We start from the raw sequence: 115,343 nt of genomic DNA, 5'->3' as shown, positions 1-115,343 counted from the left end.
CGGGCCGTCGCCGTCATGGTGTCCCTCCGCCGGTGCTCGTCGCCGGTGGATACGGCGCCGCAGCCCGCCGCGTTGAGCCGGCGCCGGAGAAAGTCGCCGGGGCGGTCAACGCGGTCGGCGGGCGCTGCGTAGGGACGGGAGCAACCGGACGAAACGCCCAGGAGGATCCCCGTGCGCCGTACCCCCGTCAGGCTCGCCGCCCTGTCCGCCCTCACCGTCGGCGCGCTCGCGCTCTCCGGCGGGGCCGCCCTCGCGCAGGACGGGCAGGTCGACGAGCCCGCCCGCTTCACCAGCATGTTCACGGTCATGGCGACGCCCGACATGGTGATCGGGCAGAACGGCCAGCCCGCTCCCGGCCAGCCGGGCGCCACCGGGAGCTTCGACTACCGGATCAACTCCGACGAGGAGATCATCTGCTACGACCTGCGCCTCGAGGGCGTCACCGGCGAGTACCAGAGCCCGGCCCGGACGGCCACGCACATCCACGAGGCCGCCGCCGGCGCCTCGGGCCCGCCGCGCATCGCGTTCCCGAACCCGCAGGGCGAGGGCGCCACCCGGACCAGTTCCGGCTGCCTGCAGGGCCCCTTCACCACCGGCGTCCAGGCGAACGGGCAGGACAGCGGCACCGGCTTCTCGCTCAAGCAGATCGAGGCGAACCCGGCCGCGTTCTTCGGCGACACGCACACCGCGGACTTCACCGCGGGCACCGTCCGCGGGCAGCTGACGCCCGTCCCGATGGGCGGCGTGGAGACCGGCGCCGGCGGCGCGACCGACTCCGCCGCCCCGATCGCCCTCGGTGCGGCGGCCCTCGCCGCGGCGGGCGCTGCGGGCGCGGTGGCGTACCGGCGGTCGCGGGCCTGAAGCCGGTGACCGGTGCGCGGGCGACGCTCCTGCTGCTCCTGGGCCTGCTCCTCGCGGGCTGCGCCGCCCCGGTCCCGACGGCGGGTGGTGCCGCACCCGCCGTCGGGCCGGTCGTGGGGCCGGTCACCGGGCCGGTTCCGGTGTCGGTGCGGGTGCCCGCGATCGGGGTGGACCGCGACGACGTGCAGCGGCTGGGTCTCGCGGCGGACGGCACCGCGGAGGTGCCGACCGACTTCGACCGCGTCGGCTGGTTCGCCGGGGGACCGGCCCGGGAGGGGCGCGGGCCGACCGTGCTGCTCGGCCACGTCGACTCCCGGACCGGCCCCGCCGTCTTCTACCGGCTGCGCGACCTGCGTCCCGGCGACGTCGTCGAGGTCGGCCGCTCGGACGGGTCGGGAGCGCGCTACGCGGTGAGCAGGATCGAGCAGGTGCCGAAGGACCGGTTCCCCACCTTCGCGGTGTTCGGCGCGACGGCCGACGACGTCCTGCGGCTCGTGACGTGCGCCGGCGCGTTCGACCGGGGGGCGCGCAGCTACACCGACAACCTCGTGGTGCATGCGGAGCGTGTGTGAACCGGTACGGGGGGTGTCTGCGGAGGCCCTGTGACGGGGCCGTGGCGTCGAGGGGGCGCCGCGGCCCCGTTCCCCGTCAGGCCATGCCGACGGCCGCCCCGCTCTGCTGTTCGACCAGTTCCTCCGCGTCGTCGGCGGTCGCGGCGCCGGTGCGCCAGAGCAGGGCGTAGCGCCCGTCGGCGGCGAGCAGCTCGTCGTGGCTGCCCTCCTCGACGATCCGCCCGTCGTGCAGCACCACGATGTGGTCGGCCCGCGCCGCGGTGGCCAGGCGGTGCGCGACGACGAAGGTGGTGCGGCGCGCCGCCACGCGGTCGCCCGCGGCGAGCACGGCCGACTCGGTGGCCGGGTCGAGGGCTGCGGTGGCCTCGTCGAGCAGCAGCAGGGCCGGGTCGACCAGCTCGGCGCGGGCGAGGGCCACGAGCTGGCGCTGCCCGGCGGAGAGCCCGCCGCCGCGCTCGCCGACAGGCTGGCGGAAGCCGGCGGGCAGCGAGCGGACGACGTCGAGCGCGCCGACCCGGCGGGCCGCCTCCTCGATCTGGGCGGGCGTGGCGTCGGGGCGCCCGTAGGCGATGTTCGACGCCACGTCGCCGACGAACAGGTGCGCCTCCTGCGGCACGACGCCCAGCCGGCGGCGCAGCCCGGCGAGGTCGTAGTCGCGGACGTCGACGCCGTCGACGAGCACGCTGCCGCGGGTCGCGTCGTAGAACCGGGCGACGAGCTTCACCACCGTCGACTTGCCGGCGCCCGTCGCCCCGACCAGGGCCACGGTGCGGCCCGCGGGCACGTGCAGCGACACGTCGGAGAGCGCGGGCGCACCGTCGGAGCCGGCGTAGGAGAACCCGACGTCGCGCAGCTCGACCTCGCCGCGCAGCGTGCTCACGGGCACCGGGTGCGCGGCCGCGGGCACGGTGGTCGGCGTGCGAAGCAGTTCGGAGATGCGGGTGAGACCCACCCGGGCCTGCTGGTAGCCGTCGAAGACCTGCGAGAGCTGTTGCACCGGCCCGAAGAACATGGCCAGGTAGAGCAGGAACGCCACGAGCACGCCCGACGACAGGTCGCCGCCGGCCACCCGGGCCGCCCCGACGCCGAGCACCGCGGCCTGCGCCAGGTCGGAGAGCAGGTTCGCGCCGGGGAAGTAGGTCGCGATCAGGCGCTGCGCCCGCAGCCGCGCGCGGCGGTAGGCGTCCGAGTGGTCGGCGAAGTGGGCCGCCGAGCGCTCCTCGTGGGTGTGCGCCTGGGCGACCCGCAGGCCCGCCACGTTCTCCTGCAGGTCCGCGTTGACCACGCTGACCCGCTCGCGGGCCTCGGCGTAGGCGACCGAGGAGAGCTTGCGGAACACGAGCGTCGCCACGATCAGGACCGGCATGACCGACAGCGCGACGAGCGCGAGCTCGACGTCGGTGAGCAGCAGCGCGGTGGCGACGCCGAGGACCGTCAGCAACGCCACGACGGCCTGGGCCAGCCCGGTCTGCAGGAAAGACGACAGGGCGTCGACGTCCGTCGTCATCCGCGTCATGATCCGGCCGCCCAGCTCGCGCTCGTAGAAGTCGAGGCCGAGCCGCTGCAGGTGGGCGAAGCTGCGCACCCGCAGCAGGTAGAGCCGGCTCTCGCCCACCCGCGCGGTGAGCACCGTCTGGAACCAGACGACCACCCAGTCCACGAGGACCACCGCGAGCCCGATGCCGACCGCGAGCGCGAGCACCGAGGGCGACCGGCCGTTGATGCCGCCGTCGACGGCGACGCGGGCGAGGGTGGGGAAGGCGAGCGTGGCGAGGGCGTCCAGTGCGACGAGGGCGATGACCACGGCGAGCGCCCACCGCACGGGCCGCAGCAACCGGCCGAGGCGGAACCCGGGGTCGGGCGCCGTCGGGTCCTCGCCGTGCAGATCGGGCCGCTCGTCGGCGGGCGGGAGCTTCGCGAGCGCGGACTCCATCTCCGCGGACGCGACGCTCCCGTCGAGGCCGGCGCTCACGGCGCGGTCGCCCCGGTCGCCGCCGACGGCACGGTCGCCGCGGTCGCCCCGGTCGCCCGGGGGAGCGTCCGCCCCGTCGGTCCGGGGCCCGGCGGGCCAGAGTTCGGGGGTGACGCCGTCGGGGCCGGGCAGGTCGGGCTCCGGGCGGCGCACGGCCTCGTCGATGCGCTCGCCGGGACCGGCGAGCAGGGCGGTGAACAGGGCGCACCGTTCGGTGAGCTCGGCGGCCGTGCCGACGTCGACGACCCGGCCCGCGTCGAGGACCGCGATCCGGTCGGCGAGCGCGAGGGTGGAGCGGCGGTGGGCGATGACGAGGGTGGTGCGCTGCGCGGTGACCGCGCGCAGCGTCTCGCCGATCGCGGCCTCGGTGGCCGCGTCGACGGCGCTGGTGGCGTCGTCGAGCACGAGGACCCGCGGGTCGTAGAGCAGCGCCCGCGCGAGGGCGATGCGCTGGCGCTGGCCGCCGGAGAGCGTCAGCCCGCGCTCGCCGACCCGCGTGTCGTAGCCCTCGGGCAGCTCGGAGACGAAGCCGTCGGCCTGCGCGGCCCGGGCGGCGGCGCGCACCTGCTCGTCGGTCGCGTCGGGGCAGCCGTAGGCGATGTTCGCCCGCACCGTGTCGGAGAAGAGGAAGGCCTCCTCGAAGACCACGCCGACGGTGCGGCGCAGCGAGGTGAGCGAGAGGTCGCGCACGTCGGTGTCGCCGACCCGGACCGCGCCCTGCTGCACGTCGTAGAAGCGCGGGATGAGCAGGGCGATCGTCGACTTGCCCGAGCCCGCCGTGCCGATTACCGCCAGCGTCTCGCCGGGCTCGACGCGCAGGGACAGCCCGTCGAGCACCGGCTCGGAGCGGGCGTAGCCGAAGCGGACGTCGTCGAGCTCCACCGGGACCGGGCCCGCGGGGACCGGGACGCGGTGCGGCGCCTCGGCGTCGGCGACGATGTCCGGCTGGGAGTCGATCAGCTCGTACACCCGCTCGACGCCGGACCGGGCGAGCTGCCCGACGACGACGAGGCCCGCGACCATCCGGGCGGGCCCGATCAGGGCGGCGATGTAGGTGGTGAAGGCGAGGAACACACCGACGGTGATCTGGCCGGAGAGGGCGAGCCCGCCGCCGAGGGCGAACACCACGAGCTGGCCGACCGTGGGGAGGGCGGCGAGCGTCGGCGTGAGGCGCGCGGTGAGGCGCGCGGCGCGCAGCCGGTCGCCGTACAGCTCGCCGGCGAGCCGGGCCAACCGCCCGGTCTCCCGCTCCTCCTGTCCGAAGCCCTTGACCACGCGGACCCCGGTGACCGTCTCCTCGACGCCCTGGGCCACCTCGGCCGCCCGTTGCTGGGCCGCCCACGTGGCGGGGTAGAGCTTGCGGCGCATGACCGTGGTGAAGGCCAGCGCGACCGGCAGCGTGACCAGCGCGACGACGGTGAGCAGCGGCGACAGGAACAGCATGATCACCACGGACACGACGACCTGCGCGAGCGTGCCCACCGAGTACGGCACCATCCCGAGCAGGCCCTGGACCTGCTGCAGGTCGGAGTTCGCGCGCGAGACGACCTGCCCGGTGCGCAGCGCGTCCTGGCGCGGCCCGTCGAGACGGGAGATCGACCCGAACACCCGCCGCCGCAGGTCGTGCTGGACCGACAGCGAGAGCCGCCCGCCGAGGTAGCGCCGCAGGAAGGCCATGCCGAACTTGATGACGGCGAGGCCCACGAAGGCCCCGACGACGAGACCCAGACCCTCGGTGGACCCCTTGACGGCCCGGTCGACGGCCACGGCGGTGAGCAGCGGGCCGACCGACTCGAGGCTCACCCCGAGGACGGAGGCACCGACCGACGCGACGGTCAGCCCGCGGTGGCGCCAGCAGTCACGGGCGAGACGGGCCACCCACCCGGTGGTCCCGCCGCTGGGTCTCTCGGAGTCCGGCACGGAGTCCAGGCTAGGTGGGGGGTCCGACAGCGTGCCCGTCGGAGAAGGTGGTAAGAACATCACGTGCAGCTCCGCGTCCGCATCGACCCGTTCTGGGTCAGCCGTCGCGCGCACATGTTCGACCAGTTCTGTCGCTGACGAACGCCCTCCGTTCCCCGCGCGGCCGTGTGCCCGGGGGAGCGCTCCCCGCGGTCGAGCCCCGGCCGCGCACCCCGCGAGGCGTCGTCATGACCGCAGTCCTGCCTGCCCCCTCCTTCCTGCCCCGCACGCTGCACGGCGACCGTCGCCGCTGGCACGACGGGCCCACCCCGGTGAGCCTCGGCGACCTCACCGCGCTGACCCGACAGGTCGCCGCCGAGGTCGTCGCCGGGCACCACGCCGTCGAGATCGACACGACCCACCGCTGGTCGCGCCGCCTGCACGCCGACCCGCACCTCGACGTCTGGTTGATCAGCTGGGCCACCGAGCAGGCCGCCGAGCTGCACGACCACGGCGGGTCGATCGGCGCCCTCACCATCGTCAGCGGCGAGCTGACCGAGTGGCGCTGGAGCGCCGGGCAGGCCGACGACCACCTGGCCACCCCCGAGGAGATCGCGTCCCGCGGGCCCGGCCTGCGACGCCGGGTCCTGACGGCGGGTGCGGGCGCCGCCTTCCCGCTCGGGCACGTCCACGACGTCTCGAACCGCCGCACCGAGGCCGCCGTCAGCGTCCACGCCTACTCACCGCCGCTCTCGGCGATGTCGTACTACGCGGTCGAGCGCGGGACCCTGACCCGGACGCGCTCGGAGCTCGTGGAACCGGGAGCATCGCCGGAGTGACCACGATCGCCGACCTCCTCGCCGCCGCCCGCGCCCGCCTGACGCGGCTCGAGCCGACCGACGCGGCCCGCGTGCTCGAGCGGGGCGGCCGGCTCGTCGACATCCGGCCCGGCTGGCAGCGGGTCGCCGAGGGCGAGGTGCCCGGCGCCGTCGTCATCGAGCGCAACCACCTGGAGTGGCGCCTCGACCCCACGTCGGACGCCCGCATCCCGGAGGCGACCGACCACGACGTGCCGTGGGTGGTGCTGTGTTCCGAGGGCTACACGTCCTCGCTGGCCGCCGCGGCCCTGCAGGACCTCGGCATCCACCGGGCCACCGACGTCGTCGGGGGGTTCCGCGCCTGGCAGGAGGCCGGACTCCCGACGGCGCCCGGCACCGGCGAGCCCCCGGACTATGCGCTGCGCGCAGGTGAGCACTAAGGGGGCCTATCACCCCACTTTCTGCTCACGAGCGCGAAGCGCACCCCGCGACCACCCCGTCCGGGCGGACCAGCATCGCCCGCGGGCCGCGGACGACGGTGGTGCGGTCGTCCGACGTCGGGCCGTCGCCGGTCACCACGCGCGTCCACCGGCCGTCCCGCGCGACCTCGGCGAGCCGGCGCCCGTCGTCGAGCACGACCTCGGGGGCGAGGCGCCCGACGAGCGGGTCGTCGCCCGGCTGCGCGATCGGGGCGTGCACCTCGGGGCCGGCGAGCAGTCGGGCGGCGGCGGTCGCCCCGGGACGGGTGGCCAGTGCGTCGCCGACGAACCGACGCAGCGCGATCGTCTTCGGGTCCGGCCGCATCAGGGCGACCTGGGCCCGGGTCAGTTCCAGCACGGCGGCCGCGGCCGGGCGGCGCTCCGTGTCGTACGTGTCGAGCAGCGACTCCGGTTCCCACCCGTGCACCACCGCGGCGAGCTTCCAGCCCAGGTTCATCGCGTCGGACAGGCCGAGCCCGAGTCCCTGGCCACCGAACGGCGGGTGCACGTGGGCGGCGTCGCCGGCGAGCAGCACCCGGCCGTGCCGGTAGGCGTCGACCTGACGGCTGTTGTCGGTCCAGCGGGTCGCGCTGTGGACCGCCGTGACCCGCGCCTGCGTGCCCGACACGTGGCGCAGGGACTTCTCCAGCTCCTCCGCGGTCACGGGCGCGTCGCGGTCGGCGGGCGGGCCGTCGAACTCGACGGTGAGGATGCGCCCGGGCTGCGGACCGACGCACCACACGCCGTGCGGGCCGTGCTGCCAGCCGTGTTCCAGGCCGTCGGTGTCGGCGAGATCGACCAGCGCCTGCCGTCCGGTGATCTCGGGGTCCGTCCCCGGGAACCCGACGCCCACCGCGCGCCGGACGACGCTGCGCCCGCCGTCCGCGCCCACCACCCAGGAGGCCGTCCACTCCCCGTGGTCGGTCGCCACGGTGACCTTTGGGCCCGACCCGACCACACCCGTCGTCGTGACCCCGCGGTGGACCGGCACGCCGAGGCCGGCCGCATGGTCGAGCAGGATCGCCTCGAGCTCGTGCTGGGGGATCGCGAGGAGCGTCGGGACCGGGCCGTGCCCGGCGTCGGGGAGGTCCATGAGGTCGAGCCGCAGCGGCATCCCGGCGAGGTGCCCCGCGAATCGCGGCCCGGGTCCCGTGGTCGGGCGCACGAAGCCGGCCATGAACCGCTGCTGGACCTCCAGCCCGCGCTCGAGGAGGCCGCGGCGGTCCAGCGCGTGCACCGCGGAGGCGACGACGGAGCCGGCCTTGATCGTGCGGTCCGGTTCGCTGTGCCGTTCGAGGACGGCGACGTCGACACCGGCCAGGGCGAGCTCGGCGGCCGTGAGCAGCCCGACCGGACCGCCGCCGACGACGAGGACCTCGTGGTGGGTGGTCATGACGCGATCTCCTTCTCGACGAGGGCAGTGAGCCCCTCTACGGACACGGCCCCGCTGACCACGGCGGCGACGACGATCGCGGCCACCGTGACGACGCCGCCGAGCCAGGGCAGCCAGGACTCCGGGACGACGTAGGCGCCGACCGCGCGGCCCACGCAGTCGAGGCCGAGCACCGCGCCCCACACGGCGGTGTAGCGGCGTTCGAGGCGCCGGAAGGGCGCGGACCCGGCCGCGAGCCGGTGCCAGGCGGCGACCTTCGTGGCGTCGCCGCGCGTGACGAACGGGATCAGACCGGCCGACATGATCGGCGTCCCGGTCCGGCACGAGAGCAGCATCGCGACCGCGATCGTGGCGCTGACCAGCGCGTCCTTCGCGACGATGAGGCGCGGGTCGCCGACGACGAGCCCGGCGAGGATGCCGACGACGGCGGTCGCGAGCATCAGCGCCGCGAGCCGGTTGAGGCGGTGGCCGCCGAGCAGGGAGCCGACGGTGCGGACGACCGGGATCACCGCGCCGGCGGTGAGGGCGGCGACGGTGCCGCCGCCGAGATGGGAGACGACGACCGTCGCGGCGAGGGGCAGGGCGACGTCGACGACCAGGGGCAGGAGGGTGGAGCCGGAGCGCGGAGGCGCTGTGGTTGGCACGGACCTGAACTTATGCTCGACCTAATCTTCGGTCAAGTCGGTTAGGCTCGCGGCGTGACCCAGGGGCTGCGGGAGCGCAAGAAGCAGGCGACGCGTGCGCACATCTCGGCGGTCGCCACCCGGCTGTTCATCGATCAGGGCTTCGAGGCGACGACGATCGCGCAGATCGCGGAGCAGGCCGAGGTCGCGAAGATGACGGTGACGAACTACTTCCCGCTCAAGGAGGACCTGTTCTTCGACCGGGCGCCGGAGATCGTCGCCCTGCTCGCGGAGGTGGTCACCCGTCGTCCGGCGGAAACGACGCCGGCCGCCGCGGTGTGCGCGGCCTACCTGGAGGGGCTCGACGCCCGCTGGCCGCCGCTGGGTTTCGGCAGTGCCGACTTCACCCGGGCGATCGCGGCGAGCCCGGCGCTGCAGGCTCGGGGCCGGTCGATGCTCGCCGAGCAGGAGGAGGCCCTCGCCGCGGTGCTCGTGGCCGAGGCGCGGGCCGCCGATCCCGACGACGACGGGCTGGACGCCCGTCTGGAGGCCTCCCGCCTCGCCGGGATCGTCCGCGTGCTCGTGGCCGAACTCGTCGGGCGCGTCCAGGCCGGCGAGCCGGAGGAGGCCGTCCTGGAGCGGGTGCGGCGGGCCGCCCGTGAGTACTTCTGACGGTCATACCCGTCACAACTGCTCACAGGCGCGCAGCGCACCGCACGATCGCGTCCGCGTCGATGTCGTGCAGCGCGTGCGCGGACGCCAGGTCGGAGGACTGCCCGAACCCACTGACGCCGAGGTGTTCCGCCCGCACGCCGTGCACGCCCGCGAGGAACGCGAGGGTGTGCGGGTGCCCGTCGAGCACGGTGACCAGCGGCGCCGCGCGGTCGACGGGGAAGCAGGCGTCGAGGATCCACGTCGGGTCGCCGGTGTCGGCGCGCCGGGCCCGCAGCGCCCGGAACAAGCGGTCGGCGCTGGTCACGACGACGACGTCGGCCGGGACGCCCATCGCGCCCAGCCGGTCCGCCGCGGCCAGCGCGTTCGGCACCGTCGGCCCCATCGCCGCGATCGTCACGCGCGGCGCCTCCGCGGAACGCCGCAGCACGTACCCGCCCGCGACGACCTGACGACGCCGCTCCTCCCGCGCCGCCGGGTCCTCCGGCACGGCGGCCAGGGACTGGTCGACCGGCGCGGTCGACAGCCGCAGGTACGACGACGACCCGTCCGGCCGGCCCAGGCGACCGAGGCCGTCGAGCAGGCACCACGTCACCTCGAGCGCGAACGCCGGCTCGAAGGCGACGCAGCCGGGCTGCTCCAGGCCGATCGAGGGCGTGGTGATCGACTGGTGGGCGCCGCCCTCCGGCGCCAGCGACACCCCGGACGGGGTCCCGACGAGGATCGACTGCCCGCCCGCGTACATCCCGAACGACCACGGCTCCAGCGCGCGCGAGACGAACGGGTCGTAAAGCACCCCGATCGGCAGCAGCGGCTCACCCCACCGCGACCAGGTCGCCCCCAGCTCGCCGAGCAGTCCCACGAGGTTCGTCTCGGCGATCCCCAGCTCGACGTGCTGACCGGTCGGGCGCTCGCGCCAGTGCAGGATCGTCTCGGCGTCGTCGGCGAACCAGTCGCGCCGCTCCGAGACCGCCCACGAGCCGACCTTGTTCAGCCAGCCGCCCAGGTTCGTGGAGCTCGCCACGTCCGGCGAGCAGGTCACGACCCGGCGGGCCGCCTCCGGCGCGGAGCGGGTGAGGTCGAGCAGCGCCCGCCCGAGCGCCTGCTGCGTGTTGCCCGTGCCCGACGGCGGCCGTCCCAGGTCGGTCGGGACGGTCACCGCCGGCGCCGTCCCGACGACCGGTCGCTCGAGTCGGGCCGCGACGGTGGCGCAGAGCTCGGCGGCCGCCCCGCCGCGGGGCAGTGGCGCCCACGGCTCGTCGAGATCGGCGCCGACGCGGGCGGCGAGCTCGCGCATCTGCGGCTCGGACAGCAGCGAGGAGTGGTTCTGCGGGTGGCCCTGCGTCGCGAGGCCGTAGCCCTTCACGGTGTAGGCGAAGATCACCGTGGGGCGGGTGTCGTCGATGCGCGCGTAGGCGTCGAGCAGGGCGCCGAGGTCGTGGCCGCCGAGGTTGCGGATCGCCGCGTGGACGCCGTCGTCGTCGATCGTCTCGAGCAGCGCGGCCAACCGGGGGCCGTCGTCCGGAAGGCCCTGGGGGAGCCGTTCGCGCAGCTCCGCCGGGGTGCACCGCAGCAGGCGCTGGTACTCCGGGTTGGTCATCGTGTCGATGCGGCGGCGCAGCGCGTCGCCGCCCTCCCGCGCGAACAGCTCGGTCAGCACGCGGCCGTACTTGACCGTGATGACCTGCCACCCGGCCGCCTCGAAGAGCCCCTGCAGGCGGGTGGCGGAGATGTCGGGGACGACGCGGTCGAGCGACTGGCGGTTGAAGTCGACGATCCAGGTGATCTCGCCGAGCTCGCGCACCATGGGGTCGAGGACGGCCTCCCAGACCGCGCCCTCGTCGAGCTCGGCGTCGCCGACCAGGGAGAACTGGCGGCCGGTGCCGGCCCGTCCGCCGACCCCGTCGGCGTAGCGCCGCGCGATGGCGCCCCAGATCGGGGCGGTGGCGCCGATGCCGACCGAGCCGGTGGAGTAGTCGACGGGGTCGGGGTCCTTCGACCGCGACGGGTAGGACTGCAGCCCGCCCTGCTCCCGCAGCGTCGTCAGGAACCGGGTGTTGAGGCGGCCGAGCAGGTGGTTGATCGCGTGCAGCACCGGACTGGCGTGCGGTTTCACCGACACGCGGTCCTCGGCGCGCAGCGCGCCGAACCACAGCGACGTCATGATCGAGACGATCGACGCCGACGACGCCTGGTGGCCGCCGACCTTGAGCCCGCCCGGGTTGGGCCGCACCCGGTTGGCGTGGTCGACGATCGCCGTGGCCAGCCAGAGCACGCGGCGCTCCACGTCGGCGAGGGCGTCCAGGGTGGGCGTGCTGCTCGTCGTGCTGGTCGGCTCGGTGACGCGCGCGGTCATCGCAGGGCTCCGGAGGGCGTGGGAGGTCGGGGTCGACGGGGCCGGCGGGGGGTGACCCGCCGGCGGCCGCACGCGGACGGCCGGCTCCGGTGGGACGGCACGTCGAACGGCCATGGAACCCACCACGCGCACCACGGACAAGTCGGACCGTCGTTCCACGCAAAGCTCGACGCAGATCGGCGGCTTCGGCGAGGATTCGTTGCGTGGAGCACCCCCGCGGCGCCGCCGACGTCGACGACACCGACCACCGCCTGCTGGCCCTGCTGCGCGAGGACGGACGACGGACCTTCTCCGACATGGCGCCGCGCCTCGGACTGTCGGTGGCCGCGGTCAAGCGGCGGGTCGACCGGCTCCGTGAGATCGGAGTGATCACCGGGTTCACCGTGCAGGTCGACCCGACCCGGCTCGGGTGGGGCGTCGAGGCCTTCACCGAGGTGCGCTACGCGGGCAGCACCCCGGTCGGCGACATCGTGTCCACCGCGTCGACCGTGCCCGAGGTCCAGGCCGTCTACACGATCGCGGGCGACCCCGACGCGCTCGTCCAGGTCCGCGCGCGCGACCTCGCCGACCTGCAGCGCGTGATCGACCGGCTCCGCCGCGCGGGCACGATCACCGGCACGAAGACGTTGATGGTGCTCGGGCGCTGGACGCGGGCATGATGCGTCGGTGACTGCCGAGACCTGGATCACCGAGCTGACCCCGCTGTCGTTCCTGCGCCGCTCGGCGGCGGTCTATCCGGACAGGACGGCGATCGTCCACGGGTCGTCGCGCTGGACCTACGCCGAGTTCGGTCGCGACGCCCAGCGCCTGGCGCGGGGGCTGCGGGCCTCGGGGGTGCAGCCCGGTGACCGGGTCGCGTGCCTGCTGCCGAACGTCCCGGCGATGCTGCACGCGCACTTCGGGGTGCCGCTGGCGGGTGCGGTCCTGGTCGCGGTGAACACGCGCCTGTCCGCCGAGGAGGTCCGCTACATCCTCGACCACTCCGGCGCGACGATGCTGATCGTCGACTCGGAACTGCTGGCCGCGGTCGACCCGATCCGCGACTCGCTGGAGACGGTCCGCGAGATCGTCGTCCACACCGACCCCGAGGGCCCGGGGACCGGTGCTGACGGATACGCCGAACTGCTCGCGCGCGGCGACGAGGGCGACGACCTGTCGTGGGACGTCGACGACGAGCGCTCCACGATCTCGATCAACTACACCTCCGGCACCACCGGCCGCCCGAAGGGCGTGCAGTACCACCACCGCGGCGCGTACCTGAACTCCTTCGGCGAGATCGTGCACAGCTACCACGACCCGTCGAGCGTCTACCTGTGGACGCTGCCGATGTTCCACTGCAACGGCTGGTGCACCCCGTGGGCGATCACCGCGATCGGCGGCACCCACGTCTGCCTGCGCGAGGTCCGCGGCGACGCGATCTGGTCGCTGATCGGCGAGCACCGCGTCACCCACCTCAACGGCGCCCCGACCGTCGTCACGACGATCATGAACGCGGCCGAGGCGCAGCAGCTCGACTACCCGCTGGTGGTCACGACCGCCGGGGCGCCGCCGAGCCCGACGACGATCCTGGAGATGGAGCGCCTCGGGTTCCGGGTGGTGCACGTCTACGGGCTCACCGAGGTCTACGGCCCGTACACCGTGTGCCAGTGGCAGGATGACTGGGCGACGCAGGAGCCGACCGAGCGGGCGCGGCTGCAGGCCCGCCAGGGCGTCGCGATGGTGCAGGCCGACCCGGTGCGTGTGGTCGAGACCCTCGACGACGAGGTGACCGACTGGGCGTCGGTGGAGCTCGTCGACGTCCCCGCGGACGGCACGACGATGGGCGAGATCGTCATGCGCGGCAACAACGTGATGAGCGGCTACTACCGCGACGACGAGGCGACCGCGAAGGCGTTCGCCGGCGGCTGGTACCACTCCGGCGACCTCGGCGTGATGCACCCCGACGGCTACGTCGAGCTCCGCGACCGCGCCAAGGACGTGATCATCTCCGGCGGCGAGAACATCTCCACCGTCGAGGTCGAGCAGGCGGTGCTCTCGCACCCGGCGGTGCTCGAGGCGGCCGTCGTCGGGGTCCCCGACGAGCGCTGGGGCGAGCGGCCCAAGGCGTTCATCACGCTGCGGCAGGGGCAGTCGGTCGAGCCCGACGACGTCGTCGAGCACGTGAAGACGCAGATCGCCCGGTACAAGGCACCCCGCGAGGTGGAGGTGGTCGACGAACTGCCGAAGACCTCCACCGGCAAGATCCAGAAGTTCGAGCTGCGCGCCAAGGAGTGGGGCGGGCAGGAGCGGAAGATCTAGAGGTGGCCTACGGCCCTGTGAGTACTCATCCGTGCTCTGACACGGATGAGTACTCACGGGGCGAAGCCACATCACGAGGAGGTAACGGACGGCGGGGTTAGGCCGATAGGCCCAACGATGAGCCTCCCGACGGATCCGTTCGCCGCGCCCTCGACCGCCCCGCAGGCGGTCGTCCTGCGTCGGGCCGCGACCGACCCCGACGCGCGCCGCACCCGCCCGACGCTGGTCGCGGGCGGTGCGGCCGGCCTCCTCGCGGTCGGGGCGACCGTCACCGGCGTCGTCCTGACGACGGGTGGTCCCACTCCCGCGCCGGCCGCCCTCGCCCCGTCCGCGGGCGCCGCCGCCACCCTCGTCCCACCGGTCGTCGGGTCCCCGATCGTGCCCACCGAGGTCGCCCCACCCGTCGTCACCACCCGGGAGCGCCCGGCGGCGCGGACCACCCGCAGCACCCCGCAGCGCCGGGCGCGGACGGTGTCCCCGCAGGTCAGGGACGCACGCGAGATCATGGCCGTCGTGCGCGAGCGGATCGCCGAGGCCCGGGAGCAGGCCCGGGAGCGGGCGCGGACACACCGCCACGGACCGCACCACCGCTGAGTGCACGCATGCCTCGCCCCGGTGCGGGGAACGCAGCCCCGACCGTGCACCATGCACACGAGAAGACCCGGGAGCGAGCAGCGTGAGCGAGCAGTACGAGGCCGTCGTGGACAACGACACGAGCCCCCTCGACGACGAGCCGTCGGTCGTGCTCGACGAGGACCGCATCGGCACCGACCCGCTCGAGGACGGCATGGACACCGCGGAGGACTACAGCCGCGACGTCAAGCTGGGCGGGGACGACAACGACCCGGACCGCGACTCGATCGCCTACCGCCTCCCGCAGGAGGAGCCGGACGTCGTCGAGGAGCTCGAGGAGCCCCCGGGCCGTCCGATCGCGGCGACCCCGGCGATGGAGCTCGACGAGTCCGTGGACGACCCGCAGAACGCCGTCGACGGCGTGGGCGACGTCGGCACCAGCGGTGCCCCGGTCGCCGACCCGCTCGACCCCGACGGCGCCGTCGACGCGCAGCTCGCGGGCGAGGTGCAGGTCGGGCTCTCCTCGGCGGCGGACGCGGCCGAGGAGACCGGGCTGGCGGCCGACGACCGGGTCGGGGAGGTGTCCGCGGTGGAGAACGAGTGGCCCACCGAGGGCGCCGAGCAGCAGGCGCTGCACGTGGACCAGGAGAGCTGAGCGCCCTGGAACTCCCCGCCGCCCTCCGCGACCGCCGCCTCCGCACGGGGGCGGCGGCGGTCGTGCTGGTGCTCGTGGTCTTCGCGGCCGGCGCGCTGGTGGGCGGCTGGCGGCCGTTCTCCTCCCGTCCCGACGTCTACACGTTCGGGCCGGGCGGCGACCTCGCCGCGTTCACGCTCTTCGACGGGCAGTGCGCCACCGGACGTCTCGGCGTCGGCGCGAGCTACACCGACTCGTCGAACGCCCCGTGCGGCGACCCGCACGACCTCGAGGTGGTCGGCAGCGCCACGCCGCTGAACTCCAGCCGCGAGGTGAACTACCCGGGGGCCGCGGCGTTCGCGGAGTACGGGCGGGCGTTCTGCGCGATGGTGGTGGCGTCGGGGCAGGTGGCGCCGTCCGCGGGCGGCGTGGACAAGTCGGCGCTGCAGGTGGCCGCGGTGGTCCCGGCCCAGTCCGTCTTCGACGCCCCGAACGGCCCGGCGTCCGGCTCGTCCGGCGGCCGTCTGGTCTCCTGCGTCATCAGCCGTTCGGACGGCGAGAAGCTGACGGATCGCTTCTCCGTGATCTGATCCTTCCGCTGTGTGAAGTTCCCGTTGCCTCGCACGGGTGTGACGCGCACCATGCATCGCCATGGCCGATGCAGCAGCCGCCCAGCTGAACGATCCCGTCGCCCGACGGCGCATCAAACGCCGCGCCGTCGTCGCCAGCACCGTCGGCACCACCATCGAGTGGTACGACTTCTTCCTCTACAACACCGCCGCCGCCCTCGTGTTCGGCCCGTTGTTCTTCAACAACTCCGAGTCCGGCGGCGTGCTGCTCGCGTTCTCCACGCAGTTCGTCGGCTTCGCCGCGCGGCCCCTCGGCGCGGCGATCTTCGGTCACTACGGCGACCGGATCGGCCGGAAGTACTCGCTCGTCGCCACCCTGCTGATCATGGGTGGCGCGACCGTGCTCATCGGTCTGCTGCCGACCTACGACACGATCGGGGTCTGGGCCCCGGTCCTGCTGACGATCCTGCGCGTGCTGCAGGGCATCGGCGTCGGCGGGGAGTGGGGCGGCTCGGTGCTCATGGCGATGGAGTGGGGGCATCGTCGTCAGCGCGGCCTCATGGCGGCCTGGCCGCAGGCGGGCGTGCCGATCGGGCTGGCCGTCGGCACCTTCGTCGTCTGGGCGTTCGCCGGACCCGGCTTCCTCGACGGCGGGTGGCGCTGGCCGTTCATCGCCTCGGTCGTGCTCATCGCGATCGGGCTGGTCGTGCGCCTGACGGTGCTGGAGTCGCCCGCGTTCGCCGCCGTCCGGTCGAGCGGGACCGTCGCGAAGCTGCCGCTGGTCGACACCTTCAAGCACCAGTGGCGCGACGTGCTCAAGGCGCTGTTCGTGCGCACCGCCGAGCAGGCTCCGTTCTACCTGTTCACCTCGTTCGTGCTGGTCTACGGCACGCAGCAGCTGAAGCTGCAGCGCGCCGACCTGCTGCTCTACCTCATCGTCGCCGCGCTGATCGGCATCGTGTCCGTGCCGTTCTTCGGGTGGCTCTCCGACCAGCTCGGACGCCGTCTGGTCTACGGCGCGGGCGTGGTGCTCACCGGGCTCTACGCGTTCCCGTACTTCTGGCTGCTCGACACCCGCGTCGGCGGCCTCGTGATCCTCGGGATGATCCTCGGCCTGGTCTTCCACGACATGATGTACGGCCCGCAGGCGGCGCTGATCTCCGAGTCGTTCGGGACCGGCATCCGCTACACCGGCGCCGGGCTGGGCTACCAGCTCGCGTCGATCACCGCCGGCGGCCCGGCGCCGCTGATCGCGACGGCCGTGCTGGCCTCGACGGGCAGCACGTTCTGGATCTCGATCTACATCATCGGGTGTGCGGTGGTGTCGCTGATCGCGCTCGCGACGATGCACCCGCGGCCGCCGGACGAGTACGACGAGCACTCCGAGGACGGGTCCGCCGTGCCGGTGGTCGACGGGGAGCGGGCGCAGGCCTGACGGCGCCTCGGGCATCCTGGGCTCGATGTCGATCGCCCCGCTCACTCCGGACGCCCTGCTCGACCGGCTCGCCGAGGCGGTGCACGCACTGCCCGTTCCCGACGACGCCTCGGGAGACGGAGCGCAGCGGAGCTCGACCCCGGGAGCCGTGCGGGTGCTGCTCGACGGTGCTGCCGCGGCGCGGCCGGACCGCTGGGCCGACGGGCTGGTCGACCGGCTGCAGCGGTTGTCGCGGCCGGTCCTGCGGGTGTCGGCGTGGGACTTCCTCCGGCCGGCGTCGGTGCGGCTGGAGCGGGGCCGCACCGACCCGGACGCGTTCTACGACGACTGGCTCGACGCCGGGGCCCTCGTGCGCGAGGTACTGGCGCCGGCCGCCGTCGGGAAGCCGGTCCTGCCCCGGCTGTGGGACGTGACGACCGACCGCGCCGTGCGCGCCGAGCGGGTGCCGCTGGGGCCGGGCGGCGTCGTCATCGTCGACGGGCCGCTGCTGCTCGGGCGCGGTCTGCCCGCGGAGCTCGAGGTGCACGTGGCGATGTCGGCCGCCGCCCTCGCGCGGCGCACGCCCGACGACGAGGCCTGGACGCTGCCCGCGTACGACCGCTACGACGAGGAGGTGGCGCCGCAGGACCTGGTGCCGTTCGTCGTGCTCGCCGACCACCCGGACCGGCCCGCCCTCAAGACCCCCTGACCCCCAGGAGCCGCCGTGCAGATCGTCTACAGCTTCACCCGCCTCGCCGTCGTCGTCCGGCGGTGGTTCGAGATCGGGCCGGACGCGACGATGGAGCACGGGACCCGCGTGGAGCTGCGGCTGCTCGAGCCGCAGGAGCACCGGGGGACCGAGTCGGCCGCGCAGCGGCTGGTCGTCGACGAGGCGGTGTGGCGGGCCGACCTGTTCGACCGGCTGGACCGTCCGGCGGGCTCCTTCTCGGCGGCGCACCACCACCCGACGTTCGACGGCGTGGAGCCCTCGGACCGGGTGTGGTCCGACGCGCTGACCGCCGACCCGTGGGGCTGGCTCGCCGCGCAGCTCGCCGACGTCGAGGGCCTGCTGCGGGCCGGGGGCGTCGACCCCGCGCTGGCCGCTGACGACGCCGACGACCTCCGTGAGCAGGTGCCGCACATCGTCGCCGCCGCGCGCCGGTTCGGGCCCGAGGACCCGATGACGCGCGACGGGGACTTCCGGCTGACCCGCGACGCCGCCGAGCGGGTCCGCCGCATGCTCGACCTGATCGACGCCCCCGACGCGCAGGTCCTCGAGCACCTCGGCCCCTGGCTCGCGCAGCGCTGAGCCGCCCCCTCCCGGTGGCAGGAAAGCGTCGTTGCTGTCACCGGACGACAGCAACGACGCTTTCCTGTCATGACGGGGGGACGCCGCACCCCGGGTTGAGCAGCCCGTCCGGGTCGAGCGCGGTCCGGACCCGGGCCATCACGGCCAGCGCTCCGGGGTCGCCGAGCTCCGCCAGCGCGGCGGCCTTGGCGCGCCCCACGCCGTGCTCGCCGGAGACCGCCCCGCCCAGCGCCACGCCCACCGCGAGGATCTCGTGCAGCGTCTTCTCCAGCGCGTCGGCGTCCGGCTGGAACACCGCGAAGTGCACGTTCCCGTCGCCCGCGTGCCCGCAGCCGAGCACCCGCGACCCGTGCGCCGCCCCGATCTCCCGCGAGCGGCCGATGAACTCCGCCATCGCCGAGCGCGGCACCACGACGTCGACGATCTCGTCCGCGCCGCGCGCCTTGATCGTCCAGAACGTCTGCTCGCGGGCCTCCACGAGCCGGCGGGCCGAGCCCTCGGGGAGGGCGTAGACGTCGGGCGCGCCGAGGGACGTGAGCAGCTCGCCGAGCTCGGCGAGGTCCTCGTCGACCCGGTCCTCGCGGCGCCCCACCAGCTCGACGACGAGGTAGGCGTCGGCGGCCGCGCGGACCTCGTCGGGGATGCCCAGCGACAGGTCGGCGGCGGCGCAGATCGCGTCCATCGTCGGGTCGTCGAGGTACTCGCACAGCGCCGGCGCGAGGCCCGAGCCGACGACGCGGGCCACCGCGGCGGTCGTCGTCGGGAGGTCGGGGAACGGCGCGAGCACGGTGCGGCGCACCGGCAGGTGCGGCTGCAGCCGGACGGTCACCTCGGTGACCAGCGCCAACGTGCCCTCGGAGCCGGTCAGCAGCTGCACGACGTCGTAGCCCGACGACACCTTCGCCAGCCGCCCGCCGGCCCGCACCACGGTCCCGTCGGCGAGGACGGCCTCGAGCCCGACGACGTGCGCGCGCGTCACGCCGTAGCGCACCGCGTGCATCCCGCCGGCGTTCGTCGCGACCGTCCCGCCCAGCGACGCGCTCTGCTCGCCGGGCCGCACCGGGTAGGTCAGGCCGTGCTCGCGGGCGGCGGCGTCGAGCTGCGCGAGGGTCACCCCGGGGCCGACGACCGCGACGTGGTCGACGTCGTCGATCGCCACGTCGTCGAGCCGGTCCAGGCAGACCACCACGGCCCCGTCGGGCGCGTTCGCCCCGCCGGAGAGCCCGGTGCCCGACCCGCGTGCCACGATCGGCGTCCCGCTCGTCCGGCACGCGGCCACGATCCCGACGACCTCGTCGGTGCTGCCCGGGCGCACGACGAACGCCGGCGTCCCGTGCGGCACCGCGAGCGACTCGTCGTGGGCGTCGTCGGGGGCCTCGGCCCCGGCGCGGACGTGCGCGGCGCCGACGACCTCGACGAGCCGGCGCTCCAGGTCACTCATGGGCGCCCATCCTCGTGCAAGCAAAGCGTCACTGCTTGCATCCAGTGCCAGGAAAGCCACATCGTCGCCGTCATGTGGGACGCGGCCCTGCACGACCTCTGGCGCCATCTCGACACCGACCTCCCCGCCCCGGAACCGCGCTGGACCGGCGACTCCACCGGCCTCGCCTGCCCGCTTCCCGTCGAGGCGCTCGCCCTCGGCGCCGTCGCCACTGCCGCCGGTGCCGCCGGACACCGCACGCCGGAGATCGACCTCGCCCGCGTCGGCAGCTCCTTCCGCGCCGACCAGCTGCTGCGCATCGACGGCACCACGCCGGGCGGCTTCGCGCCGCTCTCCGGGTTCTGGCCGGCGGCCGACGGCTGGGTCCGCACCCACGCGAACTACCCCCACCACCGCGCCCGGCTCCTCGAGGCGTTGGGCGTTCCCGACGAGGAGGTGGGGGCGGCGATCGCCGCGCGTCCGGCGCTCGAGGTGGAGGAGCGCGTCGTCGGGACGGGCGGCATCGCGGTGGCCGTCCGGGACCGGTCGACGTGGGCGGCGACCGAGCAGGGCCGGGCCGTCGCGTCCGAGCCGCTCATCGGCGTGCGCCGCGTCGGGGCGACCATCCCGGACGTCAGGACGGCCCGGGTGCTGGACCTGACCCGCGTCATCGCCGGTCCCGTCGCGACCCGGACCCTGGCCCGGTTCGGCGCCGACGTGCTGCGGGTCGACCCGCCGTCGATGCCGGAGCTGCCGGCGCAGCACGTCGACACCGGGCTCGGGAAGCGCACGACGGTCCTCGACGCGGCCGACCCGCGGCTGCGCGAGCTGGCGGACACCGCGGACGTCGTCGTGACCGGCTACCGCCCCGGCGCGCTGGACCGCCACGGCCTCGGGGCGGAGGACCTGCTCGCGCGGCGGCCGGGGCTCGTCGTCGTGCAGCTCGACGCCTGGGGCTGGACCGGGCCGTGGGCGGGGCGGCGCGGGTTCGACTCGATCGTGCAGGCGGCGAGCGGGATCGCCGTCGCGTGCGGGACCGACGGGCGACCCGGCGCGCTGCCCGCGCAGGCGCTCGACCACGCGGCCGGGTACCTCGTCGCGGCGTCCGCGCTGCTCGGGCTCGCGGAGCGGTCGACGCGCGGCGGGTCGATCCGCGAGCTCGCCCTGGCGCGCACGGCGGAGTGGCTGTGGCGGCACCCGGAGCTGGTCACCGCGGCGCCTCCGGTCGAGCCGGTGCGCCAACGGCTCGGAGCGGTCGAGCTGCCGCCGCCGGTGTTCGGCGGCCAGTGGTCGGCGCCGGCGCACGAGCTGGGCGCCGACGCGCCGGAGTGGTCACCCCGATGACAGGAAAGCGTCGTTGCTGTCGTCTGATGACAGCAACGACGCTTTCCTGCCACAGCAGCCTCACCGCCGCGCCGCCCGCTTCTCGGCGCGCACGATGTTCATCACCGCCTGGATCAGTCCGAGGTGCGTGAACGCCTGCGGGAAGTTGCCCAGGTGTCGCCCGGAGTGCGGGTCGATCTCCTCGGCGTAGAGGTGCAGCGACGACGCGGAGCCCAGCAGCTTCTCGCACAGCGCGGTCGCCCGGTCCACCTCGCCGATCACCGCCAGCGCCGACACGAGGGCGAACGAGCAGATCGTGAACGTGCCCTCCTCGCCGGAGAGCCCGTCGTCGGTGTCCTCGACGAGGTAGCGCAGCACGAGGTCGTCCTGCGTGAGCTCGTCGGCGATCGCGAGGACGGTCGCCCGGCACCGCGGGTCGTCGGGGGAGAGGAAGCCGACGATCGGCATGAGCAGCAGCGACGCGTCCAGCGCGGTCGTCGCGTAGTGCTGGCAGAGGACGCCGCGGTCGTCGACCGCGTGCGCGAGCACGTCCTCGCGGATCTCCTCGGCCGCGCGCCGCCAGCGGTCCTCGCGCTTCTCGTCGCCGCGCAGGGCCGCGAGCCGGGCCCCGCGGTCGGCGGCCAGCCAGCACGCGATCTTCGACGTGGTGAAGTGCTGCGGCTCGCCGCGCACCTCCCACGGCCCCCGGTCGGGACCGCGCCAGTGCTCCAGCGCCGCCTCGACCTGCGTGACGACGATCGACCACAGCCGGTCGTCGAGCCGGTCGCGGCTGCGCACGTACTGGTAGATCGCGCCGACCGCCGCACCCCAGACGTCGTGCTGCGCCTGGTCGTAGGCGCCGTTCCCGATCCGCACGGGGTAGGCGCCCTCGTACCCGTCGAGGTGGGCGAGCACCTCCTCGTCGAGCTGCGCACGACCGTCGACGCCGTACATGATCTGCAGGTGCCCGGCCGCGGCCTCGGCGGCTTCAGCGACGAAGTAGAAGAAGTCGTTGGCCTCCCAGTCGAAGCCCAGGGCGTACAGCGCCCACAGGGCGAGCGCCGAGTCACGGATCCAGCTGTAGCGGTAGTCCCAGTTCCGCTCGCCGCCGGGCGTCTCGGGCAGGGACGTCGTCGCCGCGGCCGCGATCGCGCCGGTCGGTGCGAACGTCAGCCCCTTGAGCGTCAGCGCCGACCGCTGCAGGTAGGGCAGCCAACGGTGGTCGGGGAAGTCGCCGCGGTCGAGCCAGTGCCGCCAGTGGTGCTCGGTCCAGGTGAGCCGTTCGAGGGCCTCGTCGACGTTGCCCGGTGGCGCGTGCTCGCTCCACGACAGCGCGACGAACCGCCACTCGCCCTCCTTGAGCAGCGTCCGCGACGTGGCGAGCGAGCCCTCGAAGCCGATGTTCGTGTCGGTAGTCAGCAGCAGCTCCGACCCGCCGCCGGACGCGCGGGCCGCGCGGTAACCGCCGTCGGGATAGCTCCAGTGGGCGGGCTCGCGGCCGTAGTCGAAGACCGGCGCGCACTCCATCCGCAGCTGCACCTGCCCGGACAGGCAGCGGGCGACGCGGAGCAGGACGTGGTCGGCGTCGTAGTCGGTGGGGGCGCGCCGGTGCGACCCCGAGCGCTCCGTGTCGTGGTGCCACGGCCCCATGAGCAGGACGTCGAGGACCTGCAGCCAGCCCGACCGCGTGCACCACGTCGTCTCCAGCACCATCGTCCCGGGCACGTAGCGGCGGGCGGCCGGGACGTCCGCCCCGTCGGGGTGCAGCCGGAAGGTGCCCGCGTCGCGGTCGAGGATCGCCCCGAACACGCTCGGCGAGTCCATCCGTGGCAGGCACAGCCACTCGACGGCGCCGTTCGGGGCGACCAGCGCGGTCGTCTCGCAGTCGGAGAGGAAGCCGTAGTCGGCGATCGGCGGGAAGGCGCTCCCGGCCCGCGGCTCGACGTTCATGGCGGGAGGATGCCTCGCCGTGGCCGACCCGTCGCGCTGCGTCACCGATTACGGTGACCCGACATGGTCGTCCGCAATGCTCCCGTGATCTCCCCGCAGGCCCACGACGACGTCGAGCCGGTGCGGGTCGAGGTCCTCGGCTGGGAGGACCTGACGCCGCGGATGCGGCGCGTCCGGTTCGCGGGCGACGTCGACGGCCTGCCCGTCTCCGGCCCCACCGACCACGCCAAGCTCTTCTTCCCGACGACGGGCGTGGAGGCCTCGCGGCCCGAGATCGGCCCGCGGGGGCTGGTGGCTCCCGCACCCGGGCGGCCGCGTCCGTACCGGGAGTACACGCTGCGGTCGGTGGCCGACGGGGTGGTCGAGGTCGACTTCGTCCGGCACGGACACGGGCTCGCCGGGTCGTGGGTGGAGGACCCGGGCGGGGCGCTGTGGCTCTACGGCCCGCGGTCCTCGCTGCGCCACGACCCCCGCGACTGGTACCTCCTCGGCGGCGACGAGACCGCGCTGCCGGCGCTGGGTCGGTGGCTGCGGTCGTTGCCCGGGGACGCGGTCGGGACCGTGTTCGTCGAGGTCGCGGACGCCGCAGAGGAGCAGGTGCTGGAGGGGCCGGTGGGCGTGGCGGTGCACTGGCTGCACCGCGACGGCGCGGAGCCCGGGACGACGACGCTGCTCGGCGACGCGGTCGAGGGGTGGTCGCGGCCCGAGGGGGACGGCCTGGTGTGGATGGGCGCCGAGGCATCCGCGCTGCGCCCCGTGCGGCGTCGCCTGCGCGACCTGCTGCCGACCGAGTGGATCGACCTCGACGGCTACTGGCGCCGCGGCGTGGAGGGCACGGGCCTGGGCTGATCGCCGGGACACCCTGCCGTTGCGGGACGCACACGGTGGGGGCGGGTCGTGCTCGCCCGGCCGCGTGTTGCGGGGCGCACACGGTGGGGGCGGGTCGTGCTCGCCCGGCCGCGTGTTGCGGGGCGCACACGGTGGGAGAGGGCGACCTACTTCGCGTCGGGCGTTGCGCGACGCACACGGCGGAGGGCGAGGGCGCCGATCGGTCGCGAGAGGTACGTGGGGCAGGTTCTGCGGCTCCGATTCCTGCGTGGTGTGCCTCTCGCGTAAGGAGCAACGCCCGCGCGTTCGCGAGAGGTACGTGGGGCAGCTTCTGCGGCCGCGGATCCTGCGTGGTGTGCCCCTCGGGGACGGACGGGCCACCGGGTGCGCGACGCAACGCGCGAGGCGGGGTGGGTGGGCCCCGCCGGCCGTGTGTGCGACGCAACGCGCGAGGCGGGGTGGGTGGGCCCCGCCGGCCGTGTGTGCGACGCAACGCGCGAGGCGGGATGGGTGGGCCCCGCCGGCCGTGTGCGCGACGCAACGCACGACGCAGCGACGGCCCGCCCGACGCACACCGACCCGTCGTCAGGAACCCAGGACCTCGCGCAGCCGCACCGCGAACGCCTTCGCCTGGCCGGGCCACGCCTCGTCCTCGCCCGCGAACCCACCGTGATGGGACGGGAACACGACGGCCTCCGAGCCGAGGAGCGCGGCGGTCGCGCGGGCGGTGCGCGCGGTGAAGGTGTCGCCGGTCTCCTCCCCGACGGCGAGCACCACGCGGGTCGGCGCGGCCCGGAGCGCGTCGACGTCCGGCCGGTACCGGACGATCGCGAGCGAACGGTCGCTGAGGAGCGGATCGTCGCGGGAACCGTCGTCCTCGGTGGGCATCCCGAACGTCGCCGGGTCGGGCGCGGGCTGCGCGAAGTAGTCGTCGGTGAACTCGCCGGGCCAGGACGTGTAGGTCATGAACGCGGCCATGCCCGCACCCCAGCCGCGCTCGGCGTACACCCGACGGATGTCGTCGTAAGCCCGCCAGGCGGCGTCCGCGTCGGGGAGCGTGTCGATCAGCGGCGGCTCGTGGGCCACGAGGGTCGCCACGTCGTCGGGATACGCCGCGACCCACGCCAGCGCCGTCACCGCGCCGCCGCTCGACGCGAACACGTCGACGGGTCCGCCCCCGAGGGCGCCGACCAGCGCGTGCAGGTCGGCCGCCTGGGTCTCGGGCACCGCGGTGACCTCGCCGTCCGAGCGGACCGACCGGCCCATCCCGCGCGGGTCGTAGAGCACCACGCGGAGATCCGGCAGGTGCGACGCCAGGGCGTGGAAGCCGTCGGCGGCCATCGGCTGGCCGATCAGCACCAGCGGCCGCCCGTCGGCAACTCCCAGCACGTCGTAGACGAGTTCGACCCCGGGCAGCGACAGCGTGTGCGTGGTCACAAAAATACGGTAACAGGACTAGTCGGTGGAGCGGAACAACCAGAACAGGCCCAGGATCGGCAGGATCAACGGGAAGAGGCCGTAGCCGATGCCGAAGTCGGTCCAGACCGTGTCGTCGGCGAAGTCCTGCGGCGCGAGCAGCGTGAACAGCCCGATCCCGACGACGCCCACCAGCTCGATCCACACCGCGACCAGCGCGAGCCGCCGCTGCCGGCGCCCGATCGCGACCGCCGCCAGGATGTACACCGCGGCGGAGAACGCGGACAGCAGGTAGGCCAGCGGCGCGACCGAGAACTGGGTCGCGATCTGGTAGAGCGCCCGGGCGCCGGCGGAGATCGCGAACAGCACGTAGACCGCGAGCAGGACCTTGCCCGGGCCGCTGTTGAGACGCCGCTCAGACACCGGTCACCGCCCACACCTGGTAGGTCCGCAGCACGAGCACCGCGTAGGTCACGCCGGCGATGGCCAGCACCACGGAGCCGTACCGGGTCCGCTCCCCGTGGGCCAGCGCGGCCCCGATCGGCAGCACCACGACCAGCGCGATCAGGTACCCGACGATCTCCGCCACGGCGCCCGCCGAGCGCCCCGGCGACACCACGAGCAGCACGATCGCGATCACCGCCTGCACCAGGGCGAGGACCTCGAGGCCGACCAGGGCGAGCCGGTGGTGGTAGGTCGGCGCCTGGTTCACCGCGGCCGACCCGCCGCACCACAGCGCCCACGCCAGGCCCGCCACGCCGAGCACCCAGGCGAGGAGAACGATCACGCACCCCAGTATGGCCGCGCCCGGCGTCGGGCACTCTCCCGCCCATGGCCCGCCGTGATCTCGCCAGCACCCTCCGCGACCTCGACGGGCAGAGCTACGGGCGGTACCGGTCGCTGGTCGGGTCGTGGGATCTCGAGGACGGCACCCTCGAGGTCGTCCGCGCCCAGGCCGACCCGTTCGCCCCGCCGTCCCGGGTCCGCGTCACCCTCCCCGGCGCCGCTCCCGACGACCTCGCCGGCACCGCCGACCGTCGTCGCGCCCACGCCGCGTTCCTGCTCCGGCGGCTGCGTCGGCAGCTGCGCGGCACCCCGCTGCAGCTCGACGCGGGCGGCCAGGAGGTCCTCGACCGCACGGCCGGGCGGGTGCACGCCGACGGCACGGTCGTCGTCGAGCTCGGCGCCCCGCTGCCCGGGCCGAAGCGCCGCATCCTCGGGCGCGAGGCGGCGACGCTCCTGGGGGAGACGCTGCCGGCCGCGGTGGCCACGCTGCGCTGGGAGGCCCTTCCCGACGACGAGCGCGCGGCGGCCCGGGCCTTCGCCGCCACCGTCGAGGACGCCGTGGCCCTGCGGGCCGCCCTCGCCGGCCACGGACTCGTCGCCTTCGTCGCCGACGGCGCCGTGCTGCCGCGGCGCACCGGGATCGACGACCGTCCACTGGAGCGCGCGACGCCGTTCGCGGCCCCCGAGGGCCTCCGGGTGACCCTGACGACGCCGAACGCGGGGCCCGTCGTCGGGATGGGGATCCCGGAGGGCGTGACGCTGATCGTCGGCGGCGGCTACCACGGGAAGTCGACGCTGCTGCGGGCGATCGAGGCGGGCGTGCACGACCACGGGCCCGGGGACGGGCGCGAGCAGGTCGTCGCGCGCGCCGACGCGGTGAAGGTGCGCGCGGAGGACGGGCGCAGCGTCGTGCGCAGCGACGTGTCGGCCTTCGTCTCGCACCTGCCCTCGGGGGAGCCGACCGACGACTTCTCGACGACGAACGCGTCCGGCTCGACCAGCCAGGCCGCCTCGATGGTTGAGGCGGTCGAGGCCGGGGCGGGCGTGCTGCTGGTCGACGAGGACACCTCGGCGACCAACATGATGATCCGCGACGCCCGGATGCAGCAGCTCATCGCGACCGAGCCGCTCGTGCCGTTCGTGGAGCGCATCCGGCCGCTGCACGCCGAGCGCGGGGTGTCGTCGGTGCTGGTCATGGGCGGGTCGGGCGACTACCTGGGCGTGGCCGACACGGTGATCATGATGTCGTCCTACGTCGCGAGCGAGGTGACCGCGCGAGCGCACGAGATCGCCGCGTCGACGCCGGGGCGGACCGAGGAGCACTCCGGGTTCCCCGCCGTCGCCGCGCGGGTGGTCGACCCGGCATCGGTGGACCCCTCCGGCCGACAGGGCAAGCGGCGCATCACCGCCCGCGGGACCGACACGCTGACCTTCGGCGAGGACGACGTCGACCTGTCCGCCGTGGAACAGGTCGTCGACCGTTCGCAGGTCACCGGCATCGGCCGGGCGATGGCGCTGCTCGGCGACCACGTGCTGGACGGCGGGATCACGCTGGCCGAGGCGCTGGACCTCGTCGACGCGCAGATCGAGCGGGAGGGGGTGGAGGCGTTGCGCGACGGCCCGCGCGACCCGGCCGACCTCGCCCTGCCGCGTCGGCACGAGATCGCGGCCGCGCTCAACCGGCTCCGGTCGTTGCGGGTCCGCGCTCTGCAGCGGTGAGAAACGGACACTCCGTACTCGTACGACCCGATTCGATTGCGCTCAACGGGTGATGACCGACCGGTAGGGCGCAACCGTGTGGAACTCTGAGCGACATCGGGGGGCCGAGGAGGAGCGCGAAGGGGGCGGGTCGTGAGCACGATGCCGATCGAGGTCGCGGACACCGTGGACGTCACCGCCGGCATGACCGACGCCGAGCAGCGGTGGGCGTTCTACCGGTCGGCGATGGCGGCCTGGGCGGAGACGGCCGGGCGTGCGCCCGTCCCCTCGCCGCGCACCTCGCCCGAGGACACCCTGCGTCGCGCTCCTCGGTAGGGGCGCGGCGCAGCGGTCAGCCGGCGAGCCGGCCGGCGTTCACCCCACGCGGAGCGGGCGCTCCACCGGGCGCACCGGGGTCTTCCCGACGACGCCTGCGGCAGCCTCGCCGTGGCCCGCGGCCTCCAGGGCGCGCCGGATGCGGGCCGCCACCGCGGTGAGAAGGGCGGGCAGCTCACCCGGCCCCGTGCCGTCGTCCCGGACGACGAGGCTGAGCGCGGCGGCCACGTCGCCGCGCCGGTCGTGCACGGGCACCGCGACCGCCATGGCGTCGTCGGTGATCTGCCCGCGGAGCACCGCGACCCCGTCGCGCCGGACCTGGGCGAGGCGCACCCGGAGCAGCGCGGGGTCGACCTGCGTGCGCGCGGTGTAGCGGGCGAGCGGACGCGCGAGGACCTCGTCGACCTCCGCGGGATCGGCGTGGGCGAGCAGCACGATCCCGGTGCCCGTGGCGTGCAGCGGCCAGCGGTCGCCCACGCGGCTGGAGACCTGGGCGGTGCGGCGCGACCGCAACGCCTCGACGTAGACCACCTCGTGCCCGTCGCGCACGCCCAGGTGGACGTTGCCACCCGTGACGCGGTGCAGGTCGTCGAGATGGGGGAACGCGATCTCGCGCAGACCGAGGCCGCGCGGGGCGAGGGCGGAGAGCTCGAGCAGGCGCAGGCCGACCGAGAAGCGGCCGTCCTCGCCGCGCTCGAGGGCGCCCCAGGCCTGCAGCTCGCCGACGAGCCGGTGGGTCGTCGAGAGCGACAGGCCGGCGCGGCGCCCGATCTCGGAGAGGCTCAGCGCGCGGTGATCGGGCCCGAAGGCGCCGAGCACGTCGAGGACGCGGCTCGCGGCGGTGCGGTGGGGCATCCCTCCGATGTCATCACACTGGAGAGGTGGATCACAAGGTTCCTTGATGATGGGGTGGGGTCATGAACCTCGACGCCCTGGACGCCGTCGACGTGCACGTGCACGTCGAGGCCGACGCGCACGGCCACTGCTCGCTCGACCCCGAGCTGCTCGACGCGTCCGCCGGCTACTTCAAGGCCGGCGAGAACCGGACCCCGACGGTCGAGGACATCGCGGCCTACTACCGCGAGCGGAACACCGCCGCGGTCGTGTTCACCGTCGACGCCACGAGCGCCACCGGCCACCCGGCGCTGTCCAGCGAGGAGATCGCCGACCGCGCCGCCGCGCACGCCGACGTGCTCATCCCGTTCGGCTCGGTCGACCCGCACGGCGGGGCGGCGTCGGTCCGGCGCATCCGCTCGCTCGTCGCCGACCACGGCGTGCGGGGCTTCAAGTTCCACCCGAGCCTGCAGGGCTTCGAGCCCCACGACCGGCGGTTCTACCCGCTCTACGAGGCGATCACCGAGCTCGGCGTGCCGGTCGTGTTCCACACCGGCCAGACCGGCATCGGCGCCGGGCTGCCGGGCGGGCGCGGCATCAAGCTGCGCTACTCCGATCCGATGCTGCTCGACGACGTCGCGGCGGACTTCGCCGAGCTGACGATCGTCATGGCCCACCCCAGCGTGCCGTGGCAGGACGCGGCCATCTCGATCGCGACGCACAAGGCGAACGTGTACATCGACCTCTCCGGGTGGTCCCCGAAGTACTTCCCGCCGCAGCTCGTGCGGGCCGCGGGGCGGTGGTTGTCGGACAAGGTCCTCTTCGGTTCCGACTACCCGGTGCTCACCCCGGACCGCTGGCGCCGGGACTTCGCGACGCTGGATCTCCCGGACGAGGTGCGCCCCCGCATCCTCAAGGACAACGCCCGCCGGCTGCTGGGGATCTGACTTCCGCCTGACGGAGACCCGCTTGTCCGGTTCGGCCCGGTGCGGGCAGGTTGCGGAGCCGTGCTCAGCGTCGACGCGCCCGTGCTCGACGTCGACCCGTTCGCGCTCGACGTCCTCGCCGACCCGCTGCCCGCCGACACCGCGATCCGCGAGACGGCGCCGGCGGTGTTCCTGCCCGCCCACCGGGTGTTCGCCACCGGGCGGTACGCGCACGTGGCGGCCGCCTTCCGCGACGCGGCGACGTTCTCGTCGGCCGCCGGCACCGGGCTCGCCGACATCCGGCGCGGCGCGGGCTGGCGGCCGCCGAGCGTCCTGCTCGACACCGACCCGCCCGAGCACGACGCCGCCCGCCGCGTGATGAACCGGGTCCTCTCCCCGCGCGCCCTGGCCGGGCTGGAGGTGCGGTTCGCGGTGGTCGCGGCGGAGCTCGTCGACGAGGCCTGCGCGGCCGAGGAGATCGACGCGGCCGGGATCGCGGAGCGGTTCCCGCTGACGGTGCTCCCGGACGCGGTCGGCATGGCGCCCGAGGGGCGCGATCACCTCCTGCCCTACGCGGCGCTGAACTTCGAGTCGATGGGCCCGCCCGGCGTGCTGCGGGACGCCGCCGAGCAGGGCGCGGCGAGCGGGGCGGGGGAGTGGTCGACCGCCCGCGAGTACGTCACCTGGCAGATGCGCCGCGAGGCCCTGTCCGACGACGGGATCGGCGCGGCGATCTACGCGTTCGCCGACCGCGGCGACATCTCCGCGGCCGACGCCGGGCTGCTCGTGCGCTCGTTCCTCTCCGCCGGGATCGACACGACGGTGCTCGCGCTCGCCTCGGTGCTCCACGAGCTCGCCCGCCGCCCGGAGGTCTGGGCCCTGCTGCGCGCCGACCCGTCCCGCGTGCGCGGGGTGTTCGAGGAGGGCATGCGGCTGCACACCCCGAGCCCGGTGATCGGCCGCACGACGACGCGCGCCGTGGACCTCGACGGCGTCACCGTGCCCGCGGACGCCCGGCTGCTGCTCTGCCTCGGCGCCGCCAACCGCGATCCCCGCCGTTTCGACGACCCGGACGCCTTCGACCCGGTCCGGACGGCCGGTGCGGTGACCTTCGGCGCCGGGGTCCACAACTGCGTCGGCCAGGCCATCGCCCGGCTCGAGGCACAGGCGTTGCTCGGCGGGCTCGTGCGCCGCGTCGAGCGGATCGAGCCGGCCGGGGAGTCCGTCCCCCGGCTGTCCAACTGGCTGCGCGGGTTCGCGTCCGTCCCCGTCCGTCTCGTCCCGTCGTCGAAGGAGGCGCCATGAAGGCCCGGACCAGCACCGGAACGTCGTCGGGAACGGATCCCCGCAAGGTCGCGCTCGCGAGCCTCGTCGGCACCAGCATCGAGTGGTACGACTTCTACATCTACGGGCTCGCGGCCGTCACCGTGTTCGCCCCGCAGTTCTTTCCGGGCTCCTCGCCGCTCGCGGGCAGCCTCGCCGCGTTCGGCACGTTCGCGGTCGGGTTCATCGCCCGGCCGATCGGCGGCGTGCTGTTCGGGCACCTCGGTGACCGCGTGGGCCGCCGGAACACCCTGGTGATCACGCTCGTGACGATGGGCGTCGCGACGTTCCTCATCGGCCTGCTGCCCTCCTACGCCACGATCGGCGTCGCCGCGCCGGTGCTGCTCGTGGTGTTGCGGCTGGTGCAGGGCTTCGCGGTCGGCGGCGAGTGGGGCGGCGCGGTGCTGCTCTCCACCGAGCACGCACCGGGCGGGCGGCGGGGGTTCTACGGCAGCTTCCCGCAGCTCGGCGTCCCGATCGGACTGATCGCCTCGAACGCGGTCTTCCTCGTCCTGACGGCGGGTCTGTCGCCCGAGGCGTTCTCCTCCTGGGGCTGGCGGGTGCCGTTCCTCGCCTCGGCGCTGCTCGTGATCGTCGGGCTGTGGGTCCGCCTGCAGGTCTCGGAGTCCTCCGAGTTCGAGGCCGCGAAGGACCGCTCGATGGTGCTGCCGATCGCCGGCGTGCTGCGCCACCACCTGCCGCAGGTGCTGTGCGGGATCGCGCTGTTCACGGGCATCACCGGCGTCGGCTACATGGCCGCGACGTTCTCCATCCAGTACGGCGCGAGCGCCTACGGGATGCCCCGGACCGGGCTCATCGCGGTCGTCCTCGTGGTCGCCGTGCTCGAGGTGCCGATCATCCTGTGGTTCTCCTCCGCGGCCGACCGCTGGGGCCTGTCCCGCACGATCCTCGGCGGCGCGATCGCCACCGCCGTCGTCATGGCCGTGTTCCTGCCCCTGCTCGCCTCGGCCTCACTCGCGCTCACCGCGATCGCCGTCGCGGGCGCCCGGTGGGCGTCGGCGCCGATGTGGGGGCCGTCCGGGGCGCTGGCCGCGCAGGCCTACCCGCCGGAGGTGCGCTACAGCGGCGCCTCGGTCGGCTACCAGCTCGGCTCGATCACCGGCGGCGCGCTCGCCCCGATCCTGACGACGCTGCTGCTGGCCAGTCCGCTGGGCATGGTCGGGGCGTCGGTCTACCTCGTCGCGATCGTCGTGCTGTCGGGCCTCGGCGCCGTGCTCGCCGCCCGCCTCATTCAGAAGCGGTCGATCTCGGCGTCGGTGTAGCCGAGCTCGCGCAGCACCTCGGCGGTGTGCTGGCCCATCGTCGGCGGCGGGGAGGTCGGGGCCGGCGGGGTCGCGGCCTCGCCGGAGACCTGCACGGGGAACCCGGTGCCGACGTAGGTCCCCACACCGGGCTGCTCCATCGTCACGTGGTGGCCGCGCTCGTGCGACCACGGGTCGGCGTAGAGGTCGTCGAGCGTGTTGATCGGGCCGCACGGGACGCCCGTCGCCCCGAAGCGCTCCGCCCAGTGGGCGACCGGCTGCGTCGTCATCACCCCCTCGACGAGCGCCATCAGCTCGTCGCGGTTCTCCGAGCGGGCGGCGTTGGAGGCGAAGCGCGGGTCGGCGACGAGGTCGTCGAGGCCGAGCACGCCGCAGAACCGCGCCCACAGCCGCTCGCTGCCGACGGCCACGACGAGCGTGCCGTCCGCGCAGTCCATCGGCTGGTAGGGCACGACGGTCGGGTGCGCCACGCCGAGCCGGCGCGCCCGCCGCTCGTCGTGGAAGACGGCCTGCGCGGCGTAGGTGTGCCACACGGTCTGCGCGTCGAGCAGGGAGACGTCGAGGTACTGGCCGCGGCCGGTGGTGTGCCGGGCCTGCAGGGCCATGAGCACGCCGACGATCGCCCACGTCCCGGCGTTGAGGTCCGCGACGGGCAGCCCGATCTTGGTCGGCGGCCCGTCCGGCTGCCCGGTGAGGCTCATGATCCCGCCCATCGCCTGGGCCAGGACGTCGTAGCCGGGCTTGTCGCGGTACGGCCCGGTCTGCCCGAACCCGGAGATCGCCAGGTGGATCAGCCGCTCGTTGCGGGCGCTCAGGGTCGCGTAGTCGAGGCCCCAGCGCTCGAGCGTGCCGGGGCGGAAGTTCTCGACGAGGACGTCGGCCCGGTCGGCGAGCCGGAGCGCGACCTCCTGGCCCTGCTCGGTCGACAGGTCGAGCACGATGCCGCGCTTGTTGCGGTTGGTCGACAGGTAGTACAGCGACTGCCGGTGCTCGTCGTCGCCGAGGAACGGCGGGCCCCAGCCGCGCGTGTCGTCGCCGTTCGGGGGTTCGACCTTGATCACGTCGGCGCCCATCTCGCCCAGCCACTGGGTGGCGAAGGGGCCCGCCAGGACCCGGGAGAGGTCGAGGACACGGATGCCGTCCAGGGGGCGCACGATCACCGACCCTATGCTCGATCGGTGCGCACCGTGCCCGTGGTCCTCGTCGCAGGCCACCTCGGGGTGGGCAAGTCCTCGCTGGTCAACCACCTGCTGCGGCACGCCGACGGGGTCCGGATCGGGGTCGTGGTGAACGACTTCGGCGCCCTCGGTATCGACGCGATGTTGGTCGCGGGGCAGGCGTCGTCGGTGACGGCGCTGTCGAACGGCTGCCTGTGCTGCGTCACCGACGCCGACGGGCTCTCCGGGGTGCTCGCGGACCTCGTCGCGCCGGCCACCGGGCTCGACCTCGTCGTCGTGGAGGCCAGCGGGCTCGCCGAACCCCGCGAGCTGGTGCGGCTCCTGCTCGCCTCACCCGACCCGCACGCGGTCTACGGCGGCCTCGTCGCCGTCCTCGACGCCTGCGCGCCGGACCTCGACCACGCCCGCCTGGCCGACCTCGCCGTGGTGAACGGGCTGGACCGCTGCGGCGCCGCGGGGCTGGAGGCGGTCCGCGCGGTGGCGCCGGGGGCGGTCGTCGGGACCTCGCACGGAGCGCTCGACCCGGCGCTGCTCGTCGACCCGGTCCGCCGCCCGCAGCCCGCGCAGCTGACCCTCGACGCCCTGCTGCGCGAGGCCGACGGCGAGCACCCGCACGTCGCGGCCTCCAGCGTGTCGTTCACCTCGGAGCGCCCGCTGGACGCGGGCCGGCTCGCCGCGTTCCTGGAGTCCGGCCCGGCCGGGGTGGTGCGCGGCAAGGGGATCGTTCGGCTCCCCGACACCGGCGGCGAGGGCTTCGACGAGACCCCCGACGTCTGGGAGGTGCAGACGGTCGGCACCGCGATCCGGGTGCGCCCGGCACCCGGTCGATTGACCACCCGGGGAGCCCGTCTGGTGTTGATCGGCACCGATCTGGACGAACCGGCGCTGCGCGCGTCGCTCGAGGCGTGCGTGGTGGACGACGACGAGCCGGCGCCCTCCGAGCACGCCGCCCTGGCCCTGACCCGCTACCGGATCGACCTGACGTCGGCCTGATCCGTGTGCGGCCCGCACACGGTCGGCGGGGGTCGTGTGGTGCCGGAGCCGTCGTGCGTGCCGCACATGGTGCCGGGCCGTCGCCCGCCGCCCGTGCCGTGCGGCCCGTGCCTTGTCGCGGTGACCCGACGCCACGTCGGCCTGATCGATGTGCGTGCCGCACACAGTCGGCGGGAGTCGTGTGGTGCCGGAGCCATCGTGCGTGCCGCACACGGTGCGGGCCGCCGCCCGCCGCCCGTGCCTTGTCGCGGGAACCCGGCGCCCGCGGTCCGGCCTGTCGTTGTGGACCACAACGACAAGACGGGGCGCCGACGCCGAAGGCCCGCGACAAGAGCCGCTGCCGCCCGCCCCGGCCGTGTGCGCCCCGCAACGCGCGTGTGCAGGGGAACGACCCGCCCCGGCCGTGTGCGTCGCGCAACGCCGAACGCCCAGGGTGCCGCCCGCCTCGGCCGTGTGCGTCCCGCAACGCCATGACGCGGGGGAGCGACCCGCCCCGGCCGGGTGCACACCGCTCGCCGCCCGGCTTGACCCCACCCGCCGCGCCGTCCACCGTCACACCGTGGCGAGCGAACCGGACGAGACGCGCGACGGCGTCGGGCTGACCCATCTCGACCAGGCGCTGCTGGCGGACGACACCGTCACGAAGCGGCAGCTCGTCGACCACCTCGACGCCGTGGCGGAGCGCATGCTGCCGCTGCTGACGAATCGGCCGCTGTCGGTGATCCGGGCCCGCGGCGACCAGCGGTTCATGCAGAAGAACCTGCCCAGGGGCGCGCCCGACTGGATCCGCAGCGTCACGTTCTGGTCCGACAGCTCGCAGCGCGACGTCCACTACGCGCTCGCCGAGGACCGCGCGACGCTGCTGTGGTTCGCCAACCAGCGGGCGATCGAGTACCACGTCCCGCTCACCACGGCCGACGAGCCGGGCACCCCGACCCACCTCGTCATCGACCTCGACCCACCCGAGAGATCCGACCTCGCGCCGGTGGTCACGGCCGCGCGCGCCGTCCGTCGGGTGCTGCAGGACGCCGGGTTCGAGCCCGCCGTCAAGACCTCCGGGGCGAAGGGCCTGCACGTCGTCACGCCGATCCGCCCCGCGGCCATGGAGGACGTGCACGCCGCCACGCGGGCCGTCGCCGGGCGCGCCGAACAGCTCGAGCCCGCCACCACGACGACGGCATTCATCCGCGCCGACCGCGGCGGCAAGGTCTTCCTCGACGCCACCCGGGCCGGCGGCGCGACCGTCGTCGCCGCCTACAGCCCGCGTGTGCGTCCCGGGCTGCCGGTGAGCTGCCCGGTCGACTGGGACGACCTGGACACCGTGGTCCCGCGGGACATCACCGTGTCGACGCCGGAGCGGTACCTGGAGGGCCCGACCTGGAGCGAGCGGCTCGGTGACGCCCGCCCGATCCCGCAGGATCTGATCGACGAGGGGCACACGATCCCCGTCGCCCGGGTCGCGGCGATGCACGAGGGGAAGCGCCGCAAGCGGGCCGCGGAGCGCGGGGACTGACGGAACCGCAAGTATCAGGTACCGTCGGTACCGACTTCAACGTCGGACCGAGGAGGAACCGTGCTCGGAGACATCGCCGGGATCGGACCCGTCAAGGACGCGCTCACCGTCACCAACGCCCTGCTCGAGCGGGTGCTGGCCGAACTCAAGGTCACCAACGTGACCCAGCTCGAGGCCGTCGTCACCGAGCTGCGGGCCGTTCGCGAGTCGGTCGACCGGCTCGTCACGCTGCAGGAGGCCCAGCCGCAGGTCGCGGCCGGCTGAGCAAGGCCGCGCCACCGTGAGGACACTGAATCCGTGCGGTGGCTGCGGCGGGCGGGGATCGCGCTCGTCACGGTGGTCGTCGTGGTGCTCGCCGCCTCCGGGCTCTACCTCGCGTGGGACGACCTGGCGCCGGTCCGCGTGGCCGTCCAGGTCCCGGGCGCCACGGTCGACGCGGCCGGGGTGCCGACCCACGTCGAGCACTGGCCGGCTCTGCGGCCGTCGGGCAAGGCGCCGCTCGTGCTGGTGCCGGGCTTCGCCGAGTCGACCTACGTCTTCTCCCGGCTCGCGCCCCGCCTCGCCGCCGACCGCGACGTCTACGCCTACGACGTGCGCGGCTACGGCTTCACCGCCCACGTCCCGCCCTACGACCTGGCCGCCGACACCGACCAGCTCGCGGGCCTGATCAGCGCGCTGCACCTGACGCGTCCGGTCGTGCTCGGCCACTCGCTGGGCGCCGCGATCGCGCTGTCGCTCGCGCTCCGCGACCCCGCCGCGGTGAGCGGGGTGGTCGCGGCGAACGGGGACGGCACGCCCTACTTCGGCGCCGACCGCAGCAGTGCGGGCGGGGGCGGCGGGCTCCGGACGATCCTGACCCTGCCGCCGCTCGGACCCGCCGTCGTGACCGCGATCGTGCGGCACCGCGGCCCGGTCCGCAGCCTCGTCGAGAACCAGTGCGGGCCGGGCTGCCCCGTCGACGACGCCGCGATCGACCGCTGGCGCGCGCCCTTCCTGGCGCCGGGTGGGGTCACCGCGCTGCTCGCGATCGCACGGCAACCGCTCATCGGGCTGACCGACGACGAGGAGCGCCGGCTGCGGGTGCCCGTCGCGATCGTGTTCTCGGAGCTGGACACGAGCTTCGACCGTGACGACGCGGCCGCCATGGCCGAGCGCGTCCGCACGCCGCTCGTCGCCGAGTTGCCCGGGGCACGCCACCTCGCCCTGCTCGGCGAGCCCGACCGGTTCCAGGCCGCCGTCACACCCCTGCTCGATCGCCTCGGGTGAGCCGGCCGCCCGGGTGGGCACCCCGCCGCATGGCTGACACCCGCAACGGTCCCGAGCTGCACCCGATGACCACCGAGCTCGCGAACGGCGCGAACTTCGCGTCGGTCTCGACGATCCTGCCGAGCGGTCGGATCCAGACGCAGATCCTCTGGGTGGCGATCAAGGACGGGCGGCTCGTGCTGAACACCGAGACCCACCGCAAGCGGTACCAGAACCTGCAGCGCGACCCGCGGATCACGGTGCTCATCCGCGACGAGAACGACCCCTACCGCTACGCCGAGGTGCGCGGCGAGGTCACCGAGTTCACCACCGGCGACGAGGCCCGCAAGCACATCGACGAGGTGGCCCACACGTACTTCGGCAAGGACTACCCGCCGGAGGCCATCAAGTCCGAGCGCGTGATCCTCTGGGTCACCCCGGAGCGGCAGACGATCATCGACCAGAACGTCGACACGAGCGACTGATCACCGCCGCCCGCCCGCTCGCTCTGAGCGTGAGGGGAGCCCTCGAGCCGCAGGAGCGCTCGGATCCTCCCCTCACGGTCAGTGCCCGGTGAGCCGGTCCACCTCGGCGAGCAGGTCGGACACCTGACGGACGACGCTGAACTTCTCCCGGGCGTAGGCGGCCGCCCCCGGGCCCTTCGTCTGCTTCCAGTCCTCGTCGAGCGCGCGATCGATCGCGGCGGCGAGGGAGTCGGCGAGGGCCTGGCGGTCGTCGGTCTCGGGGACGAGGACGCCGACCTCGGGGGTGACGAAGTCGCGCGGACCACCCGAGTCGGCTCCGATCACGGGCGTCCCGCACGCCATGCACTCCAGGAACACGAGGCCGAACGGCTCGCGGTAGGACGGGAACACCCCGACGTCGGCCGCGGCGAACATCGTCGCGAGGTCCTCCTGCTGACGCGGCCCGAGGAAGACGACACGCTGCAGGCCGAGCTCGGCGACGACATCGCGGATCGCCCGCTGCTGCTCCTCCGGTCCGCCACCGGCGACGACGGTGAGGATCCGGCGCTCCTCCTGCTCGTACTGCGCCGCGGCCCGGAGCAGCGCGTCGAGCCGCTTCCAGTCGGCGAACTTGCCGCAGAAGGCCACGACCGCGTCGAAGTCCGGGACGTCGTCCGCCAGCGAGGCGAGCGCGGCGGCGGGCTCGGCGTCCGACTCGCGGAAGACGCGGTCGTTGTAGCCGTTGTGCGAGAGCACGACGCGGTCGCGGGGGAACTCGGGGAAGACGTCCGCGAAGGCGTCGATCTGTTCGGACGAGATCGAGGCGACGACGTCCACGCCCACCCACGGGGTCGAGCTCCGCTCCGCTGCGTCTCCCGCCTCGAACACCTTCTCCTGCTGCATGAACGGCAGGAACCGCAGCGGGAACTCCTCGGGCTCCTGCCCCGACTGCTCCTTGGCGAACATCTTCAGCTCGGTGCCGTGCACGAAGCAGACGAGCGGGATGCGCGGCTTCCCGGCCGCGACGCGGGCGGCGATCACGTCGCGCATGACGACCGGGTTCATGAACGCGTGGTGGGCGATCGCGAGCGTGAACTCGTCGCCGGTCGAGGCCTCGACCTCGTCCATGAACGCCGTGACCTCGCGGGTCAGCCGCGCGCGGTAGGCGTCCACCTCGTCGGCGCTCATCGCGTGCCAGCGGTAGCTGGAGACGGGCGAGACCGACTCGCAGATCGGGATGTCGTGGTCGAGTTCGAAGACCCGGACGTCCTCCTCGCGGAATCGCTGCACGCGCGAGGGGTACATCGAGTAGGCGCGGACCCCGTCGATCTCGTTGTACGCGCGGTGGTGCGCCTCGTGGAGGATCCCCGACCCGGGCGCGAACTCACCGCCGCGCTGCCAGTTGTTGGTCCCGAGCTGGAAGATCAACCGGTCGCCCATGCGGCGATCGTAGAGAAGCGGTGGATGGGTGCCCCCGGCAGGATTCGAACCTGCGCTCCCGCCTCCGGAGGGCGGTGCTCTATCCCCTGAGCTACGGGGGCGGTACCGCGGACGAGCCTACTGCATGCCCGCGATCTAGTTCATCGGCAGGGGTGCCGCTCCCCGCGCCGCGAGCATCTGCGTCATCGTCTGCGCCTCGGCGGTCTGCGTGGTGACCATCGACGACGCCAGGGCCTGCACGGGGGAGACCGAGGCGTCGGCGGCGGCCATCTGCATCATGGACAGCCCGCCCTGGTGGTGGCGCAGCATCAGCTGCAGGAACTCCACGTCGAGCGCCGAGCCCGTGGTCGTCCGGAAGCGCTGCAGGTCGGCCTCGGTGGCCATGCCCGGCATGGACGCCATCGGCATCCCCATCCACGCCATGTACTGCCCGGGCGCGGTCTCCGTCGGCTGCTGCCAGAGCTGCAGCCAGCCCTGCATCATGCCGAGCTGCTGGGTCTGCGAGGACTCGATGTCGAACGCGAGCTGGCGCAGCGCCGGGTCGGTCGTGTTCGACCGCTCCCACACCGCCATCTGGATCGCCTGGCGGTGGTGCACGCTCATGTCCTGCAGGAACCCGACGTCGACCGACCCCGCGGCGGGGCCGTAGGTCGGGGCCGTCCGCTGACCGATCAGGCCTCCGACCAGGCCGCCGACGAGCAGCAGGATCAGGACGAGGCCGCCGGCGAGCACGCCCTTGGCCCAGCCGGGGGAGTTCGACCACCAGCCGCCCCCGTCGTCGTCGAACCCGTCGTCGACGACGGGCGGCTCGGGCGGGGAGCTCACGGACGAGGCCGTCATCCGGCACCTCCCATGCCGCCGGCGCCCGAGGTGCCCTGGTAGCTCATCGGCAGCGCGTCCCGCGGGTAGGGCGGCGGGTCGAAGGCGGGCGGGTTCGCCGGGTCGAAGTAGCCCGGGCCGAGGGCGTCGCAGCTGGCGCCGACCTCGGGGTACACGCCGTAGGGGTTGCCCTTCAGCGCGGTGATGAACTGGTCGATCCGCGGGTCCGTCGGGTCGGACACCTTGAGCTGGTGGCCCCACGACTGCAGCGAGATCGGCTGGTCGAGGCCCGGGAACGGCGACATCATCATCTGGTTCTGGCCCTGCACCTTGGCGGCGAGGGCGTCGCGGGCGGCACCGGTGACGCGGTTCGGGTCGTAGGCGATCCAGACGGCGCCGTGCTCGAGCGAGTGCACCATGTTCTCGGTGCGGACCGCCTGCGGGTAGACCTGCCCGTTGCAGGCCGCCCAGTAGCCGTCGTGCGGGCCACCGAAGGCGGGGAACCGGTCGTAGGCCACCCGCTGCTGCGGCGTCACGTGGTGGCTGCCCTCGTAGGCCTGCGTGACGATGCCCGGGATCGCGAGCGACGGGTCGCGGTTCGAGTCGCTGGGGCGCCACGGGCTGATCTGCGAGGACCGGTCGAACAGGAAGAAACCGATCCCGCCGATCAGGGCGAGCACGACGACGACCGCGCCGATCAGCAGCCACGGCACCTGCCGGGCCTTCGGGGCGCCGCGCCCCGCGGAGGAGGTCCGCTTCCGCGCACCCGCGACGGGGTTCTTGCCGCGTTGCGGCGGGCGTCCACCCTTGCCACGCTGCGGGGTCCCGGTGGAACGTCCACTCGCCATGTCTCCCGATTCTAGGGATGAGCTGAGTGTGAGTTCCCCCTACCCGGGGTGATCGACCCCTGCCCGGACCGGCACCCCGGTCCTCCTCCCTAGACTCGGTACACGTGACCCCCGCTGCGCTCGCCGATCTCCTGCACGCCGTCGCCGTCGACGTGCTGACCGAGCGCGGGCTGGACACGGCGGCGCTGCCCGACGAGGTGACCGTCGAGCGCCCGCGCAACCCCGAGCACGGCGACTACGCCACCAACCTCGCCCTGCGCAGCGCGAAGAAGGCCGGCGTGAAGCCCGCCGACCTCGCGGGCTGGCTGGCGGAGCGCCTGGAGACGACCGACGGGGTGGCCGCCGCGGAGGTCGCGGGCCCCGGCTTCCTCAACCTGCGGCTGGCCGCCGACGCGCAGGCGGGCATCGTCGCGGAGATCCTCGAGCAGGGCGCCGGCTACGGCCACGGCGACGCGTTCACCGGACAGGCGATCAACCTGGAGTTCGTCTCGGCGAACCCCACCGGCCCGATCCACCTCGGCGGCACCCGCTGGGCCGCGGTCGGCGACGCGCTCGGGCGCGTGCTCGAGGCCCAGGGCGCCGCGGTGACGCGCGAGTACTACGTCAACGACGCGGGCGCGCAGATCGACCGCTTCGCCGAGTCGCTGATCGCCGCGGCGCAGGGCCGCCCCGTCCCGGAGAACGGCTACGGCGGCGCCTACGTGGCCGAGGTCGCCGCGAAGGTCGTCGAGACCGAGCCCGGAGTGCTCGAGCAGCCCGAGGACCAGCAGCTCCAGGCGTTCAAGCGCCTCGGGGTCGCGGTGATGCTCGACGAGATGCGGACCTCGCTGGAGTCGTTCGGCACGCACTTCGACGTCTGGTCCTCCGAGCTCGCGCTGCACGCGTCCGGCGCGGTCGAGGACTCGGTGCAGAAGCTCAAGGACGACGACGCCCTGTACTTCGCCGACGGCGCGTGGTGGCTGCGGTCCACCGAGCACGGCGACGACAAGGACCGCGTCGTCATCAAGTCCGACGGGCGGCCCGCCTACATCGCGGGCGACATCGCCTACTACCGCGACAAGCGCGCCCGCGGCGCGGACCTGGCCATCTACATGCTCGGCGCCGACCACCACGGCTACATCCACCGGCTCAAGGCGGTCGCCGCGGCGTTCGGCGACGACCCGGCCACGGTCGAGGTGCTCATCGGGCAGCTGGTGAACCTGCTGCGCGACGGCGAGCCGGTCAAGATGTCCAAGCGCGCAGGCACGATCATCACGCTCGAGGACCTCGTGGACGCGGTCGGAGTCGACGCCGCCCGCTACACGCTGACCCGCTCGAGCGTGGACCAGGTGCTCGACATCGACCTGGACCTGATCAGCCGGCGCACCAACGAGAACCCCGTGTTCTACGTCCAGTACGCCCACGCCCGGCTCTCCGCGCTCGCCCGCAACGCCGCCGACCTGGGCGTCAGCCGGGACGCGCCCGACCTGGCCCTGCTCGTCGAGCCCCGCGAGGGCGACCTCATCCGCACCCTCGGCGAGTTCCCGCGGGTGCTGGCGTCCGCGGCGCAGCTGCGCGAGCCGCACCGCGTCGCGCGCTTCCTCGAGGAGCTCGCCGGCGCCTACCACCGCTTCTACGACACCTGCCGCGTCCTGCCGCAGGGCGACGAGGAGCCGGGGTCGCTGCACACGGCCCGTCTGGCGCTCTGCGAGGCGGCCCGCACGGTCCTCGCCTCCGGCCTCGGCCTGCTCGGTGTCTCCGCCCCGGAACGGATGTAGACCATGACCCGCGCCCACCCCGCCGGGCCCCGGCACGCCGACGTCCTGCCCAGCCACGACCTCCCGGGCTCGATCCCGCGCGACGGTGCCGAGCTCGACGTGCTGCCCGCCGTCGTCTGGCCCCGCAACGCCGCCCGGCACGACGACGGGTCGGTGCGGCTCGCGGGCGTCGACGTCCGGGAGCTCGCCGAACGGCACGGCACGCCGTTGTTCGTCGTCGACGAGGCCGACTTCCGGTCGCGCTGCCGCGACCACGCGCAGGCCTACGGCGACCCCGGGCTCGTGCACTACGCCTCGAAGGCCTTCCTGTGCACCGAGGTCGCCCGCTGGGTGGCCGACGAGGGCCTCGGGCTCGACGTCTGCAGCGAGGGCGAGCTCGCGACGGCGCTGCGGGCCGGCTTCCCACCCGCGCGGATCGCGATGCACGGCAACAACAAGTCGCTCGACGAACTCGACGCGGCCCTGACCGCCGGGGTCGGCAAGATCGTCGTCGACTCCTTCGCCGAGATCGCCCGCCTGGACGACCTCGCCCGTCGTCGGGACCTCGTCGCGGACGTCATGGTGCGCGTGACCGTCGGGGTCGAGGCGCACACGCACGAGTTCATCGCGACCGCGCACGAGGACCAGAAGTTCGGCTTCTCGCTGGCCGGCGGCGACGCCGCGGAGGCGGCGCGGCGGGTGCTGAAGTCGCGCGGCCTGCGCCTGGTGGGGCTGCACTCGCACATCGGCTCGCAGATCTTCGACGCGGGCGGCTTCGAGCTGGCCGCGCGGCGGGTGGTCGGTCTGCTGGCCGACATCCGCGCCGAGCACGGCGGCTGGAACGACGCTGTCGACACCGCCAGTTCTCTCATCGACCTCGGCGGCGGGATGGGGATCGCGTACACCACCGCCGACCAGCCGCGCACCGCCTCGTGGCTGGCGGGGGAGCTGCACGCGATCGTCGAGCGCGAGTGCGCGCGGGCCGGCATCCCGGTCCCGCGGATCGCGGTCGAGCCGGGCCGGGCGATCGCCGGACCGGGCACCGTCACGCTCTACACCGTGGGCACGATCAAGGACGTCGAGCTCGGCGGCGGCACGCGCCGGCGCTACGTCTCCGTCGACGGCGGGATGAGCGACAACATCCGCACCGCGCTCTACGACGCGGCCTACGACTGCCGGCTGGTGTCGCGGTCCTCGACCGGGGTGCCGGGCGCGGCGAACCCGGGCGGCGACACCCCCGTCCTGTGCCGCGTGGTCGGCAAGCACTGCGAGTCCGGCGACGTCGTCGTCCGCGACTGCTGGCTGCCCGCCGACCTCGCGCCCGGCGACCTGCTCGCCGTCGGCGCGACGGGGGCCTACTGCTACGCCATGGCGAGCGCGTACAACAAGGTCCCGCGACCGGCGGTGGTCGCCGTCCGCGACGGCGCGGACCGGACGATGCTGCGCCGCGAGACCCTCGACGACCTGGCGCGCCTGGAGGTGCTGTGAACGCGGTGGGCAAGGACGTCGTCAAGGTCGCCCTGCTCGGCTGCGGGGTGGTCGGCTCGCAGGTCGTGCGGCTGCTCGACGAGCAGGCCGACGAGCTCGCGGCGCGGGTCGGCGCCCCCGTCGAGCTGGCGGGCATCGCGGTCCGGCGCCCGCAGCGCCACGCGGGAGTCCCGGCCGAGCTCCTGACGACCGACCCGGCCGCCCTGGTCTCGCGGCCCGACGTCGACGTCGTCGTCGAGTTGATGGGCGGCATCGAGCCGGCCCGCGACCTGCTGCTCGACGCCCTGAAGAACGGCCGCTCGGTGGTGAGCGCGAACAAGGCGCTGCTCGCCGAGGAGGGCGAGGCGCTGGCCGCCGCCGCCCGCGAGTCCGGCGCGGACCTGTACTACGAGGCCTCGGTGGCCGGCGCGATCCCGCTGCTGCGCCCCATCCAGCAGTCGCTGGCCGGTGACCGCATCCGTCGCGTCGCGGGCATCGTCAACGGCACCACCAACTTCATCCTCTCGGCGATGGAGTCGACCGGCGCCGGTTACGCGGACGCGCTGGAGGAGGCCGGCCGGCTGGGCTACGCCGAGGCCGACCCGACGGCGGACGTGGACGGCTACGACGCCGCGTCCAAGGCGGCGATCCTCGCGAGCCTCGCCTTCCACACGCGCGTCACGGCCGCCGACGTGTACCGCGAGGGCATCCGCGACGTCACTGCGGCCGACATCGCCTCGGCCCGCGCGCTCGGGTGCACCGTCAAGCTGCTGGCCATCTGCGAGCAGGTCGAGACGGCCGACGGGGGAGCGGTCTCGGCGCGCGTGTACCCCGCGATGATCCCGCGCTCGCACCCGCTCGCCTCGGTGTCCGGCGCGTTCAACGCCGTGTTCGTCGAGGCCGACGCGGCCGGCCCGCTGATGTTCTACGGGCAGGGCGCGGGCGGCCCGCAGACCGCGAGCGCGGTGCTCGGCGACCTCGTCGCCGCGGCGCGCAACAAGGTGATCGGCGGCCGCGGCCCCCGCGACACCGCCTACGCGCACCTGCCGGTGCAGCCGATGGGCGACGTCCGCACCCGCTACCACGTCAACCTCGACGTCCACGACCGCGCGGGCGTGCTCGCCGCGGTCGCCGGGGTGTTCTCCGACCACGACGTGTCGATCGCGACCGTGAAGCAGGAGGGGGGAGACGCAGCGGAGCGGAGCTCGACCTATCGGAGCGCCCGGCGCGACGAAGGTCATGGCGGGGAGGACGTCTCGCCCGCCACACTCGTCGTCGTGACCCACGAGGCCCCCGACGCGGCCCTGCGGGCCACCGTGGAGGCCCTGGCGGGCCTGGAGTCGGTCCGCGGTGTCGCCAGCATCCTGCGCGTCGAGGACCTCGGCCGTCCCGTGAGCGCCCTCGGAGGACCCCAGTGAGCCTGCTCGGTACCCGCGTCGAGTGGCCGGGGATCATCCGCGCCTACCGGGACCGCATGCCGCACGTGCAGGGCGGCTGGGACGTCGTCACGCTGCGCGAGGGCGGAACGCCGCTGCTGCCGGCACCGCACCTGTCCGCGCTGACCGGCTGCGACGTCCACCTCAAGATCGAGGGCGCGAACCCGACGGGGTCGTTCAAGGACCGCGGCATGACGGTCGCGATGACCGAGGCGGCCGCGAGCGGGGCGAAGGCCGTCATCTGCGCCTCGACCGGCAACACCTCGGCCTCGGCCGCCGCGTACGCCGCGCGGACCGACATGACCTGCGCCGTGCTCGTGCCGCAGGGCAAGATCGCGCTCGGCAAGCTCGCCCAGGCCACCGCGCACGGCGCCCGCATCCTGCAGCTCGAGGGCAACTTCGACGCCTGCCTCGAGCTCGCCCGCAAGGCGGCCGAGGAGCACCCGATCGCGCTGGTGAACTCCGTCAACCCGGCGCGCATCGAGGGGCAGAAGACGGCGTCGTTCGAGATCTGCGACCAGCTCGGCCGGGCGCCCGACCTGCACGTCCTGCCCGTCGGCAACGCCGGGAACATCACCGCCTACTGGCGCGGCTACACCGAGTACCACCGCGACGGCGTCGTCGGAACCACGCCCGAGATGCACGGGGTGCAGGCCGAGGGGGCCTCGCCGCTCGTGTCCGGGGCGCCGGTGGCCCAGCCCGAGACCATCGCGACCGCGATCCGGATCGGCTCGCCCGCCTCGTGGGACGGCGCGATCGCGGCCCGCGACGAGTCCGGCGGCCGCATCACCGCCGTCGACGACGACGCCATCCTCGCCGCGTACCGCCTCCTGGCCGCCCGTGAGGGCGTCTTCGTGGAGCCCGCGTCGGCCGCGTCGGTGGCGGGACTGCTCGCGCGCTCGGCGGCGGGCGACCTCACGCCGGGACGCCTGGTGGTCTGCACCGTCACCGGGCACGGCCTCAAGGACCCGGGGACCGCCCTGGCCGACGTGCCCGAGCCCGTCGTCGTCCCGGAACGGGTCGACGCCGTGGCCGACGCGCTCGGGCTCGGCTGACGTGGGCCGGAGCGTCCGCGTCCGGGTCCCGGCCACGTCGGCCAACCTGGGGCCGGGGTTCGACTCGCTCGGGCTCGCGCTGGGCCTGCACGACGAGGTCGAGCTCACCGAGCTCGCCGACGGCCCGAGCACCGTCGAGGTGCACGGCGAGGGCGCCGGACGCGTCCCGCGCGACGAGCGCCACCTCGTGCTGAAGGCGGCCTGCGCGACCTACGAGCTCGCCGGGGTCGACCGGCCACCACTGCACCTGACCTGCCACAACGTCATCCCGCACAGCCGCGGGCTGGGCTCCTCGGCGTCGGCGGCGGTGGCCGGGATCGTCGCCGCGTGCGGGCTGCTCGGACCCGGGAAGGCCCCCGACGACGAGGCGGTGCTGGACCTGGCGGCCCGCTTCGACGGGCACGCCGACAACGTGGCGGCGTGCCTCTACGGCGGGCTCGTGGTCACGTGGTGCAGCGGCGGGTCGTACCGCGCCGCGCACCTCGAGCCGCACCCCGACGTCGTGCCGGTCGCGTTCGTCTCCGAGCACTCGAGCTCCACCGAGGCCACGCGCGGCCTGCTGCCCGACCGCGTGCCGCACACCGACGCCGCGTTCACCGCGTCACGCTCCGCCCTCGTGGTGCACGCGCTCACCCGGGCACCGCACCTGCTGCTGCCCGCGACGGAGGACCGGCTGCACCAGCCGTACCGCCGTCCGGCCTACCCCGCGACGGCCGCCCTGGTGGATGCGCTGCGCGAGGCGGACGTCCCCGCGGTCGTCTCGGGCGCCGGGCCGACGGTGCTCGCCCTGACGACGGGCGAGGCGCTGCCCGACGGGCTCCCCACCAGCGGGTTCGACGTGGTCCGGCTGCCGATCGACACCGCCGGCGCCGTCGTCGCGGACTGAGCGGCGCGCGACCACCCGGTTGTTGCCCGTGCCTGCCGGTGCCGTTACTCTGACGGCGACAGCGACCAGCGTGATCCGCGCCGGTGCCATGTCCCGGGGACCCCGGGACGGTCTTCCCCGCTCCGGTTCTCGGACGCCTGCCAGGTCGTTGCCTCCCAGATGTTCCGCACCGTGCCGTGCCCCGGGACGCCGTTCCACCCCGTTCTGCTCCCGCGACACGGCGTCGTCGTGGATTCGCGCGCGCCCGAAACTGCGTGCGGACACGTCCACTGGCCCGGGATGAGGAGTCCCCGGCCGGTCCAGGAAGGACCTGCGTGACCGAAACCGACGTCATCTCCCCCGACGCCGCCCCCGCCGGCACCGAACGTCGCCGCCGTGGAGGTGTGTCCGGGATGGTGCTCGCCGAGCTGCGTGAGCTCGCCGGCACGCTCGGCGTCACCGACACCACCGGCATGCGCCGGGGCGATCTCATCTCCGAGATCAAGAAGCGCCAGTCCGGCGCCGCCCAGCTCCCGCTGGGCGAGGGGCCCGCCGAGGAGGCCGCGGCCGCGGAGGAGTCCGCCGCGGACACCGCCGACGGGACCCCCGCCGACGAGGCCCCCGCCGACGAGAAGCCGGCCCGCCGTCGGGCCGCACGCCGCAAGGCCGGCACCCCGGACGCCGCGCCCGAGGAGCCCATCGGGGCCACCCCGGCCGCCGAGGCCGCGAGCACGGCGGACGCGGTCACCGCCGCCACCGACGCCCCGGCCGCCGACGCGGACGCCGCCGTCGAGCAGGCCCCGGCCGACGCCGCGCCGGAGAAGCCCCGCCGTCGGCGCAGCGCGCGGCGGGACGCCGGCCCCGCGGCCGGCTCCGAGGGCGACGCCGCCGCGCCGGAGGCCGAGGCGACCGCCGCGGCGGCCCCGGCCGAGGCGCCTGAGCAGGCCCCCCGCGAGGACGAGCAGCGCTCCGACCGCTCTGAGCAGGACCGCCCGGGCCGCGGCGAGCAGAACGGTCGCGACCGGCAGTCCCGGAACGAGCGCGGTGACCGGGAACGCGGCGGACGGGACCAGCGCGACCAGGCCGACCGCGACCAGGGCCGGGACCAGCAGTCCGACCGCGAGCCCGAGGGTGACGACGCCGACGGCGACCGCGGTGGTCGCCGTCGCGGCAACGGCCAGGGCCGCGACGACCGCCAGCGCGACCGCGGGCAGGGCCAGGGCCGCGACCAGCAGCAGGGCCGGGACCAGCAGCAGGGCCGGGACCAGCAGCAGGGCCGCGACCAGGGTCAGCAGCGCGCCGACGACGACGAGGACGAGGACGGCGGTGGCCGCCGGCGGGGTCGGCGCTTCCGCGACCGCCGTCGCAACCGCAACGAGCGCGGTGGCGGCCAGGACGGTCCGCAGGACACCCGCGAGCCGGAGGTCCGCGACGACGACGTCCTGATCCCGGTCGCCGGCATCCTCGACGTGCTGGACAACTACGCGTTCGTCCGGACGTCGGGTTACATGGCCGGCCCGAACGACGTGTACGTGTCGCTCTCGCTGGTGCGCAAGCACGGGCTGCGCCGCGGCGACGCCGTCACCGGCCAGGTCCGCCAGCAGCGCGAGAACGAGCAGAACCGGCAGAAGTTCAACCCGCTGGTCCGCGTCGACTCGATCAACGGGCTGGACCCGGAGCAGGCCCGCCGCCGCCCCGAGTTCACCAAGCTCACGCCGCTCTACCCCAACGAGCGGCTGCGCCTCGAGACCGAGCCGCACCTGCTGTCCACCCGCGTGATCGACCTGGTCATGCCGGTCGGCAAGGGGCAGCGCGCCCTGATCGTCTCGCCGCCGAAGGCCGGCAAGACGATGGTGCTGCAGGCGATCGCGAACGCGATCACCACGAACAACCCCGAGGTCCACCTCATGGTCGTGCTCGTCGACGAGCGGCCGGAGGAGGTCACCGACATGCAGCGCACGGTGAAGGGCGAGGTCATCGCCTCGACCTTCGACCGGCCGCCGTCGGACCACACCTCGGTCGCCGAGCTGTCGATCGAGCGGGCCAAGCGCCTGGTGGAGCAGGGCCACGACGTCGTCGTGCTGCTCGACTCGATCACCCGCCTCGGCCGGGCCTACAACCTGGCCGCGCCGGCGTCGGGCCGCATCCTCTCCGGCGGTGTGGACTCGACGGCGCTCTACCCGCCGAAGCGCTTCCTCGGCGCTGCGCGCAACATCGAGGACGGCGGGTCGCTCACGATCTTCGCGACGGCGCTCGTGGAGACCGGGTCGACGATGGACACGGTGATCTTCGAGGAGTTCAAGGGCACCGGCAACGCCGAGCTCAAGCTCGACCGCAAGCTCGCCGACAAGCGCATCTTCCCGGCGATCGACCCGGACGCCTCGTCCACGCGCAAGGAGGAGCTCCTCCTCTCGCCCGACGAGCGGGCCGTGACGCACAAGCTGCGTCGGGTGCTCGCCGCGCTGGACTCGCAGCAGGCGATCGAGCTGATCCTCGACCGGCTGCGCAAGACGCGGACCAACATCGAGTTCCTCATGTCGGTCGCGAAGACGATGCCGACCAAGGACGACGAGTAGTCGGTCCCCGCACGACGACGGGCCCCGCCGCAGGTGCGACGGGGCCCGTCGTTTGTCGGGGCGCCGGTGCACCTCCCGGTGCAAGCAATGCGTCACTGCTTGCACCCAGTGCCAGGAAACCCCACATCCTCGGGCGCTGCGCCGGGTCGCGCTCATGATCACCGAGCAGCGTCGGTGGCCGTGGGGCTCGCCGCGGCGCCGCAGGTGCTCGTTGATCACGCTCGCGGCAGCGGGGAGGCACTCCAGCAGCGCTCGGCGTCGTCCGCGCCAGGTCGCGCTCATGATCACCGAGCAGCGTCGGTGGCCGTGGGGCACGCCGCAGCGCCGCAGCTGCTCGTTGATCACCGTCGCGGCGGCCGGGAGGCACTCCAGCAGCGCCCGTCGTCGTCGGGAATGTCCGCAGGTGGAGCCCGGTTACACGGACCAGCGGGCAGTCCTGAGAGAATGCCCGGTGGCACAGATGCCTCCGGTTCACCCCACGAGCGAGACGGGGACCCGGCGGCCCATGATGAGAGGACCAGCCACATGAAGTCCGGGATCCACCCCGAGTACGTCGACACCCAGGTGCTCTGCAGCTGTGGCAGCTCGTTCACCACGCGCAGCACCAAGAAGGGCGGGAACATCACGGTCGAGACCTGCTCGGCGTGCCACCCGTTCTACACCGGCAAGCAGCGCATCCTGGACACCGGCGGCCGCATCGCCCGCTTCGAGGCGCGGTACGGCAAGCGCTCCAAGTAGCTCCCTCGACGCCCGTCGTCGTCCGCTCGTGCGGACGGCGGCGGGCGTTCGTGCGTTCACGACGGTTCGGCGGAGCAGGAGAAGACGATGACATCGGTGGCTGACAACTCGGTGCGTGCGCTCGTCGAGGAGCACGCCGGGCTGGAGGCGCGCCTGGCCGACCCGGACGTGCACGCCGACCAGACCCTCGCCCGTCGGCTCGGGCGGCGCTACGCCGAGCTCGCGCCGATCGTCGCGACCGCCGGGGACCTGGAGCGCGCCGAGGCCGACCTCGCCGACGCCCGCGAACTCGCGGGGGAGGACCCGGCGTTCGCGGCCGAGGCCGACAGCCTGCAGACGTCGGTGGCGACGTTGCGCGACCGGCTCTCCGAGCTCCTCGTCCCGCGCGACCCGGCCGACGCGAGCGACGTCGTCGTCGAGGTGAAGTCCGGCGAGGGCGGCGAGGAGTCGGCGCTGTTCGCCGGGGACCTGCTGCGCATGTACTCGCGCTACGCGGAGCGCCGCGGCTGGAAGGTGTCGGTGCTCTCCGCGACCGAGTCCGACCTGGGCGGCTTCAAGGACGTCACGGTCACCGTCACGGCGCCGGGGAACGACCCCGACGGCGTCTGGGCCTGGCTCAAGTACGAGGGCGGCGTGCACCGCGTGCAGCGGGTGCCGGTCACCGAGTCCCAGGGCCGCATCCACACCTCCGCGGCCGGCGTGCTCGTCTACCCGGAGGCCGAGGAGGCCCCCGACGTCGAGATCGACGAGAAGGACCTGCGCATCGACGTGTTCCGTTCGTCGGGCAAGGGCGGGCAGGGTGTCAACACCACCGACTCCGCCGTGCGCATCACGCACCTGCCCACCGGCGTGGTCGTGAGCTGCCAGAACGAGCGCTCGCAGCTGCAGAACAAGGCGCGCGCGATGGACGTGCTGCGCTCGCGGCTGCAGGCGATCGCGGACGAGGACGCCGCGCAGCAGGCCTCGGCCGACCGCCGCAGCCAGGTCCGCACCGTCGACCGCTCGGAGCGCGTGCGCACCTACAACTTCCCGGAGAACCGCATCTCCGACCACCGCATCGGCTACAAGTCGCACGACCTCGACCGCGTGCTCGACGGCGAGCTGGGCGGGGTCCTCGACGCGCTCCGCGCCGCCGACCGGGCCGAACGACTGGCCTCGGCGGCGAGCGAGGAGGCCCGATCATGACCGCGATGGGGACGACCCGGGTGACCCGGGTCCGGGTCGCGGCCGCGGCGGTGACCCTGGCCGAGGCGGGGATCGAGAGCCCACGCGTCGACGCCGAGCTGCTCGCCGCCCACGTCCTCGGCATCCCGCGCACGCGGCTGGTGCTCGCGCCCGATCTCGACGACGAGGCCAGCCGTCGGCTGGACGAACTGGTCGCCCGGCGGGCCGCCCGGGAGCCGCTGCAGCACCTCGTCGGGTCCGCGGTGCTCGGCCCCGTCTCGGTGGCCGTCGGCGCGGGCGTCTTCGTGCCGCGCCCGGAGACCGAACTGCTGCTCACCGAGGGGGTCGCGAACCTGCGCGGCGCCGCGGCCCCCGTCGTCGTCGACCTGTGCACCGGCTCGGGAGCCCTGGCGCTCGCCCTCGCCGTCGCGCGACCGGACGCCGAGGTGTGGGCGGTCGAGGCCGACCCGACCGCGCTGACCTGGGCCGACCGCAACCTCGCCGGGTCCGGGGTGCACCTCGTCGAGGGCGACGTGACGGCCCCCGGCACGCTGGCCGAGCTGGACGGCACGGTGGACCTGCTCGTGGCGAACCCGCCGTACGTGCCGGCCGGGACCCCGGTGTCGGCCGAGGTCGCCCGCGACCCCGCCCGCGCGGTGTTCGCCGGCGTCGACGGGCTCGACGTGATCCGCCCGCTCGCGGCCACCGCGGCGCGGCTGGTGCGTCCGGGTGGACGGGTGGCCGTGGAGCACGACGAGTCGCACGCGCCGGCGGTGCTGGCCGTGCTCGAGGGGGCGGGCTTCACCGACCTCGCCACCCGCGTCGACCTGGCCGGTCGCCCGCGGGTCGCGGTGGGGATCCGCGCCTGACGTCAGCGGTGGCACTCGGTCCCGCTCGTGATCAACAGTCCCTCAGCGGGGTCCGGAAGGCCTGCCGAGCCCCGTCAGGGACCGTTGATCATCGCCGGAGCGCCGGGTCACGCCGGCCGTCCCCCGGTGATCGCTAGGGTCGGTCCCGTGACCACGTTCGACTGCCGCATCCCCGACACGCGGGCGGCGGGCCTCGCCGCCGCGCAGTCGGCGGTCCGGGCGGGCCGGCTCGTCGTCGTGCCCACCGACACCTCCTACGGCGTCGGGGCGGACGCGTTCGACCAGGAGGCGGTGCGGGAGCTGCTCGCGGCCAAGCGGCGTGGGCCGGAGACGCCGGTCCCGGTGCTCGTCGGGAGCTGGTCGACGATCGACGGGCTCGTGCCGGTGGTGCCCAGCGCCGCGCGCGACCTCATCGAGGCGTTCTGGCCCGGTGGGCTGAGCCTGGTCCTGCCGCACGCGCCGTCCCTGGCCTGGGACCTCGGGCGCACCCGCGGCACGGTCGTGCTGCGCATGCCGCTGCACCCGGTGGCCCTGGAGCTGCTGCGCGAGTGCGGCCCGATGGCGATCACCGGGGCCAACGCGGCCGGGGGATCGGTGCCGCACACGTGCGCCGACGCGTACTCCCAGCTCGGTGACCTGGTGGAGGTCTACCTCGACGGCGGCCCGCTCACCACCGACGCCGGCTCGACGATCGTCGACCTCACCGGGTCGGACCCGGTCGTCCGGCGCGAGGGCGCCGTGTCCACCGCGCAGATCGCCGAGGTCCTGGGGCGTCAGCCGGTCGTCGCCTGAGCGAGGTGCTCGCGCTGCAGGATCCCCATCCGCAGCGCGTCGTGGTAGCGCCCGTCGGCGAAGTACTCCTCGCGCAGCGTGCCCTCCTCGACGAAGCCCGCGCGTCGGTAGATGCGGATCGCCCCGGCGTTCTCGACGTCGACCACCAGGTGGACCTTGTGCAGGTTGAGCACGCGGAACGCGTAGTCCAGGGCCAGTCCGGTCGCCGCCGACGCGTGCCCGTGCCCCTGGTGCTCCGGCGCGACGATGATCTGGAACTCGGTGGTGCGGTGCACCGCGTCGATCCCGATCAGCTCGACGATGCCCACGTCCTCGACGTCGTCGGTGATGACGAAGCGCCGCTCGGTGAGGTCGTGGACGTGCCGGTCGTAGATGTCGCGCAGCTCGACGAGCGCCTCGAACGGCTCGGAGAACCAGTAGGACATCACCTTGGAGTCGTTGGTCAGCCGGTGCACGAGCGGCAGGTCGTCCCGTTCCAGGGCGCGCAGTCGGACGGTCATGTCGGGCTCCTATCATGGAATCGCGATGAACGAGGTGACCTTCTCCAGCGGTGGGCCGGACGACACGGCCGGCGTCGCGGCGGCCGTCGCCCCCCACCTGGGCGCGGGCGACGCCCTGCTGCTGACCGGTGACCTGGCGGCCGGCAAGACGACCTTCACGCGCGCGCTGCTCGCCGCGCTCGGCTCCGACGCGGCCGTGACCAGTCCGACCTTCTCGCTGGCCAACTTCTACGACACCCCGGGGCCACGGGTGCTGCACGTGGACACCTACCGCCTCGACGACGTCGCCGAGTTCCGCGACCTCGGGCTCGACGAGTACCTCGACGAGGTGATCGCCGTGATCGAGTGGGCCGGCCTGGTCGAGTCGGAGTTCACCGAGCCCCTGCACCTGACGTTCGCGAAGACCGGCGACACGGGCCGCACGATCACGCTGTCCGGCACCGGCCGCTGGGAGTCCGTGCTCGAGGCGCTGGCGGTGCACGCATGACCCTCACCCTCGCCGTCGAGACCTCCTCGCGCACCTACGGCGTCGCCCTGCTCGACGACGACGCGGTCCTCGCGCAGGCCGAGGCCGACCGGTCCGACCCCGGCTTCGTCGACGTCGGCGTGCTCGCGAGCTCGGTCATCGCCGACGCCGGGCGCACGGTGGCCGACCTCGACCGGCTCGCCGTCGACGTCGGTCCCGGCAACCTCGCCTCGGTCCGCGCCGGGATCGCCTACGTCAACGCCGTCGCCTTCGCCCGGGAGATCCCGGTGGTCGGGCTCGACGCGTTGGCGCTGCTGAGCGACGGCCCGACGCTGGCCCTGCGCCTGGCCGGCGGCACGTCGGTGTACGCGGCGCTGACCCGCGCCGACGGGACCGTCGCCACCCGCCACGGCGACCTCGCGGTCGTCGTCAAGGACCTCTTCCCGACGCCGGGTGCGGTCACCTCTGCCGGGACGAACGGGTCGTTCGTGCCGCACGAGGGGGACGAGCGACCCGTTCGTCCCGATCAGGCCGTCCCGCTCCGCGTCGCCGGCGCGAAGCGTCCCCAGGCGCTGGCGCTGCTCGCCGAGCTCGGGGTCGACGCCGTCGACGCGGGCGTCGACGCCCCCCGGATCGACGACCTCGTCGACGCCCTGCGCCGCGGCGACCACGAACCGCCCGTGGTCAGCGCCGCGCCGTTGACCGAGTCCAGCGTCCGGTTCCGGGGCGACGCCTGGGCGGCCGCGCGGGAGGCGCTGCTCGCGGGCGGGGTCGCCCTGTTGCCGACCGACACCGTCTACGGCCTCGCCGTGCACCCCCGCCGCCGGGACGCGATCGACGCCCTGTTCGCGCTCAAGGCCCGGCCGCGCACGCGGGAGCTGCCGATCATGGTGGCCACCCCCGACGAACTGCCGAGCCTCGGCGTGCAGGTGCCGGACACCGCGCGCCGCCTGCTGGGCGCCTTCTCACCGGGCCCGATCACCGTGGCGCTCGGCATCGACGACACCGCGCCCGCGTGGCTGGCCGGCCGGGACGAGGTGGGCGTCCGGGTGCCGTCCGACCCCGACCTGCGCGCGCTGCTCTCCGACGTCGGTGCCCTGCTCGTGACCAGCGCGAACGCGCACGGCGAGCCCACCGCCCAGGCGACCGGGCCGATCCTGGCGCAGCTCGCCGGGCGCCCGGACGCGGTCGTCGACGGGGGCGAGCGCTCGGGCGTGCCGTCGACGGTCGTGAACTGCCACCTGGAGACACCGCGCATCGAGCGCGAGGGCGCGATCCCGGCGGCGGACATCCAGGAGGTGCTGACCCGTGGCTGACCTGATGCTGGGCATCGAGACCTCGTGCGACGACACCGGCGTCGCGATCGTCCGGCCGGACGGCACGGTCGTCGCGTCGGCGGTGGCGTCCCAGGTCGAGCTGCACGATCGCTACGGCGGCGTCTACCCCGAGATGGCGAGCCGGGCGCACGTCGACGCGATCCTGCCGACGGTGCGCAAGGTGCTCGACGACGCCGGACTCACCCCCGCCGACCTCACGGCCATCGGCGTGACGCGCGGTCCCGGCCTGATCGGCAGCCTCGTCGTCGGGACGAACTCCGCGGTGGGACTGGGCGACGGGTGGGGGCTGCCGGTGTACGGCGTGAACCACCTGCGCGGCCACCTGCGCTCGGCCGACCTGGACGAGCAGCGGGTGACGTACCCGGCGATGCTGCTGCTCGTCTCCGGTGGGCACACCCTGCTGGCGCACGTGCAGGAGAACGAGCGGGACACGGAGCGCAGCGGAGCTGGACCCATGGGCGACGTCACGCTCGTCGGCTCCACCCGCGACGACTCGGTGGGGGAGGCCTACGACAAGGTCGCCCGCATGCTGGGGCTCGGCTACCCCGGCGGTCCCGCCATCGACCGGCTGGCGAGGACCGGCACACCGGACGTCGACCTCCCCCGCCCGGGCCGGGACCTCGGGCTGGACTTCTCCTTCTCCGGGCTCAAGTCCGCGGTGTCGCGGTTCCTCGCCGCGAACCCCGACCACCCGCCGGAGAACGTGGCGGCGAGCTTCGTCGAGGCGTGCCTGGACGTGCTCCTGTCGAAGTGCCGCACGGCGCTCGAGCAGCACCCGAGCCGCTGCCTCGTCGTCGTCGGGGGCGTGGCGGCCAGCCCGCAGCTGCGCGAGCGCGCCGCGGACCTGTGCGCGGAGACGGGCGTCGAGCTGTGCCTGCCGCCGCTGCGCTGGTCCACCGACAACGGCGCGATGATCGGCCTCGCGGCCTGGGACTACCGGGCCCGGGGCCTGCACGAACGTCCGAGACCGACCACGTCACTGACGATCGCCGACTGGTAGCCCGGAGTGATTGTGGCAGCGCGCACAAAGCACCGGGTCACGTCATCGACTGGCGGGTAGCGTCGATCCCCGTCCGACCATCCCGACCTGAGTGAGGTTCTGCACCGTGGCAAGCACCGACCACTTCTGGGGCCCGGACTTCGGCGCCCTCGCCGCCGTCGACCCCGAGATCGCACAGGTTCTCGACGACGAGCTCGGTCGGCTCCGCGGTGGACTCCAGCTCATCGCGAGCGAGAACCTGACCAGCCCCGCGGTCCTCGCGGCGCTGGGCTCGACGCTGTCCAACAAGTACGCCGAGGGCTACCCGGGCCGGCGCTACTACGGCGGCTGCGAGGTCGTCGACCGCGCCGAGGAGATCGGCATCGAGCGGGCGAAGGCGCTGTTCGGCGCCGAGCACGCGAACCTGCAGCCGCACTCCGGCGCGAACGCCAACCTCGCGGTCTACGCGGCGTTCTGCCAGCCGGGCGACAAGGTGCTCGCGATGTCGCTGCCGCACGGCGGCCACCTCACGCACGGCGCCAAGGTCAGCTTCTCGGGCAAGTGGTTCGAGCCGGTGCCCTACACCGTGCGCGAGGACGACCACCTCATCGACTACGACCAGGTGCGTGACCTCGCCCTCGAGCACCGCCCGAAGATGATCGTCGCGGGCGCGACGGCGTACCCGCGCCTCATCGACTTCGCGCGCTTCCGCGAGATCGCCGACGAGGTCGGCGCCATCCTCTGGGTCGACGCCGCGCACTTCATCGGCCTCGTCGCCGGCCAGGCGATCCCCAGCCCGGTGCCCTACGCCGACGTCGTCACCTTCACCACGCACAAGGTCCTGCGCGGCCCGCGCGGCGGCATGCTCGTCTCGAAGGCCGAGCACGCGAAGGCGCTGGACAAGGCCGTGTTCCCGTTCCTGCAGGGCGGGCCGCTCATGCACGCGGTCGCCGGCAAGGCGGTGGCGCTCGCCGAGGCCGCGACCCCGGAGTACCAGCAGTACGCGCGCACCGTGATCGAGAACGCGCAGGCCCTCACGTCGGGCCTGGTGGAGCAGGGGATGCGCGCCATCTCCGGCGGCACCGACACGCACCTGTCGCTGCTCGACCTCTCGCCGCTGGGTGTCACGGGCAAGGAGGCCGAGGCCCGCAGCGGGCTGGCCGCCATCACGCTGAACAAGAACGCGATCCCGTACGACACGCAGCCCCCGATGGTCGCGTCGGGCATCCGCGTCGGCTCCCCGTCGATCACCACGCAGGGGATGACGCCGGCCGAGATGCCCGAGGTCGCCCGCCTGATCGCGGCCGCCGTGACCGCGGACGAGACCACCGAGGACGGCAAGCGGACGCTCGCCGACACGCGGGACGCGGTGTCCGCGCTGGTGGGGCGCTTCCCGGCCTACCCGCGGGGCTGACCTAGTCTGGCGGGCGTGGACCCGTCGCCACCGTTCGCCCCGCAGGGCCTGCCGATCCGGGAGTACCTCCTGGTGGCGCTCTGCGCGGCGGTGGTGACCTTCCTGGTCACCGGCGTCGTGCGGCGGCTCGCGATCCGCGGCGGGGCCATCGCCGTCCCCCGGGGTCGCGACGTCCACACCGTGCCCGTCCCGCGCCTCGGCGGGGTCGCCATGTACATCGGCGTCCTCGCCGGGGTGTTCGTGGCCTCGCAGCTCCCGGTGCTGCGCCGCGCGTTCGACTACTCCTCGGAGACCCGCGCGGTCATCGTCGCCGGCGGGCTGATCTGCCTCGTCGGCGCGCTGGACGACCGGTTCGGCGTCGACGCGCTCACCAAGCTCGCCGGGCAGGCGACGTCGGCCGGGGTCATGGTGCTGCTCGGGGTGCAGTGGTTGATCCTGCCCGTTCCCGACGGCGGGTCGGGCACGTTGCTCATCCTCGGTCCCGACCAGGGCGTCGTCCTGACGGTCTTCCTCACCGTGGTGCTGGTCAACGCGATCAACTTCGTCGACGGGCTGGACGGGCTCGCGGCCGGGATCGGGCTGATCGCCGCGGTCGCGGTGCTCGCCTACTCGCTCGGGCTGCTCGACCAGCGCGACGGCGACGTGACGGCCTACCCGCCGGCCCTGATCGCCGCGGTGCTCGCCGGGGCCTGCGCGGGCTTCCTCCCGCACAACTTCCAGCCCGCGCGCATCTTCATGGGCGACTCCGGGTCGATGCTGATCGGCCTGATGCTCGCCGCGGCGACCACCACCGCGTCCGGCCGGATCACCTACTCCGACTCCGCCCCGCGCAACGCGGTCGCGCTGCTCGCGCCGATCGTCGTCGTCGCGGCCGTGGTCCTGGTGCCGCTGGTCGACCTGCTGCTCGCCGTGGTGCGCCGCACCCGGGCCGGACGCAGCCCGTTCGCGCCGGACAAGATGCACCTGCACCACCGCCTGCTCGAGATCGGGCACTCGCAGCGGCGCGCGGTGCTGCTGATCTACCTGTGGGCCGGGGTGTTCGCCTTCGGCGCCGTCGCCCTCGCCCTCATCACCGACGTCTTCCTCGTGGTCTGGCTGGTCGCCCTCGGGCTGCTCGTGGCCGTGCTCGCCTCGGCGGTGCCGCGCCTGCGCCGGACCGCCCGATCCTGAACCCCGCCTGGAGTCACCGATGAACGAACCCACCGCCGGGCCCGACGCCGAGGAGCGGCTCGCCGCCGCGGTCGGCGCCCAGGTCCACCAGGTCAGCACCGCGATGCTGCGGGGCGGTCTCGTCCCCGCCGCCGTGGTGGCCGTGATCGTGGTGGTGCTGGCGGGCGTGCTGGCCGGCGGCGCGGGCCTGGGCACCGCGGTGTTCGGCGCCGTCGTGGCCCTCGCGGTGTGCGTGCTCGGTCCGCTGGTGATGCGCTGGACCGCGAGCTCCGCCCCGGTCGTCGTCATGGGCATCGCGATGATCAGCCTCGTGACCAAGCTGGCCGTCCTGGCGGTGCTGCTGATCGTCCTCGACCGGCTCGAGCTGGTCGACACCAGGATCTTCGCGCTGGCCCTGGGACCGGTGGCGCTCGTCTTCGTGCTCGGCGAGACGGTCGCCTTCGCCCGCGCGAAGATCCCGACGATCGCCGCGTGACCGGTTCGCGCCGGGCGTCCGGTTGCTCACCCGAACGGGCTGCATGTGACCTCCGACAGTCCGTAGTGGATCGTCGTGATCGCCCTGATACAGTGCGCGCGATGGCGCAGGACAGCCTCCGCGGTGATGCGGGTCGCACCTCCTCGGGTGGCTCCGCACACCCACCGGTGGCCGAGGGTTGGACCGTCCTGTCGCACCTCCTCGCCGGTTTCCTCCTCTTCGGGGGTATCGGGTGGGGCATCGACCTGCTGTTGGGTACACGCTGGGTGCTTCTCGTCGGGCTGCTGCTCGGCGGGGCTGCGTCCTTCGCGCTGATCTACATCCGATACCTTTACGTCCCGCCGGACACCCGTCCGGCCCAATCCCCTCCGCGTTCCGGTGATACGACCGGGCAGCAGGACCGGAAGGAGCCCGGGTGATCTCGTCGTTGCCGACGTGGCTGATGCAGGCCCCTGAGCCGCCGGCCCCCGGCTTCAAGGCCCCGAGCGGCGAGGACTTCAACATCCCCCCGATGTTCGAGGGGGTGCCGGTCCTCGAGTACGTCGACAAGCCCGTCATCCAGCTGATCTTCAGCGTCGTCCTGATCCTGGCCTTCTTCGCGATCGCCACGCGGTCCGCGCAATTGCTGCCGGGCCGCACCCAGTGGCTGGCCGAGAAGTTCCACGTGATGGTCCGGGACTCGATCGCCCGCGACAACATCGGGCCCGAGTTCCGCAAGTTCGTGCCCTACCTGGTGGCGCTCTTCGCGTTCCTCGTGGTGAACAACCTCTTCGGGATCATCCCGCTGATCCAGTTCCCCACGTTCTCCCACCCGGGAATGGCGTACGCGCTGGCGATCCTGACCTGGCTGATCTACAACATCGTCGGCATCCGCAAGCAGGGATTCGGCGGCTACGTCAGGCTCATGACCTGGCCCCCCGGTGTGCCGGGCTGGGTCCGCATCATCCTCACCCCCATCGAGTTCCTGTCGAACATCCTGCTGCGTCCGGTGACCCTCGCGTTCCGGTTGTTCGGCAACATGTTCGCCGGGCACCTCGTGCTGCTGCTGTTCGTCTTCGGCGCCGAGTACATGCTGCTCATCGCCGACTCGGTGCTGCTGAACGTGCTCTCCGTCGGCTCGTTCGCGATGGCCCTGGTCTTCACCGGGTTCGAGGCGTTCATCCAGCTGGTGCAGGCCTACATCTTCACGATCCTCACGGCGTCCTACATCGGCGCCTCCCTGGCCGACGAGCACTAGCTCGCGGCTACACCACCGAACCTCCCGCACATCGCGAAAGGACGCTGGAATGCTCTCCGGAAACCTGAACGTCGTCGGTTACGGTCTCTCGGCCATCGGCCCGGGTATTGGCGTCGGCATCGTCTTCGCCGCCTTCATCAACGGCGTCGCCCGCCAGCCCGAGGCCCGCGGCCAGCTGCAGTCGATCGCCTTCATCGGCTTCGCCCTCTCCGAGGCCCTCGCCATCCTGGGCCTGGTCCTCGCCTTCGCCCTCCAGTGAGCCGACCCCCGCGCACCGCGGGCTGACTCCCTGACAGGCGGAGGAAGCACATGAACGTCATCGAGGTGGTGGCGCAGGAGGCCGGCGAGCCCGGCGCTGCGCTGCCCCACCTGGCCGAGATCGTCGTCGGCTTCATCGCGTTCGCCGTGCTCGTCTTCATCATCGGCAAGTACGTCTGGCCGTCGGTCGTCCGGTCCCACGACCAGGACGTGACCCGGCTGCGTGACGGGATGGAGCGGGCGCAGTCCGAGTACGACGACGCCCAGTCCCAGCTCGAGCGCTCGCGCGCCCGGCTGGCCGAGGTCGACAACGAGGCCGCGCGCATCCGGGACGACGCCCGGGCCGACGCGGAACGCATCAAGTCCGACCTCGCGGACAACGCCTCCGAGGAGGCCGAGCGCATCAAGGCCCAGGGCCGGCAGAGCGTGGACGCCTCGCGGGCGCGCACGGTCTCCGAGCTGCGGTCCGAGGTGGGCGCGGGCTCCGTGGAGCTGGCGCGGCGCATCGTCGCCGCGTCGCTGTCCGACGACACCGCGCGGTCGCGGTCGGTCGACTCGTTCCTCGACAACCTCGAGGCGATGTCCGGCCGCACCACCGGGAGCGCCTCGAACACGGGGAACGGAGTCAGCTCATGACCGCGGCGACGGGCACGGCCGGCGTGATCGCCGACTTCCGTGCCACCAGCCGGGAGTCGCTGCAGGGCGTCCGTCGTCGGTTCGACGAGGTCACGCGGGACGCGTCCTCGGGCGACCTGACGACCACCGGCGAGCAGCTCGACGCCGTGGCCGACCTGCTCGACCGCGAGGCCGTGCTGCGTCGGACCCTGGCCGACTCCTCGACCGCGCCCGAGGCCCGCGAGGGGCTCGCGGGCCGGGTGTTCGACAACCAGGTCTCGCGGCCGGTCGCCGACGTGGTCAAGGCCGCGGCGAAGGCGTCGTGGTCGAAGCCCGCCGACCTGGTGCAGGCGGTCCGCGTGGTCGCCCGCGAGGCGCTCCTCGCGGCCGCCGAGGCCGACGGCCGGCTGGACGCGGTGGAGGACGAGCTCTTCCGTCTCGGCCGCATCATCGGCGGGCAGCCCGACCTCGAGCGGCTGCTCGGCAGCCCCTCCGCGGACGCGCAGGGCAAGCAGAAGGTGCTCGACGACCTGTTGGAGAACAAGGCGGAGCCGATCACCCGCCGGCTCGCCGCGCAGCTCGTCGCCCACCCCCTCACCCACCACGTCTCCACGGGGCTGGAGCGGCTGGCCGAGCTGGCCGCCGACCGGCGCCAGCGGTCCGTCGCCACGGTGCGCTCCGCGGTCGAGCTCTCGGCCGAGCAGCAGGACCGACTGGCCGGCGTCCTCGCCCGCATCTACGGGCGGGACATCACCGTGCACCTCGAGGTCGACCCGCAGCTGCTCGGCGGCCTGGTGATCCAGGTCGGCGACGAGGTCATCGACGGCAGCGCCGCGGGACACCTCGACGACCTGAACCGCCGGCTCGGGTAGCCGGAACCGAACCCCTTTACTTTCTAGGACATCAAGCGAGAGCGGGAACCATGGCCGAGTTGACCATCTCCTCCGACGAGGTCCGCAGTGCGATCGAGGACTACGTGTCCTCCTACTCCGCGGACGCCTCCCGTCAGGAGGTCGGCATCGTCACCTCGACGGGTGACGGCATCGCGTACGTCGAGGGCCTGCCCTCGACGATGACCAACGAGCTGCTCGAGTTCCCCGGGGGCGTGCTGGGCCTGGCCCAGAACCTCGAGGAGCGCGAGATCGGCGTCGTGATCCTGGGCGAGTACGAGACGATCGAGGAGGGGCAGCAGGTCACGCGGACCGGCCGCGTCCTCTCGGTCCCGGTCGGCGACGGCTTCCTCGGCCGCGTCGTGAACCCCCTCGGCCAGCCCCTCGACGGCCTCGGTGACATCGAGTCCGAGGAGAACCGGGTCATGGAGCTGCAGGCCGCCACGGTCGTGCAGCGCAAGGAGGTCAAGCAGCCGCTGCAGACCGGCATCAAGGCGATCGACGCCATGACGCCGATCGGCCGCGGCCAGCGCCAGCTGATCATCGGCGACCGCAAGACCGGCAAGACCGCGGTCTGCACCGACACGATCATCAACCAGCGCGAGGCCTGGGAGACCGGCGACCCGCAGCAGCAGGTCCGCTGCGTCTACGTCGCGATCGGTCAGAAGGGCACCACGATCGCCGGTGTGCGGCAGGCCCTCGAGGAGGCCGGCGCGCTGGAGTACACGACGATCGTCGCCGCCCCGGCGTCCGACCCGGCGGGCTTCAAGTACATCGCCCCCTACGCCGGCTCGGCGATCGCCCAGCACTGGATGTACCAGGGCAAGCACTGCCTGATCATCTTCGACGACCTGTCGAAGCAGGCCGAGGCCTACCGCGCCATCTCGCTGCTGCTGCGCCGTCCGCCGGGCCGCGAGGCCTACCCGGGCGACGTCTTCTACCTCCACTCGCGCCTGCTCGAGCGTTGCGCGAAGCTCTCCGACGACCTCGGGGGCGGCTCGCTGACCGGCCTGCCGATCGTGGAGACCAAGGGCAACGACATCGCGGCCTACATCCCCACGAACGTCATCTCGATCACCGACGGCCAGTGCTTCCTCGAGTCCGACCTGTTCAACCAGGGCCAGCGGCCCGCGCTGAACGTCGGTAACTCGGTGTCGCGCGTCGGTGGTTCCGCGCAGATCAAGGCCATGCGCTCGGTCGCCGGCCGCCTGCGCGTGGAGCTGGCGCAGTACCGCGAGCTCGAGTCGTTCGCGGCCTTCGGCTCGGACCTCGACGCCACCTCGCAGGCCCAGCTCGACCGTGGTGCCCGCCTCATGGAGCTGCTCAAGCAGGGCCAGGGCGAGCCGTACCCGGTCGAGGAGGAGGTCGTGGGCATCTTCCTCGGCACCCGCGGTCACCTCGACTCGGTGCCCGTCGAGGACGTCGCCCGCTTCGAGCAGGAGTTCCTCGAGCACGTGCGCCGCGACGGCGGGGTGCTCGCGGAGATCCGTGACACCGGCCAGCTCTCGGACGAGAACGAGGACCGCCTGAACAAGGCCGTGTCCGAGTTCAAGAACCAGTTCGAGACCAAGGACGGCGACAACCCGACCGACGACGGCGGCTCGGGCGAGCTCGCGGGCTCGCACGACGAGGCCGGCGAGTCGTCGGAGACGTCCTCCGACTCGGAGAGCTAGGGCAGCATGGCAGCCAATCTCCGCGTCCTGAGACGACGCATCCGGTCGACCAAGAACATCGCCCAGATCACGAAGGCGATGGAGATGGTCGCGGCGTCGCGCATCTCGAAGGCGCAGGCCCGGGTCGAGGCGTCGCGGCCCTACGCCGACGAGTTCACGCACGTGCTGCAGACGGCCGCGAAGGCCGGCGCGAGCGACCACCCGCTGCTGACGCCCCGCGAGGAGCCCAAGCGGGCGGCGATCGTCGTCGTCACCAGCGACCGGGGACTCTGCGGCGGCTACAACGCGAACGTGCTGCGCGAGACCGAGCGACTCATCCGCCGGCTCTCCGAGGACGGCAAGGAGTCGACGCTCTACGTCATCGGCGGCAAGGGCACGGCGTACTTCCGGTTCCGCAACCGCGAGATGTCGGGGCAGTTCACCGGCTTCTCCGAGGTGCCGGACTACGCCAACGCCGCCAACGCCGCCGACCACCTCACCGCCGCGTTCCTCGCCGGGGGCGAGAACGACGTGTCGGTCGACTGGGACGACGAAGAGCACGGCGACTCCGGCACCGACCGCAAGGTCATGTTCCGGGCTCCGCAGGAGGCCGAGGGCAAGCCGGGCGTCGACGAGATCCACGTCGTCTTCACCCAGTTCCGCTCGATGCTGACCCAGACGGCGATCGCACTGCAGGTCGCGCCGCTGGACCTGGAGTCCGAGGACGAGGAGTCGCAGGACTCCGGCTCGTCGTCGAGCGACTCCGACGGCTCGGACCGCGAGGCGGAGTACGCCTTCGAGCCCGAGCCCGAGGTCCTGTTCGACAGCCTGCTGCCGAAGTACATCCGGGCCCGGGTGTTCGCCGCGATGCTCGACGCGGCGGCCTCCGAGTCCGCGGCACGGCAGCGGGCGATGAAGGCCGCGACCGACAACGCGAACGACCTGGTCGACAACCTGGTCCGCGAGTCGAACCAGGCCCGGCAGGCCCAGATCACGCAGGAAATCAGCGAGATCGTCGGTGGCTCCGACGCGCTCGCCCAGTGAGCGAGCAGATCCCACGGGAGTGACCATGACCCAGTCCACCGCTCCGGCCGACACCGGCCGCGACGAGCAGAAGTCCGGGGCCACCGGCCGGATCACCCGCATCCTGGGCCCCGTCGTCGACGTGGAGTTCCCGCGCGGCGAGGTGCCGGACCTGTTCAACGCCCTCAAGCTCCCGGTGGAGCTGAACGGCGAGCAGAAGACCCTCACCCTGGAGGTCGCCCAGCACCTGGGCGACAACCAGGTCCGCACCATCTCCATGCAGCCCACCGACGGCGTCGTCCGCGGCTCCGAGGTGCACGACACCACCAAGCCGATCTCGGTACCGGTCGGTGACGTGGTCAAGGGCCACCTGTTCAACGCCCTCGGCGACTGCATGGACCAGCCCGGCTACGCCGAGGACGCCGAGCACTGGGGCATCCACCGGCCGCCGCCCCCCTTCGAGCAGCTCGAGGGCAAGACCTCGGTGCTCTGGACGGGCCTCAAGGTCGTCGACCTGCTGACCCCCTACGTCGAGGGCGGCAAGATCGGCCTGTTCGGCGGCGCGGGCGTCGGCAAGACGGTGCTCATCCAGGAGATGATCCAGCGCATCGCCCGGAACTTCGGTGGCACCTCGGTGTTCGCCGGCGTCGGTGAGCGCACCCGTGAGGGCAACGACCTCTGGGTCGAGCTCGACGAGGCGAACGTCCTCAAGGACACCGCCCTCGTCTTCGGGCAGATGGACGAGCCGCCGGGCACCCGCATGCGCGTCGCCCTGTCGGCCCTCACGATGGCGGAGTACTTCCGCGACGTGCAGGAGCAGGACGTGCTGCTGTTCATCGACAACATCTTCCGGTTCACCCAGGCCGGCCAGGAGGTCTCGACGCTGCTGGGCCGCATGCCCTCGGCGGTGGGCTACCAGCCGACCCTGGCGGACGAGATGGGTGAGCTCCAGGAGCGCATCACCTCGACCCGTGGCCGCTCGATCACCTCGATGCAGGCGATCTACGTCCCCGCCGACGACTACACCGACCCGGCGCCGGCCACGACGTTCGCCCACCTCGACGCGACCACGGAGCTCTCCCGTGGCGTGTTCGCCAAGGGCATCTTCCCGGCCGTGGACCCGCTGACGTCGACCTCGACGATCCTCGACGCGCAGTACATCGGCGAGGAGCACTACCGCGTGGCCCGCGAGGTCATCCGCATCCTGCAGCGGTACAACGACCTCCAGGACATCATCGCCATCCTCGGCATCGACGAGCTCTCCGAGGAGGACCGGCTCACCGTCGGTCGCGCCCGTCGCATCGAGCGGTTCCTCGGCCAGAACATGTACGCCGCGGAGCAGTTCACCGGCGAGCCCGGCTCGACCGTCGACGTCAAGGACACCGTCGAGGCCTTCGACAAGATCGCGAAGGGCGAGTACGACAACGCCCCGGAGCAGGCCTTCCAGATGTGCGGTGGCCTCGACGACGTCGAGGCGAACATCAAGAAGTACTCGGAGTAGTCGTGGCCGAGATGCAGGTCGACGTCGTCGGCGTGGAGAAGAAGATCTGGTCCGGCGAGGCCTCCTTCGTCTCCGCCCGCACGGTCGAGGGGTCGATCGGGATCCTGCCCGGCCACGAGCCGCTCATCGCGCAGCTGCGCGAGGCGGGCGTGGTCCGGGTCGACCCGACCGACGGCGAGTCCTTCCACGTGGCCGCCTTCGGGGGCTTCCTGTCGGTGACCGCGGAGTCGGTCACCGTGCTCGCGGAGCTCGCGGAACTGGCGTCGGAGATCGACGTGGCCCAGGCCAAGGACGATCTCCGGGAGGCCGAGCACTACATCGGCGAGTCCGACGACCAGGAGTGGCGCGTGGCGCGCGACCGGGCCCGCGCCCGACTCCAGGCCGCCGGCGAGTCGGTGGAGCACTAGGAGCGCGCAGAGGGTGCAGGACCGCACGCAGGACGATCGCGCATGACGACCACCGGGATGACGGTCGAGATCGTGCTGGTCGTCGTGGCGGCGGTCCTGCTCCTCGTCGCGCTCGTCGCGCTGCGCCGCCTCCAGTCGCTGCGCCGCGGCGGGGTGGACGTGGCCCTGCGCCGGGCCCTGCCGGTCGACGCGGTGACCGCGGCCGACGACCAGCGCGGCTGGCACTCCGGGATCGCGCGCTACCGCGGGGACCAGTTCCGCTGGTACCGGGTCAGCGGGCTGCGGTCCGGCCCGAACGTCGTGCTCGACCGGTTCGACGTCGAGATCGTCGACCGTCGCGCCCCGCGCCCCACCGAACTGCACGCCCCCGGGGCCACCGTGCTGCGCTGCCGGACCGCGGAGGGCACCTTCGAGCTCGCGATGGGCGCCGACGTCGTCACCGGGTTCTCCTCGTGGCTCGAGGCCACGCCACCCGGACGGTCCACCGGCTACCGCCAGGCGAGCTGAACGGCTGATTCCCGTCGACGGTGCGTGACGGGCGTCACCCACTCGGCCATACTCTCCTCCCTGGGGGCGAGGGGGCCACATGGACGCACTGCGCGTGCTCTGGGGGACACCGCACGACGAGGCGGTGGACCTGACCGAGCTGGCGGTCGTCGACCACGCCGAGGAGCTGGGGCGCCGACACGTCTCGTCGCTGCCCGAGGCCGGGTCCCGGGTCCGGGCGAGCGACGGCGGACGCTTCGTCCTCACCCGCGACCGGCACGACGACGCCGACGACCCCGAGGTGGTCGCCGCGGTGCGGCTCGACGTGGTCGACACCCGCGACGACGGCCGGCGCACCCGGACCCGCGTCCGGTCCTGGCGCGGCCCGGCCACCCGTGCCGAAGGAGCCGGGTCGTGGGTCCTGGTCGACGTCGAGGTCCTCGTGGCCCGGACGGGGGAGCCGGCCGGGCCGGCGGTGCCGCCGTTCGTGCCGTGGCTGCTCGCCCGGGTGGCGGGCAGTCACCGCGAGGTCCCGCTGCCGGTGGGCGTCCTGCGCCGGCGCGGGGTGGAGAACGCTCCCCGGGTGCGTGAGCTGGTCGATCGGGACCGCCCCGTCGTCGTCGTGGGCGGCCTGTCCGACGACGCCCCGGCGGGGGTCGTCCGCCGCGTCGAGTCCGCGGCGCACCGGACCGCCCGGGTCGTCGCCGGGCTGGCGCCGGTGCTGCTCGTCGACGCCGGGGCCGCGTGCGCCCTCGGATGCCCCCTGCCCCCGGGCGGGATGCAGGTGTGGCGGGGCGACGGACGGGTCGTGACCCTCGCGCCGGACGAGGTCGCCCGGGCGACGGCGGCGGCGCGGACCGCCCTGCGCCTCCTGGGCCCGGAGTCGGTCGCGGTCCCGACGCCGCCGAGCCTGGAGGCGGCGCTCGACCGCCTCGGCCCGCAGGTGCCCGACGAGCTCGTCGAGAAGATGGCCGAGGTGCCGCGGGACCGCTACCCCTTCGACCCCTGAGCCGTCAGCTCTCCCCGTCGCTGCGCTCGCCCGCTTCCGGCCCGCCGGGCACCCAGAGGACGTCGCCGCCCAGGTTCGCGACGCGGCCGAGGATGAACAGCAGGTCGGACAGGCGGTTGAGGTAGCGCGCCGGGAGCGGGCTGGTGTGCTCCGGATCGGCCTCGAGCACCGCCCACGTGCTCCGCTCGGCGCGCCGGCACACCACCCGGGCGACGTGCAGGTAGGCCGCTCCCGGGGTGCCGCCGGGCAGGATGAACGAGTCGAGCTTCGCGAGGTCCTCGTTGAACGCGTCGCACCAGCCCTCGAGGCGCTCCACCTGGGCCTCGGTGACCCGCAGCGGCGGGTACTCGGGGTTCTCGGTGACCGGGGTGGCGAGGTCGGCGCCCACGTCGAACAGGTCGTTCTGGATCTGGCGCAGCGGCCCGACGAGCTGCTCGGGAAGGTCCCCGACGGCGAGCGCGACGCCGATCGCGGCGTTCGCCTCCTCGGAGTCGGCGTACGCGCCGAGTCGCGGGTGCGTCTTGGGGACGCGGGAGAAGTCCGACAGGCCCGTGGTCCCGTCGTCCCCGGTGCGCGTGTAGATGCGGGTCAGGTGCACGGCCATGCCGCGGAGTCTAGGTGGCCGCGCGGCCCCCGCCCGGCCGTCGTGGGTCCGGGCGCGGCCGGTAGCGTCGCCGGACGTGAACGAGCACTTCGTCGTGCGACCGGCCACCTCCCTCTCGGGGACGGTGGACGTCGTCGGCGCCAAGAACAGCGTGCTCAAGCTGATGGCCGCGGCGCTGCTCGCCGAGGGCCGGACGACGATCACGAACTGTCCGCAGATCCTCGACGTCCCGCTCATGGGCGACGTGCTGCGCAGCCTCGGGTGCGAGGTCGCGATCGACGGCGACGTGGTCGTCATCGACGTGCCCGCCCAGCTGAACCCGGAGGCCGACTACCGGTCGGTGTCGCGGCTGCGGGCCTCGGTGTGCGTGCTCGGCCCGCTCGTCGGCCGGTGCCGGCGCGCCGTGGTGCCGCTGCCCGGGGGCGACGCGATCGGCTCCCGGCCGCTGGACATGCACCAGGCGGGGCTGCGGCTGCTCGGCGCCCGCTCCGAGATCTCGCACGGCTGCGTCGTCGCCGAGGCCGGCGGCGAGACCCTGCGCGGGGCGCAGATCTGGCTCGACTTCCCGTCGGTGGGAGCGACCGAGAACATCCTCATGGCCGCCGTGTTCGCCGAGGGCACCACGGTGATCGACAACGCCGCGCGCGAGCCGGAGATCGTCGACCTGGTGCGGATGCTGCAGGAGATGGGCGCGAAGATCTCCGGCGGCGGCACCTCCACGCTGACCGTGCAGGGCGGCGCCGAGCTGACGCCCACCACCCACCGGGTGATCGGCGACCGCATCGTCGGCGCCACCTGGGCGTTCGCGGCCGTCATGACCGGCGGCGACGTGACCGTGCGCGGCGTCGACCCGCACCACCTCGACCTCGTGCTCGACAAGCTGAGCCAGGCCGGGGCGACCACGGAGCTGGTACCGGAGGGCTTCCGGGTCACCGGCAACGGCCGGCCGCGCTCCGTGGACTGGGTGACGCTGCCCTACCCGGGCTTCGCGACCGACCTGCAGCCCATGGCCATCGCGGTGTCCGCGGTGTCCGAGGGCACGTCGATGATCACCGAGAACATCTTCGAGGGCCGGTTCCGGTTCGTCGAGGAGATGGTGCGGCTGGGGGCGGACGCGCGGACCGACGGGCACCACGCCGTCGTGCGCGGCGTCGAGCGGCTCTCCAGTGCCCCGGTGTGGGCCTCGGACATCCGGGCCGGCGCCGGCCTCGTGCTCGCCGGACTCGTGGCGGACGGCGAGACCGAGGTCTGGGACGTCGCGCACATCGACCGCGGCTACCCGCTGTTCGTCGAGAACCTACGGGCCCTGGGCGGCGACGTGGAGCGGGTGAACGCGCCACCTGTGCGCTGACGCGCATGTGAGCACTTTCCGTGGCCCGAGCCACGGAAAGTGCTCACATGCGCAGCACCACCCGGGCGTCGTCGGCGTCGCCCGGGAACACCAGCAGGTCCCAGCCCTCGGAGCCGTGCGCGATCGTCGCGCGGACCTTCTCCCGGGCGAGACGCGCCGCCAGGACCTCGGCGGCCTCGCGGGTCGGGACCGTCGCGACGGTCTCGAGCAGCCCGACGTCGCCACCCTCGCTGGGCAGCGCGCCCTTCGGGCCGGAGCCGAAGGTGTAGCGCAGGAAGCCCGCCAGCAGGATGACGACGGCGATCGCCGTCAGGATCTCGCCGATGGAGCCGACCATGTGATTCCTCCCGGGCCCATCGTGACCGATCCTGTGAAAAGCAGCATGTGCAGCGCCGACGCGACCCGCCGGTAACCTCCGTGGGTCGGAGTCCCTGCTCGGAGGTTCACCCATGCCGTACCCGACCGACGACTCGCGTGACCGTCCGTGGGTCATGCGGACCTACGCCGGGCACTCGTCCGCGAAGGCCTCGAACGAGCTGTACCGACGGAACCTGTCCAAGGGACAGACGGGTCTGTCGGTCGCGTTCGACCTGCCGACGCAGACCGGGTACGACCCCGACGACGAGCTCGCCCGCGGTGAGGTGGGCAAGGTCGGCGTCCCGGTGTCGCACCTCGGCGACATGCGGGCGCTCTTCGACGAGATCCCGCTGCACGAGGCGAACACCTCGATGACGATCAACGCGACGGCGATGTGGCTGCTCGCGCTCTACGTCTCGGTGGCCGACGAGCAGGCGGTCGCGGACGGGCGGGACCCGGAGGCCGAGCGCGCGAAGCTCGCCGGCACCACGCAGAACGACATCGTCAAGGAGTACCTCTCGCGCGGGACCTACGCGTTCCCGCCCGCGCCGAGCGTCCGGCTGATCACCGACATGATCGCGTGGACGGTGTCGAACGTCCCGAAGTGGAACCCGATCAACATCTGCAGCTACCACCTGCAGGAGGCGGGGGCGACGCCGACGCAGGAGGTCGCCTACACGATCTCCACGGCGATCGCGGTGCTCGACGCGGTCCGCGACTCGGGGCAGGTGCCCGAGGCCGACTTCGGCAAGGTCGTCGGCCGCATCTCGTTCTTCGTCAACGCCGGCCTGCACGTGATCGAGGAGATCTGCAAGCTCCGCGCGTTCGCGCAGCTCTGGGACGAGCTCTGCCGGGAGCGCTACGGCGTCACCGACGAGAAGATGCGCCGCTTCCGCTACGGCGTGCAGGTCAACTCGCTGGGCCTCACCGAGGCGCAGCCCGAGAACAACGTGCAGCGCATCGTGCTGGAGATGCTCGCCGTGACGTTGTCGAAGGACGCCCGCGCCCGCGCCGTGCAGCTGCCGGCGTGGAACGAGGCGCTCGGCCTGCCGCGGCCCTGGGACCAGCAGTGGGCGCTGCGCATGCAGCAGGTGCTCGCCTACGAGACCGACCTGCTCGACTACGACGACATCTTCGCGGGCTCCCACGTCATCGAGACGAAGACGGCGTCGATCATCGAGGGGGCGCGCGCCGAGATCGCGAAGGTCGCCGAGATGGGCGGGGCGGTGGCCGCGGTCGACTCGGGCTACATGAAGTCCCAGCTGGTCAGCTCGCTCGCGGCGCGGCGGATGCGGCTGGAGTCGGGCGAGGACACGGTCGTCGGGGTCAACAAGTTCACCTCCACCGAGCCCAGCCCGCTGCAGGCCGAGGGCGCCGACGCGATCTTCGTGGTGGACAAGGAGGTCGAGGAGCAGGCCCGCGAGGCCGTCGCCGCGTGGCGCGCCGACCGCGACCCCGACGCCGTCCAGGCCGCCCTCGAGCAGCTCACGACCGCCGCCGGCGGCACCGAGAACCTCATGGACGCCACGCTGGCGTGCGCGAAGGTCGGCGTGACGACGGGGGAGTGGGCCGGGGCGCTGCGCTCGGTCTACGGCTCCTACCGGGCCCCGACCGGGGTGACCGCGGCCTCGTCGTCGGGATCGACCGCGCCCGGCTCCGAGGCCGCCGACGGCGAGCCGACCGAGCTCGAGCAGGTCCGCGAGCGGGTGCGGCGGACGGCGGCGGACCTGGGCGTCTCGGCGCTGCGCATGCTCGTCGGCAAGCCGGGTCTGGACGGGCACTCGAACGGCGCCGAGCAGATCGCGGTCCGGGCGCGTGACGCCGGGTTCGAGGTCATCTACCAGGGCATCCGCCTCACCCCGGCCGAGATCGTGGCGGCGGCGGTGCAGGAGGGCGTGCACGTCGTCGGGCTGTCGATCCTCTCCGGCTCGCACCTCGAGGTGATCCCGGCGGTGCTCGACGGGCTCGCCCGGGCGGACGCCGCCGACATCCCGGTGGTGGCCGGCGGCATCATCCCGCCCAAGGACGCCGAGCAGCTCCAGCGTCTCGGGGTGCACCGCGTGGTGACCCCGAAGACGTACTCGCTGACCGGGATCATGGGCGAGTTCGTCGACGTGATCCGCGAGGTGCACGGCCTGGACCGGGAGACGGCGCAGGCCTAACCCGCCATGCGGAAGGTGTCCCGGGCCGTCGTCAGGAAGGCCGCGTCGCGCGCCGGGTCGTCGGTCGAGGCCGTGAGCAGGCAGGCTCGGCCCGGACCGGCGAGCCCGGACACCTGCTGCACGGTGAGGGTACGGCCGCCCGAGACGGTCCGGTAGGTCCCCGACACCCGGGGCCCGGCCGGGCCGGTGGCGGGGAGCACCGTGAATTCGGGCGTGCCCTGCGGCGTCCCCGTGCTCACGAGCGCCTGTTGCGCCTCGGCGGCGAGCTGCGCGAGGTCCTGCGCCTGCACGGTGGTGCAGTAGCCGCCGGCGGTCGGCGAGTAGCCCTGCCGACGGTCGATCGCGAGGACGCCGACCCCGCGCCGCAGCGCCTCGCCGAGGGCCGGGACGGCCGTGGCCTCCGGTGCGGTGGGGGCGACGTCGGCGAACCGGGCCGGCACCTCCACGGTGAACAACCCGCGGGCCGGCGTGAGCACGCGGGTGTCGGTGGGGTCAGGGGTCGCGGCTGCTCCGGGGGACGGGGCCGGAGCGGGGGCGGGGGCCGCCGTCGAGGAGCAGCCCGCGGCGGCGAGGGCGACGGCGAGGACGACCAGCAGGCGGCGCATGCCCGTGATCGTGACCGGCGCCCCGTCGTCGTGGTGGCCGTTTCGGAGAACTCGTTCCCGATGAAGGGTTCGGGCGTCGCTCCCCGCACGAGAGTACCCTCAGCGGGCCGGCCGGGCGGTCCGGAGCCCGCTGAGGGTCCTCTGGCCGTCCGGCCCGGGTCGGTGGGCGTCCGATGGGTGTCAGTGGGGGTCGAGCGCGTCGAGGTGTCACTCATCGGCCCGAGTGGGGTGGGCCGAGCCCGATGGGTGACGTCTCGCTACTCGTCGTCGTCCTTGTTCTCGCCGCGGCGCTTGAGGAACGAGAACCCGGGGATGCCGTCGATGGCGTTGCGCAGGTCCTTCGTGACCTCGAGCAGCTCGTTGAGGTCCGGACCCACGCGGTCGAGGGTCTCGAGGATCGGCAGGATGTCGGTGGACATGTGGTGCGCGAGGGCCGGGAGCTCGTCGACGAGCCGGATGGCGGCGTCGATCTCCTCCGGGGCCAGGTCGTCGACGAAGCGCTGCGACAGCGGCGCGGCCTTCTCGAGCATCGGGCGGTAGAGGTCGAGCAGCTCCTGGGCGCTGCGGCTGGTGGTCCCGGCCGAGCTCATCACCTCGTCCGCGCCACGGGTGATCTCGCGCGCGGAGTCGACGACCTCGTTGGCGCCGGTGGTGATGCGGCGCGCGTCGTCGACGACGGACGAGGCGCCGGAGGTGATGTCGCGCGCGGAGGTGACGACCTCGTTGGCGCCGCTCGTGATCGACCGGGCGTCGTCGACGACCGACGAGGCGCCGGAGGTGATCTCGCGGGCTGAGGTGACGACCTCGTTGGCGCCGGTGGTGATGGTGCGGGCCTGGTCGACGACCTCGTTGGCCCCGGTGGTGATGCGGCGCGCGTCGTCGACGACCGACGAGGCGCCGGTGGTGATGTCGCGGGCGGAGGTGACGACCTCGTTGGCGCCGGAGGTGATCTCCCGGGCGGAGCCGACCACCTCGTTGGCGCCGGCGGTGATGGTGCGGGCCTGGTCGACGACCTCGTTGGCCCCGGTGGTGATCTCCCGGGCGGAGCCGACGACCTCGTTGGCGCCGGTGGTGATCTCCCGGGCGGAGCCGACGACCTCGTTCGCCCCCGACGTGATCGTCCGCGCGTCGCCGATGACGCCCTCGATCTCGTCGACGATGCCCTCGGCCCGGTCGAGCAGCCCGTCGACGCGGGTGGCGATCGTGTCCAGCCGGCCCACGAGGCGCGTCACCTCGGTGAGCAGCGACCCCACCTGCTCCGGCAGCCGGGCGCCCACGGCGGCGACCTCCGCGGTGAAGGAGAGCGCCTCGGACGGGGTGGGCACGGCCAGCGGACCGAGACGCACGAGCGGCATGACCTCAGTGTTCCCCGTTCGATCAGGGACCAGCGGTACCGATCTAGGCGCGTGTCGACGCTGCCGGATTCCCTGGCACTGGGTGCAAGCAGTGACGCATTGCTTGCACTCAGCGCCCGGACAGCAGCAGCAACGCGTACGCCGCGATCGACTGCGCGTCGGTGATCTCGCCCGCCCGCACCATGTCCTCGAACTCCCGCCGGTCGAACCACGCGGCGCGCATGTCGGCCTCGGTGTCCTCGCGGTCGGGGTCGCCGGGCACCAGGTCGGTCGCGAGGAAGGCCCGACCGCGCTGCGAGGACAGGCCGGGCGCGACGTCGAGCAGGCCCAGCGGGTGCCAGGAGCGCGCCGTCAGACCGGTCTCCTCGCGCAGCTCGCGGGCGGCGAGCTCGGCCGGGTCCATCGTCGCGCGGTCGGGGGCGGTGCCCTGCGGGAACTCCCAGCGGCGCAGCCCGATGGGGTACCGGAACTGCTCGACCAGCATCATCGCGTCGCCGTCGAGCGCGATCACCAGCGCGTAGTGCGGCTTGTCGACGACGCCGTAGATGCCCGGGCCGCCGTCCGGCCGGACGAAGGTGTCCTCCCGGATCGTCATCCAGGGGTTGGCATAGACCTCGCGCGAACTGGTGGTCTCCACACCCCGCGATGATCCACGACGCGCGTCTGGAACCCTCGCAGCGTGCGTCTCGTCATCGCCCGCTGCACGGTCGACTACGCGGGTCGGCTCACCGCGCACCTGCCCAGCGCGACCCGGCTCCTGCTCGTCAAGGCCGACGGTTCGGTCAGCGTCCACGCCGACGACCGGGCCTACAAGCCGCTGAACTGGATGAGCCCACCGTGCTGGCTCACCGAGGAACCCGGCCAGTGGGTCGTCCGGAACAAGGCCGACGAGACGCTGACGATCACCCTCGAGGAGATCCAGCACGACTCGACCCACGAGCTCGGCGTCGACCCGGGCCTCGTCAAGGACGGCGTCGAGGCGCACCTGCAGGAGCTGCTGGCCGAGCACGTCCACACTCTCGGCGACGGCTGGACCCTCGTCCGCCGGGAGTACCCGACCGCGATCGGCCCGGTGGACCTGCTCTGCCGCGATCACGACGGCGGGTCGGTGGCGGTGGAGATCAAGCGACGCGGCGAGATCGACGGCGTCGAACAGCTGACCCGCTACCTCGAGCTGCTCAACCGCGATCCGCTCCTCGCGCCCGTCGCGGGCATCTTCGCCGCGCAGCAGATCAAGCCGCAGGCCCGCGTGCTCGCGACCGACCGCGGCATCCGCTGCGTGACCCTCGACTACGACGCCCTGCGCGGCATCGAGTCCGACGAGTTCCGGCTGTTCTAGTGCGGCTGCCGCCGATCCGCCGCACCCCGAAGCGGCAGATCCTGCCTGCCGAGGTGGGCGGGGAGTGCGTCTTCTGCGCGATCGTCGCCGGGCGGGCGGAGAGCAGCACCGTTCACGACGACGCGGCGGGGCCGGTCGCGTTCCTCGACCTGCAGCCCGCGGTGCCGGGCCACGCGCTCGTCGTCCCGCGGCGCCACGTCGTCGACCTGGCAGGCCTCACCCCCGACGAGGGCGCTGCGATGTGGGAGCTCGGCCGCCGGGTGGCCGCCGCCACCCGGGCCGCCGGGCTCGCCGACGGGGTGAACCTGTTCCTGGCCGACGGCGTCACGGCGGGCCAGGAGGTCTGGCACGTCCACCTGCACGTCCTGCCGCGCACGACCGGCAGCGTGCTGCGCCTCGACGCCGCCCGGCCCGCGGAGCGGGCCGACCTGGACGCCACGGCGGCCCGACTCCGCGCGGCCTTCGACGGACCATGATCCGGACGCGCGGAGCGATGTGCTCGCTCAGCGAGCGGATCGCTCCGCAGAACGGGATCTTCGGCGACGGTGCCGGGCGCCGGCCGGCCCGCTGGAGCCGCTCGACTCCGTGACGCACTCGCCGAACGGGTGTACCCACCGGTAACGTCCGGAGGATGACGAGCACGGCAGCGCGGCCCTCGAACGACACCGGACCAGCGTCGACCTCGGGGAAGACCTTCGACTCCCTCGACCCGCGGGACGGGACCGTCATCGCGACCCACCCCGTCCACGGGCCCGACGAGGTGCGCGCCGTCGTCGACCGCGCCCGCCGCGCGGCGCAGTGGTGGGCCGACCTCGGCTTCGACGGTCGGCGCGATCGTCTCGGCGCCTGGCGCAAGCTGCTGATCGAGCGCACCGACGAGCTCGCCGAGCTGGTCAGCCGCGAGACCGGGAAGCCGCTCGACGACGCCCGGCTCGAGGTCGTCCTCGTCATCGACCACCTGCACTGGGCGGGCAAGCACGCCAAGGCGGCGCTGGGCCGCAAGCGCTTCGAGGCCGGCGCGCTGATGGTGAACCACCGGGCGACCATCGAGTACCGCCCGCTCGGCGTCATCGGCGTGCTCGGCCCGTGGAACTACCCGGTGTTCACGCCGATGGGCTCGATCGGCTACGCGCTCGCGGCCGGCAACGCCGTGGTGTTCAAGCCGAGCGAGCTGACCCCCACCGTCGGGAAGTGGCTCGTCGACTCGTTCGCCGAGGTCCTGCACCGCACGGACGGCTACGGCGAGGGCCTGTTCTCCCTGGTCACCGGAGAGGGCGAGACGGGCGCGGCGCTGTGTCGGGCCGGCGTCGACAAGGTGGCGTTCACCGGGTCGACCGCGACGGCCAAGAAGGTCATGGCGACCTGCGCGGAGACCCTCACCCCGATCCTCGTCGAGTGCGGCGGCAAGGACGCGCTGCTCGTCGACCACGACGCCGACCTCGACGACGCCGCGGCCGCCGCGGTGTGGGGCGCGATGTCGAACGCGGGCCAGACCTGCATCGGCGTGGAGCGCGTCTACGTCGTCGACGCGGTCGCCGAGGAGTTCCTCGACAAGGTCGCCCAGCGCGCGGCGAAGCTGCACCCGGGCGGCGAGGCACGGTCGGTGTACGGGCCGATCACGATGCCGAGCCAGCTCGGGGTCATCTCCGACCAGATCGACGACGCGCTGTCGAAGGGCGGCCGCGCCGTCCTCGGCGGCCGGGAGTCGGTGCGCGCTCCCTACGTCGACCCCGTGGTGCTCGCGGACGTCCCGGAGGACTCGATCGCGGTCACCGAGGAGACCTTCGGGCCGACCGTCGTCGTCAACCGCGTGCGGGACATCGACGAGGCCGTCGAGCGGGCCAACGCGTCGAAGTACGGCCTCGGCGGCTCGGTGTTCGCGAAGAAGCGTGGTTACGAGATCGCCCGGAAGCTGCGGGTCGGCATGGTGTCGGTGAACGGCGTCATCGCCTTCGCCGCGATGCCGTCGCTGCCGTTCGGCGGGGTGGGCGACTCAGGCTTCGGGCGCATCCACGGCCGCGACGGGCTCCGCGAGTTCACGCGCGCGCTGGCGGTCTCCGAGCGCCGCTTCAAGAGCATCAACGTGATGACGTTCGACCGGCCGGGCTGGGTGGTCAAGCTGCTGTCCGTGCTCGCGGGCGTCATCTACCGACGGAACCGGTAAAGCGCGCGGAGGGGTGCGTCACGTGCCGGGTCGGAGGGTGGGGCCCGGGCCGCTGACGTGCCACGATCGCGGAAATCGCAGGACGCAGCAGTAGGCGACGAAGGGACGAGTAGTGGCGCGCGAGTTCGCCCGGGTGGGTGTGGTCGGTCTCGGCACGATGGGTGCCGGCATCGTCGAGGTGTTCGCACGGGCGGGCATCGAGGTGGTCGCCGTCGAGGTCAGCGAGGCCGCTGCCGCCCACGGCCGGGACAACATCGAGTCCTCCACCGCGCGTGCCGTCTCCCGCGGGAAGCTCGCCGAGGACGACCGGACCGCCCTGCTCGAGCGGGTGACCGTCTCGACGGACATGGCGGACCTCGCCGACGTCGCGCTCGTCGTCGAGGCCGTGCCCGAGCGTCTCGAGCTCAAGAGCGAGGTGTTCGCGGCGCTGGACAAGGTGTGCGCGCCGGACACCGTCTTCGCGTCGAACACCTCGTCGCTCTCGATCACCGAGCTGTCGGTGCGCACCCAGCGCCCGAGCAAGGTCGTCGGGATGCACTTCTTCAACCCGGCACCGGTGCAGCCGCTGGTGGAGCTGGTGCGGACCGTCGTCACCGAGCCCGAGGTCGTCGACGACGTCCGCGCGCTGGCCGAGCGGCTCGGCAAGTCGCCCGTGGTCTGCGGTGACCGCGCCGGCTTCATCGCCAACCAGCTGCTGTTCACGTACCTCAACCAGGCCGTGGGCATGTTCGAGTCGCACTACGCGGGCCGCGAGGACCTCGACGCGGCGATGAAGTTCGGCTGCGGCTACCCGATGGGCCCGCTGGCCCTGATGGACCTCATCGGCCTCGACACCGCCTACGAGATCCTCGAGGAGATGTACCGGCAGTCGCGCAACCAGCGCCACGCGCCGGCGCCGATCCTCAAGCAGATGATCACGGCGGGTCTGCTGGGCCGGAAGACCGGCCGCGGCTTCTACACCTACGCCGAGCCGGGCTCGGGCACCGTCGTCCCGGACTCGCTCACCCCGGCGCCGCCCGGGGCCGACGACGCGACGCTGCGCCCGATCTCCCGGGTCGGCGTGGTCGGCACCGGCACGATGGCCACCGGCATCGCCGAGGTCTTCGCGAAGGCCGGCTACGACGTCGTCGTGCGCGGTCGGTCGGAGTCCAAGGGCGAGGGCGCCGTGGCCGCGGTGCGCAAGTCGCTGGAGAAGGCCGTCGTCAAGGGCAAGATGACCGAGGAGGCGCGCGACGAGACGCTCGGGCGCATCAGCACCACGGTCGACTTCTCCGGCCTCGCCGAGTGCGACATCGTCGTCGAGGCGATCGCCGAAGACCTCGAGGTCAAGCAGGCGGCGTTCTCCGCGCTCGACGAGGTCTGCAAGCCCGGGACGATCCTCGCGACGACCACCTCGTCGCTGCCGGTCGTCGAGTGCGCCGCCGCGACCTCGCGTCCCGACGACGTCATCGGCATGCACTTCTTCAACCCGGCCGCCGTGATGAAGCTGGTGGAGATCGTCTCGCCGATCACCACCGCGCCGGACGTGACGGCGACCGTGCGGGACCTCTGCGCGAGGATCAAGAAGGCGCCGGTGCTCTGCGGGGACCGCGCGGGCTTCATCGTCAACGCGCTGCTCTTCCCGTACCTGAACGACTCGGTGGCGATGCTCGAGGCGCACTACGCGACCGTCGACGACATCGACTCGGCCATGAAGAACGGCTGTGGCCTGCCGATGGGGCCGTTCGCGCTGCTCGACGTCGTGGGCCTGGACGTCTCGCTCGCGATCGAGCGCTCGCTCTACCAGGAGTTCCGCGTGCCCGGGTTCGCCCCGGCGCCGCTGCTGGAGCACCTGGTGACGGCGGGCCGGCTCGGCCGCAAGACCGGACACGGGTTCCGGGACTACCGGTGACCTTCGGTCCTGTGAGTACTCATCCGTGCCCCAGCACGGATTAGTACTCACAAGGCGCAGCCACCTCATGGCACGACGCAACCGACGCGCAGCGGGCGGCGAACCCCGCCCGCTGTTCGGCGGCGCCCTCTCGAACGTCGAGCGCGGCGGGCGGCGCTGGGCCGTCCGGCGGATCGCCGGCTCCGGCGCCACGAAGGTCTACCGCTGCCCCGGCTGCAACCAGGAGATCTTCCCGGGCACGGCCCACGTCGTGACCTGGCCCGTCGACGAGCTCGGGGGCGGCGACGAGCGCCGGCACTGGCACACGGGATGCTGGAACCGTGGGTGAACCCCGGCTCCGCCTCGTCGGCCGGGTCCTGCTGGGCCTCTTCCTGACGGCGGCCGGTGTCACCCACCTCGGTCCGCTGCGGACCGAGTTCCGCGGTCAGGTGCCGTCCTGGTTCCCGGTCGACGCGGACCTCGTCGTGCTGGTGTCCGGCGTCGTCGAGATCGCGCTCGGGCTCGCGCTGCTGGCGCTGCGATCCCGACGACGGGTGGTGGGGGTCGTCGTCGCGCTCTTCTTCGTCGCGATCTTCCCCGGCAACCTGTGGCAGTACCTCGACGGCGTGCCCGCGTTCGGGCTCGACGACGACCGGGCCCGGCTCACCCGGCTGTTCTTCCAGCCGCTGCTGGTCGGGTGGGCGCTGTGGGCGACCGGCGTGTGGCCGCGGGTCCGCCAGCTCAGTCCTCGGCCTCCCGCGCCCGGGCGAGCGGGCTGACGCGCACGCGCGCGACCCGGTACCCGTCGACCGCGGCCACCGTGAAGCGGTGGTCGAGGTCCTCGACGGTGTCGCCCACCGCGGGGCTGCGGCCCAGCTCCTGCAGGACGTAGCCGCCGAGCGTGTCGAACTGGCCCTCCGGCAGCTCGATCCCGGTCTGCTCGCTGACGTCGTTGCGGTTCAGCAGACCGTCCACCTCGTAGGTCCCGTCCCCGCCGGACCGGGTCGGGACGGCCTTCGGGTCGTACTCGTCGCGGATCTCGCCGACGATCTCCTCGACGAGGTCCTCCACGGTGACGATGCCGTCGGTGCCGCCGTACTCGTCGATGACCAGCGCCAGGTGGTTGCCGCCGCGGCGCATGAGCGACAGCGTGTCGAGCACCGGTCGGGTCCCGGGCACCACCACGAGGTCGCGCGCGACGTCGCGCAGGCGTCGCGGGACCCCGTCGGCCCGGCGGCTGGCCGTCAGGATGTCGCGGATGTGCACGAAGCCGACGATGTCGTCGACCGAGTCGCCGACGACCGGGTAGCGCGAGTGCGGCTGGTCGGCGACCCGCAGGACGGCCTCCTCGACGGTCAGCCCGGCGTCGAGGAAGCTGACCTCGGTGCGGGGGATCATCACCTCGCTGACCACGCGGTCGGTCGCGGCGAAGGCGTCGCTGAGCAGGCGCCGCTCCTCGTCGGTCAGCGTGCTGGTGGTGCGCACCATGTCCCGCAGCTCCTCCTCGCTGACCTCGTCGTCGGCCTGGCGGGGGTCGACGCCGAGCAGCCGGACGACGGCGTTCGTCGACACCGAGAGCAGCCAGATCAGCGGACGTGTCAGCGCCGCGAGGCGGTCGAGCACCGGGGCGGTCGTCAGGGACACCGCCTCCGGGTTCTGCAGGGCCAGGCGCTTGGGCACCAGCTCCCCGGCGACCAGGGAGAGGTACGAGACGAACGCGGTGACGAGGATCAGCGCGACCGTCGCCGCGAGGGCCACCGGGAGGCCGAGGCCGGTCAGGCCGGGCTCGAGCCGGCCCGCGAGCGTCGCGCCGCCGTAGCTGGAGGCGAAGAACCCGGTGAACGTGACCCCGATCTGCACCGCGGACAGGAAGCGGTTGGAGTCACCTCGCAGCCGGGCCACCGCACGGCCCCGCGTCCCCTCCTCGGCCAGCGCGGCGACCCGGCCCGAGCGCAGCGACACCAGCGCGATCTCGGCGGCCGCGAAGAAACCGCCGACGAGCACGAACAGCAGGACCAGGCCGATCTCGAGCGCGACGTCCACACCGGTGATCCTCCCAGGTGGCACCGACATCGCCGCCGGAAGCGGACGGACCGGACATCAGGGGAGCCCGACGACCTGCCCGACGGTGTGGCGTTCCTGCCACTGGACGCCAGCAACGACGCTTCGCTGTCGCGGGGTGACAGCGAAGCGCCGTTGCTGCCAGGAGGGGGGTGCCCCTACGTCGACGTGGTCTCGTAGTCCCGGCGCGGTGTGTGGTGGTCGGCGGGGACCGTCGGGGTCGGCACCGGGGCGGTCGCGTCGTCCGGCGTCTCGTCGGGGAACGCGTCGAGGCTGGGCAGGTCGGCGAGCGACTCACGCAGCGTCGCCAGCTGGTTGGTCACGCGGGCGCGCAGCCGACGGATCTCGGCGACCTCGCCGTCCGCGTCGCGCAGGCGGCGGCGGGCCTCCTCCGAGGCGTCGCGCAGCTGCTTCTCGGCGCGCGACCGGGCGTCCGCCTCGCTGCGGGCGAGGACCCGCATCGACTCGGTGCGCCGCGAGGCCATCGCGATCTCGAAGTCCTCCTCGACCTGCGCGCGGCGGGCGCGGGACTCCTCGTCGAGCCGACGGCGCTCGTTCTCGGCCTCGGTGCGGATGCGGGCGGCGTCGGCGCGGGCGGCGTCCATCAGCCCACGGTGCTCGTCCTCCATCTCGGCGCGACGACGCTCGTTGTCCGCGAGCCCCGCGTCGTAGCGGGTGCGCGTCTCGGCCGCGGCGGCCTCGGCGGCGTCGTGCGTCTCCTGCGCCTGCCGACGGGCCTCCTCGCTGGTGTTCCGCGCGTAGTCGTCGGCGTCGGTGATCGTCCGGGTGGCCTGGTCCTCGGCCTCGGCGATCGTGCGGCGGGCACGCTCGTCGGCCTCCTCCCGGGTGCGCCGGGCGGCCTGCTCCGCCGAGGAGCGCATCTCGCGGGCCTCGTCCTGGGCCAGGCGGAGCATGCGCTGCAGCCGCTCGGAGAGGCCCTCCATCGAGTCCGGCGGCGCGGCCAGGCGGTCGATCTGGGCGCGGAGCTCCTCGACGTGCGCCCGCGTGCGGTCGAGCGCCCGGGCGAGCTCCGAGGCCTGCGCCACCGCGGCGTCCCGGTCGGCGGTGAGGATGCGCAGGTCGGCCTCGACCCGGTCGAGGTGTTCCTCCACCTGGCCCCGGTCGTACCCCCGACGTACGACGTCGAAGCCGGTGCCCAGAGGCAGCAGGTCACGGTCTCCCGACGGCATCTGCCCAGGTTACTAGGGCCCTTCGCGACACGGCCACGGTCGGGTGACGGACACGCCGCTCCCGCCCGGATCGGTACCGGTCACACGGTCGGGTGAGTCCGGTCACCTGCACCGGGCCGTCGTCGGGAAGGGGCCCGGAAACGCACGAACGGCACTCTCGCAGCATCTACATGCGCGAAAGTGCCGTTCGCTCGGAGCGGGAGAAGGGACTACTGGCCGCGGAAGCGGTTGATGCCCTCCAGGTGCTGCTCGCGCAGCTCCGGGTTGGTGACGCCGAGGCCCTCCTCGGGGGCGAGGCAGAGGACGCCGACCTTGCCCTGGTGGGAGTTGTGGTGGACGTCGTTGGCGGCCTCGCCGGTGTCCTCGAGCGCGTAGCTCTTGGAGACCGTCGGGTGGATCTTGCCCTGGGCCACCAGGCGGTTCGCCAGGTAGGCCTCCTTGTAGTTCGCGAAGTGCGACCCGATGATCCGCTTGAGGTTCATCCACAGGTAGCGGTTGTCGTACTGGTGCATGAAGCCCGACGTCGAGGCGCAGGTGACGATGGTGCCGCCGCGCTTGGCGACGTAGACCGACGCGCCGAAGGTCTCGCGGCCCGGGTGCTCGAAGACGATGTCGGGGTCGTCGCCGCCGGTCAGCTCACGGATCTTCGCGCCGAACCGCTTCCACTCGCGGGGGTCCTGGGTCTCGGGGTCGGACCAGAACTTGTAGCCCTCGGCGGAGCGGTCGATGATCAGCTCGGCGCCCATCTTGCGGCAGAGTTCGGCCTTCTCCGGGGAGGAGACCACGCAGACCGGGGTGGCGCCGCCGTTGAGCGCGAACTGGGTGGCGTAGGAGCCCAGGCCGCCCGACGCGCCCCAGATCAGGACGACGTCGCCCTGGGTCATGTTCGCGCCGTGCGGGCTGACCAGCTGGCGGTAGGCGGTGGAGTTGACCAGCCCGGGGGAGGCGGCCTCCTCCCAGGTGAGGTGGTCCGGCTTGGGCATCAGCTGGTTGGTCTTGACCAGGGCCATGTCGGCGAGGCCGCCGAAGTTGGTCTCGAAGCCCCAGATCCGCTGCTCGGGGTCCATCATCGTGTCGTCGTGCCCGGCGGGGCTCTCGAGCTCCACCGAGAGGCAGTGCGCGACGACCTTGTCGCCCGGCTTCCACATCTGCACGCCCGCGCCGACCTTGAGCACGACGCCGGCGAGGTCGGAGCCGACGACGTGGTAGGGCAGGTCGTGGCGCTTCGCGAGGTCGGAGATGCGGCCGTAGCGCTTGAGGAAGCCGAAGGTGGACACCGGCTCGAAGATCGAGGTCCACACGGTGTTGTAGTTGATGGCGCTGGCCATGACGGCGACGAGGGCCTCGCCGGGCGCGACCTCGGGCGTCGGGACGTCGTCGAGGTGCAGCGACTTGCGGGGATCCTTCTCCTGGGCGGGCATCCCGGCGAACATGTCGGCCTCGTCGGCGTGCACCGTGATGCCCCGGTAGGACTCGGGGACGGTCATGGAGCCGATGCCGGCCAGATCGTCGGCGAGGATGGCGTCGCGGATTTCCTGCACTGGTCTTGCCTCCGGGGTGGTCGGGTGCGGTGAGGCTACCGACGAGTAGCTAGGGCGAGAAGGGTGACGTGCGTCAGTGTCCGGCGGCCGGTTGGACCAGCTCGACGAGCACGCCCCCGGCGTCCTTCGGGTGGACGAAGTTCACGCGGGAGTCGGCGGTGCCGCGCCGGGCCTGCTCGTAGAGCAGCCGGACACCCTTCTCCCGAAGCTTCGCGGCGGTGTCCTCCACGTCGCGCACCCGGTAGGCGACCTGCTGCAGGCCGGGACCGTTGCGGTCGATGAACTTCGCGATGGTGGACTTCTCGTCCAGCGGCGCCAGCAGCTGGATCGCGGTCCCGGACGGGTCGTCGGGCGCGTGCAGCATCGCCTCGCGCACGCCCTGCTCCTCGTTGGTCTCGGTGTGCGTCGCCTCGAGACCCAACGTGCGGGCGTACCAGGCGATGGCCTCGTCGAGATCCGGGACGGCGATGCCGACGTGGTCCACGGCCACGATGCCGATCGCTGCGTCGAGCTGTGCAGTCATGCTCGGGACAGTAAGCGTCTGAATCGCAACACCAAGCAGGTGACGGCCACCACCCCGACCTCGGGCGGGTGACCCTGTCCGGACGGCCCGGTCCTGCCACGATCGGCGCCGTGCCCGACCTCGCCGACCTCGTCTCCCGCGCCCGCGAGGGCTCGCCGCGCGCCGTCGCCCAGCTCGTCTCCATGGTCGAGGACGGTGGCCCGGCGGTGCGCGAGCTCGCCGCCGCGCTCGCCCCGCATGCCGGGCACGCGCTGGTGGTGGGCCTGACCGGCTCCCCCGGGGTGGGGAAGTCGACGACGACGTCCGCGCTGGTCGGCGAGCTCCGCCGGACCGGACGGCGGGTGGGGGTGCTCGCCGTCGACCCGTCCTCCCCGTTCTCCGGCGGGGCGCTGCTCGGCGACCGGGTGCGGATGAGCGAGCACGCCACCGACCCCGGCGTGTTCATCCGGTCGATGGCCACCCGCGGGCACCTCGGCGGACTCTCCGCGGCGGCCCCGCAGGCGCTGCGCGTGCTCGACGCGGCGGGGTGCGACGTGGTGCTGGTGGAGACCGTGGGCGTGGGGCAGTCGGAGGTCGAGGTGGTGGCCCTCGCGGACACCACGGTGGTGCTCCTCGCGCCCGGCATGGGCGACGGCATCCAGGCGACCAAGGCCGGGGTCCTCGAGATCGCCGACGTGTTCTGCGTGAACAAGGCCGACCGGGAGGGCGCGGAGGCCACCGTCCGCGAGATCGAGAACGCGATGGCGATGGGGCGGCGGGGGACCGGGCCGCAGTGGCGCGCCCCCGTCGTCCGGACGGTCGCCGCCGCCGGCCGCGGCATCGACGACCTGCTCGCCGCCGTCGACGCGCACCGGGCGTGGATGGACGAGCGCGGACGCGGCGACGAGGGGCGACGACGCCGCGCCCGGGCCGAGATCGAGGCGATCGCGCTGGCCGACCTGCGGGCGCAGCTGCGGGCGGTCTCGGGTTCCGCCGCGCTCGACACCCTGGCCGCGGGGGTCGCGGCCGGGGACCTCGACCCCTTCGCCGCCGCCGACCGGCTGCGTTCGGCGGCCGAGGTTGACGGGGGGTGAGTCTATGGTCCGCCCCTGAGGAGAGGGGGTGGCCGTGCTGTGTTGGTGGGTGGTCACCGTCATGGCCCTGCTGCAGGGGGCGGACTACGCGGGGCGGTGGCGCCGGTCGCGGCGTCGGCGCCGCGGGGCGCACCGCGGGCGGCGGGGCGCGATGCGGGAGTGGCCGTGAGGCCCTCAGCGCACGCCGACGGTGGGGAGTGCGTCGGTCAGCCACGGGATGACGATGGTGACGGTGGGGACCACCACCAGCGCCACCGCCGCGAGGTAGGTGCCGACGGCGAGGGCCCGGCCGCCGTGCACGCAGTCGCGGATGCGCTCGAGTCGCTCGACGACGTCGGTGCCGTACCCGGCGCGGTCGCTGGAGGCGAAGGCGTCCAGGGCGCCGGCCATCGCGTCGTCGCCGACGCGGCGGCGACCCGCGTCGTCGGCGAGCATCTCGAGCAGGAGCGCCACGGCGTCGCGGGCCTCGCGGCTGCGCACGATCACCGGGAAGGCCCGGTGCAGGGCGGTGAAGCCCTCGCGGACGAGGTCGTGCCGGGCGGCGAGGTGGGCCTGCTCGTGGGCGATCACCGCGGTGAGCTCCTTCGGGCAGAGCGTCTCGAGCGCGGCGCCGGTGACCACGACGCGGCCCTCCCGCCCGACCCGGCCCGGCACGCAGTACGCGAACGGGACGGCCCCGTCGAGCACCCGCAGCACCGTGCCCGCGCGCAACGAGCCGCCCGCGTCGACCTCCTCGGCCCGCGCGAGCAGGTCGATCATGTCCCGGTGGCGGGCGCGGCGGACCCGGGTGCGCACGGCCAGCAGGACGAGCACCACCACCAGGCGCACGACGATGAGCCCGGCGAGCACCGCCGCGACGCCGACCGCGGTCGCGAGGGCGATCCCGGTCCGCTCCTCGGGGTGGAAGAAGACCCGCAGCAGGGCCTCGGGTGCCGCCAGGGCGCTGCCCACGGCCGCGAGGACGGCGGCGACCGCCACCGACTGCCAGAGCACGATCGCGGCGCGCGGCACGGACCGGGTCCACCGCGCCCGGGCCAGGAGGGCGGGCACGGGCCCGGCGAGCACGAGGGCGAGCCCCGTCAGCCACACCGACGCCATGGGACGTCAGTGTGGCGCCTGCGTGGCCGGTCTCACGACTCGGGTGATCGGTCCGCCGGGCGCGGCGTGCCCTGCGCGGGCGTGTCGAGGGCCTTGCGCAGGGCCTCGGCCTCCGCCGGGCCGACCCGGTCGACGAAGGCCACCAGCGCGGCCGTGCGGTCCTCGCCGACGTCGCCGAGCGCGTCGAGCATCAGCTCGGCCGCCATCTGCTCGCGGCTGGAGGCGGCGGCGTAGCGGTAGGCCTTGCCGTCCCGTTCCTGCCTGACCAGCCCTTTCTTCGCCAGACGGCCGAGGACGGTCATCACGGTGGTGTACGCGAGCTCGCGTTCCAACCGGTCGTGGACGTCCCGCACCGTGAGCGGCTCCTCGGCCGACCACAGCTGGGCCATGACCGCGCGTTCGAGCTCTCCGAGGGCCACGCGGAGGAGTGTACCCAGCGACACGATGTGTCAACGACTCATGTCGTACTACCGTCGGTCGTAGGTACTACGAAGCGTCGTAGTCGACAGGAGGTCGGGTCGTGACCGCACTGGAGCTCTCACGCCTGCAGTTCGCCGTCGTCACCGTCTACCACTACCTGTTCGTCCCGCTGTCGATCTCGCTCTCGGCGTTGACGGCGGGCCTGCAGACGGCGTGGTGGCGCACCGGGGACGAGCGGTACTCGCGGGCCACCCTGTTCGCGGGGAAGCTGCTGATGGCCACCTTCGCCGTGGGCGTGGTGACCGGGCTGGTCCAGGAGTTCCAGTTCGGGCTCTCCTGGTCGGCGTTCGCGCAGTACTACGGCGACGTCTTCGGCCCGACGCTGGCCATCGAGGGCATGCTCGCGTTCTTCCTCGAGGCCACGTTCCTGGGCCTGTGGTGGTTCGGCCGCGACCGGCTGCGCCCCGGGCTGCACCTGGCCACGATCTGGGTGGTCGCGGTCGGCACCCTCATCTCGGCCTACGTCATCCTCGCGGCCAACGCCTTCATGCAGCACCCGGTCGGCGCGACGATCGACCCGGAGACCGGCCGCGCCGTGCTCGGCAGCTTCGGGGCCCTGCTGACCAACCCCGTCGTCGTCGCCTCGTTCCCGCACACGATCGCGGGCGCCTTCATGGCCGGCGGCGGACTGCTCATGGCCATCGGGATGTGGCGCCGCTGGGCCCGGCCCGCCGACGCCGAGGACGAGCCGGTGCGCGGCACCTGGCGCCTCCTCGCCCGCGCCGGCGCCTGGACCACCCTGGTCGGCGGCGCCGCCGTGAGCCTCACCGGCGACGTGCTGGGCAAGGTGATGACCGAGGTCCAGCCCATGAAGATGGCCGCCGCGGAGGCGCTCTACGAGACCACCTCGCACGCCCCGTTCAGCCTCTTCGCCGTCCAGCTGCCCGGTATGGAGCAGCCGTGGTCGCTCGACGTCCCGTGGCTGCTCAGCTTCCTCGCCACCGGCGACCCGACCGCCACCGTCCAGGGCATCGACGACCTGCAGCGCCAGTACGAGCTGCAGTTCGGCCCCGAGGACTACACGCCGTGGATCCCCGTCGCCTACTGGACGTTCCGCCTCATGATCGGGCTCGGCGTCGTCGCCGCCGGGGTCGCCGCCTACGTCCTTTGGCGCACGCGGCGGGGCCGCGACTTCACACCCACGTGGTTCGCCGACCGCTGGCTGCTGCGCTTCCTGTGGACGCTGCCCGTGCTGCCCACCGCCGCCGCGACGTTCGGCTGGCTGTTCACCGAGACCGCCCGCCAGCCCTGGCTCGTGTTCGGCCTGTTCCAGACCCGCGACGGCGTCTCGCCCACCCTCACCCCCGTCGAGCTCGTCGCCTCGTTGGCCGGGTTCGCGCTGGTCTACGGCGTCCTGGCGGTGGTCTGGGTCCGCCTCGTGCTGCACGTCTCGCGCCGGGAGCCGGCGACGCTGCACCCGGCGCCGCAGCGCGAGGAGACCCCCGAGCCGGCCCTGGAGATGAGCTACTGATGGAGATCCTCTGGTTCGCGCTGGCGATCCTCTGCTGGGTGCTGTTCTTCGCCCTCGAGGGCTTCGACTTCGGCGTCGGCATGCTCGCCCCGGTCCTCGGCCGCGACGACCACGAGCGCGGCGCGGCGATCCGCACCGTGGGGCCCGTCTGGGACGGCAACGAGGTCTGGCTGGTCGCCGCGATCGGCGTGACCTTCGCGGCGTTCCCCGACTGGTACGCCGCCCTGCTCTCCGGGCTCTACCTGCCGATGGTGCTGGTGCTGCTCGCCCTCGCGGCGCGCGGTGTGGCCATCGAGTTCCGCGGCAAGGTCGACACCCCGGCCTGGCGCCGGCGTTGCGAGATCACGCTCGCGGTCTCCTCGTTCCTGACGGCGGGTCTGTTCGGTGCCGTCGTCGCCGTCGCGACGACGGGCCTCGCGCTCGACCCGGGCGGCGCCGTCGTCGGGACCGGCCTGGAACGCACGCTCGGCCCGCTGCTGTCGTGGCCGGCCCTCGCCGGCGCGGTGCTCGGCGTCCTCGCCGCGCTCGTGCAGGGCGCGACGTTCCTGGGCCTGCGCACCACCGGGCCGGTCCGGGTGCGGGCGCGGCGCACGGCCGTCGGGTCGGCGGTGGCGGCGGGGGTGGTCGCCGCGGGCGTCGGCGTGGCGGTCGGTGGCACCACGATGCTGTTCGCCGTGGTCGTCGCCCTGCTCGCGGTCGTCACGGCCGTCGCCGCGGCCTCCGGGTACGAGGGGGCGGCGTTCGCGGCGGCGACCCTCGGGGTGGTGGGCGCCGTGGTCGCGGCGTTCACCGCGCACGTGCCGGTGGTCCTGCCCTCGACCCTCGACCCGGCCGCGTCGCTGACGATCTCCGGGGCGGCGGCGTCGCCGTACGCGCTGACGGTGATCACGGTCGGCGCGGTGCTGATCCTGCCCGGCGTGGTGGCCTACCAGGCGTTCTCGTACTGGGTGTTCCGCCGTCGGGTGGCCAGCGAGCGGGTGGCGTGATGGCGGGCCGCGGGCCGGTCGACGTCCGGCTGCTGCGCCTCGCCCGGCCCGCGCTGCCCGGGGTGGCGGCGCAGGTGGTGCTGGGGGTCGTCGGCGCGGTGGCGGACGCGGCGGCGCTCGTCGCGGCGGGTCTGCTCGTGGCGTCGCTGGTCGGCGGGGAGCGGCCGACGACCGAGATCGCGTGGTTGGTGGGCGCCGTCGTGGTGCGTGCGCTCGTCGCCACGCTGGCGCCGCGGGTCGCGGCCGGCACCGCGACCCGGGTGGTGGAGCCGCAGCGCGAGCGGCTGCTCGACGCCCGCGACCCGGAGGCCGAGCGCCGCGACCCGGGCGCGACCCGTCGTCGGGAACTCGCCGCCGGCGGCATCGACGACCTCCGCGCGTGGTTCACCTCGTACCTGCCCGCGCTCGTGCTGGCTGCCGTGCTGCCGCCGCTGGTGCTGGTCGGGCTGTTCGTGGCGGACGTGTCGTCGGCCGTGATCGTGCTGCTCACGCTGCCGCTGCTGCCGGTGTTCGCGGCGCTGATCGGCTGGGTCACCGAGCGCCGGGCGGCCGCGCAGTGGGCGGCCGGGGAGCGGTTGTCGGGCCACGTCCTCGACGTCGTCGTCGGGCTCGCGACCCTGCGCCTGTTCGGGCGGGCGCGCCGCCAGGTGGACGAGGTCGCGCGGACCGGCGAGGCGCACCGGCGGGCGAGCGCATCGGTGCTGCGGGTGGCGTTCCTGTCGACGACCGCGCTGGACCTGGTGGCGACCGTGTCGGTCGGCCTGGTCGCCGTGTCGGCCGGCCTGCGGGTGGTCGACGGCTCGCTCGGCCTCGCCCCGGCCCTCGTCGCGATCCTGCTCGCGCCCGAGGCGTACCGGCCGATCCGCGAGGTCGGGGCGCGGTTCCACGAGGTGGCGCGGGCGTCGGAGGTGGCCTCCGGCCTCGTGAGCACCGTTCCGTCCTGCGGCGCCGTCGTCTCCGCACGGGGTGTCCGCGCCACCTCGGTCCGCGTCCGCTACCCGCAGCGGCGGACCGACGCGCTCGCGCTGGACACGCTCGTCGTCGAGCCGGGCGAGGTGGTGGCGTTGGCGGGGGAGTCCGGCGCCGGGAAGACGACGCTGCTCCGCGTGCTGGCGGGCGCGATCCGGGCCGACGAGGGCACGGTCGAGGTCGGCGGGCCCGTGCAGTACCTGCCGCAACGCCCGACGCTGCCGCACGCGCGCACCGTCGCCGACGCGATCGGGACCACCGACCCCTCGGTCCTGGCCGCGCTGGACCTGCCGTTCGGGCCGGACGCGTCGCTGGCCGAGGAGGGCGGGTCGGTCTCCGCCGGCCAGCGCGAGCGGTTGGCGCTCGCCCGCGTGCTCGCGGCGCTCGAGGCGGAGCCCCGCCAGACGGTGCTGCTCGACGAGCCGACCGCCCACCTCGACGCCGGCACCGAGGCGCGGGTGCTGGCGCTCCTGCGGGCGGCCGCCGGTCGCGGGGCGGCAGTGCTGCTCGTCGCGCACCGGCCGGCTGCCCTGGCGGCGGCGGACCGGGTGGTCACGGTGGCGCGTCCAACAGCCACCACCGATCCGCGTGAGGGGAACCCTCAGCACGCTAGAGCGCTCGAGGGTTCCCCTCACGCGTCGGGGTCGAGTTCTCGTCGCCAGTTCTCGACGATGGCCGGGGTCGCCCTGGGCGCGGGGTCGGTGCTCGCCGGGCTCGTGCTGACCGCGGCGTCGACCTGGCTGATCGTGCGCGCCGACGCGCGACCGCCGGTGCTGACCCTGTCGATCGCGGTCGTGATCGTGCGGGGCACGGCCGTGCTGCGGCCGCTCCTGCGCTACCTCGAACGGCTCGTCGTCCACGACGACGCGCTGTCCCGCGTCGCGGGCTGGCGGCGGGCGCTCGTCGCCGTGCTCGTCGACCGGGTGCCCGGCGCGGTGGCCGGTCGGCGGGGCGACCTGCTGGCCCGGGCGGTCGGCGACGTCGACGTGCGACTCGACGGCCTCGTCCGCGGCCGGCAGCCGGTGCTGGTCGCGGTCGTGGTGGCGCCGCTGGTGCTCCTGGTCGCCTGGCTCTCCGTCCCCGCGACGCTGCCCGCGCTGGTCGTGGGGCTCGGGGTGGCCGGCGTCGTGGTCCCGCTGCTCGCCGTGGTGGCCACGCGCCGCGACGGGCCCGCGCTCGATCGGGCCGGCGACCGGCTCCAGGCCGCGGTCGTCGAGACCCTCGCCGCCCGGGAGGAGCTCGCCGTGCGTGACCGCGACGACGTGCTCGCCGTGCCCCGGGCGCGCGTCGCAGCGCTGGACCGGGCCCGTCGGCGGGCGGCCGTGCACGAGGGCCTCCTCGACGGGGTCGCCCACCTCGCGCTCGGCGTCACCACCGTCGGGGCCGCCCTCGCCGCGGTGTCGCTCGACGCGTCGCCGGAGCTCGTCGGCATCGTCGTGCTGCTCCCGACCGCCCTCGCCGGGACCGTCCTCGCCCTGCCCGCCGCGGCGCGCGCCCTCGTGCGGGGCCGTCAGGCGCGGGCGCGGATCGACGCGCTCGCCGCAGTGCCGCCGCCGGCCTCCGAGCCGGATGTCAGCACTGGCGCGCTGCTGACGTCAGAGGTGCGGACGGCGCCACTCACGCATGGGCGCCCCGACGATGGCGCGTTGCTCCCACTGGGTGCGCGCAGAACGCCATCGTCGATCCGGATCCGCGACCTCGCCGCGGGCTGGGGTGCCCAGCAGGCCCTGCGCGGTGTCGACCTCGACCTGCCGCCCGGAGCCCGGGTCGCGGTGAGGGGTGCGTCGGGGTCGGGCAAGTCGACCCTGGCGGCCGTCCTGCTCGCGTTCCTCGACCCGTCGTCGGGAACCGTGACGATCGACGGCGCCGACGTGCGCGACCTCCCCGGGGACGAGGTGCGGCGCCGGATCGGGCTCCTCGGCGACCACGACCACGTCTTCACCGCCTCCGTGCGCGCCAACCTGCGCCTCGCCGCCCCCGACGCCGACGACGACCGGCTGCACGCGGCCCTGCGTCGGGTGCACCTGGAGGGGTGGGTCGACTCGCTCGGGGAGGGGCTCGACACCGTGATCGGCCCCGGCAGCATCTCGGGCGGGGAGCGCCGTCGGCTCGCCGCCGCCCGGCTCGTCCTCGCCGATCAGGGCGTGTGGATTCTCGACGAGCCGACCGAGGGACTCGACGTGGCCACCGCGCAGGCGCTGATGGCCGACCTGCTCGCCGGCGACCGCACGGTCCTGCTCCTCGCGCACCGCCCGGAGGGCCTCGACCGGATGGACACGGTGCTCGACCTCGTCGACGGCCGGCTCCGACCCCGCTCCGGAGCACTCGTCGCGGCGAGCTGACCGGCGACCGCTAGGCGAAGTCGCCCGCGGCGTGCCGGACGCGGGCGAGGAGCCCGAACAGGGTGCGGGCCTCGTCGGGGGCGAGGCCGACCAGCCCGAAGTCGACCGTCGTCACCGCGGCCGTCGCCTCCTCGCAGCGGCGGCGGCCGGCGTCGGTGATCTCGACGAGGGTCGTGCGCTTGTCCGTGGGGTGCGGGGTCCGGCGGACGAGCGCGGCGCCCTCGAGACGGTCGACGATGTTGGTGATCGACGTCGGGTGCAGCTGCAGCCGCTGGCCCATGAGGTTCATCGGCAGCGCGCCGTGGCGGGAGAAGGTCAGGAGCACGAGCGCCTCGAAGCGGGCGAAGGTCAGCTCGTGCGGGCGCAGCGCGGCGTCGACGGCCTGCTGCAGGATCTGCTGCACGCGGAAGACGCTCGTGGTGGCCGCCATCGTGGTCGCGTCGCCGATCTTGTCCGACCAGATCGCGGCGGCTCGCTCGATGGGGTCGAACGGCAACGGGTCGGACGCGGGCATCGGCGGGAATCTAGCAGGATGATGGACCCGTGATCGTTGCGTTCAGCGTGGCCCCGAGCGGCGGGGAGTCCGATTCGGTGAGCGAGGCCGTGGCGGCGGCGGTGCGGGTGGTCCGCGAGTCCGGCCTGCCGCACGAGACCTCGTCGATGTTCACCTCGATCGAGGGCGAGTGGGACGAGGTGATGGACGTGGTGAAGCGGGCGACGGAGGCCGCCGGGCGCTACGGCAGCCGCGTGTCGCTCGTGCTCAAGGCGGACATCCGCCCCGGCTGGAGCGGGCAGATGGCCGCGAAGGTGGCACGGGTCGAGGAGCATCTGTCGAGCTGGCAGGATTGATCCCGTGGCACGCCCCGATCCCCGTCAGGCCGCGCAGGCGGCTGCCCTGTCCTCGGCCATGGCCGGGGCCGTCGACCTCTCCGGGCTGAAGGCCCGCGCCGAGCAGCGGTCCGCGCAGCAGGCGCGCCCGGCCGCGCCCGCCGCGCCGCCCGGTGACGGCGCGGCCCCCCCGGCCCCGGCGGCAGGCTCCTTCGTCATCGACGTCACCGAGGACACCTTCCAGACCGAGGTCCTCGAGCGGTCGATGACCGTGCCCGTCGTCGTGGACCTCTGGGCCGAGTGGTGCCAGCCGTGCAAGCAGCTCTCCCCGACGCTGGAGAAGCTCGCCGCCGAGGGCAACGGCGCCTGGATCCTCGCCAAGGTCGACGTCGACGCGAACCCCCGCATCGCGCAGATGTTCCAGGTGCAGTCGATCCCGACGGTGTACGTCGTGGTCGCCCAGCAGCCGGTCACCTCCTTCTCCGGGGTGCAGCCGGAGGAGCAGCTCCGCGGCTGGGTCGCCCAGATCCTCGACGCGCTGCGCGACCGCATGCCCGGCATCGCCGAGGCCGAGGCGCGTGGCCCGGCGCAGGAGGGCTCGGCCGAGCCCGTGCCCGAGCCCGAGGACCCGCGCTTCACCGCCGCCGAGGACGCCCTCGAGCGCGGTGACTACGACGCCGCGATCGCCGCCTACGAGCAGATCCTCGCCGTCGAGCCGGCCAACGCCGAGGCGCAGGCCGCGCTCTCGCAGGTCCGGTTCATGGCCCGCGCCGAGTCGGCCGACCCGTCGGCGATCGCCGCTGCGGACGCCGCGCCGGACGACGTCGCCGCGCAGAAGGCCGCCGCCGACGCCGAACTCGCGGGCGGTCAGGTCGAGGCCGCGTTCGACCGGCTGGTGAAGACCGTCCAGCGCACCGCCGCCGAGGACCGCGACGCGGCCCGCGAGCACCTGGTGTCGCTCTTCGAGCTCTTCGCGCCGGACGACCCGCGGGTCACCACGGCCCGCCGCGCCCTGGCCCGCGCGCTCTACTAGAAGTCTTCCCGACCACCGCTCTTCCTGGGGCCGTACTCGTCGGTGCGTCCGTAGCCGGAGGCATACGGCCCGTACTCAGTGGATGCCGGTCCGTACTCGACAGCAGCGGTTCCGCATCCAACCGAAGCGGGGCCGTACTCGGTCGAGGGGCCGTACTCGGTCAGGGGGCCGTACTCGGTCGAGGGACGGTACTCGGTCGAGGGAGGGTACTCGGTCGAGGGACCGTATCTGGCCGACGGCCCGTATCCAGCGCTCAACGGTCCGTACTCTGTCGAGGTTACGTACGCGCTCGACGGTGCGGGTTCCGCGAACGGTGCCGTCGCACTCGCCGGGACGCGGTCGTCCGCCGTGACGGGACCCGTCCATCGACCCTGGAGTCGGCGGCAGTGCCGCCACCAGCCGACACCAGCGAGCGCGAGGAGCACGGCCGCGCCGCCGAGACCCATCAGGGTCCACGGCGGGCCCGGCGGGGGCGCCTTCGTGACCGCCCCCAACCAGTACTGCCCGCTCGGGTCCCGGCTCTGCTCAGTGAACGACTGCTTGACAGTCTCGGTCAGGCCCGGCGGGGCCGGTGTCGTGTCCCGGACGAGCTCGACGGCGCCCAGGTCGATCCCGCCCTGGATGACGGAGTAGGTGGTGCTGCCGATGGTCACGTCGTCCCGGTACTCGCCGTTGAAGAACGACTGCCGATATTGCTCGAACTCCTCCTGCGGCGTCCACGAGGTGCGCAGGGCCCATGGCGTTATGTCGCCGGTGTTGACGAGGTTGCCGAACTCGGTGTGGTGGCTCGCGCTGCGCTGGCGATACCACTCGGCGGCGACGCGGGCGTAGTAGACCTGCCGCAGCGCGGCGTAGCGCGGGTCCTCGTTGACCTCGCGCTGCATCTCAGGCAGCACCACGCTGCGGACGAGAGCGTCCTCTCGGGCGGCGACGTCGGGCGGCGGCGGAGTGCACTGCCCGGCGGCGGCACCGACGTCGGCCCGTTCGGTCTGCACGACGAGCGGCGCCTTCTCCACGTAGACGGCGTCGCCTTCCTCCCGGATCTCTGCAGGGCCGGGAACGATCCACGCCCGGGTCACGGCGCAGTAGGTGAGGACGTCGATCGCGTCGGGGGACGCCCAGAAGCGGTCGCCGGTCGGCGTATGGGGGCGGGTGAGGCGCCCCATCGAGCGCTTGAGCTCCAGGTCAGCGTCGAGCAGCACTCGCCCGACGTCGGTGCGGCCCAGGTTCGGGTCGGTGACCTTGTCGGGCTGGTTCGGGTTGAGGTTCACCCAGAAGGCGTCCGGGCGCAGGCTCAACCACACGAAGAACGCGTCGGAGGCCCGCTGCGTCGCCGCGGTCCCGGTCCCGGTCCCCGGCGAGCTGCCCGGGCCGACGGCGTTCGCGCTGAACGCGTACCGGGTCGGCGCGCCCGTGCTGCCGTCGGAGAGGTAGCGCAGGCTCAGGGAGCTGAAGTCGATTCCGCCGGGGTTCGACACGTCGGCCACGCTGTCCGCCGCCGGGCCCTGCGCCGTCACCTGGCTGTTCCGACCGGCCAGCAGCTGGTGGCTGTCCTCCTCGGGCTCTGGCTCGGGCTCGGCAGCTGCGGCGGCGCCGCCGGCCTGAGGGACGGGTCGTGGCCTGGTCGGTGCGGAGCCTCCGGAACCCCTGGAAGACGGTGGAGGATTCGCCGGGTTGATCTCCTCGACCGGGATCTCGATACGGTTGTCCGTCTTGTTCCCGGTCGTCAGGTTCGTGACGATGATGAGCGTCGGCTTCTCGTCGCCGACCTCGTCCTGGATCCACTGGTAGACGTTCAGGTCCTTGAACACCTGGACGATTTGGTCACGATCGGCGCGGTCCAGCCCGCGAAGGGCCCCGCTCTCGAACTTCAGGTGCAGCTCCGTCTTCGCGTCCTCATAGACCGGCGAGCTGTTCTTCGCTGTTCGGAGCTGTTGACTCCCCTTCCGGACGTGTCGCTTGACGTAATCCACATTGCTGGTGCGCATGGTCTTAATCTCCATGAGCACCGGGGGAATGCCTGGATCCTTGACCGGGTCGTACGTCAGGATCAGGTCCGCCGTGGCTCCCCGATGGTCCGTGTCCACGGCGATCGATTGTGGGAAGACGCGCTTCCCGTTGATAATCCGTCCTTCGGTCTCGCGCGCGGCCGCCTCGATGTGACGCCGCCATCCCGCCTTATTGTCGGCGCCGTGAAATTTCTCCAGGATGGTGTAGACGGCTTGACGGCGAGAGACTTCGCCGCTGCGTAGGAGCTGCAGGAGCGGCGCCATGACCGAGGTGCCGGCCTCCGGGAACGCCCATCCCGCGGCCTCTCGAGCCTTGCGCTCCTCCAACGGCGTGTCGTTCTCTTTGCCGTCCCGGTTCGGCGGCCCCAGGTCCGCGGTCATCCAATGGACGAACTCGTCGACGTCGGCGCGCTCGGAGGGCACGCCGTCCTCGCTCGCGCGCGCGCCGGCCCGGGCGTCCCGGGCCGAACGGGCGGCCTGGTCGTGCACGGCTCCCAGGTCCTGCGGACTGGGCTGCGTGACGCTGGAGAGGTCGGCGCTCGGCACGACGGGACCGCCGGCGTCGTCCGGGCCGTCGGGGTCGTCCGGGGTGTCGGGCTCGTCGGCGTCGAGGCGCGTGACGAAGGCCCGCGGCGCCCACGGAGCCGCGAGCGGGATGGCCATCTGCAGCGGCGGGCCGCCCAACGTGGTCGGGACGACGACGAACCGGTTTCCGTTGGTCAGCTCCGTGCCCGGCCGACCGTTGACGACCCGGTCGCCGCCGCGCGCCCACCGGCCTCCGTCGGCCTGCAGCGCCGACGCCAGGGCCTTCGGGGTGAAGTCAGCAAGGGACAGGTGCGCGACCGCGTCCGGAGGAGGGTCAGCGACCCAGCTGTCGGCCACGCGCAAGTCGGTGACCGTGGACCCTTGCCACCACGCGACGTTGCCCCTCAGGAAGGTCCGGGCGCCGTCGCTCACCAGTTCCGCGGCCGCGCCGGACTCCCGGGCGAGGTCGGCGTGGGCGACCTCGTCGGCGGCCACGGTCATCACGACCGTCGTACGGGCGCCGCTCGCGTCCTCGACCGACCCCCGGAGCGTCACACCGGGCTGGGCGGCGAGCGCAGAGGCGGCATCGGTCACCGACCGTGCCGGTCCGCTCGCGACCCGGCCCACGACGATCGTCACGGTGGCGACGACCGCCACGACCACGACGATCGCGATCGTGATCCATGGCCAACGGTGGCCACGCAGGGACGCGACCACGCCGGCAGGTCTGTCCCCCATGCGGTCCCTCCCGACCCGTCCCCCCACAGCGGCGCGCCAACGGTGCCGCGTCGGGTGTGCGCCCGACCAACCGCGTGTCACCGTAGCGAGTTAACATTGCGAGGAGGAGGGGATCTTTCGTCGCTCTCCGTGGTTCCGTGCCGCCGTGTCCTCGGCGAGGGAGTTCGCGTGCGCAACCGCTGGAACGTCGAGAAGGACTCGGTGATCGGCTGGCTGGCGACGCTGGACGGGGACGTCCTGGGCGACGTCGTGCGCCTCGGTGAGGAGACCGGGGCGTATCGCGTCGTGACCGCGCCAGCCCTCGGATTCGACCGGAGCGTCGAGAGCAGGAGTTATTCGGAGTACCTGTCCGGCCGACCGGTCGATCCCGCTGCCCTGTCCGGGGTCGGGTCCGCGGCGTCCCGGATCGCGTATGTGAACCCGTCCGGCCTCGTGGTGGAGGACGACGTCGTGGAGCTCGGCGCGCTCCTGCCCGAGTCGCCGGGCCGGCGCCCGCGAGCCCCCCTGGAGCTGATGGCGCTCCGCCCCCCGCCGACAGCGAGGTTGTCGATCACCTCGTGTTCCGACATCTGGCTGCCGTGGTGCTCCGCATGGCACGAAGACGGGGCACACCGGGACGACCTGGCGGACAACCGTGAGCTGGCGGGACGGCACGCCCCGCGCCTGAACGCCTTCCTGACCAGGATCGCGGAGCTCGGGGACGTCGAGCTCGACCCGGAGTCCACCACTCCCCGTCTCGGGTTCCAGGTGACCGGTCGCGGGGTCCGTCTCGACGTAGAGAACCCGCGGGAACGGACCGTCTGGGAACGCTTCGGGGACCCTGGCTGGCCCGACCTCCTCGAGGCCGCGCGCCGGGCGGTCCGGCGAGCCGAGCAACACCCGGAGTCCGCCCCCTACCGCAGCGCCGTCGGACTGATTACCGACGCCATCGACCACCCGCTCTTCCGCGCCGACCACGACGTGGCCCGCGAGATCCTCCGGGCTGCGGCGGTGGGTTCGGTGCTCGACGGGTCGATGCGGGTGAAGGTGCTCGCCGGCGAGGTGCAGCACGTCTTCGAGCCCGAGGAAATTGCTCCGTGATCGGTACCGGGCGGCTTGGCTCGCCGCCCGGTAACCCTGCGCTGTCAGGTTCAGCGTCGACGGTAAGAACGGTGGCGAGGCAGTCCGACGGTGCCACTCGTTGAGGAGCGGCGAGCAACGCGGGCTTGTGTCACCTAGAGTGACAGTTCGACCCTTCTTTGAAGAGGTTCAGCGCTCGAGTTAGGCCAAACGAGCGAATTGATGTCTGCGGATACAAGTTCCAGTTACGCTTCTGGCGCTCAGCTCGATGTGACGGGGGCCTCGATCGCGCACTCAGGCGTGGTTGCGAGGTGGGCTGAGTGGACTAGCGGCGGCGGCCGTTGACGGGTTCGGACGCAGCCGGACGAACAAGTTCGGGACCAACAGGGGGAGTAGCGGATGGCGACGGGGGGCTCGGACCCGTTCGACTTCGGTCCACCGCCGACGCGGAGTGGCGATGACCGGTCGACGGACCCCTACGGTCCGTCTCCGACAGCGCCGTCCGGTCGCCCGACCGTCGATCAGTGGTCCGGCGGCTCGCAGGGCTTCGGCTGGGAAGGCGCATCCGCGTCGAGTTGGGGGCACAGCGGACAGACCTCGACGCTTCTCCCCACGGACACGGCCCGTGATGTCGGCCGCCCGCCGATGGCACTGCTCGCGCCCCCGGTTGTCCTAGGCCTCGTGGGTGCCCTGATCGCGTTCCTGCTCGGGGTGACCGTTCTCTGGGCTTTCGTGGGTTGGGCGCTCGCGGGTCCGGTCGCCGTCGGTTCCCTCGCGTTCTACATGCTCCGCGACACCCGCGAGCGGGCCAAGCCCATCTACTCCGGGGACGCCACGTGGCTCTACGGAGTCGCGCTGGTCGCGATCGGGATCGGTGTCGTTGTCAGCGCCTGGCGCATCGCCCAGTGGGCGGGTCAGCTGTGACCCGCCGCAGCGCGCTCGCCGCCGTCCTCGGCACGGCCCTGCTCCTCGGAGTCCAGTTCCTCGGCCTCGGAGCCGCAGCAGCCCAGTCCGCCCCGACGGCCCCGGACACCGCCGACGCCGCGGTGCAGCGCTTCACCGGCTGCGTCAACGGCCAGGGCCACGGCGACGTCGTGGTGCTCGTCGACGAGTCGGGCAGCCTCGCGCAGACCGACCCGCAGTTCGAACGGCTCGTGGCGGCCAAGTACTTCCTGTCGCAGCTCGGGGCACAGGCAGACCACAACGGCAAGCAGATCGACGTCCTGGTCGACAGCTTCTCGAAGGACTTCGACATCATCACCGATGGCTGGACTCCGCTGAACGCGACCACCCTGCCCGGGATCCAGGGTGCGGTCGACCAGCTGCGCGCCCGGCCGCTCGGCCCGGACACCGACTACTGGACGGCGCTGGAGAACACCCGCCGTCAGCTCGGCGACCGGGCGCAGGCCGCTCCGGCGGGCACGACCCCATGCCAGGCCGTCGTCTGGTTCTCGGACGGCAAGCTCGACTACCAGGTGCGCGACACTCCCTCCCTGCGCGGCGCGTACGGCGCGACGAGCACTGCGTCATACGCGCCGGGGGCGGACCTGACCACCCAGAACGGTGTGAACGGTGTCATCGGCGCCGCCGAGACCAAAATCTGCACCGACGGCGGTCTCGCCGACCAGTTGCGCAGCGCCGGCATCACCACCTTTGCCATCGGCCTGTCCGCTCCGGGGGAGGAGCCTCCACCGGACTTCGGACTCATGCAGTCCATCGCGACCGGCGGGGGCGGGCCGCACTGCGGCAACCTCCCCGCGACCGGCGGCTTCACTCAGGCCGCAAACGTCAACGACCTGCTGTTCAGCTTCGATCAGTACCTGACGCCCGGACAGCCCGTCGAGAACGCCCTGACGCACTCCTTCGTTCTCGACCGGTCCGTCGACGGAGTCCACGTCCTCGCCGGGATCGACCAGCCCACGCCTGGCTCGGCGGTGCGTGCCGAACTCGTCGGGCCCGGCGGTACCTCCCCGTTCCTGTTCGACGACCATTCCGGAGCGACCCGGACGGCCTACATCGGCACCGGGCCGCAGCCCCTGCAGGTCACGTACTCCTGGCCCTCGGCCAGCGCCGTCACGTTCGACCTCGTCGACTCGCCGCAGGGTGCTGCGAACTGGTCCGGAGCGTGGACGCTGCGGTTCGTCGACCCGCAGTTGGGCAGCGGTCCCGCTCCGTCCCGCTCGAGCATCCATGTGTGGGGGGACCTGCAGCCGACCTTCGCGCCGCGCGGCGACTCGACCTTGCGTAGTGGCTCCGGACCGGTGGCCCTGTCCTACGGCATCACCCGTCGTGGTGCTCCCGTCGACCCGACCACGCTGCCTGGCGCGATCACACTGTCAGCGCAGCTGGTCGAGCCCAACGGCACCCTCGTCAGCGCCGGCGGTGCGGCCGACAAGACCGGCTTCTCGACGCCGAGCCAGGTCGACCTGAGCTCCGTGCCACCCGGCCCGGCGACGCTGCGCCTCGTGCTCCAGGTGACGACGGCGCCCGCCGCGCTCCCGGATGGGCGGGTCGCGGGGACATCGCTTGCCCCGACCGAGGTCGACATTCCCGTTCAGGTCGCCGCACCGGTCAACTTCCCCACCGTCGCCGGGATCACCTTCCCGACGGGCGGCAACGGCGACACCGAGCTCGACGGCTCGCTCACCGTGACCGGACCGGGTCTGGTGTGGATCGAGCCGCAGAAGCCCACGCTCCGCACCGTCCCGGACGGCGCCGGCTCCCCAGACCTCGCCGCGACCGAGGCGACCGGTCCGTCGTCGGCGGTGCGCCTGGGCGACGGCGAGCAGGGCGACGTCCCGGTCCGGTTGACGACGGGAGGTCCCGCGACCGGCACGGCCAGCGGAACCGTGGCCGTGTCCTACGCTCCCGTCGACCATCCCGAGCTCGCCAAGACCGTCGACGTGCCGTTCCGCGCCGACCTCCGCAAGCCGATCAACGGTGCCGCGTACGGCCTCGCGTTCGTCCTGGCCCTCGTGCTCGGCCCGCTCATCCCGCTGCTGCTCCTCTACCTGGTCAAGTGGCTGACGGCGCGTATCCCCGACCAGGGGCTGCAGACGCGCCGGATCCCGGTCCGGGTGGTCGACGGCGGCATCCAGCGCGACGGTGTGCCGTTCGCGTTGCGGCCGGAGGACTTCGTCGCGATGACCTCGATACCCGAGGGTGGGGCGCGGCGGCTCGACGTCGGAGGGATCGGGCTGCTGACCCGCACCGGGTGGTCTCCGTTCGGGCGGGGGCGCGTGGTCGTGGACAGTCCCGGGTACGTCGCATCCTCCTCGACCGACGCCGAGCCTCGCGGGCGGAACGGGCACGCTGTACTCCCACTCGCGCTGCACGACACGTGGATCCTGTTGCACGCTCCGGTCGGCCCGGACGACGCAGCCGAGGTCCTGGTGCTCCTGCACGCCGATGGACTGCCTGCCACTCGTGAGCGCATCGCGGGGGAGATCGCCGGTCGCGCCCCGGCGATGCTCGAGCGCCTGCGGAGTTTCGCCCGGGACAAGGGGCTGGCCGCGGACGGCGACGGGACCAGGCCACCCCGCGAGCCCGAGCCTAGCTGGGCCGGCGCCACCACCGGACAGTCTCACCCCGGGTCGAGCGACGAGAGCCGGTACCCGAACGCCGAGGGCGGTGGCTACAGCTCGAACGAGGGAGGTGGCTATGGCCCGACGGCGGGCTTCGGTGGGCGTGGCCTCACGTCTCAGTACGACCCGAGCAGCGCGGGGCTGTACGGCCCGAGCGGCTTCCACGAGTCCTCGGAGCCCGCCCCGGACCGCGGCCGCCCCGACGGTCCGCCCGGGGAGCCGGAGACCGACCGGTACGGGCCCACCGGCTCGTCGCCCTACCCCTCGTCCTGATCAACCCGTTCCACGAATCCCGGAGAGACACGTGCGAAGGTTTCTGGTCGTCGGCTGCGGCGGGTCGGGCGGAGCCACGCTGGCCTACCTGATGGACCAGCTGCGATCTGACCTCGGGGCCCGCGGCGTTGCCGCGCTGCCGACTGCGTGGCAGTTCGTTCACATCGACGTCCCTCACGTCTGCGAGGCCGGTCCCGACGGGCTCGGCAGCGTCGTCGAGCAGGGCGGCACTTATGTCGGTTGCGCGCCGCGCGCAGACAGCTATGCGGTGCTCGACGAGGCCCTGAGCCAGCGCTTCGCCGATGCCCGTCGCTTCGACGCCATCGCCACCTGGGCTCCACGCGAGCCGGCCCGGGTCAACATCCCGATCTCGGTCGGCGCGGGCCAGTACAGGGCGATCGGACGGATGATCAGTCTGAACCGAGCGCGGTCGCTGCGGGACACGCTGCAGTCGGTGTGGGACAGGTTCGGGCGGCCGAGCACAGCGGGGGAGATGCGCGAGGTCGCCGAGAAGGTGCCCGGCCTGGGCGAGTTCGACGACGGGCCACCGCTGGTCCTCGTGGTCTCGTCGATGGCGGGCGGTGCGGGGGCCTCGATGGCGCTCGACGTGTGCCGACTCCTCACCCTGGTCGAGGGCCTCGATTCGAACCTGCTGGGCGCATTCCTGGTCGCCCCGAACATCTTCGACGGCCTGCCCGAGGCCAGCCGCACCGGTGTGCGCCCGAACGCGCTGGCGATGCTCGGCGAGATCTTCGCCAGCCAGGCCGGTGCCGCGAGGGAGCACGACGCCGCCACGTTGGAGGCGATGGGTCTCGAGGGGGCGCAGCGCATCGCTGTGCCGTTCGCACGGGTCTTCCCCGTCGGACGGTTCGCGGGCATCGACCGCACCCAGTTCGGCGACGGGAGCCAGCGCGCGGTCTACCGCGGTCTGGGGCGCGGGCTGGCAGGTCTGCTGATGAGCGACAAGGCGGTCGCGCCCTTCGTGTCCTTTGACCTCGGCAACCGGGGCTCCCCGCCCGGCAACCGCGACCTGCTCGGTTGGGGCAGCAACTGGGACAACCTCCCGTGGGGCTCCTACGGATTCGCCAGCCTGAGCATGGGCCGCGACCGTTACGCCGAGTACTCCGCGCAGCGCATAGCGCGTAGCGCCGTCGAGCGGTTGCTGCACGGTCACCTGCAGGCGGCGAGCAACGCGTCGTCCAACGAGCAGGTGGCAACGCTTCTCGACAGCCAGCGGGAGGGCGTCTGCCGTCGGGCCGGCCTGCCTCCGGACGCGGCCACGATCCCGACCTGGCTCACCGGGTATGCGTTCAATACGAGAACCGTGGTCGAGCCGGCTGCGGTCGGCATCGTCGGGCCGGTCGTGCGTCAGATCCCTCCACCGGAGGGGCTGCAGGCCGCGCAATGGGTTCCGGCGCTGCGCCAGAAGCTCGCCGAGCAGGCCCCGCGGGTCACCTCGGAGGTGGAGCGCACCGCCCGGCAGCTCGTCTTCGAGTGGCACCAGCAGCAGCTGCTGCCCTACGTCGAGCACGAGGTGTCACTTGCTGTCGCCGAGATAGGGCTTCCTTACGGGGTGGCGGTCGTGGAGTACCTCGGTCAGCACGCCCGTGAGGTCCTGGCTGTGGGCCTCGACCGCATCGTTGCGGACGCTCGTCCCGGCGTGACTGCGATCAGCCCGGAGGTGGAGCAGGCGCTCGGTCGGCTCAAGGGCCCGATCCAGGGCGGTGCCCCGATCGTCGAGGAGATCGGGCGTGGCCTGCAGGCCAATGTCCGGCTCGCCGTCCACGCTCGGGTCGCAGAGCTCACCGCGGCCCTGTTACGTCAGTTCACCGTCGATGTACTCGCCCCGCTGTCCCAGGCGCTGTCGCAGGCCCAGCGACTCCTCGAGACCGCGATGGCCGCAGACCCTGTCGACGTCGGGCTGGCCCGGCTCGCCACCGCCGAGCCGGTGGCGTGGCCGGCCGACGACCTCCCGCGGGTGCCGAGCCGCTTCGACGAGGCCGACAACGAGGTGTTGCTGACGAGCTCGGCAGACTTCCAGGCCCAGTACGAATCCGATCTACGCCGCGCCGTCGACCGGACCGACACCGACATCCTCCCGCTGTTCCCGGACGCGCGCCGCGCCGTGGTCAAGGCCGTCGTGTCCGGGGTGTGGCGCACGACCGGAGGGGAGCGCCCGCCGGGTGGCCTGATCGAGCGCCGGGCGCAGTGGCGCTCTCGGGTCTTCCCGACCGACCCCGGCACCGGCGAGGCGATCATCCCGTCGCACACGCACTATGAGGTCCACGTGCGCCCCGCTGAGCTGCTGGACCGCGCACGGCGGCTGGTGTCACGCCCCGGCGAGTCCTTCGACAACTTCTGCCGACTGTCGATCACCGACTTCATCAAGGGTGCCGACGGTATCGACGAGGCGGGGCTCGGGCGGCGTCAGGACTGGATCGTCGACAAGTTCATCGAGGCGCTCAAGCTCGCGCGTCCACTGATCAGTGTTAACAGCACGGCGCTGCAGGCCGTCCACCGCGCCGACATCGAGTATCGCTACAAGTTCTCCGAGGTCCCGTTCCACGGCCAGCCGGTCGCGAGCCGGCTGGTCCGCGTCCTGGAGAACGACCGGATGGTCGACCGGTCCAGCGTCACGAACCTCGAGCAGGCGATCAGCGATGCCGCGGGTGTCACCCGCATCGACGTCTTCGGCTCCTACCCGAACTACTCGCCGCTCGTGTTCGACGCCGTCCTCGGGCCGGTGGCCCAGCAGTGGGCCGCGGTGAGCGACATGGGCCGCGACGCCTTCTGGGAGTGGCGCCGGAGCCGCCCGCTCCACGCCGCCCTGCCCATGGGCGACGACGAGCGGAGGACGATGGTGGCCGGATGGCTGCTCGGCCAGATCGCGGGCCGCATCCAGATCCCCGCGCCCCCCTACCGGGACGCTGCGCGGGTCTGGGATGCCGAGAACGGTCGCTGGGAGCCTTTCCCGCACCCTCTGCTGACCCCGCCGCGCAACTTCGTGGCCGCCTACGACTGGCTGCCCGCGGTTCTGGAGTCGATCCTCCTGGCCGTGGCTCGCTCGCACCTCGAGCCGGTCATGGCATCGCTGCGGCCCTACCAGTTGCTGCGGATGATGTTCGACGAGTCCCCGCAGCGCCCGGCCGGTGGGATCGAGGTCACCGAGACCTCGGGGCGGGATCTGGTGCGGCGCTGGCTCATCGGCGACCGCGTCAGTGGTATGCAGTCCGTGATCGAGGACCTCGGCGAGTCCGCCGGGCCCGAGGAGCGGGCTGGGGCGGCCACCGAGTGGCTGCGCGACATCCGCGAGCTCGCCGGGGAGCACTACATGGCACCCGGCGAACAGGGTGCTCCCGGCGGCGGCACCTTCTCGGTGATCACCTTCCGCCGGGTGGCCTCCGGCACCCCGTTGTTCCGCGACATCGCCGCCGACGTGTACTGGGCGGCCGAGACGCTCATGTCGATCATCGACGAAGAGGTCAAGGAGATCGAGCGCCGAGCACGCCTGCCTCGCGATCCCGACGGCGGGACCCGCCCCGACGGGCGCGGGGCCCGCCCCGCGCAGGTGTCGGTGCCGGAGTCGAAGCGGGGTGCCTTCTGAGATGGCCGTCGCTCACGACGCGTTCGCGCCGTCCGACGTAAGAACGCTCACGATCTTCCTCGCCCCGGCCGGGGCCGCAGGCGGGATCCTCGAGGTCTTCACCGACCTCGCGACGGTCGGCCTGCTCCGGCGGTTCCTCTGGGTCCAGGATCCGGGGTCGGCCGAACGGTCCACGATCGCCGCGCTCGACGTCTCCGGCCCGGTCCGCGAGGCCGCGCGGCTCACGGCGATCCTCTCGGCCGAAGCCCCCGAGCAGGTCTGCGTCTGTGTGATCGTGCCGCTGGACACCCCCGCTGTCCTCGTCTCCGAGGACAGCGAGCGTGTGGTCGTCGGGACCATCGAGCGGGCGCTCGGCGTCGCGCGGGTGACCCGCGTCCGGTGCCTCGTCCTGAGTCCGGGCACTCGAGCGCCCGCGGACGTCGTGGCGCGCCAAGGCTGGCACAACGTGCTCGTCGCGCCGGAGGAGTCCCGCGGCCCGTGGGCGCCCTCGACGCCGCTCGACGCGCCCGACATGCTCGACGTGGCCCGCAGTGCGGCACCGACCGTTGCCGCCGTCGCCGGGCTGTGGGCCGGGCTGCACGGGCGGCCGCCGACCGGGCCGGGTGTCCCAGGGGTTCGGGCCGCCCGCGCCTTCTACCGGCGCATCGAGGCGGACGAGGTCGAGCAGGCTCTGCGCGCGGCGGTGCTCTCCACGGAACCGCAGTTGCCCATGCCCCATGACCCGAATGTCACCGTCGTCCCGCACACGGACCCTGCCGGAGGGTGCCGGTGGATGGCGGAGAAGCTCTGGGACCGCTATCGCGATGACCTCTACGGCCAGCGGCGCAAGCCCGCGGTGGCCGAGCTGGAGGCCGTCGGCTGGAGAGTCGCCCTCCTGCGGTTCCTGCGATTCATCGGTGCCGCCCTACGCAACGTGCCCGCCGACTTCTACCGCGCCACGGTCAACGTCGGCGGAGTCGCTGCGGCCAAGCGGGTGCAGCGCGTCGTATACGGCCAGGGGGATCCCGCCTACCTGGTGGTCGCGAACGGCATGACCGCACACGGCCTGCCCGCCGGGTGGCACGACCTCGGGCAGGCGGCCGAGCGGATCGACGACCAGCTCATCGCGAGCCGGGAGCACGAGGCGTTCGCCCCTGCGGACCTCACGGCGCTGTGGAACGACTTCGTCGACGGCGCCCTCACGCTCGCCGACGCCGGCGAGCGCAACCGGACCGGTATGGGCAGGCTTACCACCCCCGAGGGCTATCCCGCCGTCGTGCGCCAGGCCGCCGACTGCGCACCCGCCCCGGAGGACGACTTCGTCGAGGTTCCGGGTGCTCTGGCCGCCGAGACCGGGATCCATCATGTCGTCCCCGGCGACATCCTGGGCGCGGAGGTCCTCCGCCAACGCCTGGCCCACGTCGCGACAGCGCGGCCCGAGCTCAGCTACGAGGCCAACACGACACGCGATCGGCTGGACTCCTGGTTGTACACACGAAGCCGGAGCTACACGGTTCAGGTCGGCACCGCGATCGCGAAGACGCTGCGCACGGTGTCGGACGAGATCCCGGGTCATCTGAACGCGCTTCTCGCCGCCACCCACGAGCGGGACGAGGTCGACGCGCGGCGGAGCCGGCTGCTCGTGTGGCTCCTCCGGGTGCTCGGCGTGCTGTCCGTGCTGGGCGTGGTCACCGGACCCGTCCTCGCCGCACCCGGGGTGATCCGCTGGCCGAGCGCTGTCGTCGTCGTGGTCGTGCCGGTCCTGTGCTGGGTCGGCGCCCTGCTGTGGACCTATCTCGACGAACGCCGCCGGCTCTATCACGACCTGTCCCGGCGCCGCGAGGTGCTCAGTCAGGCCGAGGCCGCCCGCTTCAACCTGCGCGAGGCTCTGCGCGCCCTGCGCCGGCTCGCCGAGGCCTACGAGCAGTACCTGGAATGGAGCCGCATCGTCGGCGTGGTGCTGCGCCGCCCGTTCGGCCCGGAGCCGCCGGGCGGGGCGCCTCGGGTCGACGTCGCCTACGGCCTGCCGCTGACGACGCAGCTCGCCGCTGCGGCCGGCGTCGATGACCAGGAGGAGATCGTCAACCAGCTCCGCACCCGCCTGTTTAGTACCGGGTGGCTCACCGCGGTCTGGGATGCGCACCGGCACGAGGCCATTGAGACGCACCTGCAGCAAGGTCGGTCGGCTCATCCTGGCAGCCTGCTCGACCTTCGTGGGGGGCTGGAGCATTCGTCCCTTCGAGCGTGGTCCAAGGCCCTCGTCGAACGCGGCCCGTCGTCGACGGTCGGGGATCAGGTGTGGGTGCGCGGGATGGAGCAGCTCCGGGACCCCGAGCGGGACCTGGGGCGTCTGCTCCTGGACTCGCTGCGGGTGGTGCCCGCGGGCGGCGCTCCGGTGCCGGTCTCGCGGTTCCTCGACCGCGTGGGCGAGGACGGGCACGGGCGCGAGGACGAGTTCCACCCGGACCACTTCTCGCCCGCGGGCCGGACCGCGGGCGTCGCCGTCGTCCGCGAGCACCTGCCCTCCCGCTCGACGATCGGGCTGAGCCAGGTGGCGGGCGTCGTGCAGTACACCGAGGTCCGTCCGGCCACCGACTTCGCCGTCACCCAGACGAGCGGGGAGGGGTCCTCGGGCGAGCCCGACGAGCCGACGCCGGCCGTCCCCCCACTCGGCGGGCCGTCGAGGCACCGCGTGGCCACAACGCGGCCGACGACCGAGGTCAGTATTCCGCGCGCTCCCAGAGGGTTCTCCTGATGCGCGCGGGGTGCCCGGCGAGGCCGGAGACAGACGGATCGGAAGGGAGAACGGGCAGTGCCCTCGGAGTCGCAGGCTAGGCGGATCGAGGTCCTGCTGGCGTGGCGCGACGAAGCCATGGCAGCCGGGCATCCCGTTCCCTCCACGGCCGACCTGATGAGAATCGGCACTTCCGGTGACGTGATCACCGCCGGCATCGACGGCTCGGCGGTCTGGCCATGGCGCGCAACGCTGACCTACCTGCTCCGACAACTGCGCTTCATGCCTGACCCGCTCCCCAGCCTGCCCGACGACCTCCGTGTTCCCGAGACCCGTGGTACGTCCGTGACCAGCAGCACCTTGGCGCCACGACCCCCGGAACCCGAGGTGGTGTCGCCCGTGTCCCCGAGGCACGGCGACGGGCAGGCCGATCCGCTGCTCCTGGCACTGCGCGAGTGGTGGCGTGCCGAGCGACGGGAGCAACCCGGGATCTCCATCAAGGACATGGTGTTCGTCAACATCGTGCGCACCAAGAGCCGTACGGAGACCGATATCCGGCGCCAGCTCCCGCAACCGGCACACGCCCTCGCCGGCCAGATCGCCGCCGTCGTCGACCGGTACTCCTCGACGGCACCGGTCGAGGCTCCGCCACTGACGACGACGCCACCTGCAGAGCCCGCCACGCGCGAGGACCTCGCAACGTCCCGGCAGCCGGACTCGATGTCGACCCAGAGTTCGCCCCTGCCTCCCGACCAGGGCCAGGACCCGCTCTCGCCCTCGGTCCCTTCCCTCGTCGATCCGCAGCCGGACGATCCCCCTCTCGACGAGCTCGACCTCGCGGACCACTATCCGACCGACCAGGACCTCGAGCAGGGAGCCGCGGCTCTGGTGACAGCGCGCCCCTCCACCGACGGGACCGGCCTGACGCTCACGTGGCCGAAGGTGGACGCGGAGCGGTCCGCCCCCGTCGTGCTCTACCGCGTCGTGTCCGAGGACGGGCGCTTCGCGCCCGACGCCCCGCAGGACGGCGAACACCTCACCCTCACCCAGGACTGCACCTGCATCGATGATCGGCCGTTCCGGGCGCCGGTCCGCCACCTCAGCGTGTGGGTGCACGCCGGACCGGACCTACGCACCGCCGCGGCGAGCGCCCCGATCCTGCACGCCGCGGGCGCGTCGATCGCCCGGCCGCGGGACGCGTACTTCTCCGAGGACGAGGCCGGGGGCGTGTTCGGACAGTGGACCGTGCCACGAGGTGTCGAGACCGTTCAGGTCTTCCGCGTCCCGAAGGAGTCCTGGCGGCCTCGCCGCACGCCGGACGCGCGCTACCGCATCCGGCGCGACGACCCCAATCTCGGCGGATTCGTCGACCTCGAGGCCGAGTCCGGCTCGCAGTTCTTCTATGCCGCTTGTGTGGTGGCCGAGATCGACGGCGAGCAGCGCCTGTCGACCCCGGTGTGGCAGGCGATCGAGGTCTCGGCGACGCTCGGCGCGGTCACCGACCTGGTCGTGGCCGACGAGGACCCGGATTTCCTCGATCTCTCGTGGACGCCGCCCCCGCTCGGAACGGTGCGGATCTACATCACCAAGGACCCGCCGTCGGCTGGGGCCGACAAACAGGAAGTGGTGTCCGGCGGGCTGCCCTCAGTAGGGCTACCGGACTCCGGCCGGGTGCGCCGGCCCATCAACGGGAACGTCGACCGGGACCACATGCAGCGGGTCCCATGGCCCCGGGACTGGACGCGGGCCTACGTCACACCGGTCACGATGATCGACGAGCGGGCGCTGGTGGGACGGCACTATCCGGCCGTGCGGCTGGGTCGCGTCACGAACGGGACGATCGTCGAGCGCACCTTCCACCAGGTGGCCGTCTTCGACTGGCCGCCCGGCGCGTCCGCCGTGCTCGCCTACGTCGGGTTCCCCGGCCAGGCTGCCGAGGACGCGCTCCACGGCCGGGCCACCCAGGACATCTCCCACGACCAGTACCGGCAGCAGGGCGGCCTGCATTTCGCCTCACGGCTGCCGTCCAAGGGCTGCTCGGTTCACCTGCTGCCGGTGACCTACCGGGCCGGGCGTCGCATCGACGGACGATCCGTCGCGCTCGACTACTCCGGACTGATGCTCCTGCAGTACCGGCTCGACCTCGAGCGGGACCGCGGTGGCCACGTCACGGCTGCTGTCCGCATCGTCGCCGAGGTCGACAACCCCAGCGCGCCGGCATTCGCACTCGTCCACAACGCTGACCGGCTGCCGCTCCACCTCGATGATGGCCGCAAGCTCCTGGTGGCCCCCGTCGGGGGGTACGCCGACTCCGGCCCGCAGGCCTCGTTCCGGCCGCGAGCTCTGGTCAAGGACCCCGCCCAGACGCAGGTGTGGTCCGCCGATGTCACTGGACTGAACGGCTACCTGCGCGTATTCGCCGATCTCGGCCCCGAGATGCTCGCCCGGGTCGCGCTCCTGGACCCGCCACTGAACCACCTGGTCCTCAAGCCGCAGGCGAGTCCCCGATGACCGATCGGGCGGACGAGCCGCCGGCGGAGCCCGGCATCCACGCGCAGTACCCCGCCGACCCGGCCGGGGGCACCGACCACTGCCTCGACGACGAGTCTGACGTTTCCCGCGTACCGGTTGCTCCGCTGCCGACCGAGCCCGAGCCGACGCGCGATTCCCGGGTCCTGACGGTACTCGCTCCAGTGCCCGAGTCCGTACCCCGCTTCGCTCAGCTCACGTACACCTCCCACCGGCCCGGCGAGCACGCCGCCGGTGGATGGCAGGTCAAGGACACGGTCGGCGAGCTCACGGACGACGAGACGCACGACCTCGTAGGGGAGATCGCGACCACATTCCCACTGGAGACCGAACTGCCGGCGTTCCTGAGCCCCGACCAGCACGCAACGCTCCCGAACCGCCTGGCGTACGCAGTCGTCGGGCGGGGCGCGGCCTACTGGCACACGGTCCCCGCCGGCAACGACAGCACGAACCGGCCGCGCAACGTCTTCGTGCACGTGCTCCTCGACCGCCGTCCCCGTGATCCCGACCCCGCGCTGCGGCCCTCCGACCTCCTGCACTCCCCGATGTGGCTCCGGCCCTATGGCCCAGTCGAGGTCGCGGGCGCCTCGCCCGCGCCGATCGGGGCGGAGCCGGTGACTGGCGATCTCGATCGGTCCGCCACGGTCGCCTTCCTCGTCGAGGAGGCCCTCCGCTCGCCCGGCGTCCTCGCTGGGCTGCTGGACGGCGTCGTCGGCGCCCTGCGTGACGGCCCCCAGGTGGTGCTCGTCGCCCGGCCGGACCGCGCTGACCGCTGGATTGCCGCGATCAGCCACCTGATGTCTGCTGGGACGGCTCGCACGCTGCGGTGGTCGAACCGCGAGCAGGCCGAGGACCTCGCGCGCGGACCGGTCCCGGGACTCGACCTCGTAGTCGTGGACCCCGCATCGTTCCCACCCTCCACTCTTCCGACCTCGGTCGCGGTCGTCCCGGACGATCCCGACGCCGTCTGGCTGGGCGACCTCGCGGCGGGCGAGCCGCACCGAACCCGCCACGGCGAGATCCCGGTGACGCCCTGGTCGGCCATTGCGCCGGTGGTGCTGCAGGACGAGGTCACTGCCGCCGACGTCCTGGCACGCCTGGACGCTTGCGCGGCGCGCGTGGGCGACCGTGACCTGACCTGCGCCTGGCCGCTGTCGATGGCGGTCTGTCAGCGTCCGGAAGGACTCGCTGACGCCAGGGCCGAGGCCGAGATGGTGCTGCTCGCAGAGTCGCCGGAGGGCCTGGACCCGGAGACGCGCCAGATGGTCCGGGCGCTGAGGACACGGTCGCTCGGACGGACGCCGGCGGAGGCCTGGACCGCCTACGAGGGCCGGACACGGCGAGGGATCCCGGACGCCCTCGCTGCGTCCGTATACCTGGAGCTGGCCCTGTCGGATCCGAGCTGGCTGCTGCGGCGCGGGCGCCTCCCGGTCCCCGTCGGCCCGGTCGCGGTGGAGCCGGAGACCCTGGAGGCCGCGCGGACGTCCCTGGCCCGCCTGCTCCGCGACGTCGAGCGCCGCATCCCGGAGCCACGGGACGCAGTCCTCGCCCTTCGGACGGCCCAGCTCTGCCTCGCTGCTGGTCTACCCGACCCAGGCGTCCCCGACGACGGACCCCGCGGCGATGTGGCGGCGGTCCTCGACCGCGTGGTCGTCCCGGTGCTCGCGCAGCCCGAGACGGCACGCGCGGTGATCGAGAACGCCTCGCCGCTGACCGACGCGACCC

The 115,343-nt window shown here is 73.4% G+C and carries 102 protein-coding genes and 1 tRNA gene (1 of these 103 only partly in view); 74 read left to right on the top strand and 29 right to left on the bottom strand.

Annotated features, from left to right (window positions below; translation table 11 throughout):
• Positions 1-171: 171 nt before the first annotated feature.
• Both ACQPYX_RS23330 and ACQPYX_RS23325 read left to right on the top strand, forming a co-directional pair.
• Complete coding sequence (locus ACQPYX_RS23330) at positions 172-861, top strand: CHRD domain-containing protein (RefSeq protein WP_230755385.1); 690 nt, start codon at positions 172-174, stop codon at positions 859-861.
• 5 nt (positions 862-866) lie between these two features.
• A complete protein-coding gene (locus ACQPYX_RS23325; protein WP_433799651.1) occupies positions 867-1,433 on the top strand; it encodes a sortase domain-containing protein in 567 nt (188 codons plus the stop codon).
• Positions 1,434-1,509: 76 nt separating this feature from the next.
• On the opposite strand, the gene ACQPYX_RS23320 is transcribed toward ACQPYX_RS23325, so the two are convergent.
• Positions 1,510-5,334: an ABC transporter ATP-binding protein gene (locus tag ACQPYX_RS23320; RefSeq protein ID WP_433803792.1), complete on the bottom strand. Its 3,825-nt coding sequence runs from the start codon at positions 5,332-5,334 to the stop codon at positions 1,510-1,512.
• 218 nt (positions 5,335-5,552) lie between these two features.
• On the opposite strand from ACQPYX_RS23320, the gene ACQPYX_RS23315 reads away from it, so the two are divergent.
• Complete coding sequence (locus tag ACQPYX_RS23315) at positions 5,553-6,143, top strand: cysteine dioxygenase (protein ID WP_433799650.1); 591 nt, start codon at positions 5,553-5,555, stop codon at positions 6,141-6,143.
• Positions 6,140-6,562, top strand: a complete 423-nt coding sequence (locus ACQPYX_RS23310; RefSeq protein WP_433799649.1) for a rhodanese-like domain-containing protein — start codon at positions 6,140-6,142, stop codon at positions 6,560-6,562. Before ACQPYX_RS23315 ends, ACQPYX_RS23310 begins: the two co-directional genes overlap by 4 nt.
• Positions 6,563-6,587: 25 nt before the next feature.
• Here the strand turns inward: ACQPYX_RS23310 and ACQPYX_RS23305 are convergent, their stop codons facing one another.
• Both ACQPYX_RS23305 and ACQPYX_RS23300 read right to left on the bottom strand, forming a co-directional pair.
• On the bottom strand, positions 6,588-7,994 hold the full coding sequence (locus ACQPYX_RS23305; protein WP_433799648.1) for an FAD-dependent oxidoreductase: 1,407 nt from the start codon (positions 7,992-7,994) through the stop codon (positions 6,588-6,590).
• Positions 7,991-8,638, bottom strand: coding sequence for a VC0807 family protein (locus ACQPYX_RS23300; RefSeq protein ID WP_433799647.1), 648 nt, complete (start codon positions 8,636-8,638; stop codon positions 7,991-7,993). The genes ACQPYX_RS23305 and ACQPYX_RS23300 overlap by 4 nt, the downstream gene beginning before the upstream one ends.
• Positions 8,639-8,692: 54 nt before the next feature.
• Here ACQPYX_RS23300 and ACQPYX_RS23295 point away from each other — a divergent pair, with 54 nt between their 5' ends.
• Positions 8,693-9,289 (top strand): TetR/AcrR family transcriptional regulator, encoded by a 597-nt coding sequence (locus tag ACQPYX_RS23295; protein WP_433799646.1) that lies wholly within the window; start codon positions 8,693-8,695, stop codon positions 9,287-9,289.
• Positions 9,290-9,311: 22 nt separating this feature from the next.
• On the opposite strand, the gene ACQPYX_RS23290 is transcribed toward ACQPYX_RS23295, so the two are convergent.
• Positions 9,312-11,645, bottom strand: a complete 2,334-nt coding sequence (locus ACQPYX_RS23290) for a transketolase-like TK C-terminal-containing protein (protein WP_433799645.1) — start codon at positions 11,643-11,645, stop codon at positions 9,312-9,314.
• 203 nt (positions 11,646-11,848) lie between these two features.
• Between ACQPYX_RS23290 and ACQPYX_RS23285 the strand changes: the two genes are divergently transcribed.
• From ACQPYX_RS23285 to ACQPYX_RS23250, 8 genes are all read left to right on the top strand, one after another.
• Positions 11,849-12,304 carry an Lrp/AsnC family transcriptional regulator gene (locus ACQPYX_RS23285; RefSeq protein ID WP_433799644.1) on the top strand — a complete coding sequence of 152 codons (456 nt, stop codon included), beginning with the start codon at positions 11,849-11,851 and terminating at the stop codon, positions 12,302-12,304.
• Positions 12,305-12,311: 7 nt separating this feature from the next.
• The gene (locus ACQPYX_RS23280) at positions 12,312-13,943 is read left to right on the top strand and encodes an acyl--CoA ligase family protein (protein WP_433799643.1); all 1,632 of its coding nucleotides are present in this window, start codon (positions 12,312-12,314) and stop codon (positions 13,941-13,943) included.
• Between the two features lie 117 nt (positions 13,944-14,060).
• Positions 14,061-14,537 (top strand): hypothetical protein, encoded by a 477-nt coding sequence (locus ACQPYX_RS23275; protein WP_433799642.1) that lies wholly within the window; start codon positions 14,061-14,063, stop codon positions 14,535-14,537.
• An 82-nt stretch (positions 14,538-14,619) separates the two neighbouring features.
• Positions 14,620-15,171 (top strand): hypothetical protein, encoded by a 552-nt coding sequence (locus ACQPYX_RS23270; RefSeq protein ID WP_433799641.1) that lies wholly within the window; start codon positions 14,620-14,622, stop codon positions 15,169-15,171.
• Between the two features lie 68 nt (positions 15,172-15,239).
• Positions 15,240-15,740, top strand: coding sequence for a hypothetical protein (locus tag ACQPYX_RS23265; protein ID WP_433799640.1), 501 nt, complete (start codon positions 15,240-15,242; stop codon positions 15,738-15,740).
• A gap of 61 nt (positions 15,741-15,801) precedes the next feature.
• A complete protein-coding gene (locus ACQPYX_RS23260) occupies positions 15,802-17,154 on the top strand; it encodes an MFS transporter (RefSeq protein ID WP_433799639.1) in 1,353 nt (450 codons plus the stop codon).
• Positions 17,155-17,179: 25 nt separating this feature from the next.
• A complete protein-coding gene (locus tag ACQPYX_RS23255) occupies positions 17,180-17,842 on the top strand; it encodes a uridine kinase (RefSeq protein WP_433799638.1) in 663 nt (220 codons plus the stop codon).
• A gap of 15 nt (positions 17,843-17,857) precedes the next feature.
• The gene (locus ACQPYX_RS23250; protein ID WP_433799637.1) at positions 17,858-18,442 is read left to right on the top strand and encodes a hypothetical protein; all 585 of its coding nucleotides are present in this window, start codon (positions 17,858-17,860) and stop codon (positions 18,440-18,442) included.
• Positions 18,443-18,509: 67 nt separating this feature from the next.
• Here ACQPYX_RS23250 and ACQPYX_RS23245 read toward each other — a convergent pair whose 3' ends face one another.
• The gene (locus ACQPYX_RS23245) at positions 18,510-19,883 is read right to left on the bottom strand and encodes an FAD-binding oxidoreductase (RefSeq protein WP_433799636.1); all 1,374 of its coding nucleotides are present in this window, start codon (positions 19,881-19,883) and stop codon (positions 18,510-18,512) included.
• 72 nt (positions 19,884-19,955) lie between these two features.
• On the opposite strand from ACQPYX_RS23245, the gene ACQPYX_RS23240 reads away from it, so the two are divergent.
• Positions 19,956-21,206, top strand: a complete 1,251-nt coding sequence (locus ACQPYX_RS23240; RefSeq protein WP_433799635.1) for a CoA transferase — start codon at positions 19,956-19,958, stop codon at positions 21,204-21,206.
• Positions 21,207-21,266: 60 nt separating this feature from the next.
• Here ACQPYX_RS23240 and ACQPYX_RS23235 read toward each other — a convergent pair whose 3' ends face one another.
• Entirely contained in the window at positions 21,267-23,135 is a 1,869-nt protein-coding gene (locus ACQPYX_RS23235) for a glycoside hydrolase family 15 protein (protein WP_433799634.1), read from the bottom strand.
• Between the two features lie 63 nt (positions 23,136-23,198).
• Between ACQPYX_RS23235 and ACQPYX_RS23230 the strand changes: the two genes are divergently transcribed.
• The gene (locus tag ACQPYX_RS23230) at positions 23,199-23,984 is read left to right on the top strand and encodes a siderophore-interacting protein (protein ID WP_433799633.1); all 786 of its coding nucleotides are present in this window, start codon (positions 23,199-23,201) and stop codon (positions 23,982-23,984) included.
• Between the two features lie 564 nt (positions 23,985-24,548).
• On the opposite strand, the gene ACQPYX_RS23225 is transcribed toward ACQPYX_RS23230, so the two are convergent.
• From ACQPYX_RS23225 to ACQPYX_RS23215, 3 genes are read right to left on the bottom strand one after another with little or no spacing between them, the layout of a single operon-like run.
• Entirely contained in the window at positions 24,549-25,400 is an 852-nt protein-coding gene (locus tag ACQPYX_RS23225; protein ID WP_433799632.1) for an alpha/beta fold hydrolase, read from the bottom strand.
• Between the two features lie 18 nt (positions 25,401-25,418).
• Positions 25,419-25,802 (bottom strand): hypothetical protein, encoded by a 384-nt coding sequence (locus ACQPYX_RS23220; protein ID WP_433799631.1) that lies wholly within the window; start codon positions 25,800-25,802, stop codon positions 25,419-25,421.
• Positions 25,795-26,166, bottom strand: a complete 372-nt coding sequence (locus tag ACQPYX_RS23215; RefSeq protein WP_433799630.1) for a hypothetical protein — start codon at positions 26,164-26,166, stop codon at positions 25,795-25,797. The genes ACQPYX_RS23220 and ACQPYX_RS23215 overlap by 8 nt, the downstream gene beginning before the upstream one ends.
• Positions 26,167-26,210: 44 nt before the next feature.
• Here ACQPYX_RS23215 and ACQPYX_RS23210 point away from each other — a divergent pair, with 44 nt between their 5' ends.
• Complete coding sequence (locus ACQPYX_RS23210) at positions 26,211-27,884, top strand: P-loop domain-containing protein (RefSeq protein WP_433799629.1); 1,674 nt, start codon at positions 26,211-26,213, stop codon at positions 27,882-27,884.
• A gap of 132 nt (positions 27,885-28,016) precedes the next feature.
• On the top strand, positions 28,017-28,199 hold the full coding sequence (locus ACQPYX_RS23205) for a hypothetical protein (RefSeq protein ID WP_433799628.1): 183 nt from the start codon (positions 28,017-28,019) through the stop codon (positions 28,197-28,199).
• 39 nt (positions 28,200-28,238) lie between these two features.
• Here the strand turns inward: ACQPYX_RS23205 and ACQPYX_RS23200 are convergent, their stop codons facing one another.
• Positions 28,239-29,054, bottom strand: coding sequence for an IclR family transcriptional regulator (locus tag ACQPYX_RS23200; protein WP_433799627.1), 816 nt, complete (start codon positions 29,052-29,054; stop codon positions 28,239-28,241).
• A 62-nt stretch (positions 29,055-29,116) separates the two neighbouring features.
• On the opposite strand from ACQPYX_RS23200, the gene ACQPYX_RS23195 reads away from it, so the two are divergent.
• From ACQPYX_RS23195 to ACQPYX_RS23185, 3 genes are read left to right on the top strand one after another with little or no spacing between them, the layout of a single operon-like run.
• Positions 29,117-29,980 carry an amidohydrolase family protein gene (locus ACQPYX_RS23195; RefSeq protein WP_433799626.1) on the top strand — a complete coding sequence of 288 codons (864 nt, stop codon included), beginning with the start codon at positions 29,117-29,119 and terminating at the stop codon, positions 29,978-29,980.
• Between the two features lie 60 nt (positions 29,981-30,040).
• Entirely contained in the window at positions 30,041-31,264 is a 1,224-nt protein-coding gene (locus ACQPYX_RS23190) for a cytochrome P450 (RefSeq protein ID WP_433799625.1), read from the top strand.
• The gene (locus tag ACQPYX_RS23185; protein ID WP_433799624.1) at positions 31,261-32,565 is read left to right on the top strand and encodes an MFS transporter; all 1,305 of its coding nucleotides are present in this window, start codon (positions 31,261-31,263) and stop codon (positions 32,563-32,565) included. The genes ACQPYX_RS23190 and ACQPYX_RS23185 overlap by 4 nt, the downstream gene beginning before the upstream one ends.
• Here ACQPYX_RS23185 and ACQPYX_RS23180 read toward each other — a convergent pair.
• On the bottom strand, positions 32,535-33,725 hold the full coding sequence (locus ACQPYX_RS23180; RefSeq protein WP_433799623.1) for a CaiB/BaiF CoA transferase family protein: 1,191 nt from the start codon (positions 33,723-33,725) through the stop codon (positions 32,535-32,537). The genes ACQPYX_RS23185 and ACQPYX_RS23180 overlap by 31 nt on opposite strands.
• A gap of 18 nt (positions 33,726-33,743) precedes the next feature.
• Between ACQPYX_RS23180 and ACQPYX_RS23175 the strand changes: the two genes are divergently transcribed.
• From ACQPYX_RS23175 to ACQPYX_RS23155, 5 genes are all read left to right on the top strand, one after another.
• On the top strand, positions 33,744-34,736 hold the full coding sequence (locus ACQPYX_RS23175) for a CobW family GTP-binding protein (protein WP_433799622.1): 993 nt from the start codon (positions 33,744-33,746) through the stop codon (positions 34,734-34,736).
• A gap of 559 nt (positions 34,737-35,295) precedes the next feature.
• The gene (locus ACQPYX_RS23170; RefSeq protein ID WP_433799621.1) at positions 35,296-36,249 is read left to right on the top strand and encodes a DNA polymerase domain-containing protein; all 954 of its coding nucleotides are present in this window, start codon (positions 35,296-35,298) and stop codon (positions 36,247-36,249) included.
• Between the two features lie 60 nt (positions 36,250-36,309).
• Positions 36,310-36,513, top strand: coding sequence for a hypothetical protein (locus tag ACQPYX_RS23165; protein ID WP_433799620.1), 204 nt, complete (start codon positions 36,310-36,312; stop codon positions 36,511-36,513).
• A gap of 33 nt (positions 36,514-36,546) precedes the next feature.
• Positions 36,547-37,515: an alpha/beta fold hydrolase gene (locus ACQPYX_RS23160; RefSeq protein ID WP_433799619.1), complete on the top strand. Its 969-nt coding sequence runs from the start codon at positions 36,547-36,549 to the stop codon at positions 37,513-37,515.
• 29 nt (positions 37,516-37,544) lie between these two features.
• A complete protein-coding gene (locus ACQPYX_RS23155) occupies positions 37,545-37,979 on the top strand; it encodes a PPOX class F420-dependent oxidoreductase (protein WP_433799618.1) in 435 nt (144 codons plus the stop codon).
• 78 nt (positions 37,980-38,057) lie between these two features.
• Here the strand turns inward: ACQPYX_RS23155 and ACQPYX_RS23150 are convergent, their stop codons facing one another.
• The 4 genes from ACQPYX_RS23150 to ACQPYX_RS23135 all read right to left on the bottom strand — a co-directional run bounded on the left by ACQPYX_RS23150 (position 38,058) and on the right by ACQPYX_RS23135 (position 40,930).
• Positions 38,058-39,398, bottom strand: a complete 1,341-nt coding sequence (locus tag ACQPYX_RS23150) for a glycosyltransferase (RefSeq protein ID WP_433799617.1) — start codon at positions 39,396-39,398, stop codon at positions 38,058-38,060.
• 29 nt (positions 39,399-39,427) lie between these two features.
• Positions 39,428-39,499: transfer RNA gene (locus tag ACQPYX_RS23145), tRNA-Arg, on the bottom strand.
• 34 nt (positions 39,500-39,533) lie between these two features.
• A complete protein-coding gene (locus ACQPYX_RS23140) occupies positions 39,534-40,238 on the bottom strand; it encodes a DUF305 domain-containing protein (RefSeq protein WP_433799616.1) in 705 nt (234 codons plus the stop codon).
• Positions 40,235-40,930: a DUF3105 domain-containing protein gene (locus ACQPYX_RS23135; protein WP_433803791.1), complete on the bottom strand. Its 696-nt coding sequence runs from the start codon at positions 40,928-40,930 to the stop codon at positions 40,235-40,237. The genes ACQPYX_RS23140 and ACQPYX_RS23135 overlap by 4 nt, the downstream gene beginning before the upstream one ends.
• 239 nt (positions 40,931-41,169) lie before the next feature.
• Between ACQPYX_RS23135 and argS the strand changes: the two genes are divergently transcribed.
• The 10 genes from argS to ACQPYX_RS23085 all read left to right on the top strand — a co-directional run bounded on the left by argS (position 41,170) and on the right by ACQPYX_RS23085 (position 53,763).
• Entirely contained in the window at positions 41,170-42,822 is a 1,653-nt protein-coding gene (gene argS / locus ACQPYX_RS23130; RefSeq protein ID WP_433799615.1) for an arginine--tRNA ligase, read from the top strand.
• A 3-nt stretch (positions 42,823-42,825) separates the two neighbouring features.
• Positions 42,826-44,289, top strand: coding sequence for a diaminopimelate decarboxylase (lysA, locus tag ACQPYX_RS23125; protein ID WP_433799614.1), 1,464 nt, complete (start codon positions 42,826-42,828; stop codon positions 44,287-44,289).
• Complete coding sequence (locus tag ACQPYX_RS23120; RefSeq protein ID WP_433799613.1) at positions 44,286-45,686, top strand: homoserine dehydrogenase; 1,401 nt, start codon at positions 44,286-44,288, stop codon at positions 45,684-45,686. The genes lysA and ACQPYX_RS23120 overlap by 4 nt, the downstream gene beginning before the upstream one ends.
• Before the next feature lie 56 nt (positions 45,687-45,742).
• Positions 45,743-46,759 (top strand): threonine synthase, encoded by a 1,017-nt coding sequence (gene thrC, locus ACQPYX_RS23115; RefSeq protein ID WP_433803790.1) that lies wholly within the window; start codon positions 45,743-45,745, stop codon positions 46,757-46,759.
• Between the two features lies 1 nt (position 46,760).
• A complete protein-coding gene (gene thrB, locus ACQPYX_RS23110; RefSeq protein ID WP_433799612.1) occupies positions 46,761-47,645 on the top strand; it encodes a homoserine kinase in 885 nt (294 codons plus the stop codon).
• A 392-nt stretch (positions 47,646-48,037) separates the two neighbouring features.
• Complete coding sequence (rho, locus tag ACQPYX_RS23105) at positions 48,038-50,200, top strand: transcription termination factor Rho (protein WP_433803789.1); 2,163 nt, start codon at positions 48,038-48,040, stop codon at positions 50,198-50,200.
• Positions 50,201-50,725: 525 nt separating this feature from the next.
• Entirely contained in the window at positions 50,726-50,938 is a 213-nt protein-coding gene (gene rpmE / locus ACQPYX_RS23100; RefSeq protein ID WP_433799611.1) for a 50S ribosomal protein L31, read from the top strand.
• A gap of 96 nt (positions 50,939-51,034) precedes the next feature.
• Positions 51,035-52,123, top strand: coding sequence for a peptide chain release factor 1 (gene prfA / locus ACQPYX_RS23095; RefSeq protein ID WP_433799610.1), 1,089 nt, complete (start codon positions 51,035-51,037; stop codon positions 52,121-52,123).
• Complete coding sequence (gene prmC / locus ACQPYX_RS23090) at positions 52,120-52,971, top strand: peptide chain release factor N(5)-glutamine methyltransferase (protein WP_433799609.1); 852 nt, start codon at positions 52,120-52,122, stop codon at positions 52,969-52,971. Before prfA ends, prmC begins: the two co-directional genes overlap by 4 nt.
• A 147-nt stretch (positions 52,972-53,118) precedes the next feature.
• On the top strand, positions 53,119-53,763 hold the full coding sequence (locus tag ACQPYX_RS23085; RefSeq protein WP_433799608.1) for an L-threonylcarbamoyladenylate synthase: 645 nt from the start codon (positions 53,119-53,121) through the stop codon (positions 53,761-53,763).
• Here the strand turns inward: ACQPYX_RS23085 and speG are convergent.
• On the bottom strand, positions 53,745-54,263 hold the full coding sequence (speG, locus tag ACQPYX_RS23080; RefSeq protein WP_433799607.1) for a spermidine N1-acetyltransferase: 519 nt from the start codon (positions 54,261-54,263) through the stop codon (positions 53,745-53,747). The two genes, ACQPYX_RS23085 and speG, sit on opposite strands and share 19 nt — an antisense overlap.
• 25 nt (positions 54,264-54,288) lie before the next feature.
• Between speG and tsaE the strand changes: the two genes are divergently transcribed.
• From tsaE to ACQPYX_RS22995, 17 genes are all read left to right on the top strand, one after another.
• A complete protein-coding gene (gene tsaE / locus ACQPYX_RS23075; RefSeq protein ID WP_433799606.1) occupies positions 54,289-54,750 on the top strand; it encodes a tRNA (adenosine(37)-N6)-threonylcarbamoyltransferase complex ATPase subunit type 1 TsaE in 462 nt (153 codons plus the stop codon).
• Positions 54,747-56,045: an L-threonylcarbamoyladenylate synthase gene (locus ACQPYX_RS23070; protein ID WP_433799605.1), complete on the top strand. Its 1,299-nt coding sequence runs from the start codon at positions 54,747-54,749 to the stop codon at positions 56,043-56,045. Before tsaE ends, ACQPYX_RS23070 begins: the two co-directional genes overlap by 4 nt.
• Positions 56,038-57,066 (top strand): tRNA (adenosine(37)-N6)-threonylcarbamoyltransferase complex transferase subunit TsaD, encoded by a 1,029-nt coding sequence (gene tsaD, locus ACQPYX_RS23065; protein WP_433799604.1) that lies wholly within the window; start codon positions 56,038-56,040, stop codon positions 57,064-57,066. Before ACQPYX_RS23070 ends, tsaD begins: the two co-directional genes overlap by 8 nt.
• 106 nt (positions 57,067-57,172) lie before the next feature.
• On the top strand, positions 57,173-58,459 hold the full coding sequence (gene glyA, locus ACQPYX_RS23060) for a serine hydroxymethyltransferase (protein ID WP_433799603.1): 1,287 nt from the start codon (positions 57,173-57,175) through the stop codon (positions 58,457-58,459).
• A gap of 15 nt (positions 58,460-58,474) precedes the next feature.
• Positions 58,475-59,629, top strand: a complete 1,155-nt coding sequence (locus ACQPYX_RS23055; protein WP_433799602.1) for a glycosyltransferase family 4 protein — start codon at positions 58,475-58,477, stop codon at positions 59,627-59,629.
• Between the two features lie 19 nt (positions 59,630-59,648).
• Positions 59,649-60,104 carry a hypothetical protein gene (locus ACQPYX_RS23050; RefSeq protein ID WP_433799601.1) on the top strand — a complete coding sequence of 152 codons (456 nt, stop codon included), beginning with the start codon at positions 59,649-59,651 and terminating at the stop codon, positions 60,102-60,104.
• A gap of 101 nt (positions 60,105-60,205) precedes the next feature.
• Positions 60,206-60,523 (top strand): hypothetical protein, encoded by a 318-nt coding sequence (locus tag ACQPYX_RS23045; RefSeq protein WP_433799600.1) that lies wholly within the window; start codon positions 60,206-60,208, stop codon positions 60,521-60,523.
• On the top strand, positions 60,520-61,341 hold the full coding sequence (gene atpB / locus ACQPYX_RS23040; RefSeq protein WP_433799599.1) for a F0F1 ATP synthase subunit A: 822 nt from the start codon (positions 60,520-60,522) through the stop codon (positions 61,339-61,341). Before ACQPYX_RS23045 ends, atpB begins: the two co-directional genes overlap by 4 nt.
• Positions 61,342-61,390: 49 nt before the next feature.
• On the top strand, positions 61,391-61,600 hold the full coding sequence (gene atpE / locus ACQPYX_RS23035; RefSeq protein ID WP_018335035.1) for an ATP synthase F0 subunit C: 210 nt from the start codon (positions 61,391-61,393) through the stop codon (positions 61,598-61,600).
• Between the two features lie 50 nt (positions 61,601-61,650).
• A complete protein-coding gene (gene atpF, locus ACQPYX_RS23030) occupies positions 61,651-62,235 on the top strand; it encodes a F0F1 ATP synthase subunit B (RefSeq protein WP_433799598.1) in 585 nt (194 codons plus the stop codon).
• Positions 62,232-63,086: a F0F1 ATP synthase subunit delta gene (locus ACQPYX_RS23025; protein WP_433799597.1), complete on the top strand. Its 855-nt coding sequence runs from the start codon at positions 62,232-62,234 to the stop codon at positions 63,084-63,086. The genes atpF and ACQPYX_RS23025 overlap by 4 nt, the downstream gene beginning before the upstream one ends.
• Before the next feature lie 50 nt (positions 63,087-63,136).
• Positions 63,137-64,777 (top strand): F0F1 ATP synthase subunit alpha, encoded by a 1,641-nt coding sequence (gene atpA, locus ACQPYX_RS23020; RefSeq protein WP_433799596.1) that lies wholly within the window; start codon positions 63,137-63,139, stop codon positions 64,775-64,777.
• 6 nt (positions 64,778-64,783) lie between these two features.
• Complete coding sequence (locus tag ACQPYX_RS23015) at positions 64,784-65,800, top strand: F0F1 ATP synthase subunit gamma (RefSeq protein ID WP_433799595.1); 1,017 nt, start codon at positions 64,784-64,786, stop codon at positions 65,798-65,800.
• A 25-nt stretch (positions 65,801-65,825) separates the two neighbouring features.
• Positions 65,826-67,280, top strand: coding sequence for a F0F1 ATP synthase subunit beta (gene atpD, locus ACQPYX_RS23010; protein WP_433799594.1), 1,455 nt, complete (start codon positions 65,826-65,828; stop codon positions 67,278-67,280).
• 2 nt (positions 67,281-67,282) lie between these two features.
• Positions 67,283-67,687: a F0F1 ATP synthase subunit epsilon gene (locus ACQPYX_RS23005; protein WP_433799593.1), complete on the top strand. Its 405-nt coding sequence runs from the start codon at positions 67,283-67,285 to the stop codon at positions 67,685-67,687.
• A 42-nt stretch (positions 67,688-67,729) separates the two neighbouring features.
• Positions 67,730-68,194, top strand: a complete 465-nt coding sequence (locus ACQPYX_RS23000) for a DUF2550 domain-containing protein (RefSeq protein ID WP_433799592.1) — start codon at positions 67,730-67,732, stop codon at positions 68,192-68,194.
• 79 nt (positions 68,195-68,273) lie between these two features.
• The gene (locus tag ACQPYX_RS22995) at positions 68,274-69,182 is read left to right on the top strand and encodes a hypothetical protein (protein ID WP_433799591.1); all 909 of its coding nucleotides are present in this window, start codon (positions 68,274-68,276) and stop codon (positions 69,180-69,182) included.
• Positions 69,183-69,186: 4 nt separating this feature from the next.
• On the opposite strand, the gene ACQPYX_RS22990 is transcribed toward ACQPYX_RS22995, so the two are convergent.
• On the bottom strand, positions 69,187-69,786 hold the full coding sequence (locus ACQPYX_RS22990) for a cob(I)yrinic acid a,c-diamide adenosyltransferase (protein ID WP_433799590.1): 600 nt from the start codon (positions 69,784-69,786) through the stop codon (positions 69,187-69,189).
• 76 nt (positions 69,787-69,862) lie between these two features.
• Between ACQPYX_RS22990 and murA the strand changes: the two genes are divergently transcribed.
• On the top strand, positions 69,863-71,137 hold the full coding sequence (gene murA, locus ACQPYX_RS22985) for a UDP-N-acetylglucosamine 1-carboxyvinyltransferase (protein WP_433799589.1): 1,275 nt from the start codon (positions 69,863-69,865) through the stop codon (positions 71,135-71,137).
• Between the two features lie 43 nt (positions 71,138-71,180).
• Here the strand turns inward: murA and ACQPYX_RS22980 are convergent, their stop codons facing one another.
• The gene (locus tag ACQPYX_RS22980) at positions 71,181-71,474 is read right to left on the bottom strand and encodes a hypothetical protein (RefSeq protein ID WP_433799588.1); all 294 of its coding nucleotides are present in this window, start codon (positions 71,472-71,474) and stop codon (positions 71,181-71,183) included.
• Between the two features lie 112 nt (positions 71,475-71,586).
• Here ACQPYX_RS22980 and ACQPYX_RS22975 point away from each other — a divergent pair, with 112 nt between their 5' ends.
• A complete protein-coding gene (locus ACQPYX_RS22975) occupies positions 71,587-73,656 on the top strand; it encodes a protein meaA (protein WP_433799587.1) in 2,070 nt (689 codons plus the stop codon).
• Here the strand turns inward: ACQPYX_RS22975 and ACQPYX_RS22970 are convergent.
• From ACQPYX_RS22970 to ACQPYX_RS22960, 3 genes are all read right to left on the bottom strand, one after another.
• A complete protein-coding gene (locus ACQPYX_RS22970) occupies positions 73,653-74,261 on the bottom strand; it encodes a hypothetical protein (RefSeq protein WP_433799586.1) in 609 nt (202 codons plus the stop codon). The two genes, ACQPYX_RS22975 and ACQPYX_RS22970, sit on opposite strands and share 4 nt — an antisense overlap.
• Before the next feature lie 257 nt (positions 74,262-74,518).
• Positions 74,519-75,616 carry a hypothetical protein gene (locus tag ACQPYX_RS22965; protein WP_433799585.1) on the bottom strand — a complete coding sequence of 366 codons (1,098 nt, stop codon included), beginning with the start codon at positions 75,614-75,616 and terminating at the stop codon, positions 74,519-74,521.
• A 109-nt stretch (positions 75,617-75,725) separates the two neighbouring features.
• Complete coding sequence (locus ACQPYX_RS22960) at positions 75,726-76,253, bottom strand: NUDIX domain-containing protein (protein ID WP_433799584.1); 528 nt, start codon at positions 76,251-76,253, stop codon at positions 75,726-75,728.
• A gap of 42 nt (positions 76,254-76,295) precedes the next feature.
• On the opposite strand from ACQPYX_RS22960, the gene nucS reads away from it, so the two are divergent.
• The 6 genes from nucS to ACQPYX_RS22930 all read left to right on the top strand — a co-directional run bounded on the left by nucS (position 76,296) and on the right by ACQPYX_RS22930 (position 81,768).
• Complete coding sequence (nucS, locus tag ACQPYX_RS22955) at positions 76,296-76,955, top strand: endonuclease NucS (protein ID WP_433799583.1); 660 nt, start codon at positions 76,296-76,298, stop codon at positions 76,953-76,955.
• Positions 76,955-77,431, top strand: coding sequence for an HIT family protein (locus ACQPYX_RS22950; protein ID WP_433799582.1), 477 nt, complete (start codon positions 76,955-76,957; stop codon positions 77,429-77,431). The genes nucS and ACQPYX_RS22950 overlap by 1 nt, the downstream gene beginning before the upstream one ends.
• 155 nt (positions 77,432-77,586) lie before the next feature.
• Complete coding sequence (locus ACQPYX_RS22945; RefSeq protein WP_433799581.1) at positions 77,587-79,119, top strand: aldehyde dehydrogenase family protein; 1,533 nt, start codon at positions 77,587-77,589, stop codon at positions 79,117-79,119.
• A gap of 112 nt (positions 79,120-79,231) precedes the next feature.
• The gene (locus ACQPYX_RS22940; protein WP_433799580.1) at positions 79,232-81,010 is read left to right on the top strand and encodes a 3-hydroxyacyl-CoA dehydrogenase family protein; all 1,779 of its coding nucleotides are present in this window, start codon (positions 79,232-79,234) and stop codon (positions 81,008-81,010) included.
• A gap of 67 nt (positions 81,011-81,077) precedes the next feature.
• Complete coding sequence (locus ACQPYX_RS22935; protein ID WP_433799579.1) at positions 81,078-81,338, top strand: hypothetical protein; 261 nt, start codon at positions 81,078-81,080, stop codon at positions 81,336-81,338.
• Positions 81,331-81,768 (top strand): DoxX family protein, encoded by a 438-nt coding sequence (locus tag ACQPYX_RS22930; protein WP_433799578.1) that lies wholly within the window; start codon positions 81,331-81,333, stop codon positions 81,766-81,768. The genes ACQPYX_RS22935 and ACQPYX_RS22930 overlap by 8 nt, the downstream gene beginning before the upstream one ends.
• On the opposite strand, the gene ACQPYX_RS22925 is transcribed toward ACQPYX_RS22930, so the two are convergent.
• The 4 genes from ACQPYX_RS22925 to mce all read right to left on the bottom strand — a co-directional run bounded on the left by ACQPYX_RS22925 (position 81,731) and on the right by mce (position 86,304).
• Positions 81,731-83,032, bottom strand: coding sequence for a hemolysin family protein (locus tag ACQPYX_RS22925; protein WP_433799577.1), 1,302 nt, complete (start codon positions 83,030-83,032; stop codon positions 81,731-81,733). The genes ACQPYX_RS22930 and ACQPYX_RS22925 overlap by 38 nt on opposite strands.
• A gap of 176 nt (positions 83,033-83,208) precedes the next feature.
• A complete protein-coding gene (locus ACQPYX_RS22920) occupies positions 83,209-84,240 on the bottom strand; it encodes a DivIVA domain-containing protein (protein ID WP_433799576.1) in 1,032 nt (343 codons plus the stop codon).
• A 209-nt stretch (positions 84,241-84,449) separates the two neighbouring features.
• Positions 84,450-85,727: a crotonyl-CoA carboxylase/reductase gene (ccrA, locus tag ACQPYX_RS22915; protein WP_230755668.1), complete on the bottom strand. Its 1,278-nt coding sequence runs from the start codon at positions 85,725-85,727 to the stop codon at positions 84,450-84,452.
• A gap of 127 nt (positions 85,728-85,854) precedes the next feature.
• Positions 85,855-86,304, bottom strand: coding sequence for a methylmalonyl-CoA epimerase (gene mce / locus ACQPYX_RS22910; RefSeq protein ID WP_433799575.1), 450 nt, complete (start codon positions 86,302-86,304; stop codon positions 85,855-85,857).
• Positions 86,305-86,414: 110 nt separating this feature from the next.
• Here mce and meaB point away from each other — a divergent pair, with 110 nt between their 5' ends.
• The gene (gene meaB, locus ACQPYX_RS22905; protein WP_433799574.1) at positions 86,415-87,377 is read left to right on the top strand and encodes a methylmalonyl Co-A mutase-associated GTPase MeaB; all 963 of its coding nucleotides are present in this window, start codon (positions 86,415-86,417) and stop codon (positions 87,375-87,377) included.
• A 28-nt stretch (positions 87,378-87,405) separates the two neighbouring features.
• Positions 87,406-87,546 carry a hypothetical protein gene (locus tag ACQPYX_RS22900; protein ID WP_433799573.1) on the top strand — a complete coding sequence of 47 codons (141 nt, stop codon included), beginning with the start codon at positions 87,406-87,408 and terminating at the stop codon, positions 87,544-87,546.
• 5 nt (positions 87,547-87,551) lie between these two features.
• Here ACQPYX_RS22900 and ACQPYX_RS22895 read toward each other — a convergent pair whose 3' ends face one another.
• Both ACQPYX_RS22895 and ACQPYX_RS22890 read right to left on the bottom strand, forming a co-directional pair.
• On the bottom strand, positions 87,552-88,475 hold the full coding sequence (locus ACQPYX_RS22895; protein WP_433799572.1) for a M56 family metallopeptidase: 924 nt from the start codon (positions 88,473-88,475) through the stop codon (positions 87,552-87,554).
• A gap of 32 nt (positions 88,476-88,507) precedes the next feature.
• Entirely contained in the window at positions 88,508-88,894 is a 387-nt protein-coding gene (locus ACQPYX_RS22890; protein WP_433799571.1) for a BlaI/MecI/CopY family transcriptional regulator, read from the bottom strand.
• A gap of 101 nt (positions 88,895-88,995) precedes the next feature.
• Between ACQPYX_RS22890 and ACQPYX_RS22885 the strand changes: the two genes are divergently transcribed.
• From ACQPYX_RS22885 to cydC, 3 genes are read left to right on the top strand one after another with little or no spacing between them, the layout of a single operon-like run.
• Positions 88,996-90,426, top strand: coding sequence for a cytochrome ubiquinol oxidase subunit I (locus ACQPYX_RS22885; protein WP_433799570.1), 1,431 nt, complete (start codon positions 88,996-88,998; stop codon positions 90,424-90,426).
• Positions 90,426-91,412 carry a cytochrome d ubiquinol oxidase subunit II gene (cydB, locus tag ACQPYX_RS22880; RefSeq protein WP_433799569.1) on the top strand — a complete coding sequence of 329 codons (987 nt, stop codon included), beginning with the start codon at positions 90,426-90,428 and terminating at the stop codon, positions 91,410-91,412. The genes ACQPYX_RS22885 and cydB overlap by 1 nt, the downstream gene beginning before the upstream one ends.
• Entirely contained in the window at positions 91,412-94,723 is a 3,312-nt protein-coding gene (cydC, locus tag ACQPYX_RS22875; protein ID WP_433799568.1) for a thiol reductant ABC exporter subunit CydC, read from the top strand. Before cydB ends, cydC begins: the two co-directional genes overlap by 1 nt.
• A 10-nt stretch (positions 94,724-94,733) precedes the next feature.
• On the opposite strand, the gene ACQPYX_RS22870 is transcribed toward cydC, so the two are convergent.
• The gene (locus ACQPYX_RS22870) at positions 94,734-95,237 is read right to left on the bottom strand and encodes a MarR family winged helix-turn-helix transcriptional regulator (protein WP_433799567.1); all 504 of its coding nucleotides are present in this window, start codon (positions 95,235-95,237) and stop codon (positions 94,734-94,736) included.
• A gap of 29 nt (positions 95,238-95,266) precedes the next feature.
• Between ACQPYX_RS22870 and ACQPYX_RS22865 the strand changes: the two genes are divergently transcribed.
• Complete coding sequence (locus ACQPYX_RS22865; protein WP_433799566.1) at positions 95,267-95,572, top strand: MTH1187 family thiamine-binding protein; 306 nt, start codon at positions 95,267-95,269, stop codon at positions 95,570-95,572.
• A 58-nt stretch (positions 95,573-95,630) separates the two neighbouring features.
• Positions 95,631-96,584 carry a tetratricopeptide repeat protein gene (locus tag ACQPYX_RS22860; RefSeq protein ID WP_433803788.1) on the top strand — a complete coding sequence of 318 codons (954 nt, stop codon included), beginning with the start codon at positions 95,631-95,633 and terminating at the stop codon, positions 96,582-96,584.
• On the opposite strand, the gene ACQPYX_RS22855 is transcribed toward ACQPYX_RS22860, so the two are convergent.
• A complete protein-coding gene (locus ACQPYX_RS22855) occupies positions 96,581-99,835 on the bottom strand; it encodes a hypothetical protein (RefSeq protein ID WP_433799565.1) in 3,255 nt (1,084 codons plus the stop codon). The two genes, ACQPYX_RS22860 and ACQPYX_RS22855, sit on opposite strands and share 4 nt — an antisense overlap.
• A gap of 189 nt (positions 99,836-100,024) precedes the next feature.
• On the opposite strand from ACQPYX_RS22855, the gene ACQPYX_RS22850 reads away from it, so the two are divergent.
• The 7 genes from ACQPYX_RS22850 to ACQPYX_RS22820 form a co-directional block, all read left to right on the top strand.
• Positions 100,025-100,936 carry a hypothetical protein gene (locus ACQPYX_RS22850; protein WP_433799564.1) on the top strand — a complete coding sequence of 304 codons (912 nt, stop codon included), beginning with the start codon at positions 100,025-100,027 and terminating at the stop codon, positions 100,934-100,936.
• Positions 100,937-101,596: 660 nt separating this feature from the next.
• Positions 101,597-101,839, top strand: coding sequence for a hypothetical protein (locus tag ACQPYX_RS22845; RefSeq protein WP_433799563.1), 243 nt, complete (start codon positions 101,597-101,599; stop codon positions 101,837-101,839).
• Positions 101,836-104,772 carry a VWA domain-containing protein gene (locus ACQPYX_RS22840; protein ID WP_433799562.1) on the top strand — a complete coding sequence of 979 codons (2,937 nt, stop codon included), beginning with the start codon at positions 101,836-101,838 and terminating at the stop codon, positions 104,770-104,772. Before ACQPYX_RS22845 ends, ACQPYX_RS22840 begins: the two co-directional genes overlap by 4 nt.
• A 31-nt stretch (positions 104,773-104,803) precedes the next feature.
• Positions 104,804-108,376 (top strand): tubulin-like doman-containing protein, encoded by a 3,573-nt coding sequence (locus ACQPYX_RS22835; protein ID WP_433799561.1) that lies wholly within the window; start codon positions 104,804-104,806, stop codon positions 108,374-108,376.
• A gap of 1 nt (position 108,377) precedes the next feature.
• On the top strand, positions 108,378-111,110 hold the full coding sequence (locus ACQPYX_RS22830; protein WP_433799560.1) for a hypothetical protein: 2,733 nt from the start codon (positions 108,378-108,380) through the stop codon (positions 111,108-111,110).
• A gap of 57 nt (positions 111,111-111,167) precedes the next feature.
• Positions 111,168-113,600 carry a hypothetical protein gene (locus ACQPYX_RS22825; RefSeq protein ID WP_433799559.1) on the top strand — a complete coding sequence of 811 codons (2,433 nt, stop codon included), beginning with the start codon at positions 111,168-111,170 and terminating at the stop codon, positions 113,598-113,600.
• 182 nt (positions 113,601-113,782) lie between these two features.
• Positions 113,783-115,343, top strand: the 5' portion of a protein-coding gene (locus ACQPYX_RS22820) for a hypothetical protein (protein WP_433799558.1). It continues 1,145 nt past the right edge of the window; only the first 1,561 of its 2,706 coding nucleotides appear in the window; its start codon is at positions 113,783-113,785; its stop codon lies beyond the right edge, outside the window.

This window comes from Actinomycetospora sp. CA-084318, from assembly GCF_050955885.1.
Lineage (GTDB): Bacteria > Actinomycetota > Actinomycetes > Mycobacteriales > Pseudonocardiaceae > Actinomycetospora.
The sequence above is the reverse complement of the archived record's forward strand: the minus strand, read 5'-3'. Positions and strand labels throughout refer to the sequence as shown.

Excerpts from the sequence above, each read along its gene's own strand:
- atpE (WP_018335035.1), top strand. The coding sequence starts at position 61,391 with ATGCTCTCCGGAAACCTGAACGTCGTCGGTTACGGTCTCTCGGCCATC.
- tsaE (WP_433799606.1), top strand. The coding sequence starts at position 54,289 with ATGAACGAGGTGACCTTCTCCAGCGGTGGGCCGGACGACACGGCCGGC.
- ACQPYX_RS22975 (WP_433799587.1), top strand. The coding sequence starts at position 71,587 with ATGCCGTACCCGACCGACGACTCGCGTGACCGTCCGTGGGTCATGCGG.
- ACQPYX_RS22935 (WP_433799579.1), top strand. The coding sequence starts at position 81,078 with ATGGCACGACGCAACCGACGCGCAGCGGGCGGCGAACCCCGCCCGCTG.
- ACQPYX_RS23235 (WP_433799634.1), bottom strand. The coding sequence starts at position 23,135 with ATGAACGTCGAGCCGCGGGCCGGGAGCGCCTTCCCGCCGATCGCCGAC.
- ACQPYX_RS23140 (WP_433799616.1), bottom strand. The coding sequence starts at position 40,238 with ATGACGGCCTCGTCCGTGAGCTCCCCGCCCGAGCCGCCCGTCGTCGAC.
- atpF (WP_433799598.1), top strand. The coding sequence starts at position 61,651 with ATGAACGTCATCGAGGTGGTGGCGCAGGAGGCCGGCGAGCCCGGCGCT.
- ACQPYX_RS23275 (WP_433799642.1), top strand. The coding sequence starts at position 14,061 with ATGAGCCTCCCGACGGATCCGTTCGCCGCGCCCTCGACCGCCCCGCAG.
- lysA (WP_433799614.1), top strand. The coding sequence starts at position 42,826 with ATGACCCGCGCCCACCCCGCCGGGCCCCGGCACGCCGACGTCCTGCCC.
- ACQPYX_RS23025 (WP_433799597.1), top strand. The coding sequence starts at position 62,232 with ATGACCGCGGCGACGGGCACGGCCGGCGTGATCGCCGACTTCCGTGCC.
- ACQPYX_RS23245 (WP_433799636.1), bottom strand. The coding sequence starts at position 19,883 with ATGAGTGACCTGGAGCGCCGGCTCGTCGAGGTCGTCGGCGCCGCGCAC.
- ACQPYX_RS22965 (WP_433799585.1), bottom strand. The coding sequence starts at position 75,616 with ATGCCGCTCGTGCGTCTCGGTCCGCTGGCCGTGCCCACCCCGTCCGAG.
- rho (WP_433803789.1), top strand. The coding sequence starts at position 48,038 with ATGGTGCTCGCCGAGCTGCGTGAGCTCGCCGGCACGCTCGGCGTCACC.
- rpmE (WP_433799611.1), top strand. The coding sequence starts at position 50,726 with ATGAAGTCCGGGATCCACCCCGAGTACGTCGACACCCAGGTGCTCTGC.
- ccrA (WP_230755668.1), bottom strand. The coding sequence starts at position 85,727 with ATGACCGTCCCCGAGTCCTACCGGGGCATCACGGTGCACGCCGACGAG.
- ACQPYX_RS22895 (WP_433799572.1), bottom strand. The coding sequence starts at position 88,475 with ATGGCGTCGGTGTGGCTGACGGGGCTCGCCCTCGTGCTCGCCGGGCCC.
- ACQPYX_RS23210 (WP_433799629.1), top strand. The coding sequence starts at position 26,211 with ATGGCCCGCCGTGATCTCGCCAGCACCCTCCGCGACCTCGACGGGCAG.
- ACQPYX_RS22920 (WP_433799576.1), bottom strand. The coding sequence starts at position 84,240 with ATGCCGTCGGGAGACCGTGACCTGCTGCCTCTGGGCACCGGCTTCGAC.
- ACQPYX_RS23070 (WP_433799605.1), top strand. The coding sequence starts at position 54,747 with ATGACCCTCACCCTCGCCGTCGAGACCTCCTCGCGCACCTACGGCGTC.
- ACQPYX_RS22970 (WP_433799586.1), bottom strand. The coding sequence starts at position 74,261 with ATGCGCCGCCTGCTGGTCGTCCTCGCCGTCGCCCTCGCCGCCGCGGGC.
- ACQPYX_RS23240 (WP_433799635.1), top strand. The coding sequence starts at position 19,956 with ATGTGGGACGCGGCCCTGCACGACCTCTGGCGCCATCTCGACACCGAC.
- ACQPYX_RS22830 (WP_433799560.1), top strand. The coding sequence starts at position 108,378 with ATGGCCGTCGCTCACGACGCGTTCGCGCCGTCCGACGTAAGAACGCTC.
- cydB (WP_433799569.1), top strand. The coding sequence starts at position 90,426 with ATGGAGATCCTCTGGTTCGCGCTGGCGATCCTCTGCTGGGTGCTGTTC.
- ACQPYX_RS23150 (WP_433799617.1), bottom strand. The coding sequence starts at position 39,398 with ATGGGCGACCGGTTGATCTTCCAGCTCGGGACCAACAACTGGCAGCGC.
- thrC (WP_433803790.1), top strand. The coding sequence starts at position 45,743 with ATGCCGCACGTGCAGGGCGGCTGGGACGTCGTCACGCTGCGCGAGGGC.
- mce (WP_433799575.1), bottom strand. The coding sequence starts at position 86,304 with ATGACTGCACAGCTCGACGCAGCGATCGGCATCGTGGCCGTGGACCAC.
- ACQPYX_RS23045 (WP_433799600.1), top strand. The coding sequence starts at position 60,206 with ATGGCGCAGGACAGCCTCCGCGGTGATGCGGGTCGCACCTCCTCGGGT.
- atpA (WP_433799596.1), top strand. The coding sequence starts at position 63,137 with ATGGCCGAGTTGACCATCTCCTCCGACGAGGTCCGCAGTGCGATCGAG.
- ACQPYX_RS23260 (WP_433799639.1), top strand. The coding sequence starts at position 15,802 with ATGGCCGATGCAGCAGCCGCCCAGCTGAACGATCCCGTCGCCCGACGG.
- speG (WP_433799607.1), bottom strand. The coding sequence starts at position 54,263 with ATGACCGTCCGACTGCGCGCCCTGGAACGGGACGACCTGCCGCTCGTG.
- ACQPYX_RS23000 (WP_433799592.1), top strand. The coding sequence starts at position 67,730 with ATGACGACCACCGGGATGACGGTCGAGATCGTGCTGGTCGTCGTGGCG.
- ACQPYX_RS22945 (WP_433799581.1), top strand. The coding sequence starts at position 77,587 with ATGACGAGCACGGCAGCGCGGCCCTCGAACGACACCGGACCAGCGTCG.
- ACQPYX_RS23185 (WP_433799624.1), top strand. The coding sequence starts at position 31,261 with ATGAAGGCCCGGACCAGCACCGGAACGTCGTCGGGAACGGATCCCCGC.
- ACQPYX_RS23050 (WP_433799601.1), top strand. The coding sequence starts at position 59,649 with ATGAACGAACCCACCGCCGGGCCCGACGCCGAGGAGCGGCTCGCCGCC.
- ACQPYX_RS23200 (WP_433799627.1), bottom strand. The coding sequence starts at position 29,054 with ATGCCCCACCGCACCGCCGCGAGCCGCGTCCTCGACGTGCTCGGCGCC.
- ACQPYX_RS22990 (WP_433799590.1), bottom strand. The coding sequence starts at position 69,786 with ATGGCCGTGCACCTGACCCGCATCTACACGCGCACCGGGGACGACGGG.
- ACQPYX_RS23305 (WP_433799648.1), bottom strand. The coding sequence starts at position 7,994 with ATGACCACCCACCACGAGGTCCTCGTCGTCGGCGGCGGTCCGGTCGGG.
- ACQPYX_RS23155 (WP_433799618.1), top strand. The coding sequence starts at position 37,545 with ATGGCTGACACCCGCAACGGTCCCGAGCTGCACCCGATGACCACCGAG.
- ACQPYX_RS23315 (WP_433799650.1), top strand. The coding sequence starts at position 5,553 with ATGACCGCAGTCCTGCCTGCCCCCTCCTTCCTGCCCCGCACGCTGCAC.
- ACQPYX_RS22870 (WP_433799567.1), bottom strand. The coding sequence starts at position 95,237 with ATGCCCGCGTCCGACCCGTTGCCGTTCGACCCCATCGAGCGAGCCGCC.
- ACQPYX_RS23290 (WP_433799645.1), bottom strand. The coding sequence starts at position 11,645 with ATGACCGCGCGCGTCACCGAGCCGACCAGCACGACGAGCAGCACGCCC.
- ACQPYX_RS22995 (WP_433799591.1), top strand. The coding sequence starts at position 68,274 with ATGGACGCACTGCGCGTGCTCTGGGGGACACCGCACGACGAGGCGGTG.
- ACQPYX_RS23230 (WP_433799633.1), top strand. The coding sequence starts at position 23,199 with ATGGTCGTCCGCAATGCTCCCGTGATCTCCCCGCAGGCCCACGACGAC.
- ACQPYX_RS22980 (WP_433799588.1), bottom strand. The coding sequence starts at position 71,474 with ATGGTCGGCTCCATCGGCGAGATCCTGACGGCGATCGCCGTCGTCATC.
- prmC (WP_433799609.1), top strand. The coding sequence starts at position 52,120 with ATGACCGCGATGGGGACGACCCGGGTGACCCGGGTCCGGGTCGCGGCC.
- atpD (WP_433799594.1), top strand. The coding sequence starts at position 65,826 with ATGACCCAGTCCACCGCTCCGGCCGACACCGGCCGCGACGAGCAGAAG.
- ACQPYX_RS23255 (WP_433799638.1), top strand. The coding sequence starts at position 17,180 with ATGTCGATCGCCCCGCTCACTCCGGACGCCCTGCTCGACCGGCTCGCC.
- ACQPYX_RS22860 (WP_433803788.1), top strand. The coding sequence starts at position 95,631 with ATGGCCGGGGCCGTCGACCTCTCCGGGCTGAAGGCCCGCGCCGAGCAG.
- ACQPYX_RS23195 (WP_433799626.1), top strand. The coding sequence starts at position 29,117 with ATGAACCTCGACGCCCTGGACGCCGTCGACGTGCACGTGCACGTCGAG.
- cydC (WP_433799568.1), top strand. The coding sequence starts at position 91,412 with ATGGCGGGCCGCGGGCCGGTCGACGTCCGGCTGCTGCGCCTCGCCCGG.
- ACQPYX_RS23015 (WP_433799595.1), top strand. The coding sequence starts at position 64,784 with ATGGCAGCCAATCTCCGCGTCCTGAGACGACGCATCCGGTCGACCAAG.